This window comes from Bradyrhizobium sp. RDI18 (genome assembly GCF_043203335.1).
Lineage (GTDB): Bacteria > Pseudomonadota > Alphaproteobacteria > Rhizobiales > Xanthobacteraceae > Bradyrhizobium > Bradyrhizobium retamae.
Genome location: NZ_JBICRN010000008.1, coordinates 2,660,049 through 2,775,391 on the forward strand (window position 1 = coordinate 2,660,049; position 115,343 = coordinate 2,775,391).

The 115,343-nt window shown below is 58.9% G+C and carries 79 protein-coding genes and 22 pseudogenes (1 of these 101 only partly in view); 33 read left to right on the forward strand and 68 right to left on the reverse strand.

Going from position 1 to position 115,343, the window contains the following annotated elements:
• The 4 genes and pseudogenes from ACFXS9_RS21970 to ACFXS9_RS21985 form a co-directional block, all read right to left on the reverse strand.
• Nucleotides 1-2,571, reverse strand: a pseudogene (locus ACFXS9_RS21970) (sarcosine oxidase subunit alpha); it reaches 430 nt to the left of the window's first position.
• The gene (locus ACFXS9_RS21975; protein ID WP_392691979.1) at nucleotides 2,568-2,861 is read right to left on the reverse strand and encodes a sarcosine oxidase subunit delta; all 294 of its coding nucleotides are present in this window, start codon (nucleotides 2,859-2,861) and stop codon (nucleotides 2,568-2,570) included. The pseudogene ACFXS9_RS21970 and the gene ACFXS9_RS21975 overlap by 4 nt, the downstream one beginning before the upstream one ends.
• Nucleotides 2,862-2,877: 16 nt before the next feature.
• Nucleotides 2,878-4,131 (reverse strand): sarcosine oxidase subunit beta family protein, encoded by a 1,254-nt coding sequence (locus ACFXS9_RS21980; RefSeq protein WP_392691982.1) that lies wholly within the window; start codon nucleotides 4,129-4,131, stop codon nucleotides 2,878-2,880.
• A 183-nt stretch (nucleotides 4,132-4,314) separates the two neighbouring features.
• Nucleotides 4,315-4,608, reverse strand: a complete 294-nt coding sequence (locus tag ACFXS9_RS21985) for a hypothetical protein (RefSeq protein WP_392691984.1) — start codon at nucleotides 4,606-4,608, stop codon at nucleotides 4,315-4,317.
• Nucleotides 4,609-4,676: 68 nt separating this feature from the next.
• Between ACFXS9_RS21985 and ACFXS9_RS21990 the strand changes: the two genes are divergently transcribed.
• Both ACFXS9_RS21990 and ACFXS9_RS21995 read left to right on the forward strand, forming a co-directional pair.
• A complete protein-coding gene (locus ACFXS9_RS21990; RefSeq protein WP_392691986.1) occupies nucleotides 4,677-5,201 on the forward strand; it encodes a prolyl-tRNA synthetase associated domain-containing protein in 525 nt (174 codons plus the stop codon).
• 754 nt (nucleotides 5,202-5,955) lie between these two features.
• Complete coding sequence (locus ACFXS9_RS21995) at nucleotides 5,956-6,384, forward strand: dihydroneopterin aldolase (protein ID WP_392699940.1); 429 nt, start codon at nucleotides 5,956-5,958, stop codon at nucleotides 6,382-6,384.
• Here ACFXS9_RS21995 and ACFXS9_RS22000 read toward each other — a convergent pair.
• The 3 genes from ACFXS9_RS22000 to ACFXS9_RS22010 form a co-directional block, all read right to left on the reverse strand.
• Nucleotides 6,353-7,484 (reverse strand): IS3 family transposase gene (locus ACFXS9_RS22000; RefSeq protein ID WP_392691989.1). Its coding sequence is split into 2 segments (ribosomal slippage): nucleotides 6,353-7,226 and nucleotides 7,225-7,484, totalling 1,134 coding nucleotides; the frame shifts between segments, so codons are not numbered across the junction. The genes ACFXS9_RS21995 and ACFXS9_RS22000 overlap by 32 nt on opposite strands.
• A gap of 283 nt (nucleotides 7,485-7,767) precedes the next feature.
• Nucleotides 7,768-8,352, reverse strand: coding sequence for a helix-turn-helix domain-containing protein (locus ACFXS9_RS22005; protein WP_392691992.1), 585 nt, complete (start codon nucleotides 8,350-8,352; stop codon nucleotides 7,768-7,770).
• A gap of 152 nt (nucleotides 8,353-8,504) precedes the next feature.
• Nucleotides 8,505-8,909, reverse strand: a complete 405-nt coding sequence (locus ACFXS9_RS22010; RefSeq protein WP_392691995.1) for an AraC family transcriptional regulator — start codon at nucleotides 8,907-8,909, stop codon at nucleotides 8,505-8,507.
• 867 nt (nucleotides 8,910-9,776) lie between these two features.
• Here ACFXS9_RS22010 and purU point away from each other — a divergent pair.
• The gene (gene purU / locus ACFXS9_RS22015) at nucleotides 9,777-10,664 is read left to right on the forward strand and encodes a formyltetrahydrofolate deformylase (protein WP_392691997.1); all 888 of its coding nucleotides are present in this window, start codon (nucleotides 9,777-9,779) and stop codon (nucleotides 10,662-10,664) included.
• Between the two features lie 7 nt (nucleotides 10,665-10,671).
• Nucleotides 10,672-11,565: a bifunctional methylenetetrahydrofolate dehydrogenase/methenyltetrahydrofolate cyclohydrolase FolD gene (gene folD, locus ACFXS9_RS22020; protein WP_392692000.1), complete on the forward strand. Its 894-nt coding sequence runs from the start codon at nucleotides 10,672-10,674 to the stop codon at nucleotides 11,563-11,565.
• A 215-nt stretch (nucleotides 11,566-11,780) separates the two neighbouring features.
• Here folD and ACFXS9_RS22025 read toward each other — a convergent pair whose 3' ends face one another.
• The 6 genes from ACFXS9_RS22025 to ACFXS9_RS22050 all read right to left on the reverse strand — a co-directional run bounded on the left by ACFXS9_RS22025 (nucleotide 11,781) and on the right by ACFXS9_RS22050 (nucleotide 19,307).
• Entirely contained in the window at nucleotides 11,781-12,773 is a 993-nt protein-coding gene (locus tag ACFXS9_RS22025; RefSeq protein ID WP_392692003.1) for a flavin reductase, read from the reverse strand.
• 129 nt (nucleotides 12,774-12,902) lie between these two features.
• Nucleotides 12,903-14,168: an LLM class flavin-dependent oxidoreductase gene (locus tag ACFXS9_RS22030; RefSeq protein WP_392692005.1), complete on the reverse strand. Its 1,266-nt coding sequence runs from the start codon at nucleotides 14,166-14,168 to the stop codon at nucleotides 12,903-12,905.
• Nucleotides 14,169-14,991: 823 nt separating this feature from the next.
• Nucleotides 14,992-15,960, reverse strand: a complete 969-nt coding sequence (locus tag ACFXS9_RS22035; protein WP_392692008.1) for a LysR substrate-binding domain-containing protein — start codon at nucleotides 15,958-15,960, stop codon at nucleotides 14,992-14,994.
• Nucleotides 15,961-16,484: 524 nt separating this feature from the next.
• Nucleotides 16,485-17,621 carry an acetate--CoA ligase family protein gene (locus ACFXS9_RS22040; RefSeq protein ID WP_392692011.1) on the reverse strand — a complete coding sequence of 379 codons (1,137 nt, stop codon included), beginning with the start codon at nucleotides 17,619-17,621 and terminating at the stop codon, nucleotides 16,485-16,487.
• Nucleotides 17,524-18,561 carry a CoA-binding protein gene (locus tag ACFXS9_RS22045; RefSeq protein ID WP_392692013.1) on the reverse strand — a complete coding sequence of 346 codons (1,038 nt, stop codon included), beginning with the start codon at nucleotides 18,559-18,561 and terminating at the stop codon, nucleotides 17,524-17,526. Before ACFXS9_RS22045 ends, ACFXS9_RS22040 begins: the two co-directional genes overlap by 98 nt.
• A 26-nt stretch (nucleotides 18,562-18,587) precedes the next feature.
• Nucleotides 18,588-19,307 (reverse strand): transcriptional regulator, encoded by a 720-nt coding sequence (locus ACFXS9_RS22050; RefSeq protein WP_392692016.1) that lies wholly within the window; start codon nucleotides 19,305-19,307, stop codon nucleotides 18,588-18,590.
• 307 nt (nucleotides 19,308-19,614) lie between these two features.
• On the opposite strand from ACFXS9_RS22050, the gene ACFXS9_RS22055 reads away from it, so the two are divergent.
• The 3 genes and pseudogenes from ACFXS9_RS22055 to ACFXS9_RS22065 form a co-directional block, all read left to right on the forward strand.
• Nucleotides 19,615-21,177 carry an ABC transporter substrate-binding protein gene (locus ACFXS9_RS22055; protein WP_392692018.1) on the forward strand — a complete coding sequence of 521 codons (1,563 nt, stop codon included), beginning with the start codon at nucleotides 19,615-19,617 and terminating at the stop codon, nucleotides 21,175-21,177.
• A gap of 574 nt (nucleotides 21,178-21,751) precedes the next feature.
• Nucleotides 21,752-23,298 (forward strand): annotated as a pseudogene (locus ACFXS9_RS22060) (acetolactate synthase large subunit).
• A gap of 334 nt (nucleotides 23,299-23,632) precedes the next feature.
• A pseudogene (locus tag ACFXS9_RS22065) lies at nucleotides 23,633-23,838 on the forward strand (alanine dehydrogenase); the annotation flags it as partial.
• 145 nt (nucleotides 23,839-23,983) lie between these two features.
• On the opposite strand, the gene ACFXS9_RS22070 reads toward ACFXS9_RS22065, so the two are convergent.
• The gene (locus ACFXS9_RS22070; protein WP_392692020.1) at nucleotides 23,984-24,235 is read right to left on the reverse strand and encodes a hypothetical protein; all 252 of its coding nucleotides are present in this window, start codon (nucleotides 24,233-24,235) and stop codon (nucleotides 23,984-23,986) included.
• A 46-nt stretch (nucleotides 24,236-24,281) separates the two neighbouring features.
• Here ACFXS9_RS22070 and ACFXS9_RS22075 point away from each other — a divergent pair.
• Together ACFXS9_RS22075 and ACFXS9_RS22080 are read left to right on the forward strand one after the other, a co-directional pair.
• Nucleotides 24,282-24,938 (forward strand): annotated as a pseudogene (locus tag ACFXS9_RS22075) (IS21 family transposase); the annotation flags it as partial.
• Nucleotides 24,939-25,005: 67 nt separating this feature from the next.
• Nucleotides 25,006-25,193: pseudogene (locus ACFXS9_RS22080) on the forward strand (ATP-binding protein); the annotation flags it as partial.
• 138 nt (nucleotides 25,194-25,331) lie between these two features.
• Here ACFXS9_RS22080 and istB (ACFXS9_RS22085) read toward each other — a convergent pair.
• A pseudogene (gene istB, locus ACFXS9_RS22085) lies at nucleotides 25,332-26,049 on the reverse strand (IS21-like element helper ATPase IstB).
• Nucleotides 26,050-26,068: 19 nt separating this feature from the next.
• Nucleotides 26,069-27,593 (reverse strand): annotated as a pseudogene (gene istA, locus ACFXS9_RS22090) (IS21 family transposase).
• A 116-nt stretch (nucleotides 27,594-27,709) separates the two neighbouring features.
• On the opposite strand from istA (ACFXS9_RS22090), the pseudogene ACFXS9_RS22095 reads away from it, so the two are divergent.
• Nucleotides 27,710-28,030: pseudogene (locus ACFXS9_RS22095) on the forward strand (ATP-binding protein); the annotation flags it as partial.
• Between the two features lie 1,230 nt (nucleotides 28,031-29,260).
• Here the strand turns inward: ACFXS9_RS22095 and ACFXS9_RS22100 are convergent.
• From ACFXS9_RS22100 to ACFXS9_RS22140, 9 genes and pseudogenes are all read right to left on the reverse strand, one after another.
• Nucleotides 29,261-30,922 (reverse strand): ABC transporter substrate-binding protein, encoded by a 1,662-nt coding sequence (locus ACFXS9_RS22100; RefSeq protein ID WP_392692022.1) that lies wholly within the window; start codon nucleotides 30,920-30,922, stop codon nucleotides 29,261-29,263.
• Nucleotides 30,923-31,038: 116 nt separating this feature from the next.
• Complete coding sequence (locus ACFXS9_RS22105) at nucleotides 31,039-32,517, reverse strand: gamma-glutamyltransferase (RefSeq protein WP_392692024.1); 1,479 nt, start codon at nucleotides 32,515-32,517, stop codon at nucleotides 31,039-31,041.
• Between the two features lie 116 nt (nucleotides 32,518-32,633).
• On the reverse strand, nucleotides 32,634-33,398 hold the full coding sequence (locus ACFXS9_RS22110; RefSeq protein ID WP_392692027.1) for an ABC transporter ATP-binding protein: 765 nt from the start codon (nucleotides 33,396-33,398) through the stop codon (nucleotides 32,634-32,636).
• A gap of 7 nt (nucleotides 33,399-33,405) precedes the next feature.
• The gene (locus ACFXS9_RS22115; RefSeq protein WP_392692030.1) at nucleotides 33,406-34,398 is read right to left on the reverse strand and encodes an ABC transporter substrate-binding protein; all 993 of its coding nucleotides are present in this window, start codon (nucleotides 34,396-34,398) and stop codon (nucleotides 33,406-33,408) included.
• Nucleotides 34,395-35,132 (reverse strand): ABC transporter permease, encoded by a 738-nt coding sequence (locus ACFXS9_RS22120; RefSeq protein WP_392692032.1) that lies wholly within the window; start codon nucleotides 35,130-35,132, stop codon nucleotides 34,395-34,397. Before ACFXS9_RS22120 ends, ACFXS9_RS22115 begins: the two co-directional genes overlap by 4 nt.
• Nucleotides 35,133-35,203: 71 nt before the next feature.
• Nucleotides 35,204-35,965: an aspartate/glutamate racemase family protein gene (locus ACFXS9_RS22125; protein ID WP_392692034.1), complete on the reverse strand. Its 762-nt coding sequence runs from the start codon at nucleotides 35,963-35,965 to the stop codon at nucleotides 35,204-35,206.
• 10 nt (nucleotides 35,966-35,975) lie between these two features.
• Entirely contained in the window at nucleotides 35,976-36,704 is a 729-nt protein-coding gene (locus ACFXS9_RS22130; protein WP_392692037.1) for a M24 family metallopeptidase, read from the reverse strand.
• Nucleotides 36,680-36,994, reverse strand: coding sequence for a hypothetical protein (locus ACFXS9_RS22135; protein WP_392700346.1), 315 nt, complete (start codon nucleotides 36,992-36,994; stop codon nucleotides 36,680-36,682). The genes ACFXS9_RS22130 and ACFXS9_RS22135 overlap by 25 nt, the downstream gene beginning before the upstream one ends.
• 56 nt (nucleotides 36,995-37,050) lie before the next feature.
• Nucleotides 37,051-37,200, reverse strand: a pseudogene (locus ACFXS9_RS22140) (hypothetical protein); the annotation flags it as partial.
• 43 nt (nucleotides 37,201-37,243) lie between these two features.
• On the opposite strand from ACFXS9_RS22140, the gene ACFXS9_RS22145 reads away from it, so the two are divergent.
• Together ACFXS9_RS22145 and ACFXS9_RS22150 are read left to right on the forward strand one after the other, a co-directional pair.
• A complete protein-coding gene (locus tag ACFXS9_RS22145; RefSeq protein WP_392692040.1) occupies nucleotides 37,244-38,179 on the forward strand; it encodes a LysR family transcriptional regulator in 936 nt (311 codons plus the stop codon).
• A 61-nt stretch (nucleotides 38,180-38,240) separates the two neighbouring features.
• A complete protein-coding gene (locus tag ACFXS9_RS22150) occupies nucleotides 38,241-39,584 on the forward strand; it encodes an IS1182 family transposase (RefSeq protein ID WP_057846620.1) in 1,344 nt (447 codons plus the stop codon).
• Between the two features lie 224 nt (nucleotides 39,585-39,808).
• Here ACFXS9_RS22150 and ACFXS9_RS22155 read toward each other — a convergent pair whose 3' ends face one another.
• The 13 genes and pseudogenes from ACFXS9_RS22155 to ACFXS9_RS22215 form a co-directional block, all read right to left on the reverse strand.
• Complete coding sequence (locus ACFXS9_RS22155) at nucleotides 39,809-40,006, reverse strand: hypothetical protein (protein ID WP_392692043.1); 198 nt, start codon at nucleotides 40,004-40,006, stop codon at nucleotides 39,809-39,811.
• Between the two features lie 399 nt (nucleotides 40,007-40,405).
• Nucleotides 40,406-41,854 (reverse strand): amidase, encoded by a 1,449-nt coding sequence (locus ACFXS9_RS22160; RefSeq protein ID WP_392692045.1) that lies wholly within the window; start codon nucleotides 41,852-41,854, stop codon nucleotides 40,406-40,408.
• A gap of 29 nt (nucleotides 41,855-41,883) precedes the next feature.
• Nucleotides 41,884-42,180 (reverse strand): aminopeptidase P family N-terminal domain-containing protein, encoded by a 297-nt coding sequence (locus ACFXS9_RS22165; RefSeq protein ID WP_392692048.1) that lies wholly within the window; start codon nucleotides 42,178-42,180, stop codon nucleotides 41,884-41,886.
• A gap of 908 nt (nucleotides 42,181-43,088) precedes the next feature.
• Entirely contained in the window at nucleotides 43,089-43,946 is an 858-nt protein-coding gene (locus ACFXS9_RS22170) for an alpha-hydroxy acid oxidase (protein WP_392699941.1), read from the reverse strand.
• A 300-nt stretch (nucleotides 43,947-44,246) separates the two neighbouring features.
• Nucleotides 44,247-45,041: an enoyl-CoA hydratase gene (locus tag ACFXS9_RS22175; protein ID WP_392692051.1), complete on the reverse strand. Its 795-nt coding sequence runs from the start codon at nucleotides 45,039-45,041 to the stop codon at nucleotides 44,247-44,249.
• The gene (locus tag ACFXS9_RS22180; protein ID WP_392692054.1) at nucleotides 45,038-46,243 is read right to left on the reverse strand and encodes a CaiB/BaiF CoA transferase family protein; all 1,206 of its coding nucleotides are present in this window, start codon (nucleotides 46,241-46,243) and stop codon (nucleotides 45,038-45,040) included. Before ACFXS9_RS22180 ends, ACFXS9_RS22175 begins: the two co-directional genes overlap by 4 nt.
• Before the next feature lie 205 nt (nucleotides 46,244-46,448).
• Nucleotides 46,449-47,099 carry a hypothetical protein gene (locus ACFXS9_RS22185; RefSeq protein ID WP_392692056.1) on the reverse strand — a complete coding sequence of 217 codons (651 nt, stop codon included), beginning with the start codon at nucleotides 47,097-47,099 and terminating at the stop codon, nucleotides 46,449-46,451.
• Nucleotides 47,100-47,298: 199 nt separating this feature from the next.
• Nucleotides 47,299-48,468 carry a M24 family metallopeptidase gene (locus ACFXS9_RS22190; RefSeq protein WP_392692059.1) on the reverse strand — a complete coding sequence of 390 codons (1,170 nt, stop codon included), beginning with the start codon at nucleotides 48,466-48,468 and terminating at the stop codon, nucleotides 47,299-47,301.
• Nucleotides 48,469-49,507: 1,039 nt separating this feature from the next.
• A pseudogene (locus ACFXS9_RS22195) lies at nucleotides 49,508-50,648 on the reverse strand (CaiB/BaiF CoA transferase family protein).
• Nucleotides 50,645-51,928 (reverse strand): methylaspartate ammonia-lyase, encoded by a 1,284-nt coding sequence (locus ACFXS9_RS22200; RefSeq protein WP_392692062.1) that lies wholly within the window; start codon nucleotides 51,926-51,928, stop codon nucleotides 50,645-50,647. Before ACFXS9_RS22200 ends, ACFXS9_RS22195 begins: the two are co-directional and overlap by 4 nt.
• A gap of 271 nt (nucleotides 51,929-52,199) precedes the next feature.
• Nucleotides 52,200-53,639 carry an aldehyde dehydrogenase family protein gene (locus ACFXS9_RS22205; RefSeq protein ID WP_392692065.1) on the reverse strand — a complete coding sequence of 480 codons (1,440 nt, stop codon included), beginning with the start codon at nucleotides 53,637-53,639 and terminating at the stop codon, nucleotides 52,200-52,202.
• Between the two features lie 292 nt (nucleotides 53,640-53,931).
• Nucleotides 53,932-55,335, reverse strand: a complete 1,404-nt coding sequence (locus ACFXS9_RS22210) for an aminotransferase (protein WP_392692068.1) — start codon at nucleotides 55,333-55,335, stop codon at nucleotides 53,932-53,934.
• A complete protein-coding gene (locus ACFXS9_RS22215; protein ID WP_392692071.1) occupies nucleotides 55,332-55,793 on the reverse strand; it encodes an aldehyde dehydrogenase family protein in 462 nt (153 codons plus the stop codon). Before ACFXS9_RS22215 ends, ACFXS9_RS22210 begins: the two co-directional genes overlap by 4 nt.
• Nucleotides 55,794-55,947: 154 nt before the next feature.
• Here ACFXS9_RS22215 and ACFXS9_RS22220 point away from each other — a divergent pair, with 154 nt between their 5' ends.
• Nucleotides 55,948-56,424 (forward strand): Lrp/AsnC family transcriptional regulator, encoded by a 477-nt coding sequence (locus ACFXS9_RS22220; protein ID WP_392699942.1) that lies wholly within the window; start codon nucleotides 55,948-55,950, stop codon nucleotides 56,422-56,424.
• 711 nt (nucleotides 56,425-57,135) lie between these two features.
• Entirely contained in the window at nucleotides 57,136-58,809 is a 1,674-nt protein-coding gene (locus ACFXS9_RS22225; protein ID WP_392692073.1) for an MFS transporter, read from the forward strand.
• Nucleotides 58,810-59,555: 746 nt separating this feature from the next.
• On the opposite strand, the gene ACFXS9_RS22230 is transcribed toward ACFXS9_RS22225, so the two are convergent.
• Nucleotides 59,556-59,702 carry a group II intron maturase-specific domain-containing protein gene (locus ACFXS9_RS22230; RefSeq protein WP_392699944.1) on the reverse strand — a complete coding sequence of 49 codons (147 nt, stop codon included), beginning with the start codon at nucleotides 59,700-59,702 and terminating at the stop codon, nucleotides 59,556-59,558.
• Between the two features lie 79 nt (nucleotides 59,703-59,781).
• Nucleotides 59,782-60,153: pseudogene (locus ACFXS9_RS22235) on the reverse strand (reverse transcriptase domain-containing protein); the annotation flags it as partial.
• A 520-nt stretch (nucleotides 60,154-60,673) separates the two neighbouring features.
• On the opposite strand from ACFXS9_RS22235, the gene ACFXS9_RS22240 reads away from it, so the two are divergent.
• The 3 genes and pseudogenes from ACFXS9_RS22240 to ACFXS9_RS22250 all read left to right on the forward strand — a co-directional run.
• Complete coding sequence (locus ACFXS9_RS22240) at nucleotides 60,674-62,902, forward strand: recombinase family protein (protein ID WP_392692076.1); 2,229 nt, start codon at nucleotides 60,674-60,676, stop codon at nucleotides 62,900-62,902.
• 163 nt (nucleotides 62,903-63,065) lie between these two features.
• Nucleotides 63,066-63,404 (forward strand): DUF6788 family protein, encoded by a 339-nt coding sequence (locus ACFXS9_RS22245; RefSeq protein ID WP_376960332.1) that lies wholly within the window; start codon nucleotides 63,066-63,068, stop codon nucleotides 63,402-63,404.
• A gap of 115 nt (nucleotides 63,405-63,519) precedes the next feature.
• Nucleotides 63,520-64,674, forward strand: a pseudogene (locus ACFXS9_RS22250) (recombinase family protein); the annotation flags it as partial.
• 755 nt (nucleotides 64,675-65,429) lie between these two features.
• Here the strand turns inward: ACFXS9_RS22250 and ACFXS9_RS22255 are convergent.
• Nucleotides 65,430-65,735, reverse strand: a pseudogene (locus tag ACFXS9_RS22255) (hypothetical protein); the annotation flags it as partial.
• Between the two features lie 388 nt (nucleotides 65,736-66,123).
• Here ACFXS9_RS22255 and ACFXS9_RS22260 point away from each other — a divergent pair.
• The 3 pseudogenes from ACFXS9_RS22260 to istB (ACFXS9_RS22270) all read left to right on the forward strand — a co-directional run.
• A pseudogene (locus ACFXS9_RS22260) lies at nucleotides 66,124-66,797 on the forward strand (IS21 family transposase); the annotation flags it as partial.
• A gap of 550 nt (nucleotides 66,798-67,347) precedes the next feature.
• Nucleotides 67,348-68,870 (forward strand): annotated as a pseudogene (gene istA / locus ACFXS9_RS22265) (IS21 family transposase).
• A gap of 9 nt (nucleotides 68,871-68,879) precedes the next feature.
• Nucleotides 68,880-69,619, forward strand: a pseudogene (gene istB / locus ACFXS9_RS22270) (IS21-like element helper ATPase IstB).
• Between the two features lie 193 nt (nucleotides 69,620-69,812).
• On the opposite strand, the gene ACFXS9_RS22275 reads toward istB (ACFXS9_RS22270), so the two are convergent.
• Nucleotides 69,813-70,145, reverse strand: a complete 333-nt coding sequence (locus tag ACFXS9_RS22275) for a hypothetical protein (RefSeq protein WP_392692079.1) — start codon at nucleotides 70,143-70,145, stop codon at nucleotides 69,813-69,815.
• Between the two features lie 939 nt (nucleotides 70,146-71,084).
• On the opposite strand from ACFXS9_RS22275, the gene ACFXS9_RS22280 reads away from it, so the two are divergent.
• A complete protein-coding gene (locus ACFXS9_RS22280; RefSeq protein WP_392692082.1) occupies nucleotides 71,085-71,354 on the forward strand; it encodes a hypothetical protein in 270 nt (89 codons plus the stop codon).
• Between the two features lie 6 nt (nucleotides 71,355-71,360).
• On the opposite strand, the gene ACFXS9_RS22285 is transcribed toward ACFXS9_RS22280, so the two are convergent.
• From ACFXS9_RS22285 to ACFXS9_RS22300, 4 genes and pseudogenes are all read right to left on the reverse strand, one after another.
• Nucleotides 71,361-72,248, reverse strand: a complete 888-nt coding sequence (locus tag ACFXS9_RS22285; RefSeq protein WP_392699946.1) for a TauD/TfdA dioxygenase family protein — start codon at nucleotides 72,246-72,248, stop codon at nucleotides 71,361-71,363.
• A gap of 1,291 nt (nucleotides 72,249-73,539) precedes the next feature.
• Nucleotides 73,540-74,001: a hypothetical protein gene (locus tag ACFXS9_RS22290; RefSeq protein ID WP_392692085.1), complete on the reverse strand. Its 462-nt coding sequence runs from the start codon at nucleotides 73,999-74,001 to the stop codon at nucleotides 73,540-73,542.
• A gap of 93 nt (nucleotides 74,002-74,094) precedes the next feature.
• Nucleotides 74,095-75,438, reverse strand: coding sequence for an IS1182 family transposase (locus ACFXS9_RS22295; protein WP_057846620.1), 1,344 nt, complete (start codon nucleotides 75,436-75,438; stop codon nucleotides 74,095-74,097).
• 250 nt (nucleotides 75,439-75,688) lie between these two features.
• Nucleotides 75,689-75,853 (reverse strand): annotated as a pseudogene (locus ACFXS9_RS22300) (adenosylmethionine--8-amino-7-oxononanoate aminotransferase BioA); the annotation flags it as partial.
• 11 nt (nucleotides 75,854-75,864) lie between these two features.
• On the opposite strand from ACFXS9_RS22300, the pseudogene ACFXS9_RS22305 reads away from it, so the two are divergent.
• From ACFXS9_RS22305 to ACFXS9_RS22315, 3 genes and pseudogenes are all read left to right on the forward strand, one after another.
• Nucleotides 75,865-76,390 (forward strand): annotated as a pseudogene (locus ACFXS9_RS22305) (MFS transporter); the annotation flags it as partial.
• A gap of 66 nt (nucleotides 76,391-76,456) precedes the next feature.
• Nucleotides 76,457-77,566 (forward strand): IS630 family transposase, encoded by a 1,110-nt coding sequence (locus ACFXS9_RS22310; protein WP_392692088.1) that lies wholly within the window; start codon nucleotides 76,457-76,459, stop codon nucleotides 77,564-77,566.
• Between the two features lie 71 nt (nucleotides 77,567-77,637).
• On the forward strand, nucleotides 77,638-78,981 hold the full coding sequence (locus ACFXS9_RS22315) for an IS1182 family transposase (RefSeq protein WP_057846620.1): 1,344 nt from the start codon (nucleotides 77,638-77,640) through the stop codon (nucleotides 78,979-78,981).
• Nucleotides 78,982-79,050: 69 nt separating this feature from the next.
• Here ACFXS9_RS22315 and ACFXS9_RS22320 read toward each other — a convergent pair whose 3' ends face one another.
• Both ACFXS9_RS22320 and ald read right to left on the reverse strand, forming a co-directional pair.
• On the reverse strand, nucleotides 79,051-79,419 hold the full coding sequence (locus tag ACFXS9_RS22320; protein WP_392692090.1) for a hypothetical protein: 369 nt from the start codon (nucleotides 79,417-79,419) through the stop codon (nucleotides 79,051-79,053).
• 530 nt (nucleotides 79,420-79,949) lie between these two features.
• Entirely contained in the window at nucleotides 79,950-81,062 is a 1,113-nt protein-coding gene (gene ald, locus ACFXS9_RS22325; protein ID WP_392692093.1) for an alanine dehydrogenase, read from the reverse strand.
• Nucleotides 81,063-81,399: 337 nt separating this feature from the next.
• On the opposite strand from ald, the pseudogene ACFXS9_RS22330 reads away from it, so the two are divergent.
• A pseudogene (locus ACFXS9_RS22330) lies at nucleotides 81,400-82,539 on the forward strand (IS3 family transposase).
• Here ACFXS9_RS22330 and ACFXS9_RS22335 read toward each other — a convergent pair.
• From ACFXS9_RS22335 to ACFXS9_RS22375, 9 genes are all read right to left on the reverse strand, one after another.
• On the reverse strand, nucleotides 82,509-84,578 hold the full coding sequence (locus tag ACFXS9_RS22335) for a recombinase family protein (RefSeq protein WP_392691340.1): 2,070 nt from the start codon (nucleotides 84,576-84,578) through the stop codon (nucleotides 82,509-82,511). The pseudogene ACFXS9_RS22330 and the gene ACFXS9_RS22335 sit on opposite strands and share 31 nt — an antisense overlap.
• Nucleotides 84,568-84,738: a hypothetical protein gene (locus ACFXS9_RS22340; protein ID WP_392689527.1), complete on the reverse strand. Its 171-nt coding sequence runs from the start codon at nucleotides 84,736-84,738 to the stop codon at nucleotides 84,568-84,570. Before ACFXS9_RS22340 ends, ACFXS9_RS22335 begins: the two co-directional genes overlap by 11 nt.
• Nucleotides 84,739-85,231: 493 nt before the next feature.
• A complete protein-coding gene (locus ACFXS9_RS22345; protein ID WP_392699948.1) occupies nucleotides 85,232-85,654 on the reverse strand; it encodes an FAD-dependent oxidoreductase in 423 nt (140 codons plus the stop codon).
• Nucleotides 85,549-86,784: an AMP-binding protein gene (locus ACFXS9_RS22350; RefSeq protein ID WP_392692096.1), complete on the reverse strand. Its 1,236-nt coding sequence runs from the start codon at nucleotides 86,782-86,784 to the stop codon at nucleotides 85,549-85,551. The genes ACFXS9_RS22345 and ACFXS9_RS22350 overlap by 106 nt, the downstream gene beginning before the upstream one ends.
• Before the next feature lie 658 nt (nucleotides 86,785-87,442).
• Nucleotides 87,443-88,453 carry a formyltransferase family protein gene (locus ACFXS9_RS22355; RefSeq protein WP_392692099.1) on the reverse strand — a complete coding sequence of 337 codons (1,011 nt, stop codon included), beginning with the start codon at nucleotides 88,451-88,453 and terminating at the stop codon, nucleotides 87,443-87,445.
• Nucleotides 88,454-89,437: 984 nt separating this feature from the next.
• Complete coding sequence (locus ACFXS9_RS22360; RefSeq protein ID WP_392692101.1) at nucleotides 89,438-91,273, reverse strand: ABC transporter ATP-binding protein; 1,836 nt, start codon at nucleotides 91,271-91,273, stop codon at nucleotides 89,438-89,440.
• A 138-nt stretch (nucleotides 91,274-91,411) separates the two neighbouring features.
• Complete coding sequence (locus ACFXS9_RS22365; protein ID WP_392692103.1) at nucleotides 91,412-91,558, reverse strand: transposase domain-containing protein; 147 nt, start codon at nucleotides 91,556-91,558, stop codon at nucleotides 91,412-91,414.
• A 314-nt stretch (nucleotides 91,559-91,872) separates the two neighbouring features.
• Entirely contained in the window at nucleotides 91,873-93,054 is a 1,182-nt protein-coding gene (locus tag ACFXS9_RS22370) for a TlpA disulfide reductase family protein (RefSeq protein WP_392692105.1), read from the reverse strand.
• 1,869 nt (nucleotides 93,055-94,923) lie between these two features.
• A complete protein-coding gene (locus ACFXS9_RS22375; RefSeq protein ID WP_392692108.1) occupies nucleotides 94,924-95,085 on the reverse strand; it encodes a hypothetical protein in 162 nt (53 codons plus the stop codon).
• A gap of 545 nt (nucleotides 95,086-95,630) precedes the next feature.
• Between ACFXS9_RS22375 and ACFXS9_RS22380 the strand changes: the two genes are divergently transcribed.
• Together ACFXS9_RS22380 and ACFXS9_RS22385 are read left to right on the forward strand one after the other, a co-directional pair.
• A complete protein-coding gene (locus ACFXS9_RS22380; RefSeq protein WP_392692110.1) occupies nucleotides 95,631-96,350 on the forward strand; it encodes a transposase DNA-binding-containing protein in 720 nt (239 codons plus the stop codon).
• Nucleotides 96,254-97,087 carry an IS4 family transposase gene (locus ACFXS9_RS22385; protein WP_392692113.1) on the forward strand — a complete coding sequence of 278 codons (834 nt, stop codon included), beginning with the start codon at nucleotides 96,254-96,256 and terminating at the stop codon, nucleotides 97,085-97,087. Before ACFXS9_RS22380 ends, ACFXS9_RS22385 begins: the two co-directional genes overlap by 97 nt.
• Before the next feature lie 103 nt (nucleotides 97,088-97,190).
• Here the strand turns inward: ACFXS9_RS22385 and ACFXS9_RS22390 are convergent, their stop codons facing one another.
• The gene (locus ACFXS9_RS22390; RefSeq protein ID WP_392692116.1) at nucleotides 97,191-97,376 is read right to left on the reverse strand and encodes a hypothetical protein; all 186 of its coding nucleotides are present in this window, start codon (nucleotides 97,374-97,376) and stop codon (nucleotides 97,191-97,193) included.
• A 994-nt stretch (nucleotides 97,377-98,370) separates the two neighbouring features.
• Here ACFXS9_RS22390 and ACFXS9_RS22395 point away from each other — a divergent pair.
• Together ACFXS9_RS22395 and ACFXS9_RS22400 are read left to right on the forward strand one after the other, a co-directional pair.
• Entirely contained in the window at nucleotides 98,371-99,510 is a 1,140-nt protein-coding gene (locus tag ACFXS9_RS22395) for a transposase (RefSeq protein ID WP_392699950.1), read from the forward strand.
• Between the two features lie 836 nt (nucleotides 99,511-100,346).
• On the forward strand, nucleotides 100,347-100,607 hold the full coding sequence (locus ACFXS9_RS22400) for a gamma-glutamyl-gamma-aminobutyrate hydrolase family protein (protein WP_392699952.1): 261 nt from the start codon (nucleotides 100,347-100,349) through the stop codon (nucleotides 100,605-100,607).
• Nucleotides 100,608-100,892: 285 nt separating this feature from the next.
• Here ACFXS9_RS22400 and ACFXS9_RS22405 read toward each other — a convergent pair.
• A pseudogene (locus ACFXS9_RS22405) lies at nucleotides 100,893-101,166 on the reverse strand (transposase); the annotation flags it as partial.
• 74 nt (nucleotides 101,167-101,240) lie between these two features.
• Here ACFXS9_RS22405 and ACFXS9_RS22410 point away from each other — a divergent pair.
• Nucleotides 101,241-102,282: pseudogene (locus ACFXS9_RS22410) on the forward strand (IS110 family transposase).
• A gap of 233 nt (nucleotides 102,283-102,515) precedes the next feature.
• On the opposite strand, the pseudogene ACFXS9_RS22415 reads toward ACFXS9_RS22410, so the two are convergent.
• Nucleotides 102,516-103,428: pseudogene (locus tag ACFXS9_RS22415) on the reverse strand (IS3 family transposase); the annotation flags it as partial.
• Nucleotides 103,429-103,939: 511 nt separating this feature from the next.
• Nucleotides 103,940-105,475 carry a porin gene (locus ACFXS9_RS22420; RefSeq protein ID WP_392692118.1) on the reverse strand — a complete coding sequence of 512 codons (1,536 nt, stop codon included), beginning with the start codon at nucleotides 105,473-105,475 and terminating at the stop codon, nucleotides 103,940-103,942.
• Nucleotides 105,476-105,924: 449 nt separating this feature from the next.
• Here ACFXS9_RS22420 and ACFXS9_RS22425 point away from each other — a divergent pair, with 449 nt between their 5' ends.
• Nucleotides 105,925-106,407, forward strand: coding sequence for a MarR family winged helix-turn-helix transcriptional regulator (locus tag ACFXS9_RS22425; protein WP_392692121.1), 483 nt, complete (start codon nucleotides 105,925-105,927; stop codon nucleotides 106,405-106,407).
• 234 nt (nucleotides 106,408-106,641) lie between these two features.
• Here ACFXS9_RS22425 and ACFXS9_RS22430 read toward each other — a convergent pair whose 3' ends face one another.
• The 5 genes from ACFXS9_RS22430 to ACFXS9_RS22450 form a co-directional block, all read right to left on the reverse strand.
• Nucleotides 106,642-107,598 carry an alpha/beta hydrolase family protein gene (locus ACFXS9_RS22430; protein WP_392692124.1) on the reverse strand — a complete coding sequence of 319 codons (957 nt, stop codon included), beginning with the start codon at nucleotides 107,596-107,598 and terminating at the stop codon, nucleotides 106,642-106,644.
• Between the two features lie 418 nt (nucleotides 107,599-108,016).
• On the reverse strand, nucleotides 108,017-109,360 hold the full coding sequence (locus ACFXS9_RS22435; RefSeq protein ID WP_057846620.1) for an IS1182 family transposase: 1,344 nt from the start codon (nucleotides 109,358-109,360) through the stop codon (nucleotides 108,017-108,019).
• 92 nt (nucleotides 109,361-109,452) lie between these two features.
• Nucleotides 109,453-109,869: a hypothetical protein gene (locus ACFXS9_RS22440; RefSeq protein ID WP_392692127.1), complete on the reverse strand. Its 417-nt coding sequence runs from the start codon at nucleotides 109,867-109,869 to the stop codon at nucleotides 109,453-109,455.
• A gap of 140 nt (nucleotides 109,870-110,009) precedes the next feature.
• The gene (locus ACFXS9_RS22445) at nucleotides 110,010-111,269 is read right to left on the reverse strand and encodes an IS256 family transposase (RefSeq protein WP_392699954.1); all 1,260 of its coding nucleotides are present in this window, start codon (nucleotides 111,267-111,269) and stop codon (nucleotides 110,010-110,012) included.
• 277 nt (nucleotides 111,270-111,546) lie between these two features.
• Nucleotides 111,547-111,834 carry a hypothetical protein gene (locus ACFXS9_RS22450; RefSeq protein WP_392692130.1) on the reverse strand — a complete coding sequence of 96 codons (288 nt, stop codon included), beginning with the start codon at nucleotides 111,832-111,834 and terminating at the stop codon, nucleotides 111,547-111,549.
• Between the two features lie 146 nt (nucleotides 111,835-111,980).
• Here ACFXS9_RS22450 and ACFXS9_RS22455 point away from each other — a divergent pair, with 146 nt between their 5' ends.
• Entirely contained in the window at nucleotides 111,981-112,466 is a 486-nt protein-coding gene (locus ACFXS9_RS22455; protein WP_392692133.1) for an ABC transporter ATP-binding protein, read from the forward strand.
• A 46-nt stretch (nucleotides 112,467-112,512) separates the two neighbouring features.
• Here the strand turns inward: ACFXS9_RS22455 and ACFXS9_RS22460 are convergent, their stop codons facing one another.
• Complete coding sequence (locus ACFXS9_RS22460; protein ID WP_392692135.1) at nucleotides 112,513-112,851, reverse strand: AMP-binding protein; 339 nt, start codon at nucleotides 112,849-112,851, stop codon at nucleotides 112,513-112,515.
• A 122-nt stretch (nucleotides 112,852-112,973) separates the two neighbouring features.
• Here ACFXS9_RS22460 and ACFXS9_RS22465 point away from each other — a divergent pair, with 122 nt between their 5' ends.
• Nucleotides 112,974-113,123, forward strand: coding sequence for a hypothetical protein (locus tag ACFXS9_RS22465; protein WP_392692138.1), 150 nt, complete (start codon nucleotides 112,974-112,976; stop codon nucleotides 113,121-113,123).
• 558 nt (nucleotides 113,124-113,681) lie between these two features.
• Here the strand turns inward: ACFXS9_RS22465 and ACFXS9_RS22470 are convergent.
• A complete protein-coding gene (locus ACFXS9_RS22470; RefSeq protein WP_392692099.1) occupies nucleotides 113,682-114,692 on the reverse strand; it encodes a formyltransferase family protein in 1,011 nt (336 codons plus the stop codon).
• Nucleotides 114,693-115,343: the final 651 nt, after the last annotated feature.

A 115,343-nucleotide genomic window follows, 5' to 3' on the forward strand; every position in this document is an offset into this window, starting at 1 on the left:
TCGGCACGCATCACATGCATGGCTTCCGTGCCGTACGGAGTAATTCCATACGGTTTACCCGCGGTCGCAATCGCGTCCCAGACGGCCAGTCCATATCCTGATGGGACGTTAACCTCGAATCCCAATTCGCCAGTAAAGGAGACGCGGAACAGGCGACTAGGGACGCCGCAAAACTTTCCCTCCCGGATACTCATATGCGGCATCGCTTCGCGAGAAACATCAATATCGGTTAGAGATTCTATCACTTTGCGAGCGTTCGGCCCTTGGACTGCAATAACCGCCCACTGCTCGGTCGTCGACGTGAGCCAGACATCGAGATCAGACCATTCGGTTTGGAGATAATCCTCCATTATCGCCATAACCCGGGCGGCCCCCCGACGTGGTCGTGACATGGAAGCGGTCTTCCGACAGGCGACCTACGACGCCGTCGTCCATGATGAAACCGTCTTCACGCAACATGACTCCATACCGGAGCCGCCCAGGTTGTAGTTTAGTCCAATCATTTATGTACATGCGGTTCATGAATTCCGCGGCGTCTCGGCCGACTACTTCAATTTTGCCGAGCGTGCTGGCGTCAAACATTCCGACGGATTGACGTGTTGCCTTGCATTCACGCCTGACAGCAACATGAATGTCCTCGCCCTCCTTGGGGAAATAGTATGCTCTCTTCCAAAGCGCCACGTCTTCGAAGACAGCCCCTCTGGCTTGAGCCCAGGCGTGGATCGGCGTTTGTCGGACGGGATCGAAAAGCTCACCCCGGGACTGTCCCGCGAATGCGCCGAATGTAGTCGGAGTGTAAGGCGGCCGGAATGTCGTTAATCCAATGCGTGGCACCGGCGCGTCCAATAGGGCTGATACGATGCCGAGCGCATTCATGTTGGACGTCTTGCCCTGATCGGTTGCCATGCCAGTCGTCGTGTAACGCTTGACATGTTCGATCGATCGAAACCCCTCTTGGACCGCAATCGCGATGTCCTTGCAAGTAACATCGTTTTGGAAATCGACCCAAGCTCGAGTTTGAAGTGGACCCTTGCTGCTCGGGACCAGCCCGATGAAGCCGTCAGTTCCGGTGGTCTCGGCTTGGACTTTTATTTCGCGTAGTCGGGTGGTGCGCGTCCCGAACTGGTTAGCTGCCCGCGCTCCGCCGGCCAATCCGTCATCTATTGAGCTCGCGAGATCGTATACACCGCGGCAAGCCCCCACTGAGCGCACCTGTTCAACGCCCTCACCCGGAATGAAGGCCTGCAGTCCCTCATCGTAGATGAGCTTGCCACGCGATTGTGAAAACAAATGCACGCTAGGAGTAAAACCGCCAGACGTCAGTACGAGGTCGCAGGTGATCTCTTCGGCATGTTCTAGAGATTGCTTAAGACTGGCAGGGCCAACCTTAACAGCTTTGACCCGCAAGCGCCCACTCGTCCCAACGACACAACTCCCTAGACGTATCGGAAGATTTGCTGCTCGCGCGCGATCGATCCAAGGCCCCGATGGCGCCAAGCGCATATCGACGATCGCAGAGACAGAAACGCCTGCTGCTTTGAGATCAAGTGCCGCGCGATATGCGCTATCACAGGCAGTGAATACAACGGCACGGTGGCCTGGCCGCACACCATAGCGATTGACGTACGTCCGCGCAGCCTCTGCCATCATAATTCCCGGACGATCATTATCTGGGAATACCAAAGGCCGCTCGATAGCCCCAGTAGCCAGAACGACCTCCTTGGCGCGAACCTGCCAAAGGCGCTCGCGAGGAATCCGCGGGTCCGGCGCCGACAGATGATCGGTCAAACGCTGACACAGACCCAGGAAATTGTGAGGATACCATCCGAACGCAGTGGTCCGGGGCAACAAGGTGACGTTTTGCCGGCTCTCGAGGTCGCGCAACGTTTTTGCACCCCATTCAGCGGCCGGAAGTCCATCGACGGTGGCGGACGTTTCGCTCAACAACGACCCGCCCATCTCCGCCTGTTCGTCGCAGAGAACAACTCTCGCACCTGTCGCAGCGGCGGCAGAGGCGGCGGCGAGACCTGCAGGCCCTGCGCCCACTACCAGGAGGTCACAGTGCGCATAGAGCTGCGTGTATCGATCGGCATCGGCCTCAAGAGGCGCCCTACCGAGACCCGCAGCTCGACGAATGAGTGGCTCATAGAGCTTTTCCCATGCTGAACGCGGCCACATAAATGTCTTATAGTAGAAGCCAGCTCCCAGGAACGAACTCAAGGTTTCGTTAATGGCGCCCACGTCGAAGGAAAGTGAGGGCCATCGATTTTGGCTCTCAGCCACTAAGCCATCGTACAGCTCCACCTGGGTCGCCCTCAGATTGGGTGTATACCTCGCTTCAGATCGACCAACTCCCACAAGCGCGTTGGGCTCCTCTGCGCCGGCAGTCATGATGCCACGAGGCCGATGATACTTGAATGAGCGACCAACTAGATGAACGCCATTGGCGATAAGCGCAGAGGCCAAAGTGTCGCCGACGAGCCCATCATAACTCTTACCGTCGAAGGTGAACTTGATGGCGGCACCTCGGTCGACGCGCCCGCCCGATGCAAGACGGAAGGCTTGAGTCACGTCGGCGCCTCCGTTCTACCGCAACGCGGTTGCTCACCCACTTCGTAACTTTCCAGGATTAAATCCGTGGTCGTATCTCGACGCACATTGAAAAACTTCCCGCAACCATGGACATGGCGCCAGCGCTCCGCGTGCGGCCCCTTATCGTTCGCGCGAAGGTAGAGATACGCAGCCCAGCTCTCATCATCGAGCTTTGAGGGCTCGACCGGCCTCGCAATATGGGCCTCGCCCCCATACGCAAACTCGATCTCCGGACGCGGCCCACAGTATGGGCAAGGAATTAGAAGCATACCCTGAGTCCGTTTCTCAATGGGCGACCGCCGCAGCTGCAGCTTCGTCGATCATGACACCGTCTCTAAATCGCTCGATCGTGAACGGCGCATTGATTGCGTGCGGCTCATTCTTTGCGATGGTCCACGCGAATAGATCGCCCGATCCAGGCGTCGCCTTGAACCCGCCCGTTCCCCATCCACAGTTCAGAAAGAGTCCCGGAACCGGTGTCTTTGCAATGATTGGAGAACGGTCTGGAGTGACGTCGACAATGCCACCCCAGCTCCGCAACATCTTTAGTCGGCGAAACATCGGTAGCAACTCGCAGATGGCGCCTAAGGTATGATTGGCGATGTGAAGCGCGCCCCGTTGCGTGTAAGATGTATAAGCGTCAGTGCCCGCTCCGATAACCATCTCACCTTTGTCGGATTGCGAGATGTACGCGTGAATTGTGTTGGACATCAACACACAGGGAAACGCCGGCTTGACCGGCTCAGATACCAGCGCTTGAAGAGGAAAGCTTTCCAGTGGCAAGCGAACCCCCGCCATCTTCATAATTGGGCTGGTATTTCCAGCAGCTACAACGGCGATCTTGTTTGCTCTGATATAGCCGCGGGATGTCTCCACACCCTCCACAGCACCAGAGAGACAGCGCCTGATGCCCGTCACCTCGCAATTCTCAAGTATATCGACTCCCCGCGCGTCAGCGGCCCGTGCAAAGCCCCAGACAACCGCATCATGCCGCGCCGTGCCGCCCCCGCGCTGGAGCGCACCACCCAGAATAGGATAACGCATAAACCCACCGACGTTCAGGGGTGGACAGAAATGCTTGCATTCTTCGGGCGAGAGCCATTCGTTGTCGACGCCGTTCAGCCGATTTGCATGTATGTGCCGTTTCGCGCTTTGCACGTCATGGATGTTGTGAGCCAGCATCAGCACGCCGCGAGGCGAGAACATGATATTATAATTCAGCTCCTGACTGAGCCGCCCCCACAGCTTCAGGGCGTGATCGTAGAGTCTCGCGCTTTCATCGAATAGGTAGTTCGAACGGATGATCGTCGTATTTCTTGCTGCGTTGCCGCCGCCTATCCATCCCCGCTCGACGACCGCTACGTTGGAAATTCCGTATCGAGTCGCCAGATAGTAGGCGGTCGCGAGCCCATGCCCTCCGCCGCCGACGATGATGACGTCATATTCGCGCTTCGGATTGGGCGAGCGCCATTGGCGTTCCCAATTGGCCTGCCCGCTAAGTCCGCCGCGCAGCAAAGAAAGGCCGGAGAATCTCTTCATAGGACCCTTGTGGTTGAGCCCCGAACGATACCGCGCGGGCGATCTTATGACGAGCACCGAACCGCCATCACGATTGTACGCAAGCGACACGATAGTCCGTTCTGAGATATTTGGGGAATTCGGGCCAAACTCAGCTAGAAAGACCTCCTCGGTACAACGCAACAGGGCTCGAGCTGGCCTGGCCTAACCCGAAAGCGCGAGTGCAGCACCAAGAACAAATAACGCCCCCTGAAGCAAATTGCGCTTCTCGAGGGTTTTCCATGTCATGCCTGCGTCCTGAGAGACGGCTACGCAAATGGTGTGCAGCCCCACCAAAATTGCAGCGATCCAGGAACCAACTGTGAAAACCACTTTAGCTTCCAGCACTGACGCAGCATGAAGGCTGATTTCTACCGGAAGACCCACAAAGGCAAGGCAAATCAGAACCGCCGGCGCTTGATTAGCAAATGCCTTTCGGAAACTTGGGCGCACGACCATGATTCCCTTTGCTCCGAGTCGCTGGCCTATCGTATTATTAACCGTCATAGCGCTTTTTAAGGAAGATAATGAATCTCTCAGACGACCTAAGAAAGAGTGACGAACTTTTGGCTCACCTTACCGCGAAAGGTATGGAGCCCGTGACAACAGAGCATCCACCGGTTTTTACGGTCGAAGAAGCTCGCAAATTGCGGGGCCAGATAGATGGTGTTCACACCAAGAATCTATTTCTTCGAGATGCAAAAAGGAACTACTTTCTGTTGGTGACTGACGAAGATGCTATCGTAGACTTGAACGCGCTAGCACGGAAAATCGGTGCACGAGGGAGGCTGTCCTTTGGCTCTCTCGAAGCGCTGTTGGAGCTGTTGGAAGTTCAGCCAGGTTCAGTATCGTTGTTGGCAGCATGTAACGACACCGCGGTGCGGGTAACCGTAGTGCTGGATGAACGAATACTCAGCGGGCGGGTCATTAACTGTCATCCTCTTACCAACACGCGCACGACTTCTTTGTCGCAAGAGAACGCCATCGCGTTCCTTAGATCTTCTGGTCACGATCCAATCGTTGTTTCCTTGGGGGCCGACGGCGACATCTGAATCTTGCCTGAGCATCAACGCGGAATGGCTCCAACAGACGGAGTTCCTGTTCCCGGCGACACCAAATACTCGTTTAACGTGGCCTCCTCACTTCCGGTCGGAAAGAAACAATTCGAGCATCCCACGAATTGTGCGGTTTGACCAGTATGCACTCCGTTAGCCTCTACCCCTGCGTATCGCGGGGGATTCTTCGGCTCGAACTCGTCACTCTCGTCACAGAGGCGTCCTACCTACGCGTCAAGGCGGATTATTCGGCGGCGGGCGGAGCCAAAAACTTCACCCGTCACGATTTGCTGTCACGATTTGCGGAAGGATCCCATCCTTTGGGGACGGAGACGTCCGCGACATCATGCCGACGCCCGGACGAATAACCGAAGGATGCAAAGTGTTGGCAGCGCGCATGAGGTTGAGAACGCCGGCACGCGCGGTTGTGGTTGGTATTGGTCCGAAAGACCGGATGAAGTCGTTGATAAAAGGCTTGGCGAAGAAATACCTCGTCGAAGGAAATTGAATTGAAGCCAGGGAAGATCGCAGGCGACCACGACACGAGAACACGGCCGATTTCGCAGACCGCGCTGTAGTGGGTGCCGTGACACGTGCGTCGCCTCTTCACCGAATGCACTCAAGTGTTGTACACATGCGACCTCGATTGTCGTATCGCTAGATAAATCGGCGTGGGGCGCTAAAACGATTGTGCATTGGGCGACGAGTCTCGAAGTGGAGTCCTGCATGATAGTTTCGAGGGCGCGAATTGATGTCTAGCTACAGCGATCGGGGATGCCGGAAAGTAGGGGATCAAAGTCGACCCTCGTCCACCGCTTCACCCGGCTCGCTTGGGCAACAGGCCGATACGATTTTTGTGCATGGCCTCAGAGTGCGCGTCGTTGTCGAGAATGGTAATATAGGAACAAAAACGAGGCAGCATGATCAAGATATCCTTCTGAACCTGGACATATCAACGGATCTCAGTCGACCTGCTGTCACTGACAGCCTGGCAGACACAATCAACTACGCCGATATCGTTGCCAAGATTGCTGAGATCGCTGGCAAGGAAGCATATTGCTCGATAATGAGTGCATGCGCAGCATTCAGAGCTGGTCCCGGTCGTCTGAACAGAGTTTCCGCGTCGATAGGTGGAGCCTCTGCCGGGGTTAGGCTGCCATGCGGAGTGGCAGCGGGGTGAAGTAGGCGTGATCCGGCGTGCTGCCGTCAAGACTCGAATGGGGACGCCTGCTGTTATAGAAGTCGAGATATCGGCCGATCGAGCTGCGCGCCTCGCTGACGCTGTCATAGGCCCGCAGGTACACCTCCTCGTATTTGATGCTGCGCCAGAGCCGTTCGACAAACACGTTGTCCCGCCATGCGCCCTTGCCGTCCATGCTGATCGCGATGCCGTTGTCGGCGAGCACGCCGGTAAAAGCCTGTCCGGTGAACTGCGAGCCCTGATCGGTGTTGAAGATGTCCGGCTTGCCGTGACGAGCCAAGGCATCCTCCAGCGTCTCGACGCAGAAGGTCGCTTCCATGGTGATCGACAGCCGCCACGACAGAACACGACGTGTTGCCCAGTCCAGCACCACGGCGAGATAGACGAAGCCACTCGCCATCGGGATGTAGGTGATGTCCATCGCCCAGACCTGGTTCGGTCGCGTGATCTCCATGCCGCGCAGCAGGTATGGATGGATCTTGTGGCCGGGCTCGGGTCTGGTGGTGCGCGGACGGCGATAGAGCGCCTCTATCCCCATCCGCCGCATCAGCGTCTTGACATGCCGGCGGCCGATCTTGCACCCCTCGGCAGCCAGCAGGCCTCTCAGCATTCGCGAACCGGCGAAGGGAAACTCCAGATGCAGCCGGTCGAGACGCCGCATGATCGCGAGATCGGCGTCCGGCACCGGCCGCGGCAGGTAATAAACGCTGCCGCGGCTGATCTGCAAAACTTCCGCCTGCCTGGTGATCGACAGATCATGCTCGCGGTCGATCATCGCTTTGCGCTCAGCAATCCCGCCTTGGTGAGCGCTCCTTCTAAAAATCGTTCTCCAGCGTCAACTCCCCGATCTTGGCATGCAGCGACTTCACATCGATCGCAGGCGTGGCCGGCGCAGCGCTGCCAGATCCAAAAACTCCGGAAGCGCCGCCCTCCAGCTGCGCCTTCCACGCCGTAATCTGATTGGGGTGGACGTCGAACTGCTCGGCAAGCTGAGCTATCGTCCGGTCGCCCTTGACGGCGGCAAGCGCCACCTTCGCCTTGAAGGCCGGTGTGTGGTTCCGGCGTGCTCGTCTGCTCATCGTCACTCCTGATTCGCAGGCACCAGCGTGCCCGCTGTCAGGCAGAAACTCCACTTATCGACCTGTTCAAATTTGCGGAGCCGGCTCTTTCGCTGATGCCATACTCAGGTGTGACGCCCGAATATTCTCAGTCAGAGCGACCGTCAGCACCTCCTGTGCCTCAGGTGATCTGTTTCTTTCCGCGGCAGGGGCTACGGTCGAGCGCAAGCGTGCCCAGCCATTCCAAAGTGTGAAGCGGTAAACCTGACCTCTAAGCCAGGCACTCTCAAAGCATGGCTTATTTTTATTGCAGATAGGGACGGCGTTCCTTTTGAAGAAAACCAGTCCAGTCCGGAAAGCACCGATCGAGCGCTTCCGTCCCTGAGGCAGGTCCGTCCGCAGATAGTGCGGCTGCAGCATCTTGTCTATTCTGAATGATCGCCCGGATGGTATCGGCCCCTCCGCTCCTCATGGCTGAAGGCGAACATCCAAACGAAGCGCGGAAGAGTCGGTTGAAGTGGGACGGGTCAGAGAAACCCGCCTCGGACGCAATTTCCGTGACGCTTTTGGTCGAGTTGGCGAGCAGCCAAAGACCGTAATAAGTGCGGAGGTCTCGCGAAAATTCTTGAATGCTCTTGCCAGCAATCTTCCGAAAAAGCCTCTCAAGCTGACGCTTCGATAGTCCGATCTTTGCCGCGATTTCTTCAACTTTTGGCGGGTTGCTTAGGTTCTGCTCGATCAGCAACATGGCGCGCTTAACTCTCTCATCAGCCACTGGACCAACTCCCGGAGGCTGAGGCTGAGCATCAAATGCAGAGCGCGCCTTGTCCGTGAGCATGATGTGCAGGCCCTTCTGCACCAAACCCGGCCCTAGATGACGCTCGATCATCCATGCGCCGAGATCGAGAGCAGCCAAACCGCCCGAGCATGTTATGAAATGTCCGTCCACGACAAACAGTTGATCCGCGACCGGAACGACACCTATGTACCTCTCAAGAAAGTCGAAGAAGTGAAACCAACTGACGCAACATTTGCGTCCCTTTAGAGGCCGGCCTCGGCAAGGGCGAAGCTGCCGGTACATACGCCGACGAGCGAGATACTTGCCGCTGCGGCTTTCTGCAGAAACCTCAACACCGAGGGATCGTAATGTATTTCTCTGCCGAGTAGGCCCCCGATCACGACAACATAGTCAAATCTCTCGGGCTGACTGAATGTTTCCCACGGAACAACCTGGAGGCCGCAGCTCGATGTAATCGGATTAAGGTCAGCCCCGAGCACGGTCCAAGAGCATCGCTGGGGCCGACTCCGATCTCCTTCGTCGGCCGAAAGTCTTAAAAGGTCTACCATGCAAGAGAACGCTGTCAGCGTAAAATTTGGCAACAGAACAAAACCAACCGACAACGAGTTTCGTGGTGCCTTCTGCTTGTGCCTGTTCGGCTGGTTCATCTCACCCTCGCAAATCGGCTGAGCGCCCCATGATGCGTGTCATCACGCGGCTTTTGCGTCATCGTTCGCACCCGTGAGCATCGCTAAGATAGCTACTGTACCCGGGACTGCTGATTGCTCGCAGGCGAAGAAAGGTCGGGCCTAAATGGCAATCCAGCACGGCAGCTCCGAAACAATGATTTAGGGCATTCCGGTATCGGCCGTCGGGATTGCCCCGCGCCGAATTCTCTAGGTGGGCATCAAGGGTGAGCATGTCGAACGACCGCCTTAGCCGCAAAGACGTCGAATTGTCTCTTGACAAACTGGCAGAGTTTGACAAAATGTCAAGAGACTGTGTTAGTTGATGAGTTTACCGGAAACCGAGCAGATGGAGCGATAGCCGACCATCGCATTTGGTTCATGGCTGCCGGTTGCCGACCCGATACTCGTACTTTGGGTATCGCGTCGGAGGATCCACCTAATTCGGCGGGCCGCGATAGATTCGTTGTGCAAAGACCACCCTCGTCCCGAAGCCCATGCTTGTCGAGAGCGCTCTTTAGCAGCGCGCGGTCGACCCGCAACGCCGCGCCCGAGCAGCAGCCATTCCTGACCGAATGCATTGGTCGCGGTATCTCGATGAACTTAGCGGTTCCGTTCACGTCCCAAGCGAGGTCGCTCACCGCCCATTTGCGCCGGCTTGCCAGACGGCAGCAAGCTCAATGCGTGTCGCGACTGTGATATCGGATCGACGCATCCATCCTGTCCACATCCGAAATCATCGAGGATAAGAATTCGCCCAAGAGCACCGCTCTGCTTTCACATCATCTTGGGCTTTGACAACGGCCGAAGCTGGCGCAGGTGAAGGTATTCGCGGGTTCGGAAATGCAAATGACTCAACTTAAGTCGGCTTCCAGCAGTGGCGCCGAGCAACTGCTACTCACGCTTTCGTGCCCTGATCGACCCGGCATAGTTGCGTCGATTTCACGCCATCTGCATGGGTGCGGTGGAAACATACAAGAGGCGCATCAATATAGCGATCCGGAAACGGGGCAGTTTTTCATGCGGGTGGTCTTTGATATTCCCGAGCAGGCCGAGCTTGACTCAATCTGTAGTGGTTTCGAGGGCATCGCTGCTACTTTTGGGATGAAGATCAGTCTTCGCCGCCGCCGGGTTCGACAAAAGGTGCTGGTTCTCGCGTCGAAATCTGATCACTGCCTCGCCGACATTCTGTATCGTTGGCGGACAGGAGAACTGGATTTTGAACTTGCCGGGATCATATCGAACCATCCCCGCGAAACCTACGCTCATCTTGATTTCAACGGCATCCCGTTCGACTATTTTCCTGTCACCACAGAAACCAAGGAAGATCAAGAACGTCAAATTTGGGAGGCTGTACAAGTCCGGAAGGTCGACCTGGTAGTTTTGGCAAGATACATGCAAATTCTTTCTGATTCTCTCTCTGCGAGACTGGCAGGATGTTGCATAAACATACATCATTCGTTCCTGCCTGGGTTCAAGGGCGCGAAGCCTTATCATCAAGCTCATTCGAGAGGGGTGAAGCTGATAGGCGCTACCGCGCACTACGTTACTGGTGATCTCGACGAGGGCCCAATCATCGAGCAGGGCGTAGAGCGAATCTCTCATCATGATACTCCCGATGACCTTGTACGAAAGGGACGGGACATCGAGCGACAGGTGCTCTCGCGAGCCATTGCGTGGCATTTGGATGGGCGCGTTCTTCTAAATGGCCACAAGACTGTGGTCTTTCGAGATTGACCGGGTAATGGCAGCTCAGATCATAGACGGCAACGCCATCGCCGCCGTCCTTCGCCAGCAAGTAGCCTCGAAAGTCGACCGGTTTGTAGCCACCTACAATACCGTACCGGGCCTTGCCGTTGTCCTTGTGGGCGAGGATCCGGCAAGTAGCATCTACGTCAAAAGTAAGATTCGCTACGCCAATCGGGTCGGCATTTACTCATTTGAACACCGCTTGCCCGCGTGCGCGACTGAGCAAGAGTTGATCGAGCTGATCCTTGCTCTTAATGAGGATCCGGCTGTCGATGGCATACTTGTTCAGTTGCCGTTGCCTCCGCACATAGATCGTTGGCGCGTGTTGGAATCTATCGATGTGGGCAAAGACGTTGACGGCTTTCATCCGTATAATGCAGGGCGAGTCTCCGTCGGTCGTCCCATGCTGGCGCCGTGTACGCCGCTGGGCGTAATTCACCTGATCCGTACAGTGCTCGACGACCTCGATGGCCTCGACGTCGCGGTAGTCGGACGGTCAAACTTGGTAGGAAAGCCCGTTGGTGTGCTGCTTGGCGATGCTGGCTGCACCGTCACAGCTGCGCAACTTCAAACGAGGGACCTACCCGGCATATGCAACCGGGCCGATGTGATCGTGGTTGCAGCTGGATCACCGGGGCTTATTCGCGGTCATTGGGTCAAGCCGGGCGCGACAATAATCGATGTGGGGATCAATAGAGTTTTCCCACCCGGCGTCCCAAGTCGAATTGTCGGCGACGTTGATTTCGAACAAGCACGAGAAAGGGCAGCCTACATTACTCCCGTCCCTGGAGGTGTAGGACCAATGACAGTCGCTTACCTTCTCAGGAACACGATGACCGCCGCAGAGTCTAGACGAACCGCTCGTAATTCGCGAGTCTCTGCGGGTTAACGAGAACTAATCCCGTACCACACGTACGCCCAAGTCCCCTTTTCTGAAAAGCCGATCGCGCCTGCCGCAGAACATAAGCTCACGGTCGGCCGATGAGCGTTTTAGTCGAGACATGCCCGACGAGGTCCGGTTCGTCAGTGCGACACGCACTCTAGCTCGGCTTTGATGCCGGTGACTGATTTACATCAGAGTTCCCACCGATTTGCCTCGCAGAGCTATCGGTTTCGAACAATTAGTTTTGTCAGCGTTCGGATCGCAGTTCTAAGATCCTCATCCGGAATACCCTCAATCTGCTTCTCCTGAAACAGGTGCCAACGGCGTCTGATCGCTTCTCGCAGCTGCTTTCCCCCAAGGCTCAGCCTTACGCGTCCATCAGGCTCCAAGATCAGAAGTGACCGCGTCTTAAGTTCGTTAAGCGCGTCTTCCGCTTCACGTTGGCCGAGGTAGGTAGCGGTCGCTAGCGTGTCAAGTTTGGTATCCGGCGCCAAATAGACTTGAGCTAAAATCCGGGCCTCGGCAGTCGTAACACCTTCCGCAAACCGATGTTCGTCGAAGCGCGCAGACATCACATTGTGCGCCTCAAATATCAAGGGAACGATCTGATTGTCAAAGCTGTCGAGCGCCGGAGTTTCTTCTGACCCTGGGGTCGGCGAGATTGACGGATGGCTGGAGGCGATACCATACCCGCCGTGCACAAAGAGCAGTGGCTCGCATTGATACCGCCTGACATGTTCTGCCCGTCCAATCAGAATCACGTGGTCACCTCCGTCGTAACGGGCAACGCATTCGCACTCAAGATTGACAACGCACCCCTCAATCAGTGGTACGTTGGATAGTCCTTCATGCCATCGGATCTCAGCGAACTTGTCATCGGACTTGCTAGCAAAGTGGCTGGCGATGCGTGTCTGATCCACCCCCAGCAGGTTGACAGCAAACCGGCCACACTTCTCGAACAATCTGAAACTACGCGAAGCCCGGCTGATCGACCAAAGAACAAGGGGGGGGTCGAGCGAAACCGAAGTGAACGAATTAACCGTTACGCCGGCGCGTTCTCCATCGACCGCAGTGGTTATGATTGCAATTCCGGTGGCATACTGACCTAAACAGCGCCTGAACAGACGCGGGTCTTCCGCCGGATTGCCTTCCTCTATTAGTGCCCCGGGGCTGGGTATACCCGCCGTTGCAGCGCTTTTAACCGTTATGGACATTGGTGCACCGATTCGACAATTGATTGGCGATGGCATCAAGCCGACTGGCTCTCACGAGCCGCCTGATTCTGATAGCGGCTCGCCGGGGTATGGAGCCCTAGATTCTCGCGAAGAGTCTTGCCTTCGTACTCATCTCGGAACAGACCTCTCCGTCGAGATCTCGGGCAGCACCAATTCTACGAAATCGTTCAGGCCATGCGGCAAGTGCGTGGGTGTGATATTGAAGCCATCGGCCGCACCGCCGTCCATCCAAGCTTCCATTTCGTCGACGATGTCAGCCGGCGTACCGACTACCGTGTTGTGCTCCTGGGCCATGCCGAGCTTCTTGTACAGCTGGCGTATCGTCAGCCCCTCGCGTTGAGAAAGCTCCCAGTACATTTGCGCACTGCTCCGCAGTCCCACACTTTCGAGATCTGGCTTCGGCACCGGCCCATCGAGCGGCAGGTGCGAGAGATCGCCAAAAGAGCGGTAGAGCATTGCCAGTCCTACCAGCGGATCGACGAGCCCTTCGAGCCGCTCAAACTTTGCTCTAGCCTCGGCACGCGTGGGCGCGACTATCGGCGTCAGGCCGGCCAGCATCAATAGGTCGTCGCGATTACGACCATAAAGAGGTAGCCGCGCCTTCACTGAGTTATAGTAACTCTTTGCCGACTCGATTTCCTTTTTGGCGGCGAACACGATGTCACAGTATCGGGCAGCAATTTGTTGTCCGACTTCCGAAGTGCCCGCTTGGACCAAGATCGGTCTTCCTTGGGGGGAACGACGCACACTGAGTGGGCCACGCACCGTAAAGTGCTTACCGCTGTGATTGAGGACATGAAGCTTCCTTTCATCATAGAAGATACCAGCCTGCTTATCGCAAACGAAGGCATCGGCATCCCAGCTATCCCAGAGTCCTGTTACAACGTCGACGAACTCCTCGGCTCGTTCATATCGCGTGTCATAATCCAAGTGCTTGGCACGATTGAAATTCCAAGCTTCCTGGTCAGACCAAGAGGTGACCACATTCCAACCTGCCCTGCCCGCGCTGATCTGGTCCAGCGAGCCAAATTTTCGCGCGATGTGGTAGGGCTCGTTGTAGGTGGTGGAGGCCGTGGCAATAAGGCCGATATGCTTCGTGAGAGGCGCTAGCGCTGACAAAAGGGTTAGCGGCTCAAGCTCGACGTTCTGACGGCTTCTACAGAGACTACCGCGCGGATTGTCGTCAGAACGGATACCGATGCCGTCGGCCAAAAAGACCAAGTCGAGCTTGTTGCGTTCGGCGGTTTCGACAATGTCGAGAAAACAACGGAAATCCGAACTACCGTCTGGCTGTACCTCTGGAAGTCGCCAAGAGCCGCCATGGTAACCCATGTAGCGCATCGAGATCCCAAGCCTCATCTTACGTTTGGTCATGATCGTCGACCCCTCCATGTTGCGATGGTTAGCGCTGGCTTACGGATGTTTGCCAAGCTGCAAAGTCCACCATCGACCACTTGCCGCAGCTCACAAGTCATTTCTCTAATGACCTAAGCCCCACCATCGCGCCCTGTAAACGCCGAAAAAAAACTAACTTTGCTGTAAGCCCTGCTTACTCCAGACGGGTTACTGCGGACGAGCTAGCGCTGGCTTTCCTGTTATTCAGCACTTCACTGCGTTTGAGTTCTTCGACACGAGTTCGCTCCAAGCATTCCGAGCTCGGCCGTGTATGCAAGCAATGCAGGAATCATGCTTTTACGGGCCACACACGTCGATCGGCGCGTTACGAACGCCCGACGACGAGTGAAGCTGGCTTCCCGCTCAGTCCAAAGGCTGATCACTTTCGCGATCATGCATGCAGCGGTCCAAACGGCTAGGACCGCTCGTGTTGCCTGCTTCAGTCCTGGTCCATCTTACCAGCCGCAACACTATTCCCGTCCCATACAGCTAAAGCGTCCCTCGATTGCGCGCTACGGGCAGTACTAGCTCGCGAGGGATAAGACCAAAGTTCAGGGCAAAGCTGAGGCTGCGTTCGAGCGGAGCGTAACGACCGCTGCCAGGAGAAACGCCAGCGCGGCTATCGTCCTGACAAGACCGCAAACCGACTACGTTTTCATCTCCGGTCCCGGCCTCCTCAGCTTGATCAAGCGACCTAGTCGCCTAGCCAAAAGGTTCTGTTCTCAACCTCGAATGGCTCAGTCGGCGCTGCTCGATGTGCGAGCCGCAAGTCGAATGATCTGCTTACGGACCAGCCAATCATTTACAGATCAACTCGATCACTGACCTTGAAGCAGCGCGTAATCCAGTCAATGAAAGCACCTGCAGCAGGAGAGCGTATGCCGTGGCGCGGAGTTACTAGATGGAAGGCATGTCGCACAACCTTAGGTGAGAGCACAGGCTGAACCAACGTCCCGTTCGCCAAGAAACGATCGATCAGCGGTGGGCCGAGCAACGCAAAACCTTGGCCATCCAGAGTTGCCTGTACGAGGTTCGTGTAGGTGTTGACAGTGATACCACCAGGTAGCTTGCCAACGTGAATGCCTTGGGTGCGGAACCAAGATGACCAACGCGTCTGCTCTTCGTAAGGACCGTCTAGTTCGATGAGAGGGTGCCTTACAAGGTCTGCAGCCTCGATTTCACGTAGACCACAGGCGTTCAAATAACTAGCCGTGCAGGTCGGGCTGATCTCCTCTCGCACAAGCAGCGTCGAATCTAAATCTAAGAATGGCGGCTCTCCATAACGAATGCCGAGATCGATGTTCTCTTGAGCCAGGTTAAGAGCGGTATCAGAAACGATAAAGCGCAATTCGATCTTTGGGTGGAGAGTCTGAAATGTAGTGATATTTGGCAGAAGCCAATACGTGGTGAAGCCCGGGGTTGCGCTGATGCTGACTACGTTGGATTCGGCCTTTTTGCTGATGTCTATCGTCGCATCTAATACCTGCGCGAGTGCCGCCGACACCGCCTTGTGATAACGAGAACCGACGTGGGTTAACGCTACCGATCGTTGTTTACGATAAAAAAGAGGGGCTCCGATGAAGCTCTCCAACGCTTTGATTTGCTGACTCACTGCCACCCGCGACACGCTTAGTTCGTCAGCCGCCTGGGTAAAGCTGAGGCACCGTCCAGCTGCTTCAAATGTGATGAGAAGAGAGGGCGGCGGAAGCACGAAGCGTAGCCGTTGCATAAAGCCGTACTTACCAGTTGCTCGCCAGTTTTGCAACTTCACAGACGCTCAACCACCTGTGAATCCCTCTATCTAGCAGGCTGCGGTTCGCAGAACCAAAGGGCGCGTCCAAAAGAGATAGTAAAGTAGAGCTGACGTGCCAGCAAATTTCCTTTTCTTCGCGACGATTCTGACCGGATGGCTGCTTGGAGGTAGAGCGCTCTGATATGAGGGCCTGCCCCGCCCCCTTTCGTAATCGCGGGCTCCGGATTTCCGTTCGCTTGATGTCCCCGGATGCAAAACGTGGGCTCTGTCTCAGCGCAGGCAACGAGGACGACCGCTCGACTTGTCCCACAGCCTCCGTCTGGAATTAAGCACACTTATGCGCATACATAGCGTTCCTAAGCACCTGCTGCTAAGGCGTGAGTGCGTCCGCCGAACTACTTGGTGGTTTTTGCGATATGAGACGTCGGCTTGTTCTTCGGGCCCTCTTCCTTCGCTGAGAGGAGGCCCTCCGGACGTCCGTGTCGTTGCGTGATGAGCTGAGGTCTATCATCGGCGGGGCGGCTATCACGGGCAACAGACGATCACAATCCGATCCGCGGTACAACGAGCGCGTCGAGGGCAAGCACTCCCTCCGACGTCGCAACGAGCGGATTAACATCAATTTCAGCGATTACGTCGGCAAGATCCTTCGCAAGCACAGAGAAGCGCGCGATCGCGTCCGCGAGCCGGTTAAGATCGACCGGGGCCTTGCCACGCGCCCCGTCGAGAAGCGGGCGCACGCGCAGCCGACTGAGAAGTTGACGGGCCGTTGTCGGACCGAATGGGGCCAGCGCATGCTGAGCATCGCGCAATACCTCAATCCATATCCCGCCTGCAGCGACCACCACGAGAGGCCCAAATTGCGGATCGATTGTCAGGCCGAGTGCCAATTCGACGCCTTTAGGTGCCATCCGGGTGACGAGAACGCGCGGACCGATGCGGGATGCAAGATCTTCCCAGGCAGCCTTCACTGCGGATTCGTCTGTGAGGCCCAATTTAACGCCATCGCGTTCCGTCTTATGAAGGATTCCGGGCTCCGCCGTCTTGAGTACAGCTGGAAAGCCGACCTCACGGGCGGCCGCGACAGCCGCGTTGGCTGACTCCACAATCCTAGACGGCAGATTCGCGATACCATAGTCGGCGAGCAGCTCTAGTGCCTCGGCTTCGCCCAGAGGCGTCCTGCCACGCAGTGAGGAGGACCAATCTTTACCCGGAGCCGGACACGGCGCAGGATCGGCAATACGCGCCAAGAAATCACGATGAGCCAACATGTTGCGCACCGCCTTGAGCGCCGGCAAGGTGCCGTCCAGGACCGGTATTCCCTCCTGCGTCAGGGCAAGGGAGGCGTGAGGGTTCCGTACGCGGCTGAAGTTGCTCGCATACGCGATGGGTTTGTCGGTTCGAGCAAAGGTGCGGCGCGCCGCCTCGACAAAGCCGTTGTGCACTTGATTTCCATCGCGGAGGTCATTGAAGAAGACACCGACAGCAGCATCAGGATCATCTACCAAGCTTGTGAAACAATCAGCGAATCGTTCGACAAACTCGTCGCCCGTGCCCCATGCATCAAGCGGGTTAATGGGCTCAAGCCCGTGCTCCAACCGCGCGGCAAGACGCGACACAGTGGTCTGACCAATCTTGGCGAAGGGAACCCCGACATTGTCGGCGAGATCTACGATCATCTCCCGCTCGCCGCCGGAGTCCCCCGATCGCCACAAGGCCGCCCTTTGCGGCCCGCCGCGGCTGCGCGAATAGCAGCAACGACGTGGCTAGTTCATCGAGCGTGTCGACCTGCAAGACGCCGTAGCGATCGAACAGCGCCCGATAAGCAGCGTCGTTCCCTGCAATGGCTCCCGAGTGGCTGACCGCGAGGGCAGCACTGGCCTCGGTCCGACCAACCTTCAGGACCACCACAGGAACAGCCTTCATCGCTGCTTTCTCGAGCGCTGCCACGAAACCGCGCGGATCTCGCACTTCCTCAAGGAAGAGGCCAATGACGCGTGTTTCCGGCTGGTCAAGTGCATAGTCCATGTAATCCGCGGCTGTCGTCGTCAGCTCCTGCCCCGCAGAGATCGCCAGATTGAAACGAAAGCGTGGGTCATTATGCGCCAGGGCGCCAAACGCAGAACCGGCGTGGCTGATAAACGTGATCCCACCGGCTAACGGCTCGCGCTCCGTAGCGAACGCCGAAGCCCAGACCCGCGCGGCATCGTTATAGAAGCCCATGCAGTTGCCCCCGCAGATCTGCAGTCCGGCCTCGCGGGCCAAGCGCGCGATCCTTTTAGTAAGCGGTGGGTGGGTGTCGTTTTCAAGATAACCGCTGGCGAAGATCACGGCCGCACGCGCTTTCGCAGCTATGGCCTCCTTTACAGCCTCTTCAAGTCGCACATTAGCGACGGACAGAATCGCCAGATCGACTGACTTTGGCAGTGCCGCCATTGAGGACCAGCACTGATGCTCTTGAATCCGTTCGTACTTCGGATTCACCGGATAGATTTCGCCCGTGAATCCCGCTTTTGCGATCATGCGCAGCATGTCATTCCCAGGTGTATCCGGGCGGGGACCGGCACCAATGAAGGCAATAGAGCGGGGCGCCAAGAGCGGGGCGAGCCTGTGAGACATTTAGAGAGTACCTTGATTTTCGCGCTTCAGTTGCGCGACGAGGTGCGGGTCGACTTACGATGCTTTGCTTCCCCAGTCGCGAGCTTAAGATAGTGGTAGACAGCAGCGCGGCTGATCCCAAGCCGTTCGGCAATTTCGCGCACCGTGCCTCGCATTTGAAACACACCCTGTTCGTGCAAACGTCGCATTAGGTCGATGCGATCTTCACGGTCGAGGAGGTGAGGCGGACGATTGCACTCCTCAAGGCTGCTATCGATTACTTGCCGAAGTGGGAGCGAACTCGGCAAGAAGGTCTCGTGAATCTCTTTCGGATGCGGCTCTGTTCGAGTGAGCTGGGTAATTGCTCTTTGAGCCATAAGCAGGTCGCTGGTACAAAAATTGATTGCAAGGTAAGCGACTGTTTTCCCATTAACCACGACGGGCAGCACGCTAACCCTCAGCTGCCTGCCATCTGGAGCAACCGACCCGTAGTTGAACAACGGCTCTCGGAGATCCTGCAACTCGGCATTGCCTACGGCGATGCGTGTCATAAGGTCGCCCACGCCCCGGCGGGTAACGTGCCCGTTGCCTATAGCAAGAATACGAGGCGGCGAGGCGCGATTGTCGTGCAGCACGACCTCGCAATCTTTTGTTAAGCTGCGCGCGATCTGAGGCACGAGCTGAGCCAGGGCCTCCAGGATATCTTGCGCCCGCTGTTCGTCCTGCCCCCTTGGCCGGTCCGTGCCGTTTCCCGCCTTGCGCTTCATCGCTCAGCCCTCCCTGCGCACTGCCGGCACTTCAAGTGCTTGCCGGCTACGGACCGCCCAAGAATTTGGCCCACGCGATCGACAATCCATCACTACTTTTCTGAAACAAAGATCTCCGCCATTCGAGCGTCGGTCCTTGTTATCGTGTCGTACCAAAGTTGCGATCTGGGCATCAAGCGTCAGCATGTCGAACGAACCGCATTGCTCGCCCACTCGGCGAACGTATTGACAAAATGACATAGTTTGACAAAATGTCAAGAAGGAACGTCGCTCCGAGACACATTGAAGACGAACAGTATCGATCGTGATGGATGCGAGCAAGATGACCAAGAAAATGCTGAACCGTCGCGATTTCAACAGATCGCTTCTCGGTACCGGCGCGGCACTCGCGGTCGACGGGGTGCCAGTAGGCATCGCATCCGCGCAACCAAGGCGCGGTGGACGGCTACGCGTCGCGGCTCACGTCCAAGGCGCTCAGGACGCGCTCGATCCTGCGAAATTCACTCAAAGCACAGATTATGCGCGCGGCTTCATGCTCTACAACGGGCTCACCCGCATCGATGAGGCTGGGGAAGCTGTGCCCGAACTCGCGGAGTCGTTCGAGGCAAGTGGTGACGTAACCGAGTGGTATTTCAAGCTTCGGAAAGGCGTGACATTCCAAGACGGGAAGACGTTCGACGCCGATGATGCCGTGTACTCGATCATGCGTCATAAGGACCCGAAGGTTGCCTCTGCTTCCAAGGGCCTGGTCGAAGACATTGTGGACGTGACGGCAGACGGAAAGGACGGTGTCCGGATCAAGCTCAGTGCGCCGAATGCCGACATCCCTGTCCTGCTCGGTACGTTCGGCTTTCTGATCGTAAAGAATGGGGCGACCGACTTCTCGACGGCCGTCGGGACTGGTCCTTTCCGGCTCAAAGAGTTCAAGCCAGGCGTCCGCACGGTGGTCACTCGGAATGAGAACTACTTCAAGTCGGGCCGGCCCTATCTCGATGAGATCGAGTATTTCGGCATCGCAGATCCAGTCGCGCGGCTGAATGCCCTGATCGCCGGCGATATTCACATGATGTCGGATCTCCGGCCGAATGCGATCGACGAAGCAAAAAAAGCGTCAGGAATTGAGGTGTTCTCCACCCGTTGCCCACGCTTCGTTCAGTTTGCGATGATGTGTGATCGGGCGCCAACGAACAATCTCGACTTCCGCCTCGCCGTCAAAAACCTGCTCGATCGCGAACGGATTGTGAATCAGATCTTGAAGGGCTACGGCGTCGTCGCGAATGATCACTTCGTGATGCCGCAGAGCCTGGTGTACAACAGCTCTCTGCCGCAGCGCGGGGTCGACATCGACAAAGCAAAGTTCCACTTGAAAAAAGCGGGCATGGAGAACGCCAGTGTTGAGCTCCACGTTTCGGAAGCCGTTCAGAATAGCATTGAGATGGGGCTTCTGTTGCAACGCGAGGCCGCTCGTGCCGGACTTACGATCAGCCTGAAGCGCGAACCATCCGACGGCTACTGGTCGAATATCTGGATGAAGCGCCCCTTCCATGCTGTTCAATGGAATCCGCGGCCGACGGAGAGTATCATGGCGACGCTGGTTTGGAAGTCGGACGCGAAATGGAACGACACCCAATTCAAGGATGTGCGCCTCGATCACCTCATCAATACTGCGCGCGGCACTGTCGACCTGGCCAAGCGCAAGGAACTGTTCTGGGAAATCGAGAAGATCATCTACGAGCAGGGCGGGAGTGCAATCCCCGCCTTTGTCAATTACCTTGATGCGATTTCGAGCAAGGTGAAGGGGCTGAGCCCCATCCCAACGGGCAATCTTGGCGGCTTCAACTTCGCCGACAGCGTTTGGCTCGAGAACTAACTGGTCACCTCCTTGCGGCGGTGAGGGACATCATCGCGCCATCGAAAGAGTAAGCCGATGATCCAGTTGATTGCTCACGGCGGAACACATCCACCCCCGACCATGCATCAAGATGCCGAAACCACGAGACTAAGCGTCACCGCGCTAGCCGCCATCTTTTCGTTTTCTGTAGCTGTGTGCAGTCGGGTCATCGCACCAAAGGATGGAAACATCTCTGCAAATTTCGCTAGACCGGCAGTGCCGCACTCATGTTCGGCACCTCGGCGGCACTTTCTCTCGCGCTTCGTCGATCGGGCCGGCATGGGCATGATCAACCCGGATACCCGCGCGTATCTTTCTCGGCTTGTTCGTTGGGATTGGTCGCGGCCTCCTCGTTTCCTTCAAACTAGGGACAGTCACCTCCTTTTGTGCGCGCCGATTCTCGGACTCAGGCGCACATGTTCTCGAGGTCGAGCGTCCTCATCGCCGCAATTCCGCCGGTACCTACGACTCGTGTGTGAGGGGCCAATCCACGCTTTGGAGTACGGGAACGGTGGCTAATCGAGGTACGTGCATGCGAATGGGAGTGGACCAAATGAATGGTGCGGAAAGTCTGGTTAGAACCTTGGTGCAGGGTGGCGTTGAGGTTTGCTTCACCAACCCAGGAACCTCCGAGATGCACTTCGTCGCTGCACTCGATCGAGTGGAGGGCATGCGTTGTGTGCTCGGCTTGTTCGAGGGCGTCGTAACTGGGGCGGCCGACGGCTATTTCCGCATGAAGGGTAAGCCGGCGTCGACTCTTCTGCACCTCGGCCCCGGCCTCGCCAATGGCCTCGCCAACCTGCACAACGCCAAGAAGGCGCATTCTGGCATTGTCAACATCGTCGGTCAGCACGCGACCTATCACATTAGCTACAATGCACCCCTGACCTCAGACATCGAGGGCTTGGCACGGCCGATGTCCGGTTGGGTACGCACTTCGTCCAACGCCAAAGCGGTGGCATCCGATGGCGCTGCAGCAATCGCCGCTGCGAAGAGCTCACCGCCCCAGATCGCGACCTTGATTCTCCCCGCCGATACCGCCTGGAACAAGGCCGAGGGTATCGCCGAGGTACCCGAGGACATTCGGGGCGTTAGCTATTCGTCGGAGGCTGTGGATCAGGCCGCGCGCCTCCTCCACACCGATGGTGCTCATACCCTTCTGCTCGTCACCGGCAGCGCTTTGACCGAGCATGGCCTTGCGCTCGCGCAGCAGATTGCCGGGAAGACCGGGTGCACCGTGATAGGCCAGACCTCTCATCCGCGAATAGCGCGCGGACGCGGCCGCTTCTCCATCAACCGTCTCCCCTACGCCGTCGACCAGGCCCGGTCAGTCCTAAAGGATTTCAAGCACATCGTTCTGGTCGAGGCCAACGATCCAGTCGCCTTCTTCGCTTATCCAAACAAGCCGAGCATGCTCAAGCCAGAACGCTGCCAAGTACATCGGATGACTGCCTGGGGCGACAATTCGATAGCCGCGCTGGAAGCCTTGGCGCGCGCGCTACATGCGAGTGCTCAAGACGTTGAACCGCAAGAGCTCGCCGAACTCGTCAAGCCGACGGGGGCGTTGACCCTGTCTTCAATCGCGCATGCGATCGCCTGCGCCATCCCGGAAAACGCTATTGTAGTGGATGAGTCCATCACAACCGGACGTGGCTTCTTCCCTCCAACAGCCGCTGCCCCTCCGCATGACTGGCTGCAGGACATGGGCGGCGCGATCGGCTTTTCAACGCCGATTGCCACGGGCGCTGCGGTGGCCTGTCCGGACCGTAAGGTGCTGTGCATGGTCGGGGACGGCAGTGCCATGTACACAATCCAATCGCTGTGGACGCAGGCGCGCGAGGGGCTTGACGTAGTCACTATTGTATTCGCCAACAAGAGCTACCAAATTCTGCGCGGCGAGTTCGACGGTGTCGGCGCGGGCGAGCCCGGCAAGCGCGCGCAGGACATGCTCAACATCGACCGACCGACCTCGACTTTGTCGCGCTCGCCAGGGGCATGGGCGTCCCCGGCCGCGCGGTCCAAACGGCGGACGAATTGAATAAGGCGCTCGAGCAAGCGACCCGCGAGCCCGGACCGCGGCTGATCGAAGTCCAGATATAGCACCACAGGAGCGGGCTCTGAGCGGACTGACCACAACGACGCGCTTGCGAGTGCAAGCGTCGCGCATGGACGCTCATTGCTGAGCGCCGGCGTAGAGAAACCGCATGTGCGGCTTTTCCCGCCTAAGGCTTCCGCTCGGGTGAATGGACATTTCATTTAGCCTTCAGGGATGCGCTCTGACGCTTCTTCACTCTCGTCCGGCTCGGGTTGGGACCCCGTTTGCCGATTCGAGTGCCCTTGGCTATAGGCACGCTATCGAGCGCTCGGATGCGCAACGCCGCGAAAGCATGCGTTTGCGCACGTTTTCATGGCTTACTCGCGTATACCCGAAAATCCCGGGGCTGTTCCGCTCACATCGAGCCACGCGCTGAACAACGATACCTGCCGTTCGGTTTGGCTCTCGCCAACGATGGATTTGCAGCCGTGCTCGAAAGTCCTCATCTGCGCAGGCCTGAACGTCTACCGAGGCCGGCTGAGTTATAAGGCCGTGGGCGAAAGTCTGGGGCTGCCTTTCTCATGATAGAACAAGCTGCGGCTTGATCCCAGAAGTCTGCCGGAAGTCTTTTCTTTTCCTACCTGACTTGTAAGGCCACTCTTTCGGAGTGGCATTCTTTGCGGATCTATCGCCGTGATCATCATCAGCATCTCGATAAAGCATTCGGTCTTTCAATCTGCGCGGACGATGTTAGAGCGCCTTGGAATGCATTGAGATGCGATATTCGGTATCTAACTCCAGGCCCACGCGATATTCGTGCGCCTTGATTTCCTTGGGAACGCCGACCTTCATTGCAATCTCCTGATCAGAGAGCATTTCGATGTAAACCTGCGATATAGATTTGAATAGCCGCGCAGAAATTCCGCGATTTTGACCCCGGTCATGCAGCATTCCTGACACGCCTGTTATCGGCAGGATGATTGCTGCGGTGACCTTTGCCATCGACCGGCGGCGAATGGGTTTTGAGCGATCGACAAGGAAGCACGCTGCCCGGCAGATGCGCGACTTTGTCGCCAGCCACGCCGAACTGTTCGCCGAGCTCGACAAGCCCAAGCTCACAAATCTGCCGGACCAGGCCTCCTCTTTCGCGCCTGGAAGCAATGTCAGGTCGGCCCCGACTATCGAGATCGACGGACACTGGTATTCCGCGCCGTATCGGCTTATCCGTGAGCTCGTCGATGCGCGCATCGATGACAGGAAGGTCGAGATCTTCCACAACGGCCGCAGGATCGCCAGCCACGCCCGCGCACCCAACCGGCGGGGCCACACCACCATCATCAACCACATGCCCAGCGCCCATCGGCGCTACGGCCAATGGACGCCCGCCAGAGTGATCGCCGCCGGCGAGCGGATCGGTCCGTCGACCGCCGCCTTCTTCCAGGCCGTGATCGCGGCCCGGCCACATCCTGAGCAAGGCTTCGCACCTGCTTCGGCATTCTGTCGCTGGCCAAAAGCTACCCAAAAGCTACAGCGCGCCGAGCGCGTCGACGCGGCCTGCCGGCGCGGCATTCTGATCAAGGCGCGATCCGTCGCCTCGATCCGCTCCATCCTACAGAACGGCCTGGATCGCACCTTTCTCGACGAGCCCTCCGAACACCAACCCCTGCGCCACGGCAACATCCGCGGCCGGGATTATTTCCACTGAAGCCAAGGAGACCTGTATGCTCACCCACCCCACCTAAGAACGCCTGATCGAGCTCGGTTTGGACGGCATGGCCAAGGCCTTCGAGGAGCAGCGACGATCACCTGATCTCGAAGCTTGCCGTTCGAAGATCGCATCGGGGTCGACCGGGAAGCCGCTGAACGCGACACGAGGCGGCTCACCACGCACCTCAAGCTGGCCGCACTCCGCCAGAATGCCTGCGTGGAGGACGTCGATTTGCGCACGCCGCGGGGTATGCGGATTCCAGGAATTGCGACCAGGGATTCCAATTGAACGCGACCATGCGGTCCGATCGAATGCGGCCACCTGTTCCGACGAAGGCGGCCGGGGTGTCGTTGCCGGCATGAGGAGTTGGGTCAGCTTTTTTGGGCGGCGTCAAGATTTGCGTGTTGGGCAGTTATTTTTCGCATGCTGTCTCTTTGAGGATGAGACGTGAGCGTTGTGGACGAGGCGATCGAGGATGGCATCGGCAATGGTCGACGATGACCTCGGGCCAATGCTCGATCGGCACCTGGCTGGTGATGATCGTCGATCCACGCTGGCGGCGATCGTCGATGACTTCGAGGAGATCGCGGCGCTACTCGCCGGTAAGCGGGGCGAGGCCCCAATCGTCCAGGATGAGTAAATCGACCCTCGATAGCGTCTTAAGGAGCCGAGCGTAGCATACGTCGCCGCGGGCAAGGGCCAGAGCTTCGAACAGCCTTGGCAGACGATGATAGAGTACGGAACGATTGTCGCGGCATGTCTTGTGGCCGAGCGCGCAGGCGATCCCGCTCTTGCCGACGCCGGTCGGCCCGGTAATCAGCAAGTCTTGTTTGCGGCTGATCCAATCCCCATCGACGAGCTTGGCAAAGAAGGCGCGATCGATGCTGCGCGGTGCGCGCAGATCGATATCTTCGACGATTGCGGCCTTCAGGCGCGCGAGGAGCCTTTTGTTCTCCCGCTCGGTCGCTTCGCGATCGATCATCAGGCCGAGCCGCTGCTCGAAGTTGAGGGCGGTGACGTCGGGTTGGCGTTGCTGATCGTCGAAGGCGTTAGCCATGCCGGCGAGCTCGAGAGCGACGAGGCGTTCGTGGGTGTGGTTGATAAACATACGTTCTCCTTCTTGCAGGTCAGTGGTAGTAGCCGCGGTCACGGATGTTGCCGTGCAGGATGGGATCGGCATCGGGGGTGGTGTCGGGAAGGAATGCCTTGTCGAGGCCGGTCTTGAGAATCGAGGCGATCGACCGATAGCTGCTGCGCCAATGCTGATCCCGCGGCGGCATGCGGCTTCGAGACGTTGCGTCCCATAGGTCTTCTCCAACCGCAGGATGCCGAGACAGGATCGGAAGCCCTGCTCGGAATGGGGCTTCGTCCGCATGATCGCCTCGCACAGTGCGATCGTGGACGGACCGACTTTCTCGGCGGCGGCCAGCAGACGCGCCGGCGTCCAGAACGCGTATCGGCGATGCGCGCTCGGCATGTGCTCGGGGATCGTGGTATGGCGGCGCTTCACGCCCGAGCGTGCGTGGCGGGCGATGCGGGTACCGCGATGGAACACCTCGATGGTAGCTTCGGTGGCCCGCACCTCGACGACCTGACGGATCATGCGGGATGGCACCGAGTAGAAGTGCCCTTGAACTTCGACATGGTATCCGGCGCCACACGGGCACGACGCCATTCGGCGTACTGATACGGCTCGGCCGGCAGCGGCATCAGGGCAGGACGATCGATGGTGTCGAAGAACTCGCGGCGGCTGGCACTGAGCTTGCGCATCGGGCGGCCATTGAGTTCGCCGAGCAGGATGCGGATCGCAACGTTCAACTCTGCGAGCGAGAAGAAGCGCCGGTTGCGCAGCCGCGCCAAAATCCATCGCTGGACCATAAGAACCGCCGCCTCCACCTTATCGCGCGTCTTGCGGGGCCGCGCCGGCATAATGGTAGTGCCGTAATGGGCGGCGAGATCCTGGTAGGTCCGGTTGACGCCTGGCTCGTAGCGGCTCACCGCCGTCACCTCGGCCTTCAGATTGTCGCAGACGAGCGCACTCCGCCCAGGAAGCTGAGCGCATCCACATGGGCGCCGATCCAGTCCGGCAGCGCCTCGCTGAACCGGGCTTGGGCGAAGGTGTAATTCGACGCTCCCATGACCGCGACGAAGACCTTGGCGGCGCGGTCCCCGGTGAGCCCGTCGAACACACCGGCACGGTATCGCCGGCGAAGTCCACGAACAGCTTTTCGCCGGCCGCGTGGGTCTGCCGCATGGTCGCCGTGATCCCGTGGCGCCATTCGACGTAAAGATCGCAGAACCGGCTGTAGCCGTAGCCGCCGGGATGATGCCGCGATATTCCTCCCACAGCAGCAACATCGTCACGCCGCGGCGGCGCAGCTCGGCATGGATGTGTCCTCACTCCGGAGCCGGCTTCGATCGCGGTGGGTTGTAGCCGGCCGGCGCGAACAGCTTGCGCTCCAGCGCAGTGTCGTCGAGCTCTTCCGGTATCGACCAGGTGACGCCGATCACCGCGGCGCGGCGGACATATTCCGCGATTGCCGTGCGGCCGATCCCGACCGAGCGAGCGATCACCCGATCGCTCACCCCACAGGTATACTTCAGGCGCAGAACTTCTCGAATCTTCCGCATCGGCAATCTCTCGGCGGGCATCAGACCTCCCATTGCGTGGACCGCAAAAGAAGGACCTTGCCCCGTTCAGATTGCCGACAACCCGCCCCGCCTCACCCTATCAACAGGGTGGCCGCTTTGCCTCGGATTCCGCACGTATTGATCGGGCCGTCTTCGCCAAGCTCGTCAGCGGCGACTGGATCGATCGCCACGAAATTGCTGATAACCGAAGCGACCGGATTGGGCAAAAGTTGGTTAGCGTGTGCCCTCGGCCAAAAGGCCTGCTGCGGCAATCGCTCGGTTCTCTACCATCGCGTCCCAAGATTGTTCGAAGCGCTGGCGCTCGCGCGAGGAGATGGACGTTATGCCGTTTGCTTAAAACCCTTGGCTGCGCCCAGCTTCTGATATTGGACGATTGGGGACTGTCGGTGCTCACCGTCACCGAGCGGCGCGATCTCCTGGAAGTCCTCGAGGACCGCCGAATGCACGCGCACCGAGTGACTCGCCAACACCAGCGAGCTCGCCAGCGCAAACACGCCCTCATTGCTGAAAATGACAGCGGTCCGCGCGGTCGCGGCGGCGCCTTTTGTGCTATCACCTGGCGCGGAGAACGCCAGATCATGCAGCCACCTTGCGGCGAGTGGGGCCGGGCCGGAATCAATCGGCAAGATGGCGACTACGAAGACCAAGACGCGCCGCTACTTGTGAACACCGCTGTTCGACACGCGGGCGATCGCTAGCTCGTCATCAGGGTGTGTACGTTTTTCGGCCGCCAACTGGTACCAAGGACCTGCTGGCCGGGACGTGCTGAACGCTCTCCGCGTCCTCGGCAGAACGGCGTTCGGCACTGACCAACTCGGCCGAGATATCTTTTCCCGGGTCACGTTGGTTCGCGCGGCAATCTCAAGTTCGAGACCTTCGGGCGACCCTGGATGGAGGTGGTACCGCTCGCGGCCACCGGCTATTTTCGAGGAATCATCAAGACATCGTCTCGCGCCTGATCGAGGCGAATTGACGATACCATCAAACGTTATCGTGCTCCTCGCAATAGTCAGGCTCTGTACCTTCGAGAGGACGGGAATCATCGTCATCGCTCTGTCCTTCGGGACGTCATCGCCTGCACCGACATCCTGCCTGAAAGCTGATGCAGCGGATCAGTGCATCTTGAAGTTTCGAGCTCGCGCACGGCCGGTGAGGCACCCACCGCGCCAAAAGACCAGCCTTCAGCGAACGGGGCAGCGCTTTGCTGGGGTTTTCCATCGAGCGCGTTCTTGCCGGTAGGACCCTAGCGCTCGGATCCGAGTCGTATCACATCGGCGCCGTCGAGCATGACAGAGCCGCCGGTGATCCTTCTATTACATGGCAGAGTGTGGTGCTAAAGAAGGACCTCAAGCGGAAAAACGCAACGAAAATTACTTGGCGTTGGTTCTGGGTTTTGCGGCGGCGTCATTGCTTGCCATGGGGTTACGCGGCTTTAGGAGAGCTCATACAGATGACGACTAGTGTCCCCACGGCATCCAGTTGATCCGCCAACTGTCCACGGGTAGTTTGGCCAACATTGCCGGACTGAACTGCCCGGCAAGAACACGAGCAGGCTCAGCACGAAAGGTGCCCCCGATGAAAAGCGCAAGGAAGTGGCTCAACAGGTCCTGCTGAGCGGCGAGACGAACGCCTGGCGGGCCGTCTCGTACTCGCTCTTCGAACGTACTTTATGCTTTTCCCGCACCCTGCAGAAATAGCTGCCCCATAGCGGTCGGCTGGACACCGACGACGCCCTTCTTAGTCACGGTTAGGTGGTCGGAGAAATAGCCGTAGAGCATCGGCGTTTCTTGAAGCAGTAGACGCTGGATTTTGCCTGCAACCGCCCGCTGCCCCTCGAGATCGAGCGCGGCGACGTAGCTCTTGGCAAGCGCGTCATATTCGCTGTTCTTGAACTGCGAGGCGTTCCAGGGACCGTCGCTCTTCAGGTTCCCTGAAAGGTAGATGTTCGGCACTCCGCGGTGACCGAAATCGCCGATGCCTATCACTGAGTCGCGCCAGGGAGACGTGCCGAGTTTCTCATCGCCGTAAAAGGAGGTCCGATCTATGATGTTGAGCTTGAGGTCGACGCCAATCTCCTTCACCCAGCTCTGGATGAGCTGCGCATAGGCTGGAATTTCGAGATATTGCGAGGTCGTAAGCGTCAGCTGCAAGCCCTTCTCCAGTCCCGCCGCCTGCATCAACTCTTTGGCCTTGCGGATGTCCTGCTTGCGCTGCGCCACAGCCGGGTCGGCCGAGGGATAGGCTGGGGCGAACGGGCTGTCGTTGCCGATCGCGGCGCGCCCCTTCATCAGGCCCGTCACGAGCTTCTCGCGATCGAGACACAGCGCCACCGCCTGACGGACTCGCGGATCTTTGAACGGGTCCATGTCGCAGCGCATGTGGACTGGCTGATGTGCGGCTGATTTTAGACTAATGACCTCGACAGTTGGATCGTTCAGCAGCGCCACACCTGCAAATGCGGGAAGCTTGTTGATGATGTCTATCTGCCCTGCTTGCATCGCGAGGATTTGCGGCCGGACATCCGCGAAGAAGGTAAATTCTATCCTCTCCGGTAACACCTTCGGTCCCCAGTAATCATCATTGCGCACAAAGCTCGCGCCGACGTTCCGGATGTACTTGTCGATCTTGAACGGGCCAGTGCCGTCCCAGGTCTTCTCGAAATCGCCGGCATAGCTCGCCGGCAGAATGATGACGTTGAAGTTGCCGGAGGACACCAAATAGGGGAAGTTGCCGTTCGGAGCGTCGAGATGGAACTCCACCGTGTAGTCGTCCACCTTTCGGGTACCGCCCTTCTGCAGGACGCCCTTGAAGAACGTGAGCGCATTCCCGGGATTTTTCGGATCGGCCAAGCGGTCGATTGTGGCGACCACATCATCAGCCTTCATCTCGCCGCCAGAATGGAACTTGGCCCCCTTACGCAGGGTGAACGTCCAGACGCTGCCGTCCTGATTAGGCTTCCAGCTTGTCGCAAGGCAGGGCCTAAGCACGAGGTCCGGCCCGTCGATACAGAGGAACTCCCCGACCTGCTGGAGCAACACCATCGAGAGGAAGGGTCCCCGTGTTGGGTCGATCTCGCTCGTCGGCGTATTGCATGCGACGCGGATCGTGGCGCCCGGTTGGACGGCGGCCCTGACCACCGACGGTGCTGCTCCGAAGCCAGCGGCCAGTGTAACTCGCGCAAGAAAAGGCAGCGACAGGCCAAGCAAGCTGCCGTGCCGCAAGAACTCTCGGCGGCCCACGCGGCCGTCGACGTATCCGTCGATCAGATGGTTCTCGAGCGGTGTGAGAGCGGAACGAATATAGTCGAGCAAGCTAACATTTCGTCTCATGGCGATTCCTCTCGGTTATAGGTAAATCGTTCACTCGCATTCTTACTCATAGATCACGCACGGCATCTGCTTGCCTTGGCACAGCGCCCGCCCCCCCCAAATCCGCTATCCTTCAATTACTCCGCAATCGCGTACGAGGACCGCCGCGGATCCGCGCCGCCCAACAGCTGGCCTTCGGTTCTTCGGATCGCATTGACTCCACCCATGAGACGGGACCAGCTATCGACTCGCCTTACTGCCCAGCCGGCGTTCGTCAGGGCAGAGTCCCAGTTGGACGGACATCTGCTCTCCAGCATCACGTCGCGGCCGGCGTCATGGCGTAGACGGGGCCACTCAATAGCGGACTGTATGTCGAGCCCCTGCTCGAAGTGGCGCCGCATGACTTGGAACAAGGATTGCGGCTGGCCATGGTCCCCCGGCGTAGCTATGGCAAGCTCCACGCCCCTCTTCCCGGTCACCAAAGCCGGGCAGAGTGTATGAAAGGGGCGAAACCCACCACGCAGACCTCGCACTGGATCATCATCAAGGCGCTCGAGCATGGCGCGATTATGCAGGACGAGCCCGTGACTCGGGCAGACGATGCCCGAGCCGAAAGCCTCGAACAACGATTGAACCCAAGACACGGCGCGGCCCGCAGCGTCTACAACGACCAATGTTGACGTGTCGCCACCGCCCGCAACGCTCATGGCAGGCCCTGCATCGAGCGTCAATGTCCGTAATCGATCGGGCGAGAGGAGGTCTGGCGGCAAACGGATTCTTCGTTGGTCGGCACAGTAAGCATCGCGCATCGCAAATGCGGCGGTTTTCCGCCTCAGATAGACGATGGGGTCGATGCACGGATCCGAACTGTCGGACGGCGGCGGAGCTGGCTGAACTTCGGATAGGCCGAGCATCGCGAGCAGCGCTAGGCCTTGAGAATTCGGGGGCGCCACATACACTTGCAACCCTCGCCACGTCGTCGACAGTGCGCGCTGGAATAACGTCGCGTGCGCCGCGAGGTCCTCCGATTCAATCATTACGCCCTGTTCGCGTGCTTCGGCTAGCCATTGGCGGGCAAGATCGCCCGAGTAAAATGATCGCCATCCGTGTTTGGCTAGGACCCGCATCGTCTTGGCAGCGCTGAGCTGCTTCAAACGCTCGCCGAGGCGGCGTCCGCCCGCTGGACCGAATTTGACGGCAAGTGCGGGGAACTCGCTGACGAGAGCCGCGTACTCGGCACCATTGAAGAACTCCACGGCCGAGACGTCGAGCGCAACGCCCTGCTCGGCTAGAGAAATCGCCGGCTCAAGAACTTCCGCCAGAGGCCGACTGCCAAACCGATCGAGTGCCTCACCCCAGGCTGCGACCACGCCGGGGACCGTAACCGGGACAGGACCTCGCTGTGGCATTGCGGTCAGACCGCGGCTGCGCAAGGTAGCCACAGACGTGGCGCGCGGCGTTGCACCGGAGCCATTGATCGCGGTGACATCACCGCCCGGCATCGCGTGAAGGGCGATGGCGTCTCCTCCGAGGCCGTTCATGAAGGGAATTGCGATGGCGAGCGTCGCAGCGGCCGAAATCGCCGCGTCCATCGCGTTCCCGCCATTGCGCAGCATGGCCGCTCCTGCTTCGGACGCTTTGGGATGACCAGCCACAACCATTCCGCGGTCGCCCATCACCACGGGCCGATGCGACCGGAAGGGTTCGCGTTGAATTGTTGCGTTCACAGTCGCTACTCCATAAAACCAGATGCATTCATCAACATACGTATGCGCTCGCGCGCCCTAAGAAACTCTGGGTCGCGCAGAGAAGAGAAACTACGGGGCCGTGGGAGCCCAATTTTGATGGTCTCCTGGATGCTTCCTGGCCGCGGCGTCATTACCACGACCCGATCAGCCAGCATGACGGACTCGGTGATGCTGTGCGTGATCAGAAGGACGGTCTTTCCAGTCTCCATCCAGATCCGCTGGAGCTCGCGATTCATCTGCTCCCGGGTCAGTGCGTCGAGAGCACCGAACGGCTCGTCCATCAGGAGCAACGACGGATTCGTCACTAGAGCTCGGCATAGTGCCACCCGCTGTTGCATACCACCGGATAACTCGTAGGGCCTACTCAGTTCGAAACCTTGGAGGCCGACCAGGGCGAGCAACTCCTCAATTAGTTTTGGCTCTTTGCCAGATCGTTGAATGTCTAGGGGTAGCTGAACATTCTGCTGTACGGTCCGCCATGGGAGAAGGACGGGAGTCTGAAATACGATTCCAATACCCGGAGAAGGCTCAGCTACCACTTTGCCGCCGATCAGAACTTGTCCACTTGTCGGCGCCATTAAGCCACCAACGAGACGCAACAGTGTAGATTTTCCACATCCCGAGCTGCCGACGATGGCGACGAACTCGCCGGCGCTTACCTCGATATCGACGTCCCGCAAGGCCTCAACTTTGCCCTTGCCGGCGCCGAATGCTTTCGAGACACGGCGTACTGTGATCGACTGAGCCATAGCACGCTCAGATCTTGACCAAATCGTTTGTATAGAGCTTGCTCAGCTCAACCGCCCTCGAAAGTCCTCCATATTTTAGCAGCAGTTCCTGTGTCTCGCGCCAATCCTGATCGGCCATGAAGCCAAGCGGCGTGCCCTTCGTATTGCGTGTACCGAGAGACGGAAACGTCAGGTCGAGTTGTCGGCGTACAACATTTCTGTAGCGCGCCTGTTGTGGCACCCGCTTGATGAGGAGGTCGATGGCTTTATCGGGGTCCTCTTTGGAAGCCATGAACGCATCCAGCGAGATGCGAACGAACGCCTTGGCAGCATCGCGATTCTGCCGAACCCAATTGGCGTTCGCCACGATTCCATTGTTCATCATTTCGACGCCGAATTCGCTGAATAGGAAGTGGTTGAGCTTGGCGTCCTGGTCCTCGAGTTGCGCGATTTGGACATTCACGTTGGCCGGGATGGCGTCGGCCCGCCTCCGCAGAAACAACGCATTCTTTGCGCCTGTTGCTGGATCGAGCACGTTAATCTTGCCAGCATCGACATTGGATCGTTGCAACAATGCAGGAAGCATCTGGCCAGTGCTCTCGGTAGGTGCATACGCAACGACCTTGCCTTCGAGCTCCTTGGGCGTGCGGATGGGCGCGTCCGCGTGACTAATGACGCACATGACGTTCGAAATCACCCGCCCAATCGCAACCAGCGGAATGCCCTGTTCGACAGCCCTAATGGTGCTGGTGAAATCGAGAAAGCCGACCGGGTCATTGCCCTGCCCTACGATTTTGGCGACGGTGGCCGAGCCCTGGCCCTCGCCGATGCTAACGTCCAACCCAGCCTTCTCGTACATCTTCTCTTGTAGCGCCAAATAGAATGGCGCATGCGAGCCGTAGATCGCCCAATCGAGCCTGAAACTGATCGGCCTAGATGCCTTCGCTCGCCTGACGAATGGCCCCGATAGAGCGAACGTCCCCGCTCCAAATGCGACAGTCCGCCTTGAGATGTTCTTCATTGTGCCCGCTCTTGTGTCGATGCGTTAGGAAGATCACGCCGCCATGTTCTGCAGACGTATCGTGCTGTGCCAGGTATGATTAGTTGCTCGACAAATTCGACCAAGTAGTACAGCACTACACCAATAATCAGCAGCATCACCAACACGGAGAACAACAGTCTCGTATCTAGGTTGGCATTGGCCTGCAGTAACAGATAGCCAAGTCCCGAATTGGCTCCTACCCATTCGGCGATCACTGCGCCGACCACGGAAAAATCGATCGAAACCTTCATGCCGGCGAAAATATTCGGCAGGGCCGTCGGGAGTCGAAAGTGGAAGAACATCTGGAGGGTGTTGGCGCGAACAGAATTCGCGAGCTCAATCATCTCGCGCTCAGTGCTCCGGAGGCCTACGATGGTAGAGATCAGAACAGGAAAAAAAGCGACCAGGAACTCAATCACGAATTTCGGCCCGAGCCCTAGGCCGAACCACACCACGATGAGTGGCGCCAAAGCGACCTTGGGAAACGTCTGGCTAAGGATCAGCCACGGCATCACCGCGCGTTCAAGTGTCCGCGATGCGACCAAAACGATCGCGAGCGGCACACCGATGGCAATAGATAGCAGAAATCCGCCAAGGGTGATGTAGATGGTGATCCAGCTGTGATGAAGCAGAAACCAAAAATCTTCTCTCATGCGCTGGATAACGTTACCGGGCAAAGGCAGGAGATAAGGTGGGACGCGTAAGATCTTCACTGCGGCGTACCAATCCCGTAACGCGACGAGCGTACTGACGGGATAGAGGAAAGATATGATCCGGCTAAGCATCAGAGCAGACCCGAAAAAGGCGTCCGCGCGCACGCATTATGAACGAGAGACACCAAATGGGTGAAATCAAACACTGGCAGGCCAGTTTCTGCCTGGACCGCTGCCGCATAGGGCGGCAGCAACGAACATTCCAGGAGGAGAGCTCCTGTATCGGAAGCCTCGTCAATCAGTCGCTTGGCGACCGTAACCACTTCGTTGCTGATGCGAACAAAGTTTAAGGTCGTCTTGTCGTCCCAAGCCGTTGCGGCAAACTCCGGACATCCATCCATCCCTACAACGTGGATTCTCGTGGGATCAATAGCCGCTGCACGAAAATGGCGTGCAGATAGGCTTGCTGCATCGGCGGTAATCACGCCGACGCGACGTCCTTTTCTCAGGGTAGCCGCGACGAAGGGCACCAACATGAGTGATGACGAGAATACCGGAATACTGACCGCCTCGAGCAAATGCTGCTGAAACAGAATGGCAAAGCCGCACGACGTCGTAATGGCCTGGCAGCCCTGATCCTCGAGGTAACGAGCACCGTCAATCCAAGGCTCTATCGCCTTTCGGAACTCGTTGCTTTCGGGATCGAGGGCAGCAAGATCGCGTACGGTTCGGTTGCCCGAACATCCCTTTACGACGTGGTGCATCACCGGGAATGGGAAAGATGACGCATTTCCGATCGCACCGGGTGGACGCGGAAATCGGCCTTCGATCATCAGGATCCCAATCCGATGACCATATACGTTATGCCCTCCTTTAAGCAAACCACGTTCCATTAGGAGCCCCTCAGCTTTTGGACAGGACTTCGCGGGGAAAATCGGCAAAGACATCGGCGCCTCGCCCCGTCACCGCAAACGTCTCTGAAATCACCACACCGAAGTCCTCGGTCCAGATCGCCGGAATGCAGTGGAACGTCATGTTTGGCTCCAGTTCAGTCCGATCGCCAGCGCGGATACTGGCGGTAAGCTCGCCCCAAGTTGGGGGGTATCCAATTCCGACCGGGTAGCCAATTCGGCTTTCCTTCTCAACGCCGTATCGTGAGATTACCGCCTTCCACGCGGCAGCCAGCTCTTCACACACCACACCGGGCCGGACGTTCTCGAGCACGGCATTCAGTCCCTCGGCGATCACCTTGGCGGTGAAAGCCATTCGCTCGGTGGGCTTGCCAAGGTAGATGCACCGGGAAAGAGGCGAGTGATACCGATGCCTTACGCCGCCGAGCTCGATGTAGAATAGATCGTTTCTGACCAGTGGCGCATCAGTCCACGACAAGTGCGGCGCCGTACAATATTCACCCACCATGGCATTGGGTGGCTTGCACGGAAACGTTCCACCGAACTCAGGCAGTCCCGCCGTCGTGACACGGTAGACTTCGGCCATAACGTCGCACTGGCGGACTCCGGGTCGCGCTGCGTCAAATGCGGCCTGCTGAGCTGCAGCAGCAATGCGGCCCGCTTGACGCATGTACTCGAGCTCGCGTTCGGATTTTGTCATCCGGCAGCGATTGACCAGCAAGAACGCGTCGACGAATTCGGCATTCGGAAGATTCTTTTAAGGATCGCGTCCCACTTGGCTGTGTAATAGTAGTCGTCAGTTTCGACACCGATCCTGCCGCGATCCCAGCTGCGACGCTGGAGCTCCTCGCTGACGAACTGCAATGGATGAAGTTCGGATGAGCCGACGTACTTATCCGGATAGGGAACGACGTTCTTCGTAGCGAGAAAAGCGGTAAACTTTGCCCCGACGGCATCCATGCCGCGGCCGATCCAAATCGGCTCTTCTTGGCGCTGACTAACCACCACCATCTGGGGGTGTAGAACGACCACCCGTCGTAACCGGTAAGCCAGAATTGGTTTGCCGGCGAAGCCACCAACAGAAGATCGATGCCGCGCTGCGTCATCGCTTTCTTCACCCGAGCGACGCGTGCCAAATATTCCGACCTCTCGAACAGCAGCATGTCAGTCCTTCCCGCTCCTTGAACTTCGTCTCCAGAGTTGCGCGTCCGAAACATTCTGTCTAATGAATAGTTCTACGGACTAGATAACCGGTCGATAATGAGGCGTCTCAACCTAAGACTGCTGGAAGTGTTCAGGGCTGTATTCGAGACGCGTAGCGTAACGGCTGCCTCGATAAAGCTCGGAGTCACCCAGCCTGCAGTTAGCAAAGCTTTGGTTGAGCTAGAGCAGGATGTCGGGCTGGTATTATTCGGGCGCGAGCGGCGCCGGCTTGTTCCGACAGAAGACGCGACCCGCCTCTACGAGGAAGCGACACGCCTTTTCACGCACGTGACGGCCTTCGAAGATCGGGTTGAGGACTTCCGTTGCGGAGAAGCCGGGCAAGTTTCGATCGCGGTGATTCCGACGTTGGCGACATCTGTCGTCGTTCAAGCGGCCGTGGCTCTGCAACTAAGAGCACCGCATGTGAAACTGAGGGTGGTCACGGGGTCCCGTGCTGAGGTCATCAAGGCGGCGGCCCATCATCAGGTGGATCTTGGGCTTTTGCACGGGCCCGTAGAGGATCGCGACCTGGACGTTGAGATAATCGGCGAAAGCGAGATCGTCGCAGCAGTTCATCGCGGCCATGTCTTCGAGACATATGATTTTGTCACCCCACGCGATCTCGATGGTCACCCCCTGATCGTTACGTATGTCGGCGCGCCGGCTAGTTATTTAATTCGGGAGTGCTTCGAAGCGGCCGGTATCAAGATGCAAGTGGTAATGGAGGCAAATAGCTCGGCTGTGGCGTTCGCGGCTGCTGCTTCTGGGCGCTGTATCGCCCTGATCGATCCCTGGCCCAGCTGGGTCGTCCGTGATGAACGACGCGTACTTGTTAGGTTTCGACCGACCGTGCCCCAACGTGTTGCGCTGCTGAATTCCAGCTTTCGGCCGCCATCACGTCTGGCCCGGCAATTTGCCGAGCAACTAAGGCAAGAGATGAACAAGGCTGCGGCCTCAAGTTACTTTGTAAGAGGAACGATCAATAGCACCTAGCTAGGAGCCTGTCTGAGTAGTGACTGGTCAAGAGGGAGCGAGTCTGATTCCTTGCGCAGCCATGAGCAAGGAATTTCGCCCCTGGAAGATCGACGAGGCCCAGCTTCTGCCGCCGAGCGTGCAGGATTATGTGCCGAGGGACCACGTTTCGCGGCTGATCGTGTCGCTGGTCAGGGAAAGCCTTGATCTATCGGCGATCATAGGCAGCTACCGAAGCGGGCTGGGGCAGCCGCCGTTCGATCCTCGGATGCTGACGGCGCTGCTTCTGCACGGCTACGCGAGCGGTATCTACTCGTCGCGGCGGATCGCCAGGGCGGCGGTGGAGCGGGCGGATTTCATGATGATCGTGGCGGGCGATGCGCCGGATTTCCGCACGATCTCAGAGTTCCGGCGGCGGCACCTGAAGGCGCTGGCCGACCTGTTCGTGCAGGTGTTGAAGCTGGCCGAGAAGGCCGGGTTGGTGAAGCTCGGGCACGTTGCGCTCGACGGCACCAAGATCAAGGCGAACGCGTCCAAGCACAAGGCGATGAGCTATGATCGCATGAAGAAGCGGGAAGCGGAGCTTGCAGCGGAGGTCGACCGCTGGCTCAAGGCGGCGGAGGCCGCCGATGCGCAGGAGGATAAGCTCTACGGCGACAAGCGCGGCGACGAGATGCCCGATTGGGTGGCCGACAAGCAGAAGCGGCTTGAGAAGATCCGCGAGGCCAAGGCCGCGCTGGAGGCCGAAGCCAAGGCCGCAGCCGAGGCGGAGCGCAAGGCGCGGGCCGAAGCCGAGGAGCGCCGCATCGCCGAAGGGGGCAAAAAGAACGGCAAGACGTCCGCGCCGCCGAACACGGAGCCCGACGGCAAGGCGCAACGCAATTTCACCGACCCGGAAAGCCGCATCCTGAAGACCAAGGACGGTTACATCCAGGGCTACAACGCCCAGGCCGCGGTCGATGGTGCCCATCAGATCATCGTGGCGCAGACGCTGACCAGTTCCTCCAGCGATCAGGCGCAACTGGCGCCGTTGCTCGACGGGATCAGGGCCAATCTGGGGACCAATCCCGACGAAGTATCGGCCGACGCCGGCTACTGCTCCGACGCCAATCTTCGCACGATCAAACGGCGGCGCATCGAGGGCTACATCGCCACCGGAAGGCAGAAGCACGGCACCAAATCCGCCACCGCGAAAAAGGCTTCAAGACCCGGCTCGCTGATCGCCAGGATGAGCACCAAGCTCAAGCGCGCCGGCTACCGAAGTCGCTACCGCTTGCGCAAGCAGATCGTCGAAGCCGTCTTCGGACAGATCAAACAGGCAAGAGGGTTCAGGCAATTCCTGCTGCGCGGCATCGAAAAGGTCAGCGCAGAATGGGCGCTCATCTGCACCGCTCACAACCTCGTCAAGCTCGCAAGGGCCGCCTGAGCCGCCATTATCAAGATAAAACTGCCTTCCCAAAGCTAACTGGACAGGCTCCTAGGATCTTTCTTATGACCAGGTGACGCAGTGATCTCGACGGGGGCTGCGCATTCTGCATGTCATGTAGATGCCCGTTGTGAGCCCTGGCCTCCAACACGCGGACGATGCCGTTGCCCACCGGGGAACCCCGAGATCTGAACAGTCGGATCCAGTGGCGAGCAGCGCTAGTACTATTTCTCGGCTGCTGGATCTGCGGTCCTTGATTTATCTGACAGATGCCAGAATTCGCGTCCCATCAAAACCGCTGCGGCGAGCGTGGCAATCAGACCTGGCGAAACCGTGGCTAGAACAGCCGACAAATTTTCGGGATAAATGCCAATCCGAGCGACGTCATCGAACTGCAAGATACCAAAAACAACAAGCGACAAGACGACAAGATTTCCGATTGGAAGCGCGAGTGATTTCAGATGTGCTCGTGAGACATAACCGCACTCGAAATACCCCAACCAATCACTACGGGAACACCCTTGCGAGTAGTCGATACGAATCGCACAAAAGTACAGCATCGCGAATGCAGGCGATGTCAGGGCGACTGCAGGTCAACACCAGGCGACCCGCAACCGTTGCAGTAAGCTCTTCATTGGCTTTGATAAAAGCAAAGCCATTCTGGGAGACGTGGATGAGGAAGTCCCGCCGATTACGAAACGACCGGATAAGCATTACTCAATAGTCGACATGATCACCGGAGTAGTGCAGATCTTGCACTGCCGCTCTCGTGTCCTCCATCATCCGACGCTAGAGCGCTCATTGAGCCGGTAATTGATTGATCAGATCCCTCCTGCTCGAATACTTGGTCGACGGTGAGTCCAAGGTCTGGCTTCCTCCAGATCGCGTGCGATGCGGACCAAGGTGGCTTCGTCGCCAAAGCGGCCGACGATCTGAAGACCGATTGGCAGCCCGCTGTGACTTTGTGCCAAAGGTAGCGAAACCGATGGATGTCCCGTTACGTTGAATATCCCAAGATACGCATATAGTGCCTCATTCGCTTCCATGAACTCCTTGACGGAGAGGGTTGGGTTCGTTGTACAAGTACCTGTGCCATGCGGTAGCGCCACGGTTGGCATCGTGGGTGTCAGCAGAATGTTAAACGGGTGGATCGCCTCCCCGACACGGAACCGCAAAGCCCGAAGGGCCTCCAATAAGTCCACGAAGTGCGATAGTTGTGAGTTTTGATTATGTTCGTAGAGCTTGAGATTCACCGGCTCCAAAGTGTCGTCGTTGATTGCACGGCCCATAGTCCGTGCCGCGCCTACAAGTGAAGCTCCGCTGAGGCTGGACCTTCCTTGCATTATTATCGTGCGCAGCCTCTTGCGCTCCGCAGGCTCACAAGGCGGGTCAATTTCCGTCACGATGTGCCCCATTTCTTCAAGAAGTGCAGCCGCCGAGTCGACAGCGTTCAGTACTTCGGGCTCAACATCGATCTCGCCCCATTTGGTCCTGGCAACGCCCACTCTCAGCCGCCCCGTGGGCTGCGAAAGTTCATCTACATAGCTACGGTTTGGCTGGACGATGATAAAAGGATCGCCGGGATAGGAACCGGAAAACACGTCAAGCGCGGCGGCCATGTCGCGCACGGTCCGACTTAGAACAAACTCGCGCGGTATGCCAAACGAAGCGTCCTGGTTGTTTGGACCGCCGGAAATGCGGCCCCGGGATGGGTTCAGTCCGACAACGCCGCACCAGGCGGCTGGGACGCGAATTGACCCGCCGCCATCGTTGCCATGCGCAATAGGAGTAATGCCGGCGGCCACGGCCGCCGCGGATCCCCCGGAGGAGCCACCGGCGGAGCGCTCGACATTCCATGGATTGCGAGTGATTCCGTTGAGAATGGATTCTGTGAATCCGGATGTGCCAAGCTCTGATGTTGTTGTTCTTCCGAGAGTGCGGAGGCCGGCGTCCCGCGCACGATGAAAAAAATAGCTATCGGTCTTAGGGCGATGGCCTTTGAACAGACGGCTTCCTTGTTCTTGGAGGCGGCCCGCTTCGGTGCACCCGACATCTTTGCGAAGGAAAGGTACGCCATGGAAGGGCCCTCCGTCCGCGCCCGCAACAGTCTCGGCGTCTTCGTAGAACTCGATGACGGCATTGATGCGAGGATTGATTTCGTCGTGTGCCTCGCGGGCCCGCCGCGTCAACTCAAGCGGGGTCACTTCGCCCTTTTTCACGAGAGAGGCCAAACCGGTTGCATCGTGAACGACATATTCGCTCAATTTCATCTTATTACTTCCTTGCTTGGTGAGCTGATTCAGATCGATGGCTCGCATGATTTGGAAAGAAAGCGCTCTAGGAATGTCTGATGGAAGCAGCCGCCCGGCACGTCGATGCGACGCACAATGAACGTTGGCTCCTCCTTGCGAATCGTAACCACAATCCCGTGCAGAGAGGTTATCCGTGTTCGATTACCCGTGAGATAGCTAATATTGGCCGCGCTGGTTGCGACAAGCGCATTGATATCGCGCCGTGTCATTTCTGATTTCACTGCGGAAAGTCTGCGCAGGTACTCTGCTTTCGGGACGGCGTGCAATCCTTTGCTGATTGCCATTGTCATGGCTACATCGGGTAGTTTAAGTTGATTTATCGAACGTCTCAGTCATCATGGTTGTCAAATTTCGGCTGAGCTGCCGGCCACTGCATGCTCCGTACGAAGGCAAGCGTGGCATGCGCCCTGACCAGTCCCGGTGAAATTGCCTACGGCCACTCCTGTGCCCGCAGCGTTGCCCACCCTATTGGATTCCAAAACCGAATTTCGCTAATGTGAACGCTCGTGTAGATGAAATGCTGCGCCGATCGCAGAAATGGGAAGCTTGTGTGCCTTGCGCGCGTCCTCCGTTGGTCGAGGCAAGACGGTTGTGCCGTTTGGTCGGGTCAAAATAGTTGATCACCCGTGATCGGCAGGTAACCGTTGGCGCCTAAGCCACACTAAACGAGCTGTTGATAGCGCGGAGAGCTTTCGATCTGGAACTCGCTTCTATGCCAAGGCGCTTGCGGAGTGGCTCGCAACGGGTCCCAAGCCGCTGAAGTGACTTGGGCGAGACCGCTTCAGCCCGGGGGGACCGCAACCGATCTTCTGAGCCGCTCACGATGTGTAGTGCTTGCAGCGCCCCGCTGCTCGCGCATCCGCTTCTCGCGGCCAGCTTGTTCTCGCGAGCCAAGAACACCCTTCCTTACAGCGGCGAACGGCACGCGAAGGAAGCCGTTCGCGTCGCCTCGAATCGGGTCGGCCGCTCGATGACCAAGTCATCGATCGCAATCAGCATGTTGATCTCGCCGGGGCCACAAGCGAGGCGTGATACCGGCGGCGTACACCGGGAAGGCCTCCCGCGCTGATCAGAGCCGTGGCCAATCGCACCGTCCACGACGATGTCACTAGGCTCGAAGAGGTATAGTACCTTCTGAGTCAGCCAGGCACGTGTTCACCGTGATGATCGGGTCGTTCATCTGCGCGCCCTGTCATGCGCCACATGCAGTCGATGACGTTGGCGACGGGCTTGTAGGCGAATGCCGCGAAGTAACGCTCCGCCACCTTTGCGCTCGCGATTCTTTGATCTGCAAACCAATCATTGCCGATTGACTTTCAGTGAGGAATGAGGAATTCGGGACGCAGTTGTCGAGCGCGGTGATGCCCAGCATGGCCATTTTGCGCGAAACCTCCAGTTCGAGCAGCTCGGTGCACTTGAGCACGCCGGCCTCGCCTGCGACGGCCGCCGCGAAGCTGAAAGGCCGGCCGACGAACACGAATTTCGCGCCGAGGGCCAACGCCTTCAGCACGTCGCTGCCCCGTCGAATGCCGCTGTCGAGCATCACCGGCACGCCCGGACAGGCTTCCACGACCCGCGGCAGCACGCGCAAAGGCGCTGCCGCGCCGTCGAGCTGCCGGCCGCCGTGGTTGGAGACGATCACGCCTTCGGCGCCCGCACTCACTGCCGTCTTTGCGTCGCAGGCCTGGAGCACGCCCTTGATCACGAGCTGGCCCGGCCATAGGCGGCGGATCATCTCGAAATGCTTCCAGTTCAGGGTCCCGCAGCACGTTGCGCGACAGGATGGGCGCGCCGCGCGTAGCGTAGTTGTTCTCGAAATGCGGCATGCGACGCCTCGCCAGCGTGCGCAGGAAAGTGCCAAACAGCCAGCGGGATGCGAGACGCCCTGCCACTCAAGCCTGGCCGATGGCCGGAACGTCGTTATAGTCACAAAAATCCAAAAACTCTCGGATGCCACGCAGGCAGCAGAAGCGTGCGCGTAAGACGCGGAGCTATTCGCATCGTCCCTTGTGCAACCTGCGGGCGTGGCGATTAACCGGCCCGCATGCATGCTCGTCCTCAAAGGGTGCAAATGCAGCTCCACGTCGTGGCCTCGCCGCAGCAGCCTTCGATCCGGGCGTGCTTCACGGCGGTGCGGAAAGTACGCATCCTATTAGCAGCGATCCAAGCCGCTTATGGCGACAAGCAAACCAGGCAGAGCCCTCACTACTGCGTAGTGCAGGATTGGGTCGCCGGTACCGCCGGGGTACTGCGTTGCGGCTGAAACGCTTGGATGTACTTGCCTTGCTCGATCACCGCGCGGCCTACGTCTCACGAGGGTAGACTAGAGGTGTGCGAGGCGCGCCCCAACTTACCGGCCAGTGAACCTCGGCTTGCGCTTTTCCATAAACGCACGCCGGCCTTCACTGTAGTCTTCGCTCGCGAAGCAGCGTGCCACTACCTCGCGGCAAAGCCGCTTGTCGCGCTCCGGTTCGTCTTTCACCGCCTGCGCAACCAAGGTCTTGACCGATGCCGCCGTCAGCGGCGCGTTATTTGTGATCCTCGCTGCATAGTCGCGTACGTACGACTCGAGCTCCTCGATGGCGACGACGCGATTCACTAACCCCATGGCGGCCGCCTCGTCAGCGCTGAACTGCCGCGCCGTGTAGAAGATTTCACGCGTGAAGGAAGGGCCCACCACGTCGACCAACCGGCGCACGCCTTCGAAGGCATAGCCTAGTCCCAATTTCGCCGCGGGCACCGCAAAGCTTGCCCCCTCCCCCGCGATGCGTAAATCGCATGACAGCGCCACCGACACGCCGCCGCCCAAGCAATAGCCACGAATCATCGCGATCGTCGGCTTGTTCACGTTCGTGAGCGCTTCGGTGGCGCGATGCGCCACCTCGTCGTAGCCGCGTACCGTCTCCTCGCTCGAGCGGTTCTGCTCGAACTCCGAGATGTCGGCGCCCGATACAAAGGCCTTCTCGCCAGCACCTTTCAGCACGATCAATCGGACCTCTCCGTCCGCAGCAAACGCGGTGACGGCTTCGTACAACCCATTCCACATCGAGAGCGACACCGCATTGTGGCGCGCCGCATTGTTGAACGTAATCCAGCCGATGGCGCCTTCCTTCTGCGCGATCATCTTTTCGGTCGCGAGTTTCATGCGGTCACCATGCTTTCGTGCACCACACTGCGCTCGATCAGTGAAGCAATGTCGGAATCGGTATAGCCTGCCTGTTGCAGCACCTCGCGCGTGTGCTGGCCGTGAAGTGGCGCAGGCTTGCGGATCTTTGTGAGCTGGCCATTAGACTTTAGCGGCAGCCCTAGCGTCTTCATGGAACCGATTCTCGGATGGTCGATGTCGTAGACCATCTGCCGGTGCAGCACTTGCGGGTCGGCGAGTGTCTGGTTGTAGGTGTAGACCGGCCCGCCTGGCACCCCGGCCGCATCGAGCTTCTCAACCCAGTACGCTGTCGTCTGCGTGGTGAAGATCGATTCGATCAGTTTCTGTAGGGCCTCCACGTTCTTCACGCGCAGCGGGTTGCTCGCGAAGAGCTTGTCGTCAAGCCATTGCGGTTGCCCGACCACCTGCTCGCAGAAAACCTTCCACAGCTTATCCCCGCTCGCGCCGACCGTCACGTACCCGTCCTTCGAGCGGAACGCCTGGTAGGGCGCGGATCGGCGATGTCGCGTGCCGGTAGCTTTGGGCGTCTCGCCGCTTCCGAAGTAGGCGCCGAATTCCCAGATGCTCCATGCTAGGCCCGCTTCGAGCAGCGAGGTTTCGAGGTATTGCCCAGTGCGGTAACGCAGCTTGGAGATGAACGCACCGAGGATGCCGTAGAGGGCGGTCACGCCGCAGGCGATGTCGTTCATCGCGATGCCGACCTTGGCCGGTCGCCCGCCAGGGTAGCCGGTCATCATCATGATCCCGGACATGCCCTGCGCGATGATGTCGAATCCGCCCTTTTTACCACATGGGCCGGTCTGCCCGAAGCCCGAGATCGACGCATAAATGATCTCCGGCTTGAGCTTGCGGATGCTCTCATAGTCGATGCCGAGCCTCTTCACGACGCCGGGGCGGAAACTCTCGATCACGATGTCGCTTTGGGCCGCGATACGCGTGAGGATGTCCCGACCTTCGGGCGCCTTCATGTCGACAGAGATGCTCTTTTTGTTGCGATTGAGCACTGCGAAGCAGTACGATTCCCCATTGACATGCGGCTCAAAGGTGCGCGTGCTGTCGCCTTCTGGGCTTTCCACCTTGATGACCTCGGCGCCGAGGTCGCCTAGGACCATCGCGCAATAGGGGCCGGCCATGATGTTTGTGAGGTCGAGGACGCGCATACCGTCCAGTGGCAAAGGCATTTCCGTTTTCCTTCTTCAGCTCACGAGCGTGATGTGCGGAACATCCAACTCCGCATAAGTGTGCTGGTCCACCTGCCTTGGCGGGCGGGCGCTCACCGTTACGTTCGATCCGTTTATGCCTAAACAGGACAATTATTCGGCAGGCGTCTCGGCGGTACCGCAAAACAGTCCCGAGCCTCTGCATTATCTGAGTCGAAGCCTTCATCTATGCTAGTGCCGAAAATCCGCGCCAAACGTTCTGTCGCGCGTTGATTGACGATCGAAATCTAAACCCTCTTGGCCACCAGGAAAGATAAACCATACCCCTTGGGTGACGGCCGCCATCGCCATCCCGGCAGAGAGTCATGATGTCGTAGATGGGCGACCCCTTCATACGGCGGATCGCTGGCGCTACTAACGGGAACCTGGTGCATTCGAGCGGCACCGCCGCGATATCAGGATGTGCGGCCTGGATGCGCGCGAAGACGACGACACCTCTCTCGCCTTCGATGCCGCCGATAACCAGCCTGGCCCGCTGCTCGAGATTGTCCACATCGACCATGTCGTCGTCCAAGCACATCGAATCAGCAACTAAGACGGCGATCTTGGTGACCGGCGGCGGCTGGCGGAGCAACGTCGGCAGCAGGAGCAGACTTGACAATGCTACAGGGACATTAGCCGAGGCCGCCACGGCCGCCTGATGCCGGATAGAAAGGCCGCAGGACGCGCTTATTGTGACGGGGCCTCGCTCGCCCAAGCGCTCCGCAGCAGCGATGCAGGCCGCATCGAGTTCGGGGTCGCCGCGGAAGACCCCATCTACGCTGGCTCCTTCGACGGTCGAGATAACCGGAACGTCGAAGGTAGCCGGGTTCAGCAAGTGGCCGGGAGGCAGAATCCGCGATGGGGTGCTGGGCGGCAACCCGCGCTCGGTCCTCAGGACTTCGAAGGAGCATGGTGTTTTCGATGTCAAGGAGGAAGCTCCTTAGTCACTCAGTCCGGAAAGTCTAGAGATGCCGTCGCTCGATGGCTCTGTCGCTTTGTTACTTCGAGGTCGGAAGAATCTTGATAGCTTCGAGTCAAAGCTCGAAAAGCTTCCGTGGCGCCTTCGTCAACACTTCGACGCCGGTCTCCGTTACGCGGATTGACTCACTGATGACATATCCGAAATCTTCGTCAAGCCAGTTACCCAACATCAAATGAAAGGTCATGTTGGGCTTCAACTCTGTCATGTCGCCATTTGCGAGACTCGCCGTTGGTTCCAGCCAATCGATACCAAGGGAGTAGCCACATCTCGATTCCTTCGCTACGCCCATGCTTTCACTGGCTCGATAGAAAGCGCTGGCGACATCGCTACAGGTACGCCCGGGCCGAACCGTGTTCAAAGCGGCCTCAAGGCCTGCGAGCTCCGCTTCATGTACGCGGCGCAGGCGGTCGGAAGCCTTACCAATTGAGAAGGTACGCATAATTGCGGCAGTGTAGTTATATCGCATGCCACTAAGCTCGATGTTGATTTGTGAACCTTCGCGGAAAACATCCTCGCTCCACAAAATGTGCGCCGTACCGGTCCGAGGTGACGTACACATCAAGAAGGGCTTCATGTTTGTTGCGTTGGGACCTCCTGAAGCGCCACGTACTTGAGTTGCCATAATCTCGGCGGCGGCGTCACCTTCCCGTACACCAGGCCGGATTACTTCAGCCGCCCTCATGATCGCTGCGTCTGCAATAGCCGCCGCTTCCCGCATAACTGATATCTCCAGATCGGATTTGACAATGCGGATCCAATCTACGACTTTTGTGCAATCCACTATATTCGCATTCGACAAGCGTGACTTGAATTTCTCTGCCACTTGGGCCGTAAGGTTACCCAGCTCAAGTCCGACGCCCTTTTCTGCGACTCCAAGCTCAAAGATGAAATCAATCACCGCGTCGAAGCCGTTCTTGGCGGGATTGGCAACGAAGCTTTCCGAGTACGCAACTACCTTGCTGCGATCCATAAATGTGTGATGGATAACCCCAGGTCCATCCATGCTACGGACAATCATAGTCGGCTCTTCTTCACGGAGCGTAACTACAAGAGCATGCATGGCGTGCATTCGGCTCAGGCTACCTGTCAGATACGTAATGTTGGACCAGCTGGTCACGACCAGAGTCTCTATTTTCCGTCGAGCCATTTGAGATTTCACTGCAGCTAGTCTGCGCAGATACTCCGTTCTCGGAAAGGCCTGCGGTCCTTTGCTGATTGGCATTATCTTAGCTCCATCGGGTTGACGACGTTGAAATTGGCAAGGCCTCAGTTCGACTCCCACTCACGCGCGCCAAGGCCCCACATGCCTTGCGCGCAAAGCTCCGCCGCACGAAGGCACGCGTGGCGATGGCGGCGTCCCGGATGCCGGCGAGATCGGCGATGACGATTTGCATCTCGCCCTTTGTGAAGACAGAGCGATGCGTCGTCCTTGGGCACGGTTGAAGGACACCCCGCCCTAGGAGAGCAGGCTGGACCGATGGGATAGACCGCCTTTGACGGCGTTGTCAGCCCTTCATACGGGCGTGAAACCTTGCTCGTATTTCCACTCAAAGTAGGCCGCCCTATATGAGTTGGCGAATTAGCACGTGAGCTCGGGGCACATCTTGCCCAACGCTAAGGCCGAATTGCCCTAATATAGGCACCCATATAGCTGAAATCCCGCGTCACATAGTGATAATGCGAGGTTTTTACGCCTGATTGCGTCCAACCCTCCGCTGCTTGATTTGAAGACAGCGGCGCCGGAGCTCGCGGATGCCCGCCCCTCATTGCTATTAATGTCGCTTGTCAGGCGCTGCACGTCCCTCGACGTGAACGGCAGCGCCACAAGGGCCCGGGCGATGAAGACGTCGGCCAGGGGGTGAACGCGACCTTCATTCCGAGCTCGGCGAGCATCGCCGCACTATCCAGCTCTGAATTCGCGTAGCACTGATACGATCGACTCCACGTCTGGCTGCATTTCGATGTTCATTACAGACTGGCTGACCTGGTTTGCGCGCGCTGCAGATGGCCCCGTTACGGCACGAAACTTTCGATTACGTGCTCGTCGCCCCATACTGTCTCGATTGTCCATGGATTTCCCAGTACGAACTCTGCTTTAGCTTCGACGCGCGTGTCATCGCGCATCACGATCTCGGCGCGTACGAACATATTACGCCACTTCGTGGTCATCGGATTACCAGCTCTGGTGCGTGTTGACGGAGCGTCGGAGCACGCGACGGAGGTTACCCAATCGATGTGCGCATACGAGGGCAAGTGAATGACTAACCGGCCGTCTGCTGCTGGGAGGGATTCCCAAACTCCTTACGCAATGTCGCAGAATGGGCTCCACGAGCGGGAACAGGTCGCAATACCGGCGCCTTTTCTCCATCAAAGATCGCGCCTGGCGCGATCGCGTGAATTTGGCCTTCCGGCGTATACACCGGTACCCGTCGTAGATGTGGATGACGGGATACGTCCTCTATTTGGTTGAGCCGCCCATACGCAATTCCGGCAGCCTCCAGCTCCCTCATCGCTTCGTCGCTCGACATTTGCGTAAACCGATCAGCGACGATTTCATCTAGGTTAGCCCTGTTCTTGATCCGCTCAGTGTTATCGGCCAAACCAGGGGCGCGGATGAGTTCCGGTCGCTTGAGGAATTTGGTGCAGAAATTGACCCATTCGCGGTCATTTTGAACGGAGAAGATAATGTCCTTCCCGTCGGCACAGCGGTATGCTCCATATGGCGCTAGAGATGGATGGTTCACGCCGGCCCGCGCAGTGTGGTAGCTGCTGTAATCAAACTGGAGCACCGGAACATTCATCCAGTCCGCGATGGCATCAAAAAGCGATATTTGAATACTCGTTCCCTTCCCGGTGCGCTCGCGCTGGAGCAGCGCCTGCAGAATGGCATTGAGAGCAGTCATACCAGCTGCAATATCACACACAGAAACGCCGACCCGCGCCGGGCCATGAGCTGTCCCGGTTATGGCACAAAGCCCGGTCTCCGCTTGCACGATCAGGTCATACGCTTTCAAGTGCGATAGGGCACCGCTATCGCCGAATCCGGAGATGTCACAGGTTATCAGGCGGGAAAAGATCTGCGGAACCGAAGCCCAGCTTTCTGATGCTACCAGGTTTAAGATTTTGAATGAAGACATCCGCCTTAGTTACCATCGCATCGAGAACTGCATGATTTTCCTCGACTGTCAGGTCGAGGCAGATAGATTCTTTCCCGCGATTTAACCAAACGAAATACGCACTCTGGCCCTGAACAAGCTTATCGTAATCTCGCGCGAAATCACCCTCTGGACGTTCGACTTTGATTACACGCGCCCCAGCATCCGCAAGGCGGCAAGAAGCATAAGGCGCTGCTACCGCCTGCTCGACAGCAACTACGGTAATACCTTCGAGCGCCTTTCTCATGCGGATGCCGCTCTGCCATTCTGAAGGGAGTTCTGGGAATTTCTATAGTTGAGGATAGAAATTAGTCTGCTCTGTTCATTTCCGACGATGGAGATGCCCTCATCGACGCCCATCCCAGGCTTTGCAAGCATCATGTCAGCCTGTGTAGCCACAGCAATGTTGACCGCAGCCCTCGCCGATAGGTCTGTTTCGGTGCAGCTTCCACCGAGATATGCACCGACTCCATTTTCTTTGCAGACCAACACGCCTCTGGCTGAGTCGGCGATCGAACCAACGTCAGGCATCTTGATCTGAACTAGATGAGCCGCTTTCGATCTGGCGAAGAGCCGGATTTCATCAAGCGTATTGCATCGCTCATCGACCACAACCCGGGCTTCTGTACCGCGCCTGTCCAGAAGTGCAACGATCTTGGCGTACTCCTCTAGCTGAGCTTCCGTTGATCCAAAATCTGCGGGGCATTCGATATGAAGCCGATAGCCCGGGACGTCATCCGCAAGGCGCGCGATGAAATCGGCAATTTTTTGCGCCTCCATACCGATCTCCAGCCCAATCCAACCGTAAACGTCAAAATGCAGGACAGGATGGTACCCGGGCTCTCCGATTTCTGTTGTGCGTTTGGCGACCCATTTGACGAAATCACGAAACTTCTCGCCTGAAACACCGAACTTTTCCCGCGAGTTGATCAATCCGTGTGGAAGCACGTCCACAGACTTGAGGATCATTTTATCGACGTTGAGTTCCCTCGAATCCCCACTCTGAGCATAGATCGGAACTGGTTTGTCCGGCACTGGTAAGTAAAATTCCGAGCAGATCACCTCGGCAAGTGTGGTCCGAGCATGATCCGCGGCAGCACGAAGCAAAGCTTGGCTGACGCCATATTCGATGGCGAGAGGTAGCCGCTTGTCCTCATGGTATGCGAAGACACGTTCACAAGCACCTAGGAAATTAGACACATCGGCACCGAGAAGCCGCGGGATCACAACAGATCTGGTGAGTGCTTCAATTGTGTCGACCTGAAAAACCGGATCACGACCGCCTGCGCCTGAATATTGGACGCCCATCATATCGCCCCACACGATGACATCGTCTGACAACACAAGACCGATGCCGAGCGAACGCGATGGCATACGGATGGTTGTGAAGCCAGGCGTCCGGGCCGCCCCCAGATAGCGAAAGCCATCATGAGCAGCGCCGGCCCGTATTGCAGTTTGGTCATCATAGAAAAAGCTTCCGTTTCCGGGAGCCAGAATAATATCTCTTATGGTGGGGGAGTTTTTCATCGCGGACTCACTCTACGCTTCTTGCTATCCGGATTGCCATTGATCTTGAAGAAACCCCCTACCGACCCACATCGCAATGTAATAGCCAATCAACATCGGTCCCCAGCATTTTAGAAGGAGTCTTGGCTTCCATTTGCCGATCAATCCGGTAGGTGTCTTAGTTCTGCGAACCAATTCCGCCCGAGAAACAGTATAAAATCGCGGCCCCAGCTCTTGGCTGCGCCAGAGAAAACGCTTCGACGTTCTAACGCTGGCTGAGGTGCTTGGCCCCTCATCCGACAGCCACAGCTTTGGTAGCGTTAACGAGCTTCAGGTTTTGGAAAGCCCTTACCCCTTCCACACCACCTTCGTAACCATAACCGCTCTGTTTAACCCCAGCGTTTGGTGCATCCGCCGACACGCCCTTGAGATAGTTGATGCTGATAGCACCCGCCGCAAGGCTGCGGATCATTCGCTGCTGAATCTCAGGGGAGTCGCTGAAGAAATAGGAGGCAAGCCCGTATTCGGTTGCGTTAGCCGCCTCAATTGCCTCTTCGATCGTGGTGAAGGGGGCGACCGTCAGAATCGGTCCGAATGGCTCTTCGCGAAGCACCTGCGATTCAGGGGGCACGTTGCTTAGAATTGTAGGTGCCCAATAAAAGCCCGCTCGACCAATGCGTCTACCGCCGGTTTCGACCCTTGCTCCGCGATTGACAGCATCCTTCGTCAGGCGTGCCATGGCTTCAATGCGTCTCGCATTCGCCATTGGTCCCATGTCTGTCTCGGGATCGTCGGGCCGGCCAACCCTGATCTCTTCTGCTGCCTGAACGAGCCTTGCCAAAAACTCCTTATAAATCGGTCGGGCGACTAGAATGCGACTGGGAGCATTGCAACTCTGACCTGCGCACTCAAACTTGTATTCGGAAATTGCGGAAACAGTCTTCGAGATGTCTGCGTCTTGAAAGACAACGACAGGGGAGTGGCCGCCGAGCTCTAGAACGCAGCGCTGCAGATTGCTCGCGGCAATCTTCGCAAGCTGCTTGCCAACCGGCGTAGAACCAGTGAAGGACAAAGCTCGGACAACTGGCGACCGGAGCAGGTGTTCGGAGATCATTGGCGGATTTCCGAAAACCAGACTCACAACGCCGGGCGGAATCCCAGCTTCCCGTAGAGCGTCGATTATATAGGTTCCGGCGCTTGGAGTTTCTTCTGCCGCTTTCAGGATTACTGGACAACCTGCCGCGAGAGGGGCGGCAAGCTTGCGGGCGTTGAGGACGGCTGGATAGTTCCACGGCGTGAATGCAGCAACCACGCCAATCGGTTCCGGGACAATAATTCTTTCCTCGTCGATCGGAAACGGATCCGACAGTTCCTGAGCGTGAGCACCATTCCACTTAAGCGTTTCGATCGCACGCGCGTATTCGCCCTTCGCTTCAGCTGTGGTCTTACCTTGTTCTCCGGAAAGTGCCGCTGCCGCAACCTCGATCTTTCCATTTAGAATTCGCGCAGCGCGAACGAGCAGCTTACCCCGTTCATTAGCCGGTGTATTGGACCAACGCAGCAGACCGGCCTGTGCAGATCTCAAGGCGTCGTCAAGATCCGACGCGGAGGCAACGGCAACGTGCCCGAATTCTTGCTCGGTGGCGGGATTGATGAGGGCTCGATTGATGCCATCATCGCTCGAGCGCCATGCTCCATTGATGAACAGTTTATAGTTCAGGCTATCGGACATACGTCGATTACCGCCGTGCGGTTGGGTGCGCTTTGCTGTTTGCTAACGCCTGTTGCTAAGGTACCGCTTACCAAGCTTCAGGCTAACTGTCTCCGGTAGCAGCCCGCGTCGTCACTTCAGCCGGATTGCTGTGACCGGACATTAATGGCTTGCTTGCAATGTCAAGCCGAAGGGATCACCGCCATCACATCGAACGTCTAATCGTACGCGACATAATGGATGATAGCTCGCAAATAGGGTTCAATGTTCGAGCCCTGGGAGCGGTGGCCGAACCACCTCCGGCCAGCGGCCCTTAGATCTTTTCTCCGGCCCGGATAAGCTCGTCTAGCACGGAGCGGACAGCACTCTCGGTGATCGAAACGATATCATCGATCTCAGCCTTGGTAGTCACGAGCGGCGGAGCGAACCCGAGGATGTCGCCATGCGGCATAGGACGGGCGATCAGGCCCCTGTCGCGGGCTGCCTTAGAGACGCGAGCACCCACCTTGAGGGAGGGATCGAACCGTTTCTTGTTGCCGCGGTTAGCGACGAACTCGATCGCCCCCATGAGGCCGACCCCGCGAACCTCACCGACGATAGGCAACTCCGCGAACTTCTCCTTGAGCTTCATTTGGAAATAGGCGCCAACCTCGCGAGCGTTGCTAACAAGGTTCTCCTTCTCGACGATGTCGAGAACGGCATTTGCCGTGGCGGCGCCGATGGGATGACCCGAATAAGTGTAGCCGTGCGAAAATGCCCCGACCCTATCAGTACCGTCTTCCAGAATTTCGTAGACCTTTTGCCCGATGATCGCAGCGGAAAGCGGGAAGTAACCGGAGGTCAGGCCCTTGGCCACCGTGATCAGGTCGGGTTCGAGTCCGTAGTGCTGAGAACCAAACATTGAGCCAGTGCGGCCGAAGCCGGTGACTACTTCGTCCACGATCAGCAAAACGTCGTGCTTTTTGAGCACCGCCTGAATCGCTCCCCAGTAACCTTCCGGAGGCGGCGTGATACCGCCTGTGCCGAGCACTGGCTCAGCTATGAAGGCACCCACGTTGTCCGGGCCGAGGCGCTCGATGAGCTGGTCGAGCTCAACCGCGCGACGAGCGGAGAATTCGCGCTCGGTCTCCTCTGGGTTTGCGCCCCAGTAATGATGCGGAACACCGGTACGCACGATCTGCGGCAGCGGGAGATCCATGTAGTCGTGGTAAAAGCTCATACCCGTCATCGAGCCGGAAACAACGCTGCAGCCGTGATAGCCACGCTCGCGCGCAATGATCCTCTTCTTGCTCGGCTTACCCCGAAGGTTGTTATAGTACCAAACAAGCTTTGCCTGTGTCTCATTGGCGTCGGAGCCGGACATGCCGTAAAAGACCTTACTCATCTTTCCAGGCGACATCCTAACGAGACGATCGGAGAGGATCGCGAGTTCGTCGGTCGTATGCGCCGCGTAGCAGTGGTAATAGGCGAGACGGTAGGCTTGGCGCGATATTGCTTCAGCCACTTCGGTTCGCCCATAACCAACATTAACGCAATACATGCCGGCGAAACCGTCGATCAGCTGATTGCCATGAGCGTCCTGGATTCGGATTCCCTTACCCGTTTCGATGATCGTCGGCTCGCCAAGCTTACCGGTCGCAAAATCCTTAAGCTGCGTAAAAGGATGCAGGACGCTGCTTCTGTCCTTTTCGCTGATTTCTTTGATATTGATAGTCATCGTGCACCACTCTTTAGGTTCGCAAAGCAGACGCATTCGGGTTCAAGATTCTCCGCGGGACCGCGCTTCGAGCCTTTACAGACGGCGCCGGCTGCTTCCATCCACCCAAACGGATAGGCACCAGCGAACCTCTGGGCGTTCACCGCCACGATGCCGCATTCTTGCCGCCCGGTGAGGCGCTCGGCCCTCTCGGGGTTACGGGTGTAGACGATGGCGAGCCCACTGCCCGGATCGTTCGAGCGCACGAAGAATTCCTTGTGATCATCGAGCGGGAAGATTGCTGCGACCTGGTCGAACGTCTCTTCCTTGGCTGTCACCACGTCGCCGGTCACTTGAGCAGATACGGCAGCTAAACGGTACGCCAGGCATGGCGCGGAGCGCCGCGACTGGCGTCCTCGGAGCGGGACCGCCGCATGCCACGATGCGGGCGCCGGCTGCCGAACAGGTTGAAAGACCATTTGAAAGTCTCACGCGCCCATTTGTTGAAACGTCTATGCATTCAGGATACTGATGTCGCGAACAGGTTTTGCGTCTTATCTCGTGTCGTTCTGAGGATTTTCTTCATCGCAGAGCCGCTTGGCGCTGCAATTCACCTCAAGGCTGGAGCCGATTATGCTGTATGATCGAATAGACGCCCGCATCCTCGAAATCGTGCAAAAAAACAACCGTCTAACTTCCGAGGTGATCGGCGAAATGGCGGGGCTTTCTGCTACCGCGTGTCAGCGACGACTGAAGAGGCTCCGCTCGGAAGGCATCATCGAGGCCGATGTCTCGATCGTTTCGCCGAAGGCGGTAGGAAGACCTATTCAAATGCTTGTGTCAGTAAGCCTAGAGCGGGAGCGTTCAGATATAATCGATAGGTTCAAGAAAGCCATCAAATCGTCAGCTGAGGTCGTCAATGGATTTTACGTCACCGGCGATGCTGACTTCGTCTTATACGTTACCGCGCATACCATGGAAGATTATGAGCAGTTCACTAGGCGGTTCTTCTATGAGAACCCGAACATTAAGGGCTTCAAGACAATGGTCATAGTAGACCGCGTAAAAGTGGGATTTGCCATTCCAATTGAGGCTCCGTCTGGGGATTGACAGATTCTGGCGTCGACGTCTCCCTCACTCCCCAGATTCGTGCTTTTGCACGCTTTTTCATCGCTCACTCGCGTAGAAACGCCGAAACATGCACTGTCGCTCCATTACTATATCTGTCGATAGTTGAGCTGAGGGGGATTATCTTCAGATTGGTATTCGGAAGCGAGATTAAAACCACGAGTATCGCGTCTCATTCACTTGCGTCAGCAGTCCACTCTGGCGAGGCGATCCAAGCATAGGACTCGGCAGTCTGGGTCGTTCATCTAAGGTTCGGCTGACAAATAGCTCTCGCGTCGACCAATCGTGACGTCAATGCCATGTTCACCCTGTTGCGCGACCGGCATCAATTTCGAAGTCAAGACTGCGGCCGAGCAGGATCTGCCATACCTGACCGCGGCGAACTCTGCCCAAATACGGAACATCATGGCGCCCTATACGGGCAATGGCGCTGTTATGTCGACCAATTGACATGACAGCGCGAGCAGCAGGCGCTCAGCCCTCACGGCGAGACGGACTCTCGCCCGCGAGAAGGCAGTTGCGAATGACAGAAATGCCTGAGGACGTTAGCGGGCTTCATGAGGCTTTCGGATGCAAGCTGCGCAAAGTAGACGAGGATGACGAAGCGCTTTGCCAATTGCTAGCGGCCAAGTTTTCTGGACGATCGCTGATCTGGTCCAGAATCGCGCCATCGCAGACGATACAGGAGCCGATATGACCGATCCGCCCAAGCCTCAGACTTTCAGCGCCGACGGCATCACCGCGCCGCTGCGGTTTGCCGCATTCCGGCGCATCTGGCTGGCGAGCCTGCTGTCCAATCTCGGCGCCCTAGTTCGGGGCGTCGGCGCAGCTTGGGCGATGACACAGATGACATCGTCGGCCGATATGGTCGCGCTGGTGCAGACCGCGGTAATGCTACCGGTCATGCTGATCTCGATGCCAGCCGGCGCGATTGCCGACATGCATGACCGGCGCATTGTGGCTCTGGTCTCGCTCGCCATCGCGTTCGCCGGCGCGACCGCGCTGACGACGCTCGCCTGGTTCGACCTCATCACGCCGAACCTCTTGCTGGCGCTATGCTTCGCGGTCGGCTGTGGCTGGGCGCTGATGGATCCGGCCTGGCAATCCTCGGTCAATGAGCAGGTGCCGTCGCAAGCGCTTCCCGCGGCGGTCGCGCTGAACAGCATCAGCTACAACATTGCCCGCAGCGTGGGCCCGGCCATCGGCGGAATTGTGGTGGCGACTGCGGGCGCAGTGGCTGCGTTCGCGCTCAGCACGCTGCTCTATCTGCCGCTAATGCTGGCGCTGTTCCTGTGGAAACGCATAGCCGAACCATCGCGTCTGCCGCCTGAAAAGTTCAGCCGCGCCATCGTCTCCGGCGTGCGCTACATCCTCAATTCACCCTCGATCAAAATCGTGCTGACCCGCGCCATGGTGACCGGTGTGATTGGCGCCGCGATCATCGCACTGATGCCGTTGGTCGCGCGCGATCTTCTGCATGGCGACGCCCAGACGTTTGGCATCATGCTCGGCGCCTTTGGTCTGGGCGCGGTGATCGGCGCGCTCACCATCACAGAGGTGCGCGAGCGCATGAGCGGCGAAGCGGCGATCCGTGCCTGCGCCCTGTCGATGGGCGGTGCGACTGCCGCGGTGGCGCTGAGCCGCGAGCCGGTGTTGACGGCGGCCGCGCTGGTCGTGGCGGGCGCCGTATGGATGCTGAGTTGGGCGCTGTTCAACATTGGCGTGCAGCTGGCAGCGCCGCGCTGGGTGGCTGGCCGTTCGCTTGCGGCCTACCAGGCGGCGGGATCAGGCGGGATTGCCATCGGCAGCTGGGGCTGGGGCGATCTGACCGATGCCGCCGGTGTCCAAATGGCGCTCTTGGTCTCGGCCGGCCTGATGCTGGCCTCCCCTCTCTTGGGGCTCTGGCTACGCATGCCGCGCATCGGCGCGCGAGGCGAAGAGGCCAAAGTGCTTGACGATCCCGCGGTGCGGCTGCCGCTGACCGGGCGCAGCGGGCCCTTGGTGGTCGAGATAGAATATCGGGTCGCGCAGGAAAATGCGCGGGCGTTTCATACCGTCATGCAGGACGTGCAACTGGTCCGGCAGCGCAACGGCGCCTATGGTTGGTCGATCGCACGCGACATTTCCGATCCCGAATTGTGGACCGAGCGCTATCATTGCCCGACATGGCTCGATTATTTGCGCCAGCGCAACCGCTCGACACAGCCGGAGCGCGCCATGGAACAGCAGGCGGTGGCCTTTCAGATCGGTCCCGAGCCGGTGCGCGTCCGCCGCATGCTGGAGCGCCCGTTCGGCTCGGTGCGCCGGAAGGACGAGACGCCCGAGCGGGCCGCGAACGAAATACTGCGCGGTGAGCAAGCGCGGTGAAGCCGTAGTAATCGGCCGTCAAGAACGAATAGATCTGATGTTTCCGATTGAAGCGAATATCGCGCTTTACGCTTGTCAGCAGCGAGAAACCCACAGTTCCTCATCGCTGCGGCAGCTTGAAACTCGAGCAGTTGATGGTCTTCTATGACCGAGGAGCACGCCTATCGTGAGCACTCTATGAAGTCCGCGACCTGTGGAGCATCCGGCGCGAACTGACTGAGGCGAACGGTCCCTGGCACCGCCGCCCGCACTATCCTCCTCGAACAGGCGTTCATGAAGCTCGCGGCGAAGTCCACACGGGAAGCGGTCGCCTACACCTACAATCGCAGATGCATGATTTAGTATCGTCCGGCGGCTGAAATGCGGAGTGCGTCCTGTCCGGATTACCTCTCCACCGATCTCTGCGTTTCAAAGCAACTCAAATCGTATCGGGGCAACTTATGGACGGATCGGGTGTAGGAGAAAGCCTCGCGGCTTCCTCCTACACACCACCGTACTTCCGTATACGGCGGTTCGTCAGGCACGATTGAGGTGGCGGTGCAATCCGATGAGGGAAGGCAGCCCAAGTTGCGCGAAGAAGGGGGCGCGATAGGCCTCGTTCATGTGGCTGGCCCCGGCAATTCCACCAAGGACCGCGGCCGTTGTAGGCCGACCGCCATGCCCGCTGCGGATCGAGCCCGCGTTGCATCAAGCGCTTGGCGCGTGTCCGCGGTAGCTTCCACTGACGCCAAAGGACACAGCGCAGCTTACGCCCCATCCAGCCGTCGAGCTCCTCGCCCCCCTTTGGCCTCCGCCAGCCGGAAGTATTGCAGCCAGCCGCGCAGAATGGGGGTGAGGGTTTTGACGGTCGACGCCGGGGTTCGCCCACGCCCTTGGCGCAGCGTCGTCCTCAGCTTGCTCCCGCAACCGCTTTACGCTTTTGACCGCCACCCGCAGGCGCGGCTGCTTGTGTGCGGTCATGGTGTAGCCGAGGAAGGTCCGCACCCAGGGATGGTCAACAGCGCTCTTTGCGGCGTTGACCTTGAGCCGCAGCCGCTCCGTCAGGAATCGCGTGATCGACGCCATCACCCGCTCGCTGGCCCGCCGCGTCCGAACATAGATGTTGCAGTCGTCCGCGTAGCGGCAGAAGGCATGGCCTCGTCGCTCGAGTTCATTGTCCAGATCGTCGAGCAGGATGTTCGACAGCAACAGTGACAGAGGGTCGCCTTGTGGCTTGCCCTCGCTCCGTGCCGTCGCGATCCCGCCCGTCATCATTCCAGCCTGCAGGTAGCGGCGGATCAACCGCAGCACCCGTCTGTCCGCAACCCGGCGCGCCACCCCTGCCATCAGGACGTCATGGTTCACCCGGTCGAAAGACTACTCGACAGACTACCCACCACCGCGCTCATCATCTCGACGACTATCCCGATCAGGTAACCATCGTTCGGTCGCGCCATCCCTTTGAGGGATCTGCGCTTAATGTGCTTGGCTGGTGTCATCGACGCGGCGAACTTCATCTGACGCTTGTACTGCCCGATGGTACCCGTGCCCTTGTACCGGCCGCGTGGACAGATCTGCCTATCGCACAACATTTACCGCGTGCAAGCCCGCAATGCGCTCGAGCGGCATTCCTGGCTTCCCACGCCGAGCTGCTGCACGCCCGGACGATCGTCGACGCTTTGCTGCGGCAATTGGATGGCGCGCATACTGTCCTGCCACCGGAATCGGAGGACAGCCATGCAGCAGCTAAGCTTTCTCGACCCACCACCTCAGCGCGGGGCCGTACCTGTATGGGAGGCCCTCGATAGAGAGCAGCGCGCACATCTCGTGCTGCGACTCGCCCGACTAATCGCCCGAGCAATCGCCACTGCCGGAGATCACAACGATGAACGAACTGAGCAAGATTACCGCTGAGCACCTACGCCGATGCGCAATCGTCTACGTGCGTCAGTCCAGTACGACGCAGGTCGAGCATAATCGCGAGTCCACTGCCCGTCAGTACGAGTTAGCCGAACGCGCCGCGCGGCTTGGTTGGCGACGCGATCAGGTGAAGGTCATCGATGAGGACCTCGGTATTTCCGGTTCCGGCCTTTCCGAGCGCACCGGTTTCGCGCGTATGACCGCGGAGGTCGGCCTCGGCCAGGTGGGCATCGTGCTCGGCTTGGAAGTCTCGCGACTGGCGCGCAATAATGCTGATTGGTACCGTCTGCTCGATCTATGTGGCCTGACCCACACGCTCATCGGTGATGGAGATGGGATTTATCATCCGGGCTTGTTCAATGACCGCCTGGTGCTCGGGCTCAAAGGTACGATGTCAGAGGCAGAGCTGCATGTGCTGCGTGCGCGGCTGCTCGGTGGCATCCGCAACAAGGCCGCACGCGGAGAACTGCACCGCGGGCTGCCGGTGGGTCTGGTACGGGGCGACGCCGACGGGGAGGTGCTGTTGCATCCTGACGAGTCGGTGCAAGCCGCGATCCATGCTGTCTTCGACCGCTTTGCCGAATTCGGCTCGGCACGACGCGTGTGGCTGTGGTTCCGCTCGCAAGGCCTGCGCTTTCCGCTGCACTCCAACAGCCTTGTCGATCTCCGCTGGGTCGCCCCCACTTACACAAAGATCCACCAGGTCCTCACCAACCCGTTCTATGCCGGCGTTTATGTGTATGGCCGCACCCAGCAGACATGCTATCTCGATGCGGGCGGTCGAATCCGAAAGCGCATCAGACAACGCGACCGCGAGCAGTGGCCGGTGTTCATTCGTGACCATCATGCCGGATACATCGATTGGAATACCTTCGAGGCGAACCAGAAGCGCCTGGCGCAGAACATCCGTCCTCGACCGCACCAGAGCGGGGGTGCCGTGAGAGAAGGCGCAGCACTCCTGCAAGGCCTCGCCGTATGCGGACACTGCGGTCGGCGCCTGGCCGTACACTACAGCGGCCGGTTCTCGGCGCCCGGATATCACTGCGCCGGCAAGAACATCGTCAACGGCCGGGGCGAGTACTGCCTCAACATCGGCGGTGTGCAGATCGATGCGGCTGTCGCCGAAGCGTTCCTTGCGGCTCTCGCGCCCGCAGGCCTGGAAGCCTCGCTCCAGGCGATCGAGCAATTCGACGCCGATCGCGAGACGACTCTCGCGCAGTTCCGTCGCGACGTCGAGCGTGCGCGCTACAACGCGCAGCGCGCCGAGCGACGCTATCGCGCAGTGGACCCGGAGAATAGACTCGTCGCGCGTGGACTCGAAGCAGAATGGGAAAGCGCTCTGCTGGAATTGAAGACTGCCGAATCCGAACTCTCGGACCGCGAACATGCCCGACCGCGCTCGCTTACGCACGAAGAACGCGACGCTATCCTTGCACTCGGTAAAGACCTCAAGCGTATCTGGTTCGCTCCCACGACGAGCGATCGCGATCGCAAGGAGTTGCTCCGCACGCTGCTCGACGATGTCACCTTGAGAGTCGAGCGCGATAAATACAACGCTCACCTGACGCTGCGTTGGCGCGGCGGTCTCTTCAGTGAAGTTAATGTCCCATTGCCGCACTCGCATCCATCGCCGATCCGCACCGCCGACGATACGATCGATCTGCTGCGGCGACTGGCTGCACATTATCCCGACACCAAGATCGCCGGCATCCTCAATCGCCAAGGCCGTACAACGGCCACAGGACTGTCGTTTACGGCAAATCGTGTGTCGAGCCTGCGGACGCACTGGGAGATCCCGTGCTTCCAGCCGAAACAGCAAGTGCAGGACGGCGAGTGCATGACGATCGAGAAAGCAGCACGCGCTCTCGGGATCGCACCCTCTACTTTGCATCGCTGCCTCAACGATGGCTTCATTGCCGGAGAGCAGATCACACCTGGCGCGCCTTGGCGCATCCGTATCAATGACGAGTTGCGGTCGCGCTTTGTGGAGAGCGCGCCCGAAGGTTACGTGAAGATGTTCAAGGCCATGAATCTACTCGGCGTCTCGCGGCAAACCATCTTGCAACGTGTAAAGCGCGGCGAGCTTAAGGCCGTTCACGTCTATCGCGGACGGGCAAAAGGCATACGAATTCAGGTACCTGCAGTTGCTCCGGACCTCTTCGACCCTCTCAAAAAAACTGAAGGTGTAGTATGACGCAACATCCAAGAACTTCTCCAAGTCGAGCTCGAGGACTGGGCATCACCCTTGGTCTGCTTGCGCTTGCCGAATTCGCCTCTTCGTTGAAGCACAAGAAATGAGGCTTGACCAATGACTCAGCTTCTGAATCACTCGGACATCAATTCGATTCGGTCCGCAAATGAAGAAGCCTTCTTCCGCGGCCCTGCGAAAGCGCCGCCATCAGCTCTTGCGTGCCCTGCCGCCGATCGAGCAGATTGTGCGCGGGTCGCTCATCGAGACCTACAAGCGCTGCGGCCGACCCAGCTGCCACTGCGTCGACGGACCGGGACACGGCCCCAAGCGTTACCTGTCCACAATCGCTCGAACCGGCGAACGCCCGCGGCTCGGCTATGTGCCGAATGGCGCGTATCCTCAGGTGGCCGAGTTTCTCGCCAACTACCGCAAGCTCCAGGAGATGCTCAACGAGATTTGCGCGATCAATGCCGAGCTTCTGCGTCGCCGCGAAAGTCTCGATTAGATGGATCCGGCGGTCGCAGCCCTCGACTTTGCCGAGGCGGGCGCCATCATCGCCAACATGATCGACTCCTATCTCGCTGCAGGCGCTCCGCCGCCCGATGTGGAAGGACCCGATCATGATCAATCCCAAGATTGCCGATCATCATCTCGCGCGGCAGGCCTGCATCTACATCCGTCAGTCGACGATGGGGCAAGTCCGCTTCAATCAAGAGAGCACAGAGCGCCAGTACAACTTGGCGGACCAAGCGAGGTCGCTCGGGTGGACTCCGGAGCAGATCCGGATCCTCGACCGGGATCTCGGTCACTCCGGCGAGCAGGCGACCAATCGCGACGACTTCAAGACGCTGGTCAGCGATGTGGCAATGGGCCAAGTCGGCGCGATCTTCTCTCTGGAAGCCTCGCGCCTGGCCCGCTCGAACAAGGATTGGCATCGCTTGCTGGAGCTGTGCGCGGTGACACGCACATTGGTGTTCGACGGCGATGGCTGCTACGATCCGGCGGACTTCAACGACAGCCTTGTGCTTGGCATGAAGGGTACGTTTGCTCAGGCAGAGCTGCACATCATTCGCGCGCGCCTCCACGGAGGCAAACTCAACAAGGCGCAGAAAGGTGAATTGCACTTCCCTCTGCCGGTCGGTTTGGTATTCGACGGCGATAGGATCACCCTCGACCCCGATCAGGAAGTGCAAGGCGCGGTTCGAACAGTCTTCGAACTATTTGAACAAGAGAGCAGCGCCTACGGCGTAGTTAAACGGTTCAATGAACTCGGCCTTGTCTTTCCACGCCGAGCCTATGGCGGCGTCTGGGACGGCAAGCTGATCTGGGGACGACTTACGCATTCACGCGTGCTCGGTGTCCTTGCCAATCCATCTTACGCCGGCACTTACGTGTTTGGCCGATATCAATCTTGCAAGCAGGTTGGCCCTACCGGTGAGATTCAAACTCAGTTGCGCCGCATGCCACAAGATGAGTGGCGTGTTGTCATTCCCGATCACCATGCTGGTTATATTACCTGGGATCGATTCCTTACCAACCGCGAACACTTGGCGGCGAACAGGACCAATAGCGAAGTTATCGCCGGACCCGCTCGAGAGGGACTTTGTTTGCTGCAAGGTTTATTGCTTTGTGGCGCTTGCGGACGGCGTCTAAATGTGCGCTACGCCGGCAATGGCGGTCTTTACCCGATCTATGAATGCAATTGGAGGCGTCGGGAGGCACTGGCGCCGCAGCACTGCATGTCTCTGCCATCAAAACCGCTTGATCACGCCATTGCAGAGCGCCTGTTGACCGCCGTCACGCCACTGACGGTTGAACTGGCGTTGCAAGCGCTGACAAGCTTGGAGGAGCGCGATAGGTCAATTGCTGCGCAATGGCAACGAAGGATAGACCGGGCCCGTTATGATTGCGACTTGGCAGAACGGCGCTATGAAGAAGCAGACCCCAGCAATCGGTTGGTTGCCAGTACGCTCGAGAAGCGCTGGAACGATGCAATGGAACGGCTTCTCGAGCTCGAGACTGAATTGGCCAATTTTGAGCGCCAGAACCTGCGTAGCATCACAACCGAACAGAGGCAGCAAATACTGCAGCTTGGCAGGGACTTCCCCCGACTGTGGAAGGCTTCAAGCACTTCAGCTCGTGACCGCAAGCGCATGCTCCGCCTGTTGATACGCGACATCACCGTAGCTAAGGGTCCAGAACCCAAACTGCTGCGATTGCAAATTCGCTGGCAAGGTGGGGCTACTGAGACAATTGAGGTCCGGCAGCGGCCGAACCGCCCCGAAGCAGTTCGTTATCCCGATGAGTTCGTTGCCAAAATCCGCGCGCTGGCGGAACTACATGATGATCATGAAATCGTCGCGCAACTCAAAAGCAATGGCCAGACAAGCTCGACCGGCAGGCCGTTCACCGTCAGCATGATTCGATGGATCCGCTACAAGCATCGTATCACTGGCCCATCTCTTCCCGCCGGAACGTTGAACGTCAGCCAGGTTTGTGAGAGATTTGGCGTCAGCCTGTGGGTCGTCCATTACTGGATCGAACGTGGTATAGTCTCGGCGCTGCAACGCAAGCCGAATGCGCCATATGCCCGCTGCCGGCCGCAGCCGGTGCGGAGCGGAGCGGAGATCCCAAGCCCGGCGGAGGGAACAGCGGCATCAGCACCTGATGCACTGCCTGCTGGATCAGCCGGTCCACCACCGTCGTCAATGAGCAACGGCTGCTGGCCATTGATAGGCTCGCTCCGAGCACCTGGAAGCGCCCAGTCCGTCCAGTCGCGTGGGACAGCAAGCGATCCGATCTCGGCGTGGCGCAGGCTCAAAGTCTCTACGCCAGAGACCTTTCTGACCTTGAGGACAGCAAATCGCTGACCACGAAGTACATGGAAGGGATGGGTTCTCCACGGTCATCCGGTCGATGCCCGCAGCACCCTTGTTCGGCATCACCCGTTGGTAGGTCACACTCCGGAGGGGAAGGTTGCGATCTTGCCGTGCATGTTTGATGCACCGGACCCTGCTCTGGCGGCTTCCGGCCGCTGCCCTCGGGCGGGCATGACGCATCTCAGCGTCATCGTCTGGGCGGCGGCGATCAGGGTGAGAACTCAGCGACAATCAGGGTGAGACTGCGCCGATGGGGCCGAACCGAACGGAGGGTGTAGCCCGACCGGAGGACCGGCCCCATCCGCGACGCGCTTTTCGGACTCGTCTGGCGGCCGGGTGCTGCTGGTGCAAGCTGTTGATTCGTCTCGACAAGAGGGAATCGATGCCTTGCCTGGCCTTCACATAACCGACCACCAGATGAGGCTGTACATGAACTACCAACTGACACTGTCCCCCGAGGCCGCCGCGGCCAAGAAGACGACTCGCGCCTGCCATCACAGAAGAAGGCGCCGAGGGGCCGACGACGGCCTGATCCGCTCGCGCCCCTACTGGGACGCCGATATCATCCCAATCCTGAAGGCTGCGCCCGGCATTCGCGTGATCGGCGTACTTAACGAACTGCGCTGACGCCATCCCGACCTCACCCCAACATCTGACGCACGCTGGAGCGGCGCATCAATGCCTGGCGGGCGCTCAACGGCCCCGAACAGGACGTGATCTTCCGCCAGGAGCACGAGCCTGGCCGTCTCGGTCTGTCCGACTTCACCGACACAAGCGCGCTCGGCATTAGCATCGCGAGTGAGGCGCTCCAGCACCGGCTCTATCACTTCCGGCTGGCGTTCTCGGGCTTCGAGCATGCGCATGTCGTGCTCGGCAGCGAAAGCTTCGTTGCCCTGGCCAAGGGCTTGCAGAACGCCCTGTGGGCGCTCGGCGGTGTGCCGCGGGAGCATCGCAGCGACAGCCTGTCGGGGGCGTTCCGTAATCTCGCGGCCGACGCGCACGAGGATCCGACACAGCGCTCGCTGAGTTCTGGGCACCTGCCGACGCCCGACTCCGACCGCTGTTGGAGAGGCTGGGATGAGTGCAAGAGCAAAGAAGGTTTCGACGAAGCGACGCGTACCAAAGCGTCCAACACCGAAGCCCGCCGTAAGGATACGACGTAATGCTACGTCGGTCGACCCAAAGGACGTAGTCATCATACGGGTAAAGGGCACGTTTGGGCGTGGCGAAGGACCTGGCGGAGAAGCCTGGCGGATCGAAGTCCAAGGCGAGCGCGCCGGTATCGTATTCATCAACCGGATCGACGAGCAGCCTCTCGGAGAGCACGCTTCGATCCAAATCTATCTGAACGAGGCCAGCCAAGGTGCGGATTCCGAGACGATGGTGCGCACCGTACCGATTTGATGGCGCGCAGGGTTCCGAAATGATCACGCGCAGCATTCCGAGCATTCTCCGCGCAGCATTCCGATTTGATCGCGCGCAGTTTCGGATGGTGTGAGGCCTGATCGTTGGGCCATTTCTCCGGCTGGAAACAGCTTGGAGAATTGGATGCCGACGAGGAGGGTTATCATGCGCCAGGTGCGCGAGATTGTGAGGTTGAGCCTTGAGGCTGGGCTCTCGACGCGCGTGGTTGGCGAGCGTGTCGGCGTCGGGCCGACGACGGTACGTGACACGCTGAAGCGGTTTGCGCGCGCGGGTCTGGCATGGCCAGTCCCGGAAGCGATAAGCGACGCCGAGCTGGAGCAGCTGCTGTACGGGGTTCCTGGCGTGAAGCCGGGCCGCCGCAAGGTGGCCGAGCCTGACTGGTCCGTTATTGCCCGCGAGCTCAAGCGCAAGCACGTGACCTTGCAGGTGCTGTGGGACGAGTACATTGCAGAGCATCCGGACGGCTATCGGTACAGCCGGTTCTGTGACTTGTTCCGCAACTGGGAAGGTCGGCTGCCGCTCGTGATGCGCCAGCACCACGGCGGGGGCGAGAAATTGTTTGTCGACTATGCCGGCGACACGGTGCCGGTGGTTGACCGTAAGACTGGCGAGGTGCGTGACGCGCACATCTTCGTCGCGGTCATGGGCGCATCCAGCTTGTCGTTCGCGCTGGCGACGTGGACCGAGCAACTCGGCGACTGGATCGCGGGACATAACGCGGCCTTCAGCTTTTTTGGCGGCGCGACGCAACTGCTGGTGCCCGACAACGCCAAGGTCGCGGTGATCAAGGCCTGCCTCTATGACCCTATGGTCAACCGCAGCTATAGCGATATGGCGCAGCATTACGGCACGGCGATTTTGCCGGCACGGCCGCGTCGCCCGAGAGATAAGGCTAAGGTTGAGGCCTGCGTCGGAATCATCGAGCGTTGGCTGCTGGGGCGGCTGCGCAACCGAACTTTTTACAGCCTGGCCGAACTCAACGGTGCGATCGCCGAGTGGCTGACCAAGCTCAATGACGGACGGGTGCTGCGCCAGTATGGCCGCACACGGCGCCAGTTGTTCGAGGAAATTGACGCGCCGAATCTTAAACCGCTTCCCGGCGAGCCGTGGGTCCATGCCGAATGGCGCCGATGCCGGGTCGGGCTCGACTATCACGTCGAGATCGAACGACACTACTACTCGGTGCCCTATCGCTTCGCCCGTCGCGAGGTAGAAGCGCGGATCTGTGCGCGAACGGTTGAAATCTTCCTGGGGGCGAGCGTATCGCCGCGCACATGCGCGGCAGCGGCAACGGGCGGCACACGACGATCAGCGCCCACATGCCTTCCAGCCACCGGCGCTACGGCGAGTGGACGCCGGCAAAGATCCGCAGCGAGGCAAGCCGGATCGGCCCGATGCTGCGCCTGCTGATCGACCGGATCATCGAGGATCGGCCGCATCCCGAACAGGGCTATCGTTCGTGCCTGGGGATCATCCGTCTTGAGAAGCGCTTTGGCGCCGAGCGCCTCGAGGCGGCCGCGCTGCGCGCGATTGAGATCCAGGCTCGCAACTACCCAAGCGTCAAATCGATCCTCGAGAAGGGGCTCGATCGCGTTGCAACGCCCGCGTCCGCCGAGCGCGAGCCGATCATACACACCAACATCAGAGGCTCGGACTATTACCACTAAGGAGAGAAAATGCTGACACACCCCACACTCCACTTGCTTACCCGGCTCGGCCTTACTGGCATGGCCGAGGCCTTCACGAGCCTCGCCGAGAACGAGGAGGTCCGGGGTCTCGCTCACGCCGAATGGCTGGCGTTGCTGCTGGACCACGAAGCGACCTGGCGCAACAACCGGCGCCTGGCGCTTCGTCTTCGCAAGGCAAAGCTGCGTCATCATGCCGTGCCCGAGGATATCGACTATCGCGCCCCCGTGGGCTCGACCGCCGCTTGTTCGACATGCTGCTCAAGGGAGACTGGATCAAAAACCATGAGAATTGCGCCATTGTCGGGCCAACCGGCGTCGGGAAAAGCTGGCTTGGCTGTGCGCTTGGTCACAAGGCCTGCCGGGACAACCACTCTGTACTTTACACTCGGCTGCCGCGGTTGTTCGAAGAACTGGACCTTGCCCGGGGCGACGGCCGACTCACTTCGCGGATGAAGAGCATCGCCGCCGTCGAGCTCCTGATTTTGGACGATTGGGGCCTCCAAGCCATCGACGCCAATGCCCGTCATTATCTGCTCGAAATCCTTGAAGACCGTTACGGCCGTCGATCAACACTCGTCACCAGCCAGCTTCCAATTGCCAAATGGCATGAGCTCATAAATGACCCAACTTACGCTGATGCCATACTTGATCGCCTGCTTCACAACGCTCACAGGCTCGAACTGAACGGTGACTCCATGCGTCGCCCGCCGGTTCTTCCTCGGCCTTGATTACATCGTCGGCCGATGAAGACCGAGACTGCAGCCCGCGAAGCTGACCGGCCGCTACGGCACTGTTGGGGGTGCGCGTCCAGTCAGCTTCGCTCCGTCGAGCGACACCATCAAATATGAGACGTGATCTCTTCGGCAGCCGCTTGACCACGGGCTGACGATAGTGCCAATTGCCTTTAACGATCGGGGGCTTCTACATGCGCGCGATCAGATTGGAACGCTGCGCGGCATCAGATTGGAATAACTGCGCGCGATCATTGGAATCCGCAGCCAAGGTCGTCACATCGGACGGTTGGGATACCGCCTTGCCAGTGATGCAAGCGCCTACGACACGGTCTATGCACACACGCGCAAGTCGAATATTGCCTCGCGACGCGCGGCCGAAGAAGCAGGATTCGTGGATGCCGGCGTAGCCGAAGTTAAACAGTTGATTATGGTCCGGCGGCGAGATGCGGCAACATAACGTCGTTCCAGCTGCATTGAAGGTCTCCGCTCGTGTGGACCTCCTGCAGCTCTTCTTCGGCATCCGGCCGGCTGTCCGTACGCCGCTCCGTCAGGTCGAAAAACACGAAATCGAGCGGTCTTTGCGTTCGCCGCATACTCTAGGTGTTCATATGGCGATGGATATCGACGGTTTCGTAGTTTTCTCGAACTCGGCGGCATTGAGCCGGCGAATCCTTGACAGCGACGGCGGCGCTGGCGATCACACCTAACGGCTAGGCCGAGAGGTTGGATACCCGCATTGCTGTTGCTTGAAGGCGGTCTCGTTTGGCGATGAAGGATTAGAGCATTGGGCAAAGGAGTTAGCCCGAGGCCCCTTCGAGGGCATCTTCCAAACTATCGATCCACGCGGTTACCCTGAGGGGGAGGCCCTGATCAGTCACTTACCATGCTCTCAACGTTGTTGCTTTTCCTTGCGGATGGCATCGGCGATGCGGCGCGAACTGAGCCGCCACTCTGTGGGTTCTATGTTCTCGTGCCGATTCAATGTACGGACGCGGTGCCTGAGTCCGCCGGCACGCCCCTCTCTCCAACGACGTGGTTTCTCGTTCATGGAGTATGGGCGACCACTGTTGTCGCGGCGTATCTCGATGCCGTACGGGTTTAGGGGCTGCGCCGCGTGCGACCAGATTATGCCCCGGCGGCGTCGAATCCGGGATCGTTCTCCTCTCCTTCCCGTGATCTGAGACCTTGATTTGTCAACCTAAGCCGCTGACTTGCTTCAACCGAAAGCTTTCCATAGACAGCAGCTCGAGAGATGTCGGCCGTCGCATCGACGCCCCTCCGGTGACCAACGCGCCGTTGGTGAATTCACCGGAAAGCTCGTCGCCGCCTGGCTGATCCCTTTTCGCCGATTCCCGCACGTTAGCGCGACGGCTCTGGTCGTTACTTCCTGCTCCGCGACGGCGTCAACACACGGCCGTGACTATCTCAGAGATGTGCCCGAACATGAAACCGGATTTCAGTGATCGCGCCGGCTCAGTCGTTGTCGCTCGATTCCGCCAATGTGCTCGCGGATCTCAACGGGTCACATGCGCTGGCTTTGTCACGAGTAGATTTCATTTCGCGGGCGACAACCGCGAAATGGCTCGAGATCGCCGGGCGCGCGACTTTAATCGACGCGTTCAGCGCGAGCCAATTGGCTTCCCGCCCGGTGACCTTGATTTCAAAAGTAGCAACAATCTGGATGTCTGCGGTCCAGCGAGGAGGTTCTTGCGCCTATCAGATAAGTTGATTCAAATTAGGCGGCCCTGGGCGCCTGCGGCTTTGAGCGACGACCATCGCCGTCGATGGCGCCGCGCCCTACCACGCGATGTTGATCGCCCGATTTATTGACGGTGTGATGCTCGGTTGCGCGATTGTCCCAGATTGCAACGTCGCCCAATCTCCAGCTCCAGCACACGGTATTTTCCGGCGCGGTTAGGTAGGATTGAAGCAGGTCGAACAGCTTCTGGCTGGAATATTCCTCCAGGCCGACGAAGTGCTGCACGAAACGTCCGATCACGAGCATGCGTTCGCCGGTCTCGGGATGGACGCGAACGACCGGATACGCGGTTTCGTAGATTGTTCCGGTGAATACATCGTCAAAATGGTTCTTGTCCGCCTCCGTGGCGCGCCCGGCCACGGTGTAATCATAGGCATTGCAGCGTCCCGCCCAGAGGTTGTCGACAAGCATCCGCAGCGGCTCCGGAAGGGCAAGATATGCAGCCGCGGTGCTCGACCAAACGATCTCACCGCCATAAGGCGGGATCACGGCGCCGCGAACCACCGAGATCTTTGGACAGGCATCACCGAAGCTGACATCCACGTGCATCTGGTCGGCCGGACCGCTCCTGCGCCCCAACGCCATTTCCGGGGTAGACGCACCCTTGGTCGTACGGGTTGTGGGACACGGTATCAGCGAGCCAAGTCGGATAGCAAAGCACTGCTGCTCGGCATCATCGAGATGTCTCTGATCACGGAAGAAGATGATCTTATGCTCGAGAAGCAGCCGGCTAATGGCTCGGATGACCTCGTCTGACAACTCGTCCGATAGCCTGATGTTCTTGATCTCGGCACCAAGCCGGGCCGCGTGCTTGATGATATCCGCTCGCGGAATGACATTATGAATGGTCGTCGCGTTGCTCATGATCATCTCACACTCGTGATGCCTAGACAAAGCTCCGCGATGCATAGTCGCGAGACCGACGGTGGAGCCCAACTAAGTCATTTGGGTGACGGGGCCCTACTCGGCCGCAACGTGCTCCGTTAGCCGCAACAAAGCCAAGCAGGATCGTCGGACCACAACCATCTTATGATCTGCTCCGTCGCGATCAGGATCCAGTTTTGCATCGGCCCCGATCAGATGAAGGAACTCGCGGACAACGTTTCCAGGATCGGCATGCAGCATGATGTACGACCTCGTTCTGATATTGCAATCATAAGGACAATCGATGTCCAGTCCATGAAACGAAACCAGCTTTCTTTTCGATGGCGAGCAATGTTTCGCTTCGTCGGCAAGCAAAGCCCTGAAATATTTTGGATGACGTTTGGTCGACCATGTCACGCGATCCGCAATAGGTACAATCGAGGCGAAAAAAGACGAACGGATTAGCTCTCGGCCTTACCTCATCAGTGTGATCGCACAGATACTTCTGCATGACTTTATACAGGACTCTACCATGCGTAGTATGATTATTGCACGTCTATCTGACGTACTCAGCAACATTTTGTTCCCGGTATTCGATTCAATGTGTGCTTGTTTCATCCACCTGTCACATATGGATCAACTTTCCGACTTCTCGCGGAGCAAGAGATCGATGCGACATGTGCGCCTGTTCGACTCCGACTGCAGTTTAACCGTCGATTCTATTACTCGCTTTGCGAGATCCATAATTGAGGAACGTCGCGGTCCAGGTGACCTCGCTGACAATCAGGTGGCGGCGCGGTCCTGGCTCGCAGCCTATCGGGACGTGCGCTGCCATTCATCGACAGAGACGATCCGCGCAGCACTCGTAGTGCAGACGCTTAAGAGGACAACCGGTGCAACCCCGACGATATCCTAGAAAACTGTCCAGCGGGCCAGATGAAGTGCGAGAAGGAGCAAGACCGGTCGGAAAGCTAACCAAGCCTTGAAATATTGAGTTAACACGAAGAGATCTTCGTGCCGGGCATTGGCCGTGGCGGGCCTGCGCTGCGTAAAAACAGCCCTGTGACCGGGAAAGGCCTGCGCTGGAACGGCGCCGAACCCCTCCCTACTTGCTCAGGAGCTTCTCGTGCACGTCCAGCTGGCGGCCACCTTGCGCCATCGCTACCCCGCGTTCTCTTACCAGATTGACCGCTCCGATCTTGAACTCGCGACCGCACTTTTCTTTTCATCCGCGACTTTCGTCTGCATAAGACACCCATTCCTCCATCAGACAGACAGCAGCTCACTTCAGTCAAACTTGTAGGAGGCCTGGAAGAACGTGCCCCATCGCTCCATGCTGTACTTCGCAAGTGTAGGGGCCTGAAAGAAGGTACCCAGAGCGCTGCAGCTGCTGCAGGTGAAGGTGACATTGCTGTCGTTTTTGGTCCACATGGCCCAATACCGGGCTCCAACGCCAACGCTGAAATTCCTGGTGAGAAAGTAGGATAGAATGCAGTAGACCTAGGTCTTCGCGGCGCGCGCTCTCAGCGGCAGCGACTATACGCCTGCGAAACTGACCGAAAGAGATGCCCAAATGATTCAATTTCGTCGAGACCGGCTCTAGCAGCGCGAACTTGGCTTGTGATGACCAGGCTTTGACGCCGTCGATCTCCTCGATACTGTCGAGGATCGAACGATATCCCTTTGGAAAGCCAAGGCCAGCGTCGATGTTCTTGATGAAGCCGGCGGGAAGGTGAAAGAGCGCCTCATCCACAGCGTTTTCATCTTCGGGCGATTCAACATCGAAACCTTCTAGGAGCCTGTCCAGTTAGCTTTGGGAAGGCAGTTTTATCTTGATAATGGCGGCTCAGGCGGCCCTTGCGAGCTTGACGAGGTTGTGAGCGGTGCAGATGAGCGCCCATTCTGCGCTGACCTTTTCGATGCCGCGCAGCAGGAATTGCCTGAACCCTCTTGCCTGTTTGATCTGTCCGAAGACGGCTTCGACGATCTGCTTGCGCAAGCGGTAGCGACTTCGGTAGCCGGCGCGCTTGAGCTTGGTGCTCATCCTGGCGATCAGCGAGCCGGGTCTTGAAGCCTTTTTCGCGGTGGCGGATTTGGTGCCGTGCTTCTGCCTTCCGGTGGCGATGTAGCCCTCGATGCGCCGCCGTTTGATCGTGCGAAGATTGGCGTCGGAGCAGTAGCCGGCGTCGGCCGATACTTCGTCGGGATTGGTCCCCAGATTGGCCCTGATCCCGTCGAGCAACGGCGCCAGTTGCGCCTGATCGCTGGAGGAACTGGTCAGCGTCTGCGCCACGATGATCTGATGGGCACCATCGACCGCGGCCTGGGCGTTGTAGCCCTGGATGTAACCGTCCTTGGTCTTCAGGATGCGGCTTTCCGGGTCGGTGAAATTGCGTTGCGCCTTGCCGTCGGGCTCCGTGTTCGGCGGCGCGGACGTCTTGCCGTTCTTTTTGCCCCCTTCGGCGATGCGGCGCTCCTCGGCTTCGGCCCGCGCCTTGCGCTCCGCCTCGGCTGCGGCCTTGGCTTCGGCCTCCAGCGCGGCCTTGGCCTCGCGGATCTTCTCAAGCCGCTTCTGCTTGTCGGCCACCCAATCGGGCATCTCGTCGCCGCGCTTGTCGCCGTAGAGCTTATCCTCCTGCGCATCGGCGGCCTCCGCCGCCTTGAGCCAGCGGTCGACCTCCGCTGCAAGCTCCGCTTCCCGCTTCTTCATGCGATCATAGCTCATCGCCTTGTGCTTGGACGCGTTCGCCTTGATCTTGGTGCCGTCGAGCGCAACGTGCCCGAGCTTCACCAACCCGGCCTTCTCGGCCAGCTTCAACACCTGCACGAACAGGTCGGCCAGCGCCTTCAGGTGCCGCCGCCGGAACTCTGAGATCGTGCGGAAATCCGGCGCATCGCCCGCCACGATCATCATGAAATCCGCCCGCTCCACCGCCGCCCTGGCGATCCGCCGCGACGAGTAGATACCGCTCGCGTAGCCGTGCAGAAGCAGCGCCGTCAGCATCCGAGGATCGAACGGCGGCTGCCCCAGCCCGCTTCGGTAGCTGCCTATGATCGCCGATAGATCAAGGCTTTCCCTGACCAGCGACACGATCAGCCGCGAAACGTGGTCCCTCGGCACATAATCCTGCACGCTCGGCGGCAGAAGCTGGGCCTCGTCGATCTTCCAGGGGCGAAATTCCTTGCTCATGGCTGCGCAAGGAATCAGACTCGCTCCCTCTTGACCAGTCACTACTCAGACAGGCTCCTAGGACAATCTCTTCGTTTCGGTCGTACTTGGCTTCAAAGTATCGCTATGCGAGGTGAATCGGGCGAATGAGAATTGTTGACTTGGTGGCGTCGAAACAGATGACTTCCTTGATGGGCAACGGATCCGGAATGGGCTGACCCGGTTTGCCTGCTCTTGATTGTGGCGACCAACGCTACGCGTTAGCGAATTTCTGATCTAGCCAGAGGTCTAGGTTGGCCTTTGCGGCACCGCAGGTCACTGGATTGGCGCTATATGAACTCGAAAAGAGCGTACTCGTACGATCTGTCGAATAATGCGCCTCGAAGACATCGGCGCGGCAGAGCGTCACGGCGAGCGGAAGCGTCCCTCCCGTGAGGCGTCATATAGCTCTCTGCGCCGCGCTGGATCGCGGGCCGTTCGGTTGCGGCCTACCAGGCTGCGATCTCCAGCGGCACCGCCATCGGCAGCTGGGGCTGGGGCCGCCTGACCGATACCCCTGGCGTTGAGATCGCGCTGCTGGTTTCCTCCGCGCTCATGCTGCTCTCGCCGCTGCTTGGGTTATGACTGCGCATGCCGCACATCGGCGTGGTGAGAACGCTGAGGCTCTGTCCCATCCCGAGGTGCGGCTTGCGCTCACCGGGCGCAGCGTGCCGCTTGTGGTCGAAATCGAATATCGGGTGGCGCAGGAGAAGGCGCGGGCCTTTCACAAAGGGATGCAGGACGTGCAGCTGTCGCGGCAACGGAGTGGCGCCTATGGCTGGTCGATTGCTCGCGATATCGCCGATCCCGAAACGCTATCTCTGCCCGACGTTGACGCCAACTCAGCCGCTCGACGCGCTCAGAGCGCGCGCTGGATCGGCAGGCGGTGGCTTTCCACATCGGCTATGAGCCCGTGCGTATCGGCGGTATGCTAGTCATCTGGAACGCAAGTTCGTTACATTATATGATAGCTCGAATCTCTCGATAGAGGAGAGCGCTTGTGACGAATGCGGGTGTGAGAGGCCGGCCCATCGCGCCGTTGGTGCTGAGTGCGCAGGAGCGGGCGTACTTAGAAAGGCAAGTTCGTCGTCATCGTGTTGCCCGGTCGCTATCTGAGCGGTGCCGCGCGATCCTGCGGTGTGCGGATGGCTTGCCAAGCAAGTCCGTGGCTGCCGAACTCGGCATCCATGAACACACCGTTGGCAAGTGGCGCCGCCGATTTCTGAAGGATCGCTGTGACGGCCTGCTTGACGAAGCCCGCCCTGGCCGCCCTCGCACCATCAACGACGATCAGGTTGCGGCTGTGATCGAGCGGACGTTGCGCACGACGCCAGCCGATGCGACGCACTGGTCGATCCGATCGATGGCTGCGGAAACTGGCTTTTCCCACACCACGATCCGCCGAATGTGGCCGGCGTTCGGCTTGCAGCCGCACCGCAGCCAGACATTCAAGCTGTCGAGCGATCCGCTGTTCGTCGACAAGGTGCGCGATATCGTCGGCCTTTACCTATCCCCACCGAACCGAGCCCTTGTTCTCAGCATCGATGAGAAGAGCCAGATTCAGGCGCTCGATCGCGAGCAACCGATCTTACCGATGATGCCTGGCGTGCCGGAACGTCGTACGCACGGTTATCTGCGGCATGGTACGACCACGCTGTTTGCAGCACTCGATATCGCCTCGGGGTTCGTCATCGGCAAATGCTACAAGCGCCACCGGGCAGTTGAGTTCTTGAAGTTTTTAAAGGAGATCGATGCTCAAGTTCCTGAAGGGCTCGATGTCCACATAGTCATGGACAACTACGCCACCCACAAGACACCCAAGGTCAAAGCGTGGCTCGCCCGCTGCCCGCATTATCATGTCCACTTCACGCCGACTTCCGCGTCATGGATCAATCAGGTCGAGCGCTGGTTCGCTGAACTCACCAGAAAGCAGATCCAGCGAGGTGTTCACACCTCCGTCAGGCAGCTCGAGGCCGACATCCGCTCCTTCATCGACCTGCACAACAAAAACCCGAAGCCCTTCAAATGGACCAAGTCCGCAGACCAGATTTTGGCTTCGGTCAAACGCTTCTGCCACAAAGCCCAGCAGACTTTATGTGGTGAACTTTAGATTCACGTGACTAGGAGCCTGTCTGAGTAGTGACTGGTCAAGAGGGAGCGAGTCTGATTCCTTGCGCAGCCATGAGCAAGGAATTTCGCCCCTGGAAGATCGACGAGGCCCAGCTTCTGCCGCCGAGCGTGCAGGATTATGTGCCGAGGGACCACGTTTCGCGGCTGATCGTGTCGCTGGTCAGGGAAAGCCTTGATCTATCGGCGATCATAGGCAGCTACCGAAGCGGGCTGGGGCAGCCGCCGTTCGATCCTCGGATGCTGACGGCGCTGCTTCTGCACGGCTACGCGAGCGGTATCTACTCGTCGCGGCGGATCGCCAGGGCGGCGGTGGAGCGGGCGGATTTCATGATGATCGTGGCGGGCGATGCGCCGGACTTCCGCACGATCTCAGAGTTCCGGCGGCGGCACCTGAAGGCGCTGGCCGACCTGTTCGTGCAGGTGTTGAAGCTGGCCGAGAAGGCCGGGTTGGTGAAGCTCGGGCACGTTGCGCTCGACGGCACCAAGATCAAGGCGAACGCGTCCAAGCACAAGGCGATGAGCTATGATCGCATGAAGAAGCGGGAAGCGGAGCTTGCAGCGGAGGTCGACCGCTGGCTCAAGGCGGCGGAGGCCGCCGATGCGCAGGAGGATAAGCTCTACGGCGACAAGCGCGGCGACGAGATGCCCGATTGGGTGGCCGACAAGCAGAAGCGGCTTGAGAAGATCCGCGAGGCCAAGGCCGCGCTGGAGGCCGAAGCCAAGGCCGCAGCCGAGGCGGAGCGCAAGGCGCGGGCCGAAGCCGAGGAGCGCCGCATCGCCGAAGGGGGCAAAAAGAACGGCAAGACGTCCGCGCCGCCGAACACGGAGCCCGACGGCAAGGCGCAACGCAATTTCACCGACCCGGAAAGCCGCATCCTGAAGACCAAGGACGGTTACATCCAGGGCTACAACGCCCAGGCCGCGGTCGATGGTGCCCATCAGATCATCGTGGCGCAGACGCTGACCAGTTCCTCCAGCGATCAGGCGCAACTGGCGCCGTTGCTCGACGGGATCAGGGCCAATCTGGGGACCAATCCCGACGAAGTATCGGCCGACGCCGGCTACTGCTCCGACGCCAATCTTCGCACGATCAAACGGCGGCGCATCGAGGGCTACATCGCCACCGGAAGGCAGAAGCACGGCACCAAATCCGCCACCGCGAAAAAGGCTTCAAGACCCGGCTCGCTGATCGCCAGGATGAGCACCAAGCTCAAGCGCGCCGGCTACCGAAGTCGCTACCGCTTGCGCAAGCAGATCGTCGAAGCCGTCTTCGGACAGATCAAACAGGCAAGAGGGTTCAGGCAATTCCTGCTGCGCGGCATCGAAAAGGTCAGCGCAGAATGGGCGCTCATCTGCACCGCTCACAACCTCGTCAAGCTCGCAAGGGCCGCCTGAGCCGCCATTATCAAGATAAAACTGCCTTCCCAAAGCTAACTGGACAGGCTCCTAGGGCGCCCGTTCGGATCAGTGCGCTGGAGGGAAGACGTATCCGACCGCGCAGCGGTCGAAGTCCTGCCCTGGGGAATTGCAATCGGGATGCCGAGCAGCCGCATGCCGCCCGACGCCTTCGCGCCGTACCGGCTGCGGTTTGTAGGCGCCCTCAAGCGACCGGGCCCGGATCGTAGGCCAGTGCTCTTTCAGGTAGGCCGGCAGCTCACCGACGGTCATCCCGTCGACGCCTGCCGTACCCTTGTTGCGCTTCACTTGCGCCAACGCTTTCTTCAGATTCTCACGCTCGATTACTGCTTCCAGGTCCTGCGACCGCCGGGCGTGCGAGACTAGCCATCGCCGCGCTTGCTTCGGTCTCTCGGACGGCGGCGCTTTGGGCTTCACCCTGCGCTCCGGTGACCGAGTTCAGCTCAACCTGATTCTTCTGCCGCATGGCTCGCACGAGATCGACTGCTCTACTACCACTTCCACCGTTCGGGCCTTCGGCGGCGCGCTACCTAATATGCCCTCTGCTGACTTCTGCGCTGCGGTCAGGCCGCCTTGCGGCGCCCTCAGTCTCGTTGCCGAGACACAGCACAGACCTCCCGAGGTAAGACCGACCGCCTTCTCCGCATACCCGCCGAATTTACTACCCACCCCCTCGATGGCTGTGGACTTCGCGATCATTTGCTCGCTCGTCCGGTCGGGTAGGCCTCGTTATTCGGTTCTTGTCCATCGGGTCGCGGATTTGCTCCACGCTTTCTTCAGACCCCACCTCACGATGACGCCCTTGCGCTTCGCTAACCCTCCGCCACCATCAGGCTGGGTAGAGGACTTCCACCCCCAAGCTGTCGTTCATACTCGGCACACAAAAGAAGGCCACTCCGATGGAGTGGCCCAAGTCAGGGAGGAAAGCCCTTGAGGGGCCTCTGGGATCAGGCCGCAGCCTGTTCGATCGGTGAGAATGGCAGGCCGAGACTCTCGGCTACGGCCCTGTACGTTAGCCGGCCGCGGTGGACATTGAGGCCTGCGCGCAGATGCGGATTTTCGAGCACGGCGGAAAATCCCTTGTTGGCCAGAGCCAAACCAAATGGCAGCGTGGCATTATTCAGGGCCTGGCTCGAGGTGAGTGGGACAGCTCCGGGCATATTGGCGACGCAGTAATGAATGACGCCGTCCACCTCGTAAGTTGGATCAGCATGGGTCGTCGGACGCGATGTCTCGAAGCAGCCACCTTGATCAATGGCGACGTCAACGATCACCGAGCCCTTCCGCATCGAGCTCAACATGGCGCGGCTCACAAGTTTCGGCGCGCTCGCGCCGGGAACGAGCACCGCACCGACAACTACGTCTGCCGCAAATACCTCTTCCTCCACAGCGTCTATTGTCGAGAACCTGGTACGAACGCGCCCTTCAAATAGTTCGTCCAGCTCGCGAAGCCGCGGTATCGAACAGTCGAGGATCGTGACCTCGGCACCCAAGCCCGCCGCCATCCGTGCCGCATGCGTACCGACAACGCCGCCTCCAATTACCACGATACGGGCCGGCTGGACACCCGGCACGCCCCCGATCAACAGCCCCCGGCCACCCGCATACCGTTTCAGGGCGCTGCCTGCCGCTTCGATCGCAAGCCTCCCCGCGACCTCGCTCATCGGCGCAAGCAGCGGAAGCCCGCGATGGGCATCGGTGACAGTTTCGTAGGCGATTGCGGTGCACCCAGATTCTAGCAGGCCTTTAGCCTGCTCCGGGTCTGGCGCCAGATGCAGATAAGTGAAGAGGATCTGCTTCTCTCGCAGCTGGGTCCATTCGGACGGCTGGGGCTCCTTGACCTTTACGATCATCTCGCTCGATGCAAAGACCTCGTGCGTGGAGTCCAGAATGGTTGCGCCAGCTTTGCGATAATTGTCATCTGTAGCGCCAATGCCGCCGCCGGCATTGGTCTCGACCAGCACGCTGTGGCCAGCGGCCACATATTCGCGTACGGCTCCCGGCGTCAGGCCCACGCGATATTCGTGCGTCTTGATTTCCTTGGGAACACCGACCTTCACTTGCAATCTCCTAACTTGGACGGCCGCTTTTATATCGAAAGAGCGGCGCAAATCTGCGGCGCAGGCGACCAAGCAACGCCGGAATTCAGCGATTCTTAGCAGCGTCACGCAGGATTCCATCCGAATGACACTCCAGCGCCGAGCGCAGCACCAACGTGCGGATATTCGAATGGAATTATCCAGCGCCAGCGCGCAATAGCGCGCCGGCAGCGCGCGCAGAGACGCGGCGTGCGGCCCACCGGTGAGGCGCTCTTCTGATTTTAGGTTAGAATGCTCGCTGAACCTCCTCCGAATGAGTGGACACCTGTAGTAGGCTTATTGAGCCCGGAGGTGTCGAATGGAACGTCAACGTCGGTCATTTACCGAAGAGTACAAGCGTCAGGCTGTTGAGCTGGTGGTGTCGAGCCGCCGTTCGGTGACGTCGGTGGCCAAGGGGCTCGGTCTGCACGACTCGGTGCTGCGGCGCTGGGTGGACAAGTTCCGGCAGGAGCCGGCATCGGCGGCGTGGCGCCCCACCACGCAGGCGGCGCCGATGTCGGCGGACCAGGCTTCGGAGATCGCCCGGCTACGCCAGGAGAACGAACGGCTGCGTATGGAGCGCGACATTTTAAAAAGTCGATCGCGATCTTCGCCGGAACCCGGACATGAGCTTCCGCTTCATCGAGGACCACCGCGACGCTTATCCGGTACGATTGATGTGTGCCGTGCTCGAGGTCTCACCGGCCGGCTACTATGCCTGGCGCGAGCGCCCGGCGCGAGCGGACAAAATCCAATGCCACGCTGCTGGCTGCGATCCGGCAGGCCTATCGAGACAGCAGCGAACGCTACGGCAGTCCCCGCGCCCATGCCGTGCTGCGGACGCAGGGCCGTGGCGCCAGCCGCGGCCGGATCGAGCGGATGATGCGCCGGCACGGTATCCACGCCATCTTGGCACCGCCGCGCCGTGTGCGCACCACCGACAGCCGCCACGACCTGCCGATCGCACCGAACCTGATCGCACGCGACTTCACGGCTAAAGCCCCGAACCGGGTCTGCTCGCCGATATCACCTACATCCCGACCGCGGCGGGTTGGCTGTATCTGGTGGCCGTCATGGATCTCTTCAGCCGAAAGATCGTCGGCGGGGCCATGCGGCATCATATGCAAGTCGAACTCGCATCCGCGGCGCTGACGATGGCTATCCGGCAGCAAGGGCCACCAGCGGGATTGATCGCGACGTGCAGTATGCCTCACACGCCTATCGTGACGCTCTCTCGGGTGCCGCTATCGTCGCATTGATGAGCCGCAAGGCCGATTGCTACGACAATGCCCCGATGGAGAGCTTCTTCCATACCCTGAAGACCGAGCTCGTTCATCATCGCAACTATAAGAATCGCGCCGAGGCCCAGCGCGATATCTTCGCCTTCATCGAGGGCTTCTACAACCGCGCATCAGAACACCCATCTGTCTATGTTGTTGAAGAGAAGAGACTTTGCTGATTGGGATGTGATCCCGTGGGGTATCTTGGGTTCTGTCGCGCTCGTTCGGCGATAGATTGAGCGGCAGCTGTTATCAGCAAGGCGCGAGCAAAAATCCACGGGCCGTCCGATAGCGGATGGATGGCTGCGATTTCGCCGGCTTCGGCGGCGAGCCGGAGCGTCTTGGGCGCAATCTTGAGGAGCTTTGCCGCGTTGCTGAGGTTTAGCCAGGGCTCGATCCCGTCCTCGGCGGGCTTGAACACCGGGATGCGATAGTTCGAGCGCATCGAGGTGACACGCTCGCGCGTCCAGCGATTGCCGTTACCGGTCTTGAGGCTGTTGCGGTTGAGCAGGCCGGCGATCAGATCGTCGCTGGCGATCAGCACCAGTTGGCGCACAGCTTCGACGATGTTGGCGGAGGTGCTGTTGCGCTGCCCGCGCCGGCGCTTGGGCAGGCGTATCTCGCTGTGAACGCCGCCGACCCAGTGGACGATGAGGACGATCTCGGAGGCCGCATCGTCGATATCGGCCACGACCTCATGGATGACGGTGCGCGCAATCCGCTTCTTGAGGCGCGCATCCGTCGTCGGCGCATCCCAGACCGTTTTGAGGTTCGAGGCCAGAACGCCAAGCGAAGCTGGATCGGCAATGGGGGCGGGCATCGCCGCATCATGCATGGCGATCTTGCCCTCGACCTCCGCCACGTGGGCGAGCGCCCTGTTCCAGCGCGCTTCAAGCTCGCCCGCCACCAGCCGGTTCGCGGGATCAGCGGCATCGTATTGCCGGAAGGCCCGGTCGACGGCATAGCGCGCCGCTTCGAGGTCGCGACTGAGAGCATCGCGCACCTGATCGCGCCGTTCCCTGGCTTCCTTGGCGGCAGCGGTCGCCGCGGCGATAGCGCCCGGACCGACGACGCCGAGCAGTGCTTCCTCGATGGCATCATCAACGCGCAGTCCGCCGAAGCCGATGCAATGAGGGCCGCCATTGTCCATCCAGGCGCGGCTGCAGCTGTAGCGCGGAATATGGCGCTTCATGCCGGAGTACCGGAGTGTGAGCTTGCGACCGCAGCGCCTGCAGCGGATCAGACCGGCCAGCAGCGCGTCACCATGCTTGGGCGCGCCGTGATACCGACTGGTGGGAACGTTGTTGCTGACCATGGTGCGGATTGCCTCGAACCTCTCCCAGCTCACGTACCCATCGTGGGTGTTGGGCTTCAGCGCCAACCATTCGTTCCGCGCCTTGCGGCGGATCTTCACGCTCACGCCCTCGGCACCGTATCCCGTCGCGACAGCCGTCTTACCATAGGCATAGGCGCCGCCGTAGACCGGGTTCTCAATGATCCGGTGGATGGCGGAGTAGCTTGGTCGCCGCCAGGCCGTGTCGCCATTGGTCTGCTTTACCGGCAGATCGAGATTGTACTCGTGGAGCCAGCAGAGCGCCTGTCGCGCGCTGCCCAGTTCCTCGACCTTGTCGAACACCAGCTTGATCGCTTCCTGGACCCGCCGATCCGGATCTTTCTCATAATGGTCGCCGGACTTCACGAACCCGACCGGCGCCGCCACCACCAACTCGCCCCGGCGCGCCTTCTCGTAGCGGGCCGAGAGCGAGCGCTGGCGCAACAGATCCAGTTCGTACTCGTTGAGGCTGCCCTTGAGCCCGAGCAACAGGCGATCGTTGCCGTGCCTTGGCGCATAGATGGTCTCCTGATCGACCAGAACGGTATCGACCACGCGGCACATCTCGATGAGTTGCTGCCAATCTCGGCTGTTGCGAGCGAAGCGCGAGACCTCGCGGGCGCAAACCGCACCAACCTTACCGAGGCAAACCTCCGCTACCATCCGCTCGAAGCCGGCGCGTTGGACCCCGCCGGCGGCCGAACGACCGAGATCATCATCAATCACGTCGATCTCTGACCACCCGAGCGCCGTCAGCCGGTCCCGCATGGCGTATTGCAACGCGCTGCTCTCGCGATTGTGCAACACCTGATGCGCCGAGGACTGACGCACGTAAAGAATCGCCTTGCGCTCGAGATGATGAGGCCTGATCTTGTCAGAGATCATGGCCGACCTCCTTCGCGCGCGGCGTCGCTGTCGTCGCAGCATGGCCGAGAATCAACTGCGTCATCAGACTGGTCAGCGCCGCCCGCGCTTCCGCCGGCAGTTCCGACCATGCTGGCGCGCCGAGGGCGCCGTTCGACAGGCCGCTCCCGAACAGATCCATCTGCGGCTGCGACCGCGGTTGTCGATTGTGTCGGTATCCGCTCCCTGGCATTGCCGTCTCGCGTGACATGAGTCGCTCCCCGATTCTGGTCGTGAGAGGCTCTGGATGCGCTAGAAAGCAGGGCAGCTGATGGCGCTCGATCCATCAACGCCAGATCGAGAAGCGCAGAAAGCGCTGCAAGTGCGGTTATGCTGACAAATGGCCGAGCTGCCAAAAGCTCCGCCTCAGGGCATGCCGTCCGGTCGAACATCCATGCTGGAACCTCCAGCCAACGATCTGCTTGCGATCCATCCAGCGTGCAGCGGAAGGCGACATCGCCAGCCTTGTCGACGGCCCCATGAACGCAAACTCGGCAACCAAACCAAGGATGATATCGATAAAGAACCTCGCGAAGAACGGTCCTGTGGGCGTTCTCAAACCTCGTTGTACAACCGAACAAGGCTCCATCCGCCATCGGATATATCGCCCCGCTCGAGATGGAGCTAAAAGCCGCTTAAACCGTCCACTTTTTCGGGGGAAGATCAATACCTCCCGAGCGATCCAAGCGAAACGAGGAGAGGACCTCCCTTGTGTCCCATACTCCTTGCCGTTCGGGCAGAATCGAGGCCCTTAGATGGTCCGATACCCTGTGGCAAAATTGAAGTAAGAAGATGGATCTGCTCCTGCCGAACCTGCGACCACGGTCCCTGCCGTAAGCGTTGGTGGCGACGATCACCCACTCAGCACTCACAGATCCCTTTGCCGTACCGATCCTCCAGCGCAAGCCGCTATTGATAGCTGTGAGGACCTCACTCTGAGTGAAAATCTTCGCTACTGCTGCAAGTGTGACGCGTGCAAGACCACGCACATAGGCCAGCGGCTGTATTGTGCCGGCGCGCTTGTCGAGCAGCGCGCCGGTGTAGTTGCCGCCACCGATTTTTCTGCGCGTCTCCTCCGGATTGAGCAGCACGACGGGAGCCCCGCGCTTCTGCTACTGTTCGGCACGCACCTCGATTTCCTGTAGACCCTTGCGCCCGACGGGAATCTCGCCCTCGGGTGCAATTCGAAGAACGACCTGAGCATTAGGGTGGCCCGCAATTGCTCTCCCGCTGTATAGATCTCCCTCAGGGAGGGCAGCAGCACTCTCTCAGCGCCCCAGACCTCCGCAAAATGCTTCAACGCGACGAACGGAAGGAAAAGCCGCTCGATCGCTTCACCCCACACAAATTCCAGCAAGGCGGAGAAGTCCGCACGGGTCTCTTCCTGCACGAGCACGAGCAGGCCACCATCCCTCCAACAACTGAACAATTCCTGCAACGACACATCAAAGTTCAAGGTCGTGAACTGAAGTGTCCGTCTCTTGGGCGCGCCAAGCTCCGGTGAGGCATAGAGCAAATTCATCAGCGAACGGTGGGACTTTTCGACGCCCTTCGGCGTGCCTGTGGATCCCGAGGTGTAGATCACATAAGCGAGATGGCGTGAGGTGAGGCCGAGGGCCCGAGGATCCGAATCCGACGCCGGCAGGTCCGCCCAAGCCGGCGTTGCCGTCTCGAGATCAATCACCGTCACATCGAGGCCCATATCGCCAAGCGCGGCGCGTCCCGCCGCATCGGCCAGCACCAGCTGCGGCGCCGCATCGTCGAGCACCTGCCGCAGCCGCGCGGATGGATAAGCCGGATCGAGCGGCAGATACGCGCCCCCTGCCTTGAGGATCGCAAGCAGCCCCACCATCATCGCGACGCTGCGCTGAAGGCAGATCGCGACCAGCTGATCCGGCTTCACCCCGAGCACGACCAGATGATGTGCGAGCCGGTTCGCGTGCGCATTGAGATCGCCATAGCTTAAGTGCTCGCCCGCATAGGTCACCGCCATCGCATCCGGCGTCTGGCGCACCTGCGCCTCAAACAGCTCATGGATGCATCGCTCCGACGGATAAGGTGCCGCCGTCCGGTTCAGCTCCTCCAAGAGGTATGCTCGCTCCTCGGGCGAGAGCAGCTCAAGCCGTGCGACCGGCTGCCGCGCATCGCCTATCACAGCACACAACAAGTTTTGCAAATGCTGCGTCATACGGTCGATTTGCTTGAGCGCCAAGCGACTGGCATCAAAGTGCCACCGAAAGCTCCCATCGAGAGCGCAAACCTCAAACGTCAGCAAATCACCGAATAGGGCCCTCAGAACTCGGGCTCGAAGCTAGATCACCAGCGGCAGAACAGCTATTAGCGGTCACCGTGACGCCAATCGGCCAAGGCCGGCGCGATTGTAGCGCCTCCTTGCCCCGCAACGTCGGAGAGCGCGCGATAAGATCCCGCGGAAAACTATCGTGCTCTCTCAGATCCGCGCATTCGGCCGCGACCGCCCTGCGTACCCCCCGCAAAATCTCGACCGAGATCGATGGTCATTTGCATCGGCACGACAGAGGCGACAAGCACCCTCCACCGCCCTCATCCCGGCTCGCGATCCATTCGTTGCGGGAGTCCACCCCGGTTGAAGCTCTGATTCTCCCGTGATGCGAGGGAGATAGATCAGTCAGCAAGTACTCAGTACGATCAAATGGCGACAACTCGGCCAAGGCACTTGGAATGAGCCAGGAACTCGACTGCCATCTCGGGGGAGCCGCAGTTTCCGAAGACGACAGAAACGGAATCTGCAATTCCTTAAACTGCTCAAGCCGCTGCCGCCAAAAGTTCTCCCGAGGCGCCAACATTCCATGGGCAACAGTTATGCTCTACGCCTCCTCATCGCTCAAAATCGGGAGGCGATCGCCTACATTCAGAGCGGACTGCCTCGCGAGTGTCCGTGCATTCAGAGTCAGACCGTCTGAGCTGCCAAACCAAACATCAACATCCTCTGTCCCTGTCGCCACACGCCAGTTGCTGCGGTGGATTTCAACCAGGGACCCTGCCGGAAGGCCGCAGCGTCCAGCAGATACTTTCAAGCGCCTGACTGCGACAACATCATCCCCTAGGTGCACCTTCGGCAGACACAACGGATTGGAATGATACGGTCCATAGTTTAAGGCGCGTGTGATCGTTGAGAGATCTTGCGCGGAGCGATTCCATCGCAGACAGCCCGCAGCATCTGGGCGTCGACGCCTCGGAGAAACGCTTCCGTCCACTGGCGCCTGCGAACCAGCATGGAGCTCTCCATTCGTTAAGCCAGCTAGAAGCTCGCGGAAGCCTTCGACAGCGGCTTCATGACATTTGAGGTTCAGGGTCAACGCCGTATCGGTTGGCGCAATAGAAACTTGGCGCTCAACCACCAACTCACCCCTATTAACACCATCATTGATACGATACCACCCGATGGCAGAGTCGGTCTCTTGTGCCAGCCGCGCCCAAGACATCGAATGAGCTCCCGCATATCGTGGCAACGGGCCGTCTTGGTAATTGAAAGCGCCTTGACGGACTCGGGCAAACACATCCGGTGGCAGTATGAATGGATTTCCTACGGAAAATATCCAGTCTACCGGGTCGGCATTCATCAACACGGAGAGCTCTTCAACACTGTCTACACACAAGATATTGGCGCGAGAAGCCCAGTCCCGGAATATGGCGTCGGCACACAGCGCCGCGCAGACGACATGACCCATCTTACTTACTAGCTGAGCACACCTGATAGCTAGCGTACCACTGCCAACAAAGATGCTGGAGCGAATTGATGCGACTGCAGGTGGTTGCCCATCCCAATCGCCCGGTTTGCAAGCGTCTGCGAGCACCGAAGCAGACCAATGCGCCATATTCAGCTACTCCATGCTGTAGGTTGGGGAGTTCTCGCCGTATGCGCCGCACCACATCGCGACTTAACCCGGTCACACTGATTTGCATTCGCTCGGGAGTAACCGGGTTGAATGCTAATCAAAGTCAGCCAGTGTTGAGAGGTATCCAGCGCGATCAACGACAGCGGAACCCGTGATGGAAGCGGCAAAGCTTCACTTGATGAAGCCGCACTCAACAGTGCAGCCTCCATGGCGTGGATTTGGATCAGTCGAGCAAGCTTCATTTGTATCCGTAGGCGGGCAGCTGCGGGACCGCCATGATCGCAACAGATCCTTCACCCTCTCCCAGCAATCAGCGTGCCACCCAAAACGTTGAGCAGGCCCCGCTTGCAAAGGAACAAATCCATGCACTTCGCTCCGAAGCGGAGAATACTTAAGCGTTAGTGTCGAGTCGCGGACATAACGTCCTCAACTGGACATGGCTGAACACGACAATACAGGCCGTCAAATGACGAAGGTGACCTCTTGAGGCAAACTTGCACGTCCGCTTAAGGATGATGACCAAAGGACGACGAGGTCCCCTGGCTTTAACTTGACGACAATCTTGTCTTGCAAAATTTCTCGTAGTCAGCGCCTGAACAACAGATCCGCCGCTCAAAGTCCTTATCCAATTGGCGCAATTCAAGGCGCCAGACGGGATCTTGAGCAATTCGCTGTCCCGAAACGGCCGCACAAAAACCGAAAGCAGCTTTGGCACGGCCAATATTATCCCACAGGACATTCACATCGCGCTTGAGGATGAGCGAATAGTTCTTTTCGCTTTGGTCATAACACTCGCCCGGCAAAAACGGCCCGGGATCTCCGATTGTCCTTCCGACAACGCCCTATTCCCGCTTTAGAGACGCTCTCCGTCAAGACAGTCCTACACCACCGCGGTGAATATCGATGCGATGCCGGAGGGCAGACCGGCGCGATGCCAATCAGCTGCAGCGAAGGTAAATAGCGCTAAGGCTGCGGGGATGCGGCCAGCCGTGCTTTAGTCTGCCCCGCCGCCGAGATCTGACCGAACTCGATGGCTTGCCGCTCGAACAGCCCGCGATAGACGCCGCCCGGCCGCGCGATGAGCGCGGCGTGGGTGCCCTGCTCGACGATCTGGCCGCGGTCGAACACCAGAATGCGATCGAGGCTGCGCACGGTTGACAACCGGTGTGCGATCACGATTGAGGTGCGTCCCTTCATCAGCCGCTCCATCGCCTCTTGGATCAGCGCCTCCGATTCCGAATCGAGGCTGGAGGTCGCCTCGTCCAGGATCAGGACCGGTGCGTCCGCGAGGAACGCGCGCGCCAGCGCGACGCGCTGCCGCTCGCCGCCCGACAGCTTGACGCCGCGCTCGCCCACCAGCGTGCCGTAGCCCTTCGGCAGGTGCACGATGAAGTCGTGCGCATTGGCGAGCCATGCCGCCTGCTCGATCGCCGCCATGCTGGCGCCGGGCCGGCCGTAGGCGATATTCTCCGCCAGCGAGCGGTGAAACAGGATTGGCTCCTGTTGCACGATCGCGATTTGGCTGCGCAGCGATTGCTGCGTCGCTTTCGCGATATCCTGGCCGTCGATCAGGATACGGCCGCCGGAGACGTCGTAGAGCCGCTGCACCAGCTTGACGAACGTGGTCTTCCCGGAGCCGGAACGGCCGACCAGACCGATGCGCTCGCCGGCGCGGATGTCGATCGACAATCCGTCATAGAGCGGCGCGCGATGGCCAAAAAGGAAGGTCACGTCCTCGAACGTGATCCTTCCGCCCTGAATATCGATCGGCTTGGCGTCGGGGGCATCGACAATGCCCATCGGCTCGCCATGGATGGTGACAAGTTCCTCCATGTCGTTCACCGAATGCTGCAAATTGTTGATGTGCATACCGATGTCGCGCAAATAGGCGTGGATGACGTAGTAGCTGGTCAGCACATAGGTGACGTCGCCCGGCGAGGCGCGCCCGGCGATCCACAGCAGAATGGCGCCGCCGATCACCGATGCGCGAATGCACAAGAGCATTACGAGCTGCACTGTGCTGGTGGCGTTGTAGCGCAGCCAGGTGCGCCGTCCCCGCGCCCGCCAACGCCTGACGACACTGCCAAGCCGCGCGTCCTCGCGCGCCTCCGCGCCGAACGATTTCACGACCGCATTGCAGGTGAGCGAGTCCGCCAGCGTGCCACCGACCTTGGTGTCCCAGGCGTTGGAGACGCGCGCCGCCGGCGCGATGTAGCCGATCGTGAATGCCATCGTCATCGCGACATAGATCACCGCGCCGAGGCCGATCACGCCGCCGAGCACGGGCCAATGCAGACCGAGCAGGATCATCGAGCCTAGGAGCACGGCCAGCGACGGCAACAATGCCATCAGGATCGAGTTGTTGAGCAGGTCGAGCGCCGACATGCCGCGCGTGATCTTGCGCACGGTCGAGCCGGCGAAAGAGTTGGCGTGCCAGTCAGTCGAGAACCGCTGCACCCGCATGAAGGCCTCGCGCGCCACATCCGACTTCGTCTTCAACGTGAACGGCACGATCGCCTGCAAGCCTGTAAACCGCAATATGGTCGAGAGCAGGCCAAGCACGAGGATGCCGCCGAACGCGACGAACACCGCATGTCGCGCCGCCTGGTCGGACGGACCTGATGTCAGCGCGTCCGCCAAATGGCCGGAGTAGACCGGCATGAACAGGTCGGCCACCGTTGCACCTAAGAAGCCGACGAGGACGATCGCGACGCGGACGGGCTGCTTCAGCCAGTGACGGAACACGAACGGGATCACCACGCCGATCGCGGCGGGTCGTTTGTCGTCTTGGACGGTCATGGCGTCAGCGGTTTCTGCCACACGCGACATAAGACCCTTTCGATCCAGACGCGATGTGCCCGATGCTTGGCGCTGGCGTCGGAGGCGACGCAATAATGCCCGGAGGTTGGAGGCTGCGATCGAAATCTTCTGACCATTTCACCCCCTCTTTGCTTGAGCGTAGCTGATGCGGTTCAAGCTTTGAGGGTTCCAGACCATGAGAGCATCGATCTGAGAAATCGGCCAGCCTTGCGCCGTCCGTTCGATAGTTTGTTTGAGCCAGGCATGCGGATCGACGCCATTCATCTTCGCCCGTCTGCAGAAGCATGGCGATGGCCGCCTAAGTCCGGGCGCCGCCATGGCCGTGCGCAAAGAGTGCATTTTTATGACGAAGGAGTCGTTCAGCATTTCGTGCAGACCTTAAGACCGTAAGAGTGTTTGCATCATGGGATGATGGCGTGACTTCACCTGAAGATCAGGTCCGCCTAGATCCGGCCGGAGGTCATCGCAATTTGAACCTCCAACCTGCCGCAAAAGATCCAGCGCTGTACTCGATGGTCTTTAGTTGCCACTGGCCCGCCGCAGAAATCGACGAATTGGCTCATGAGCAATTCCGACTATTACCCTTTTTCACGTTTTCTCTTCCGGCCCCTGCGCTTTGACTCTTTCGGAGACCTGTCTTGCGGAGTCGCACTAAGAGCTCCGTAGCAAGCCTTCTCACGCTTGTAGTCGGCTAGGGCTTGGAGCAAAGGCGGCACGAAGTACTGCTTCAGTTCATCCTGCATAGGCTCCGGATGGTCCAGCGATTTCAGTGCCAGCTCGACCAACTCGATCGCGCGTTCCTTGTTGCCGCTTTCGTAATAATACTGAGCGACCGCCCCATAGGAGAGGAACTTACGGGCGTCGCCTTGCGGCGGAAATAGTTCCAGAATGCGTTCGGACAACTCCCTGCCCATGGCAAAGCGCTCGGCACGCGGGAGATGGGAGTTGTCCATCGCCGGATCGAAGAGTTGGCGCATCGCCCCGGCCATCCACGGCTCGGATTTTTTGTCGATCGCGTCGCGGACCAATTGGCGCATGACCGGCAAGCCATTCCGCATGTCGCGCATCCTGTGAAGCAACAGGCCCGCATGAAGCACGCGGAAGTTGATCTCGTCTGGCATCACCGCGACGGCCTCCTCGACCGCCGAAAGCGCCGTCGCCCAATCCTCGGCCTCCATCGCTGGCCGAAGTTTGGCGTAGATCGGCTTAGTCAACGCTTGCTTACGTGTCATTTCGCGCATTGTGCGTTCGCCTTCGACGACCCGTTCTGTATCGGCGGCTCTAGCTTCATCGCTGGTGCGCCAGCCGCCGTTAAGAATTTTCGGCAGAACGTCATCGAGTTGCGTCGGAAAACCGATGAAGGCGATGCGGCCATCACGGTCGACGACGAACGAGGTGGGAATCCCAACAGAAAAGCTGGGATCCATCCAAAGCTTGTTCATATTCCCTGTGTAGTCGAATCCGATCCGGTAGTTGAGATTCGAGAACTTTTCGGTCAACCATGCGTCCAAGTTGGCTCTGGCCTCGTCCGCCGTTGTAGCTCGTTCACAAGCTGCGACTCCGAGGACCTCAACCCCGCTGTCTTTGTATCTCTCTTGCAGCTGCACCAGATGGGGCATCGCCGCCACACACGGTTTGCACCAAGTTGCCCAAAATTCGACGATGTACACTTTTCCAGGCTGGAAGCTCGTGAGGGGCTGGCCACGCAGCCAGTTCTCCACCTTGATCGGAGGAGCTGGGGACTCCATGCGCAGCACCATGTTGTTCTCCATAACGATTGCCAAACGTTGCGCGACTTTCTGCGCCAGCTTATCTCTCTCAGAACGGGGCACACGGGTTCAAGGGAAGGAGCATCGCTCGTTTTGCGCTCTGGATGCACTCAGCCCTAACTCAGTGTTGCTGGATCTCAAGAGCAACAGCCGTGCCATCTTCGTCAGCGCGCATTAAGCGTCTGACTACGCTTCGAAAACACTCCAGGGCGCCCAAGCCGACCGGTGTTCTAAACCTGACGGGCTTTATGCCTCTGTCAGGTGTTGGACACGAATTGCGCCCTTCGCGCTGCCAGAAAAGCCGGTTTGGTGTTGTGAGTCACCGAACGAAAACTTGCTAACCCCTTTCCCTGCCCGACAGGATTAGAGGCGAGCGATGCTGTAGATCGGGAGTCGAAAAGCCAAGGCCGTGGACCGGCGACGCGTGTTCGTGTCTATGATGACGGAATCATTCGCGGGCACTGCAGCGGGTGCTGCTTATCGGTGCGCCTTAAAACTGCCAGTGCTCGCCATCGCAAAGCGGTTCCTGCACCACAAACTGGTACTCCGATCAGTTTTGCTGTCCAGTCGCGGGTACGGGGGTGCCGGACACCCTATCCCGTTCTAAAATCATTGCCTCCGTATCGAAAATATATCCCCGCTCGCCTCGATGCGAGCTAAGGTTTATGAGGGCGTTCATCTCACAAGTTTCTGACCAGGAGGCCCGGCTGGCCCCCACCCCGCTGGCCCCATGAACACTGTCGTCCTAGCGCAGGCCCTGCGGATCGCCATACCGCCGATCGTCGCCTTCATAGTGCAGATCGTCGAGAACGTGTCGATTGCTCCGCCTATAGTTCCAGAATAAACGTCTCGATTGATCTTGCGCGCTAGATTGTCCTAGCCAGGCCAGTTTCCCCTCTGTCAATCAAAGTCAGGCAACGGCAACCGTCAGCGGCTTCTCGCCGACGGCACTTCGCGGCGAGCGCCGAGGTAGAGCGCCTTGATTTCGTCGTGGTCGCGCAATTCGGTCGAAGCGCTGGATAGCCCGGCCACAAGAACGACCGCTCGGAGCGTAGCGCGACCGTTCAACCACCTTCAGCTACCAGGATCGAGAGGCCTGTTGAGCAGATTCCGGACGATTCTTTCCTCAAAAACGCCTATTATCGCGTTACCGACAAACCAAGTGCCTCGTCAGGGCTTTGAGCCGTGAGTTCGGTGTTCTTTATTGCCCTCCGTGGGGCAGTGTTGGCTTAACGGGGTCGATCATGACCCCAACCAGCTCCATGAGTCGTCCGGAATTCGGTTTTCAAGGATCGTCAGACTTCTCTACGGATCGGCCGCGGACATCGCTTTCTTCATCACAATTCTATGTGCTGTCGGTTTCGCGAGCGGCCTAGTCGTGCCGAAGACGATCGACACGGGCCGGCAGACATGCATCGAATCGCTTGCCGTAGAGGGGTCGGACGGTTCCGTTTGCCATGCACCACAGCGTCATGACGCGCAAGCGCTTCGAAGACTCCTGGACACAATTAGTGCCGAAGCGCACTGAGCGAAGTACTTATCGCTGCGAGCCTCACGCTGCTGGTAGTGGCATTCGGCAGGCCGAGGAAGCTATGGCGCGGTGACGGCTGCGACAGTCTCATTCGTCGGATGGATATTCGGGTTCACAAGCACGTTTCTGATCGATCACTTCGAATTGTTCGGATAACATCAAGTAGCACCAGATCTCGCGAGCCGCGCAAGCCAGCGCCGCAATTCGCACCCCGCTGCACTACAGATTTGCGCGGATTTTATCATCGCGTCTGAGCCACGCCCATTACGACGATCGGGAATCTGTTATTTGCAGCCGTGATGACCGCTTGCATCTTTGTCGGCATCTTCTCAATCATCAAACAGTCTTGTGCGACCAACGCGGTTGCTGGCGTTGGTTACCAGTATGTCGAGCGCGGGATAGAGCCTCTCGCGAAAGGCTGCGCCGCCGAGAGAACCGCCATTCCACCAAACGGTGATGTGCGCCTGCCTGGTCTCCTTGAGATCTGCCACCGCATTAACCAGCCGGTTCGCTGCATGGCGTCCATTCGCACATATGGAAGAACGAGGGGCTTATCGACCTGGCAATCAAGGCCAGGTCCGAGAGCTGCGCGAAGGTAGCCTAGATGGGCCTTTCGGTCGAGACGAGTCCGGGATGTTCAGATCACTGATCACGAGCATGGGAAGGGTGTTGGAGGGGCGAAAGCGAAGGCCTGATCCAACTCGTGGAGCTCAAGTTCGAGGGGCTTCCGGCTCCGAGTAGGCAGCGTCAAAGGCGTTCTTTTCCGAAATGATGCCGCTCGAAAACTAGCTTTATCCTGGGGGATGTGTTGAGCGATCTCACGAGGGTCTGCAGGCACTTGGGCGCGGTGAGTGGAAAAGCAGTCAAGCCGCGTTTCAAGCGGCAGGACCAAACGAGAAGGTGTACGCGCCCGGTGACGCTTTCAATTACCCATAACCGTTGACCACTCGGGCTGATCCGCTGATCGGCGAAATCTTGAATCGAAAGAATCACTTGTGATTCCTTTCTGAGCACCTGATTCGCGAGGGGGTGCTCTATGGGGCTGACATTAAGGGATCGATCGGCAAAAGGCTGTTCGCGGTCCTTGGAAGGTGAATGTTGGATTGATCGAGAGAGTAGTGGATGCGACTTTAGGGACGCGCGGCTCGGCGGCAGATTCCGCAAACTGCTCACGCAGATTGGAAGCGCCATGGGACAAAGCATTCCGCTCGTCTGCCAGGATTGGGCAAATACCAAGGCAGCCTATCGCTTCTTCTCCAATGAGCGGGTCAGCGAAGCGGACATTCTGGCCGGCCACTTCCAATCGACACGTGATCGTGCCGCCGCCGCTGAAGGTCTCGTTCTTGTGCTGCACGACACAACCGAGTTCAGCTATCAACGCGAGAAGTCAGAAGCGATCGGCATCACCAAGAGCATAAACAGTGGACGGGATAAGGCGGGCCGCCTCAGATCGCACACGATTTGCGGCATCCTGATGCATTCGAGCCTCGCGGTTACAATCGAGGGGGTGCCGCTGGGGTTGGCGGCCGTTAAGTTCTGGACCCGAAAGAAATTCAAGGGGACGGCAGCGCTTAAAAAGAAGATCAATCCGACCCGGATTCCCATCGAGAAAAAGGAAAGCGTCCGGTGGCTGGAAATCTCAAGCAGTCTACGCAGCTCTTGGACCATCCGGGACGATGCATCCATATCGGTGATCGCGAGAGTGACATCTACGAGCTCTTCTGCGCAGCACAGGAGATCGGAACTCATTTCCTGATCAGGACCTGCGTCGACCGCTTGGCTGGAGATGGGGATCACACGATCGCCGACGAAATGGACGAAGTCGCCGTCAAAGGGCTGCATCGCATCGAAGTCAGAGATAGCAACGGCGATCCCGACCAGGCCGTTCTTGAGATCAGGTATCGCAAGATTCGCGTCCTGCCGCCGATCGGAAAGCAGAAGCGCTATCCCGCTCTGACCCTGACGGTGATCCATGCCGAAGAGCGCGGGACCCCGAAGAACAGAAAGAAGATCGATTGGAAGCTGATCACCGACCTGCCTGTTGGTTCCCGCACCGACGCTATTGAGAAGCTCGAATGGTATGCTTTGAGATGGAAGATCGAGGTGTTCCACAAGATCCTCAAATCGGGCTGCAAAGCTGAGGAGTCGAAGCTCAGGACCGCCCAGCGTCTGACCAATCTGATCGCGCTCTTTTGTATCCTGAGTTGGCGGGTCTTCTGGATGACGATGCTCAACCGTTCCGCCCCAGACGCGCCGCCAACCCTCGCGTTGACTGCGACTGAAATCGGCGTGCTCGATCGCCTCGTCAACGACAAACCGAAAGGAAGACAGAAAACGCTCTCGCACTATCTGATCAAGATCGCCCGGCTCGGCGGTTATCTCGCCCGCGCCAGCGATCCGCCGCCCGGCAATACCGTTATGTGGCGCGGGCTGTCACGCCTCACTGACATCGCGCTGGGCGCCATGGTCGGAGGAGAATTTGTGGGTAATTGAAAGCCGGTGACGGCCCCCCTGGTTAGGTCATCTTGAGCGGATGGCTGACCACACTTATGGCTTGTCTGAGCTAACCTTGCGTAAATCGCTGCCTTCATTGTCGCTACTCGTCCGTTGTGCGGTGTTGCCGCTCATAATCCGCGATCGCCGCAGCGCGAGCACGCGCACGAACAGAATCGCAGCAATGCGCCGCTGTGCCTGCTTTCGGCTTGCTCACTTCGTGCGTGAGACTTCGGCGCTTGATCGGCTCGATCAAGTTCAGCGCGTACGACAGCTCGGCCTGCGTCATCCCTGCCGGTGGACCTGACACATTGAGGGCATCCCAAGACACGAGGCCGCAAACGCGACCATCGGGTTGAGACTGGGAGCCTCCAGGACATTGAGCTCTGTTGTTGAGACAGGGGGCTGGGTTTGCGATCGAGGCGCACGCGGAGAATACGGCTCTGGACAATTGCGCGGGAGACCGGCTTATCGTCATCTCCTTCGCGGTGATCCGGGATCGGACGTGTCAGCTTATGCCGAGTTCCCTGACGAGATGAACAACGCGATAAAGACGCAGGATTTTCCAGCCTATGACGCATTGTCGGCCGAGCGGCTAAGCTTGGCCAGCACCTTAGTCGTTGTGATCGTAGCTAGCGTCGCTTTCGGCTGGCATTAGCGGCATGCGGCTCAGGGCAATTCTTTTTTCATTAGTATTTCTCCCGGCGTGCTTATCTATCGACGGATGTGCACGCCTGGTGGCGTCTCATTGCTAACGCCCCCGTAATCATCTCTGCTCAATGCGGCGACGGCCAGGAGGGCAAGCACGACGATGGCAATGATGACCCAGCGCGCGCGACTGCTGTGAAGCCAGTAGAAATATCTAGCCATTTCCCACTCCTGTGCCGCTTCGCTGAACTGAGTTTAACGCCTCGTTGTTCCGTCCCCGAACAGTTGGGCTCTTGAACAGGGATACACTTGACCCTGCATGCTAGCGGCATTTCGACATTGATTAATGCAGCGTGTCTCGCAATGACGCTTAAATTCTGCGTTCACGTGCCTTTCATGGGATTTCACCACACCGATGCTTCGCTTGTGCTGGCGGCGAGCCAGCCAGCGGGAGTTTCCGATTTTCAGTGACGCCAGGTCGAGAGAGGTGAAGAATATCTTATGCCTCGGTCTCATTTTCATTTAAGAACACAGATGCCGAGAGGGGCTCACCGCCTCCGAAGGCATGGCTGACCTTCGGCATTGGTCTGGCGATCGAGAGCCCGCACTTCGGACAAGGGGCAAACATTCACATTCTGCACGGCTACGCGAGCGGTATCTACTCGTCGCGGCGGATCGCCAGGGCGGCGGTGGAGCGGGCGGATTTCATGATGATCGTGGCGGGCGATGCGCCGGACTTCCGCACGATCTCAGAGTTCCGGCGGCGGCACCTGAAGGCGCTGGCCGACCTGTTCGTGCAGGTGTTGAAGCTGGCCGAGAAGGCCGGGTTGGTGAAGCTCGGGCACGTTGCGCTCGACGGCACCAAGATCAAGGCGAACGCGTCCAAGCACAAGGCGATGAGCTATGATCGCATGAAGAAGCGGGAAGCGGAGCTTGCAGCGGAGGTCGACCGCTGGCTCAAGGCGGCGGAGGCCGCCGATGCGCAGGAGGATAAGCTCTACGGCGACAAGCGCGGCGACGAGATGCCCGATTGGGTGGCCGACAAGCAGAAGCGGCTTGAGAAGATCCGCGAGGCCAAGGCCGCGCTGGAGGCCGAAGCCAAGGCCGCAGCCGAGGCGGAGCGCAAGGCGCGGGCCGAAGCCGAGGAGCGCCGCATCGCCGAAGGGGGCAAAAAGAACGGCAAGACGTCCGCGCCGCCGAACACGGAGCCCGACGGCAAGGCGCAACGCAATTTCACCGACCCGGAAAGCCGCATCCTGAAGACCAAGGACGGTTACATCCAGGGCTACAACGCCCAGGCCGCGGTCGATGGTGCCCATCAGATCATCGTGGCGCAGACGCTGACCAGTTCCTCCAGCGATCAGGCGCAACTGGCGCCGTTGCTCGACGGGATCAGGGCCAATCTGGGGACCAATCCCGACGAAGTATCGGCCGACGCCGGCTACTGCTCCGACACCAATCTTCGCACGATCAAACGGCGGCGCATCGAGGGCTACATCGCCACCGGAAGGCAGAAGCACGGCACCAAATCCGCCACCGCGAAAAAGGCTTCAAGACCCGGCTCGCTGATCGCCAGGATGAGCACCAAGCTCAAGCGCGCCGGCTACCGAAGTCGCTACCGCTTGCGCAAGCAGATCGTCGAAGCCGTCTTCGGACAGATCAAACAGGCAAGAGGGTTCAGGCAATTCCTGCTGCGCGGCATCGAAAAGGTCAGCGCAGAATGGGCGCTCATCTGCACCGCTCACAACCTCGTCAAGCTCGCAAGGGCCGCCTGAGCCGCCATTATCAAGATAAAACTGCCTTCCCAAAGCTAACTGGACAGGCTCCTAGCCCCCTCTTGAAATAGGGGCCGCCGCTTTCCAGCGCCAAGCACAACGGTGCGCACAAAAGCTGCAACCGAGAACAAGAAGAACCTTGAGCCGACATGCCAACTGCACATGCAAAGCGTAACCGCGTGTATCCCGTCACGATCGCTGGACACACTGCGTGTAGGCCGACCGCTCGTACCCGAGCGAGACCGGCGGGGTACTGATCGGGTACTGGGCAGACGACAACAAGGTCGTGATCACCACAGCGGTAGGACCGGGCCCCGCAGCCGTCCATAGGCGCTATTCCTACGAACACGATCACGTGTGGGAAGCGGCTCAGATCTCAATGGAATATGAATGATCCGAACGTTTGCAAGTCTACATCGGTGATTGGCACACCCACCCCGATGCATCGTCTGGCCGTCTTAGCGGTACCAACAAACGGTCACTACGACGCGTCCTTCGCTCAAGCCAGAGTCGGTTGTCGCGGGCTCTGATGGTTGTGTTCTTCGGAAGCCCGCGACGCCCCGTTCGCCCGCCTCGACTGGATCAGCCGCGATCGCTTCGACATCCAGTGGCACCGTCACACCGGAGAATGGTTCTGCCGGCATCGCGGCCTCACCCTTGCCGAAGCGATTGACACGCTAAAATCCGACGGATTGCTTCATTCGCCTTGAACGCCGGATATCTGCGAGCTTAGGTACTCCGCGGTCCTCGCCGGATGGATACGACACCAGTGCATTGGGAGCGTTTTCGGCGGGCGCGTAACGACGTCGCCCCATGCACGGCCGGTCCGGTGACGCATCACGGCCGAGGGTCGTTTAAGGTGCTGCCGCCCCCCATTTTGCGTTGAACAATACCATTTCCTTGTCGTTGAGCTCGAAGAGTCATGCGCACCGCATCTCACTGTGACGGCGCGTTCGGAGGAAGGCGAAATTATGGCCCTTGCACATCGCCGTCACCCGACTTATGGCGTGCAGTTCCATCCGGAATCGATACTGACTCCAGAAGGGCATGTGGTTCTTATAAACTTTGTGCAAGCTACGAAGACTTGGCGCGTGTGACGCACTCGTCAGTTCAGCTCCGGGGTGAACTGAGCATTTGAACTCGCACAGTAGCGCGTCTCAGACGAGAGAATCAGGGCAATCATTCTAACCAACGCGTCCGATTTCGCAAATTGCACTGTGACTCCCCGAATTTCATTCGCGATGGGTGCCCCCAAGAACGTTGATCTGGCGATTTCGCGGAGCCTCTAACTATAGCACCGGGTGATTAGTGGTCGTTCTATCGCCGGAGAGCGGTGAGCCCGCGCAAAGAACTCCCGGGATGTTGACCTTGCTCCCAAAGTTTTATCCAGTCCTGAGTTCGCTCTGGCTATTGGATTTGCCCGGCCGGGCGGTGGGAGCGACGGGAGCTGGCGCGGAGCCTTCGGCATAGCGCAGCGCCAGATCCCGGCGCGGATGGCAGGAAGGCGAACTCGGACGGGATCTTCCATCCGAGCCGCGAGTGCGGTCGTGTGTTGTTGTAATCGGCTCGCCACCATCCGAGTGCGACGCGGGCCTGGGCCAGCGACGTGAACAGCGTCTCGTTCAACAATTCGTCCCGCAGCCGGCCATTGATGGAAAAGACGGCCCCGCTCCCTCGGCGCCGGCGATATACTGGCAATGCACGGACCCGCTAACAGGAGCAATGCACCAATGGAAGTCGCGACAATTGGATTGGACATTTCGAAACACGTGTTTCACATCCATGCAGTTGACAGCCAAGGCCAAGTGACCAATCGCCAGCGCCTCCGGCGAGGCGAGATCATGTCGTTCTTCTCCTCGCTTGCACCGTGCTTGGTCGGCATTGAGGCCTGCGCCACCGCTGACGGCGCGCGAGATTCGGCGGTTCGGACACGATGTGAGATTGATTCCGCGAGCCTATGTAAAACCCTACGTGCGGCGAGGAGCCAAGAACGACGCCGCTGACGCGGCCGCGATCTGCGAAGCCGTTACCCATCCCAATATGCGGTTCGTTCCAATCAAGAGCGTCGAGAACCAAGGCTTCTTGATGCTTCATCGCGCAAGAGGCTTGCTGGTCCGCCAGAGAACCATGACGTCTTGCGCTATCCGAGCTCACTTTGCTGAGTTCGGAATCATTGTCGGTCAGTGCCGGCAAAGGGTGGATGGTCTGGTGGACTTGTTGAATGACGAGGAACTGACGCTCCCCGCCCATGCCCGCATCGCACTGACTGTTCTCGTGAACCAACGGAAGGAATTGGACCGGCAAGTCGAGGCGATCGAACGGGAGCTGGCTGACATTCAGAGAGAAATCCGATGGCGAAGTTGCTTTCCTCGATTTCCGGCGTTGGTCCCATAACGGCCACGGCCTTCGCCGCGACTGTGCCGGACCCGACCATGTTCCGCTCGGCGCGAGAGTTCGCGGCCTGGTTGGGCCTGATGCCTAAGCAGAATTCCACCGGCGGGGAAGGACCGGCTCGGCCGCATAACGAAACAGGGCGATTCCTATCTCAGGCACTTGCTTGTCATCGGACACGGAACGTCGTTCGGTACCCGAAGGCACGCTCACGGGTCGGAGGCGGCCTGGATCGAAGCTCTACTTGAGCGACGTCGGCCCATGGTCGTCGCGATCGCCGTTGCCAACAAGTTAGCTCGGATCGTCTGGGCGATGATGACGACCGGGGAATTCTATCGCCTAAGCTCGCGGCCTGAGCTGCCGCGCAACCTGGCCACCTGAAAGATGTGAGGGCAAATGACAGCATGATGGAAACCGGCGGAGCTGGGGATCGAGCAAGCCCGAAGAGCTTTAAGCGCAACAAGCGCGACCCTTGATGAGGCCTCGATCCGCGATCTCCATCAGGGCCAGCGGCCATGGTATCGGTCGCACTAACAGGCCGTATACATGAACGCACCCGACCGTCATCCAAAGTGCGGCTAAAATCCCTTTCATCCGCGGGGCCGTCTATACATGAAGCTCTCGATGAAGGCGTTCTGCATGGGCTTACCCGGCGCGATGTAGTGCTGCAACGCGCTGATCGGCCCAGGTCAGGATAGCAGTGCTGGTCAGCTCGCTGCCGTTGTCGCTGACCACCATTGTCGGCTTGCCGCGCTCAATCACCAGCCGGTCCAATTCCCGCGCCACCCGAGTGCCGGAGAGCGAGCTGTCGGCCACCAGCGCCGGACACTCGCGGGTGCAGTCGTCGACCACGGTCACGATGCGGAAGCGGCGGCCATCGGCCAGTTGATCCGAGACTAAGTCGAGCGACCAGCGGTCGTTCGGTGCCATCGCCACTGTCATCGGTGCCCGCGTCCCGATCGCCCGCTTGCGGCCGCCACGGCGACGCACCGCAGGCTTCTCTTCCCGGTACAGCCGGAACAGCTTCTTGTGATTGACCAGATAGCCCTCCCACTTGAGCAGCACATGCAGGCGCCGGTAGCCGAAACGGCGGCGCTCGTGGGCGATCGCTCGCATGCGTTGGCGAAGGCCGGCATTGTCCGACCTGATCGTCTGGTACCTCATGGTCATGCGGCAACAGTCGATGGCTTTACACGTCCGCCGTTCGCTCATCTCGAAGGATTCCCGCAGATGGCGACAGCTTTCCGCTTGGCTGCGGGCGTCACCATTTCTTTCCCAAGAGATCCTTCAAGGCTGCGTTGTCCAGCATGGCGTCGGCCAAGAGCCGCTTCAGCCGCGTGTTCTCATCCTCCAGCATCTTCAGCTGCTTGGCCTCCGAGACCTCCATTCCGCCGAAATTGGCTGTCCATTGTAAATGCTGGCGTCGCTGACACCGTGCTTCCGGCACAGATCGGCGACCGAAACGCCGGCCTCGTACTCTTTCAAAATCCCGATGATCTGCTCTTCCGAAAAGCGGCTGCGCTTCATGCTCTGGTCCTTGTCGTGGGCCAGAGCGAACTTCAACCTGGATTAAATCCGTGGGGCAAGGTCAACATCGTCGCCTCGAGCCCGCAGTGAGATGTGAGCCAAATCGCAAGCATATGATCGCAACGAGGTGGGCTGAGAGTCAAAAGAATGTCGCCATCAGCGCACGCCGATGTCCTATGCTTGGCCAGGCGCTGCTGGCGCCCGCGTTCGTTACTGCAGGATTGAGACGGCTTGTCGCATCGCGGTGAACATCGAGAAGTCGCCGATAACCGAGCAGCGCACTGCTCGTCGTTCGATCGCATTGTGAGTTGCACTCCAGGAGCCGCTTTCCATCAGAAAGGACACGCCGGCCCTCAGCTTGGGCTCGCGAGGGCGTCCTGCTGCCATTCGGTTTCACCGTTTTTGAAAAAATGATCTGGGTATGAAAAGGCCCCCAGCGGGCATGCCGGAGGCCTTCTTGGAGGTTTACAAGAGCAGTTCGTTTTTCTCCTTCCGCTGTTTTAAGATAGACTCACCAGTTGCGCTGAACGCGGAGCATCATCTGGAGGCTGTTCTGGTCCTTCAGCTCATAAGTAGCCGCTGGTTTGGCAATGCCAGTCTGCACCGGCAGGTTCACAGTACTACCGCTCGCATACTTCTGGTCGAGCATCACGTAAGCGATATCCGCCGAGAAGGTCATGTTCTTGACTGGGGTCCAGCGCGTGATGAGACCAACAACCGAATAGTTGAAATCAGGGTTGCAGCCGGTAGCACCGCTTGACAGCCCAAGCGTTCCGACGAACGCGCCGCAAATGTAGCCCTTGGCGGTGCTATTGTAACGGACAGCAGCCCAGGCACCGTAGACGGCCGTGTTCCAAAATGGATTCCAGTTGTGGGTATAAGCGCCGTTGAAGCCGTAGGTCGTGGTCAACTGCTGGTCAGACCCGGTAACGAAGACGGAATCAGAGACACCGGCAAGGCCGACGCTCTGGTAAGCTCCTCCTAGACCCGTACCGCCGTACATTGCGTAAGTGTACGCCGTATAAGGGTGGAAGTTGTAACTGCTTGCCCCGTTGGTATACACGCCCTGGACGTTGATCGTATCACGGTCACCAGTCGGGATGTTTTTGATCGACAACGCCAGCTGTCCAGCCCAGCCCCATTTGTCGTCAGGATGACCGGTCGTTTCGGCAACGCCATAGTAGCCGGCGTGGTTGTTATGCGCGGCAACCGACGCCTGGAAAAGACCCCAGGCTTGGTCAACTCGAAGCGCCGCGACGAGGTCTGGAGTTCGCGTACCGCCGATGTCACCGGCACCGTAGGTACCCGTGGCCAGACCTGCTGCCGTCGCGCCGCTTACGTTCCAAATGTTGGTCGTATATCGGGTGACCTGGTCCTCGGCCGAGAAGCTGAGCGCGATGCCGTTCCCTAACTCGGCGGTATAGGCGAATTGATTGACAGCTTCCCAGCCGCCGCCGCCCGGCAGGCCATCGAAGCTGTTCCCTGGATAGTTGGTCCAGGGAGAGGAGAACTGCGACTGCGCTCTACCGAAGGTGAAACCAGCGAACTGGATGAACGCGTAGTAGATACTGAGGTTACCCCCGGAAATCTGGCCGCTACCGCTTCCTGCGGGGTTGGTGCCGCTATAGGCCGTCGCGCCATTAATGGCCGTTGTACCGGCACCGTTATAGCCGCCCGCGGTCCAGGTGAAGGCCAGCTCAGCGTACGTGCGAAGGACACCATATTCCGTGACCGTGCGCGTATCGACGTTGAAGTCGAAACGTGATTGAGCCGTGTAGTAGTTGCTGAGGCGGTTGCGCGCGCCAGCGACGCCGCCGGTGGCGGCACCCCAGACGCCGTTGGTGCCCACCACGGTCGTGGCGCGCACGTAACCGCCCAGCTTGATGCAGGTGTCGCTTCCGGGGATGTAATAGAAGCCGGCACCATACAGCGAGCAGATCTTCACATACTCGACTGCCTTGGCCTTCACGGGAAGATCGGCCGCCTGCACTCCCGCGCTAGCAAACATTGTCGCAGACGCGAGCATAAGACTCTTCGTCAGTTTCATGGATGAACCTCCAAGTTGGAAACGTCGTTTCCGTCCTTCAAAGATCCGCCGCTGCTAGCCTCACCTACTGGGCGGGTGCTTGACGGACGACGTCGAGGCGCCCCCTCTCCGTCGGTCCAACCGTCTAATTCGGCGCTTCAATTGTTGCAATTAATTAATTACAATAATCGCTTTTCGGCCGGTAAATGTTGCTTTTCTGCCACAAGCGGCGCAATCTCGTAAAAAAGAACCCCCAGGGGGCATCCTGGAGGTTCTCCTTGGAGATTTTTGAACATGATAGCTGAAGAAGCTTCCAGCCAGACGTTAGCTTAATTAATTGCATATGTCAATTGATTTCTTAGATGGTGGCTATGCGCGTGCAGCCTTTCCCCATCGACTTAACCCGGATACCTCTCTCGAGGCGGTCAGAGAGCGCGGCTGCAGGCCCAAGTTAGGCGGAATCACTAAACATGGCTGACAAACAAAAAATCGATAGAGCCGTTAGGGACTTCATCTGGAACATTGTCGAAATCCACTCCCAACTTGAGGAAATACACAAGAGCTGGGCCCAGCTCTTGGGACTAACCGAGCCACAGTGGTTGATTCTAATGGCTATCGACGAACTCGATGAGGGTCGCGGTGTCTCAGGGATAGCGGTCGCAGGCAAACTGCGAATCCATCCGGCGTTTGTCACCAACCAAACGAAGAAGCTAGAAACAATGGAGTTTCTGGCACGCGAACCATCGCTCGATGACGCCAGGTTCGTCCAAATGTCCTTAACTCAAAAAGCCTGCGCAGAGATTTCGAAACTGTCGATCAAGAGAGAGGCCCTCAACTCCACATTATTGGACGGTTTAGATGAGGCGTCGCTTGATTACCTTAATAAACGGCTAACCTCGATCGCCAAGAATAGCCGGTTGGCATCGCAAAAGCTTAATATAGGCGCATTGTAGGCGGGAATGGACCAGAGCGGCTAAACCTCACTTTTGCGCCATTCAACTGCAAGCCGGATAGCCCCCTTTTCTGCAGCCAAACGTCAGAGGATGTCGAGCACTTGAGCGACCACTCGCTACGTCTTCGAAACAAGCTGGCAAAGCGAGCACATTGACGAGTGACGTGGCGGTGACACGACCAGAGCAGCGGGCGCGGGTGGACGCTCTATTCCCTCAGGGCTTCTTAAAGATTCGCTATGGAGCTGCAGCGCGTGTGAGCTTCTTCTCCAGCCATGTGAAAATGCTGTCGTCTGAAGTCACGAAGTTGTCAACCTGCCCCCCGGGGGCCCCTTGAATGATCTGCGGCATAGCCAAGTCCAAATCGATGCCCAACGTCATACAATCAGCCTGTAGTTTGATGGCCTCTGAGACGCTGACAACGCCGCGCCCACCTGCTACGACGAGCATTGGACAACTCAACTGTCGTGCCAATCGTGAGCGACATGCCGACACCACGTCTTTATCTGAGTCATCTGCGGTGCTCGTTATCCAGCCAATAGATCCCAGAGTCCGTGTCCAATTCCAAATGCCAGCGTCGCAAACCGCTGCAGCGATCCGGTTATCATAGGCAGCGAAATCAGTAGCTAAGGCAGCCGATAATCCATCTCCGTAAACGCCGATTCGATTGCTATCAACGTCAGGCCGAGCCGATAAATGATCCAGACAATGAGACAATAGTATTTTCGATTCGGCGCGCGAGTGATGTGCGACGTCCTCATGAGAGACAACAAGGACGGACATTGCCCGGCGAATAACCACAGGCAAGAGCCTGCCAAGCAGCGTCGCTCCTTTTTCTTCTTCGCTGCTGACGCAAATAACGGCCGGGGCACATAGATTGGGAGTGCCAGCAGGCAAATAGTGGGCCGAAAATTCAATCTGATCGCAGCACGTAATTTGCACGCTCTCCACCTTGTGGCCGAGAGCTAATCCGAACCTCTGAACGCCGGCCTCGACTTTGGCTGAAACGTCTGCCCCCTCTCGATCATCGTCAGCAACTAGCCGCCTGGCAACTTCGAAGGCTGTTAGCGCGCAAAGCCACGCCTCCGTGGCCATATCGAAGACTCGTTTGTTTATATTGAGGTCAGCAAGACGGCAATAAGCATCTCCGGTGGCTGTCCATGTCGCAGCCCAGTTCTGACGACCTATTCCCACGCAATCCCCCTCGGACGGCAGACTGTCGAAGAACGCCGAGGCGCCCCGTCGTGTGGACGCAAGATCACCCCTCACATAAGCCCAAGCACCTAACTCCATCGATTTGCCCCTCGGTGCAGATCCCTCAGCCTTTGGTCAGGACGACCAAATCATTATGCTGCTGGTTTTGGAGATGAAATCTATCGGTGAGATAGTGGCTTCTCAGGCTTTGGTACTCATCTCCTTTAATAAATATTAGCAAGTTCCGGCGCCGAAATTCCCTAATGGAAAGCCTTAAAACTCCGAAGTTCAGCGTCTAAAGCGGATTGTAGGAATTTTTCACGCATCCAGGCTCGATCCTTCGGGAGAAGCAGAGACGGCTATCTAGGAGCCTGTCCAGTTAGCTTTGGGAAGGCAGTTTTATCTTGATAATGGCGGCTCAGGCGGCCCTTGCGAGCTTGACGAGGTTGTGAGCGGTGCAGATGAGCGCCCATTCTGCGCTGACCTTTTCGATGCCGCGCAGCAGGAATTGCCTGAACCCTCTTGCCTGTTTGATCTGTCCGAAGACGGCTTCGACGATCTGCTTGCGCAAGCGGTAGCGACTTCGGTAGCCGGCGCGCTTGAGCTTGGTGCTCATCCTGGCGATCAGCGAGCCGGGTCTTGAAGCCTTTTTCGCGGTGGCGGATTTGGTGCCGTGCTTCTGCCTTCCGGTGGCGATGTAGCCCTCGATGCGCCGCCGTTTGATCGTGCGAAGATTGGCGTCGGAGCAGTAGCCGGCGTCGGCCGATACTTCGTCGGGATTGGTCCCCAGATTGGCCCTGATCCCGTCGAGCAACGGCGCCAGTTGCGCCTGATCGCTGGAGGAACTGGTCAGCGTCTGCGCCACGATGATCTGATGGGCACCATCGACCGCGGCCTGGGCGTTGTAGCCCTGGATGTAACCGTCCTTGGTCTTCAGGATGCGGCTTTCCGGGTCGGTGAAATTGCGTTGCGCCTTGCCGTCGGGCTCCGTGTTCGGCGGCGCGGACGTCTTGCCGTTCTTTTTGCCCCCTTCGGCGATGCGGCGCTCCTCGGCTTCGGCCCGCGCCTTGCGCTCCGCCTCGGCTGCGGCCTTGGCTTCGGCCTCCAGCGCGGCCTTGGCCTCGCGGATCTTCTCAAGCCGCTTCTGCTTGTCGGCCACCCAATCGGGCATCTCGTCGCCGCGCTTGTCGCCGTAGAGCTTATCCTCCTGCGCATCGGCGGCCTCCGCCGCCTTGAGCCAGCGGTCGACCTCCGCTGCAAGCTCCGCTTCCCGCTTCTTCATGCGATCATAGCTCATCGCCTTGTGCTTGGACGCGTTCGCCTTGATCTTGGTGCCGTCGAGCGCAACGTGCCCGAGCTTCACCAACCCGGCCTTCTCGGCCAGCTTCAACACCTGCACGAACAGGTCGGCCAGCGCCTTCAGGTGCCGCCGCCGGAACTCTGAGATCGTGCGGAAGTCCGGCGCATCGCCCGCCACGATCATCATGAAATCCGCCCGCTCCACCGCCGCCCTGGCGATCCGCCGCGACGAGTAGATACCGCTCGCGTAGCCGTGCAGAAGCAGCGCCGTCAGCATCCGAGGATCGAACGGCGGCTGCCCCAGCCCGCTTCGGTAGCTGCCTATGATCGCCGATAGATCAAGGCTTTCCCTGACCAGCGACACGATCAGCCGCGAAACGTGGTCCCTCGGCACATAATCCTGCACGCTCGGCGGCAGAAGCTGGGCCTCGTCGATCTTCCAGGGGCGAAATTCCTTGCTCATGGCTGCGCAAGGAATCAGACTCGCTCCCTCTTGACCAGTCACTACTCAGACAGGCTCCTAGGCGTTACCTGCTGGCTACCGCAGCGCCACTCTCAAGGGCCGTGAAAAGCCGCGCTTAGTGTGGGCCGGCGCGTGCCGGCAGTACGATGGAAGTGAGGGGAGGCGGATTCGTGCTGTAGTGCCGCGAAGCGCATTTCACTGTCCATCGTTTCGACCTCCCCTGACATCAAGAGGCACCGAGACCCGTCTCTCGATGGACAAAAATCAGAGCGCTTTCGATCTCCAGCGACACCTCGAGCGTGGAGATTCAAGTCGTGGTCTCTCGAAGCGCTCCCGGAACTGTCGGCCTCGACCGCGGCCGGGTGATGTTGAGAACGATCAGCCAGAGCACGGTCCAGAAGCATCAGCAGCAACACTGCTGCGGCGATCGTCGGGTCGATCTCGTGGCGCATGTTCTCCCACATCTTCAGCGGCAGCTTGCGGATCGAGAATTCGCTGATCAGCGACAATTTGACGACCTCGTCGAAAGAGTGGAGGAACGCGAACAGAGCCCACCGATGATGCCTGGGGATCAGCGGCAGCGTTGGTGCCGTCAGGAATGTGGTTGGAATTGTCGTAGCGCAGGCTCCGAGAATTTGAAGATAACGTTTCAGGCGGCGAGGTCAATTGGCTGAGCGATGGGTTTTTCGGCGAGTGTTTTCCAGCCGTCGACTTTGCGCATGTTGATCTGGCCGGAGGCAAGCAAAGCCCAGAACAACATTGCAGCGGTTTCGGCAGAAGGCAGCACGGTTTGCGTCTTGATGCGTCGCTTGAACTCCTCGTGCAGCCGCTCGATCGCATTGGTGGTGCGCGCGCTCTTCCATTGTTCGGGAGGCAGGCGGGTGAAGCTGAACAGGCGTGCGCCGGCTTCCTCGAGGCTGTCGGCAACGGCACGGTGTTTGAGGCGCCATTTACGAATGAAAGCCTTGCGTCGCGCTTCGATCTGCTGGCTTGTTTCTGCGTAGATCATATCGTTGTAGTCGGCGGTGATTTCCTCGTGCAGGCGCTCCGGCGCGTGCGCGAGCAGGTTTCTGTGCTTGTGCACCGTGCAGCGTTGGAGTGGCACGCTGCCCCACACCGCGGCGATGGCGCTGTCGAGCCCCGCCGCGCCATCGACGATGAGGAACTCAGGCCGCTGCAAACCGCGCCTGGTTAGATCGTCAAGCACACTGCGCCAGGCCTCGGCGCTTTCACCGCCCATGTTCTTGATCGCGAGCAGAACTTTCTGTCCGTCGGCGCGCACCCCCAAGACGACAAGCAGCGAAATCGAAGTGGCTTTGCGGTCGAGCCGAACGCGAACCACCGTACCGTCGAGGATCAGCCTGACGATCGGCTCGTCGGCCAGCGAGCGGGTATTCCAAGCGTCCCAGTCGGTCTTCACCTTGCGCCAGGTTCGGCTCACCGTGTCCTTGCTCACCGCGGCGCCAAACAGCGCCGTCAACGCCCGACGAACCCGCCGCGTGTTGGTGCCGGCCAGATAGGTGGCGGCGATCACCGCATCCGCCGCGATGGTACGGCGCTGGTAGGCCTTCAATGCCTTGCTCTTCCATTCGGTCGTACCGCCGTCGGGGGTGTTCAATCGCGCGCGCGGCACGGCCATCTCGACCGGGCCAAACGTCCCAAGCAGCGAGCGCGACCGGTGGCCATGACGATGGCCGGTACTCCCCTCTGCCGTGCTGGCTTGCCTGCCCGCGTCCGGCGCAATACGCCCATAGCAAGGTCGGGAAAGCACCGCATCGAGTTCCTCCTCCATCATCGTCTCGATGAAATCGCGCACCCGGCCGCGCACTCCAAATTCGATCGGGTCAAACCAATTGTCGAAAAGCTGGGGGGCTGTCTCCGCTGCATGTGTCGCGGAATCAGGCTGCATGGTATGCTTCTTCATGGCGTAGTCTCCAGCCCAGCGCGCTAACGCCGGGTGATTCGAGGTTGAACACCCCGCAGACTACGCCAACTTCAATTCCTACCAATCTCGCGACGGCACCGCAGCGTTACCGGCTAAAGGTCTGCAGCGGGCCGGCACGCATGCTCTTCGCCGCCTGCTCCAGCCGGCGGTCGAAGTTCGAATAGAGTCGCTGAGACGATCACTACGAGGTAGCCGATCGCACCGAGGCTGTGCGTGAGAGCAATGCCGGTCTTCGTACCAATCAATCAGAACTTGAGCAAAACCAAGATAAGCCGCGATGCCGACGACAGCTGGGTAAGGCGATCGGCGCCAGAATCGCCATGGTGAGGGTGCTGCGCAGCCGTGGGATGGCACGGTCGAGGCCGTAGTCCGCGGGTGTGCCGACGATAGTCGATCGGATAGTGACCGCAATGCCGATCTGGATGCTGGTCCATGCCGCGCGCGCCGCAGTCGATGGCATCTCACTCGATATAGAGAGAGGAAAGGTGCTCTCTTTTTGGGCCGAGCGGCTGCGGTAATAGGACGACATTGCGCATCATTGCGGGCTGTACGTTGCCTGAACGGAGACAGTCGAAATTGCCGGCGAGGACGTCGGCCATCTGAGGCCCTACGAGCCCAAGGTTGAGCTCCTGTTCCAAGATTACGCGCTCTTTCCCCGAGAATGTCGCTTCTGGCATGCGATACCGCGGCACTTCGGGATCGGAGATCCCCTCTCGCATCGCGCAAATGCTATCGCTCGTGCAACTTACCGGCATGGACGCCCGATACCCCTATCAGCTGAGCGGCGAACAACAGCAGCGTGTGGCGCTTGCGCGTGCACTGGCGATCGATCCACAGACCGTTCTCCTTGGCGAGCCTTTGTCCGCGCTCGATGCGAAGCTTCACCTAGAATTGCGGCTTAAGCTGAAGGACATCCTCAGATCGGTCGGCGCCACGACCATCGTAGTCACACACGATCAGGAAGAAGCTCTCACCCTTGGCGATGAAGTAGTCGTGATGGATGCTGGAAAAAATGCTGAGCGGGGAACACCGACACAGATTTATGAGGCACCTGCCGACAAATTCGTCGCGGAGTTTGTTGGCAGATCGAACTGGTTCTACGGATCGAAAAGCGGCCAATCAACCGATGGTATCATTTCGTACCCACCGACCATGGCATGAGATTCGTCCGACGGCTAGTCGTCCATGCTGCGAGCGCGGCGTCGATTTATGTGTACGGCCGGAAACCATCGAGCTCGTGGATAGCACCGCGCCGAGCCGGCTCTAAACCCAACGCACAACGTCCTGGCGGATCAAGAACCTGCCGCAGCCGCGCGGGCGGATGGGCCGGATCGAGCGGCAGATACGCGCCCCCTGTCTTGAGGATCGCCAAAAGCCCCACCACCATCGCCGGGCTGCGCTGAAGGCAAATCGCGACCGGCTGATCCGGCCTCACACCAAGCGCGATCAGATGATGCGCCAAACGGTTCGCCCGCGCATTGAGCTCGCCACAGCTTAAGCGATCGTCCGCATGAACCACCGCCACGACATCCGCCGCTTGCCGCACCTGCGCCTCAAACAGCTCATGGACCCACCGCTCGATGGATAGGGCGCCGCCGTCCGGTTCAGCTCCTCCAAAAGGTATGCGCGCTCCTCGGACGACAGCAGCTCAACCCGTGCGACCGCCTGTTGCGCATCGGCTATCACAGCACACAACAAGTTTTGCAAATGCTGCGTCATACGGTCGATCTGCTTGGGCGCCAAGCGACTGGCATCAAAGTGCCACCGAAAGCTCCCATCGAGAGCGCAAACCTCAAACGTCAGCAAATCACCGAATAGGGCCCTCAGAACTCGGGCTCGAAGCTAGATCACCAGCGGCAGAACAGCTATTAGCGGTCACCGTGACGCCAATCGGCCAAGGCCGGCGCGATTGTAGCGCCTCCTTGCCCCGCAACGTCGGAGAGCGCGCGATAAGATCCCGCGGAAAACTATCGTGCTCTCTCAGATCCGCGCATTCGGCCGCGACCGCCCTGCGTACCCCCGCAAAATCTCGACCGAGATCGATGGTCATTTGCATCGGCACGACAGAGGCGACAAGCACCCTCCACCGCCCTCATCCCGGCTCGCGATCCATTCGTTGCGGGAGTCCACCCCGGTTGAAGCTCTGATTCTCCCGTGATGCGAGGGAGATAGATCAGTCAGCAAGTACTCAGTACGATCAAATGGCGACAACTCGGCCAAGGCACTTGGAATGAGCCAGGAACTCGACTGCCATCTCGGGGGAGCCGCAGTTTCCGAAGACGACAGAAACGGAATCTGCAATTCCTTAAACTGCTCAAGCCGCTGCCGCCAAAAGTTCTCCCGAGGCGCCAACATTCCATGGGCAACAGTTATGCTCTACGCCTCCTCATCGCTCAAAATCGGGAGGCGATCGCCTACATTCAGAGCGGACTGCCTCGCGAGTGTCCGTGCATTCAGAGTCAGACCGTCTGAGCTGCCAAACCAAACATCAACATCCTCTGTCCCTGTCGCCACACGCCAGTTGCTGCGGTGGATTTCAACCAGGGACCCTGCCGGAAGGCCGCAGCGTCCAGCAGATACTTTCAAGCGCCTGACTGCGACAACATCATCCCCTAGGTGCACCTTCGGCAGACACAACGGATTGGAATGATACGGTCCATAGTTTAAGGCGCGTGTGATCGTTGAGAGATCTTGCGCGGAGCGATTCCATCGCAGACAGCCCGCAGCATCTGGGCGTCGACGCCTCGGAGAAACGCTTCCGTCCACTGGCGCCTGCGAACCAGCATGGAGCTCTCCATTCGTTAAGCCAGCTAGAAGCTCGCGGAAGCCTTCGACAGCGGCTTCATGACATTTGAGGTTCAGGGTCAACGCCGTATCGGTTGGCGCAATAGAAACTTGGCGCTCAACCACCAACTCACCCCTATTAACACCATCATTGATACGATACCACCCGATGGCAGAGTCGGTCTCTTGTGCCAGCCGCGCCCAAGACATCGAATGAGCTCCCGCATATCGTGGCAACGGGCCGTCTTGGTAATTGAAAGCGCCTTGACGGACTCGGGCAAACACATCCGGTGGCAGTATGAATGGATTTCCTACGGAAAATATCCAGTCTACCGGGTCGGCATTCATCAACACGGAGAGCTCTTCAACACTGTCTACACACAAGATATTGGCGCGAGAAGCCCAGTCCCGGAATATGGCGTCGGCACACAGCGCCGCGCAGACGACATGACCCATCTTACTTACTAGCTGAGCACACCTGATAGCTAGCGTACCACTGCCAACAAAGATGCTGGAGCGAATTGATGCGACTGCAGGTGGTTGCCCATCCCAATCGCCCGGTTTGCAAGCGTCTGCGAGCACCGAAGCAGACCAATGCGCCATATTCAGCTACTCCATGCTGTAGGTTGGGGAGTTCTCGCCGTATGCGCCGCACCACATCGCGACTTAACCCGGTCACACTGATTTGCATTCGCTCGGGAGTAACCGGGTTGAATGCTAATCAAAGTCAGCCAGTGTTGAGAGGTATCCAGCGCGATCAACGACAGCGGAACCCGTGATGGAAGCGGCAAAGCTTCACTTGATGAAGCCGCACTCAACAGTGCAGCCTCCATGGCGTGGATTTGGATCAGTCGAGCAAGCTTCATTTGTATCCGTAGGCGGGCAGCTGCGGGACCGCCATGATCGCAACAGATCCTTCACCCTCTCCCAGCAATCAGCGTGCCACCCAAAACGTTGAGCAGGCCCCGCTTGCAAAGGAACAAATCCATGCACTTCGCTCCGAAGCGGAGAATACTTAAGCGTTAGTGTCGAGTCGCGGACATAACGTCCTCAACTGGACATGGCTGAACACGACAATACAGGCCGTCAAATGACGAAGGTGACCTCTTGAGGCAAACTTGCACGTCCGCTTAAGGATGATGACCAAAGGACGACGAGGTCCCCTGGCTTTAACTTGACGACAATCTTGTCTTGCAAAATTTCTCGTAGTCAGCGCCTGAACAACAGATCCGCCGCTCAAAGTCCTTATCCAAT

Coding starts and splice junctions, on each gene's coding strand:
- ACFXS9_RS21975 (WP_392691979.1), bottom strand. CDS start 2,861: ATGCTTCTAATTCCTTGCCCATACTGTGGGCCGCGTCCGGAGATCGAG.
- ACFXS9_RS21980 (WP_392691982.1), bottom strand. CDS start 4,131: ATGAAGAGATTCTCCGGCCTTTCTTTGCTGCGCGGCGGACTTAGCGGG.
- ACFXS9_RS21985 (WP_392691984.1), bottom strand. CDS start 4,608: ATGGTCGTGCGCCCAAGTTTCCGAAAGGCATTTGCTAATCAAGCGCCG.
- ACFXS9_RS21990 (WP_392691986.1), top strand. CDS start 4,677: ATGAATCTCTCAGACGACCTAAGAAAGAGTGACGAACTTTTGGCTCAC.
- ACFXS9_RS21995 (WP_392699940.1), top strand. CDS start 5,956: ATGTCTAGCTACAGCGATCGGGGATGCCGGAAAGTAGGGGATCAAAGT.
- ACFXS9_RS22005 (WP_392691992.1), bottom strand. CDS start 8,352: ATGATCGAGCGTCATCTAGGGCCGGGTTTGGTGCAGAAGGGCCTGCAC.
- ACFXS9_RS22010 (WP_392691995.1), bottom strand. CDS start 8,909: ATGAACCAGCCGAACAGGCACAAGCAGAAGGCACCACGAAACTCGTTG.
- purU (WP_392691997.1), top strand. CDS start 9,777: ATGACTCAACTTAAGTCGGCTTCCAGCAGTGGCGCCGAGCAACTGCTA.
- folD (WP_392692000.1), top strand. CDS start 10,672: ATGGCAGCTCAGATCATAGACGGCAACGCCATCGCCGCCGTCCTTCGC.
- ACFXS9_RS22025 (WP_392692003.1), bottom strand. CDS start 12,773: ATGTCCATAACGGTTAAAAGCGCTGCAACGGCGGGTATACCCAGCCCC.
- ACFXS9_RS22030 (WP_392692005.1), bottom strand. CDS start 14,168: ATGACCAAACGTAAGATGAGGCTTGGGATCTCGATGCGCTACATGGGT.
- ACFXS9_RS22040 (WP_392692011.1), bottom strand. CDS start 17,621: ATGATCGTAGATCTCGCCGACAATGTCGGGGTTCCCTTCGCCAAGATT.
- ACFXS9_RS22045 (WP_392692013.1), bottom strand. CDS start 18,561: ATGTCTCACAGGCTCGCCCCGCTCTTGGCGCCCCGCTCTATTGCCTTC.
- ACFXS9_RS22050 (WP_392692016.1), bottom strand. CDS start 19,307: ATGAAGCGCAAGGCGGGAAACGGCACGGACCGGCCAAGGGGGCAGGAC.
- ACFXS9_RS22055 (WP_392692018.1), top strand. CDS start 19,615: ATGGATGCGAGCAAGATGACCAAGAAAATGCTGAACCGTCGCGATTTC.
- ACFXS9_RS22070 (WP_392692020.1), bottom strand. CDS start 24,235: ATGGCAAAGGTCACCGCAGCAATCATCCTGCCGATAACAGGCGTGTCA.
- ACFXS9_RS22100 (WP_392692022.1), bottom strand. CDS start 30,922: ATGAGACGAAATGTTAGCTTGCTCGACTATATTCGTTCCGCTCTCACA.
- ACFXS9_RS22105 (WP_392692024.1), bottom strand. CDS start 32,517: ATGCTGCGCAATGGCGGGAACGCGATGGACGCGGCGATTTCGGCCGCT.
- ACFXS9_RS22110 (WP_392692027.1), bottom strand. CDS start 33,398: ATGGCTCAGTCGATCACAGTACGCCGTGTCTCGAAAGCATTCGGCGCC.
- ACFXS9_RS22115 (WP_392692030.1), bottom strand. CDS start 34,398: ATGAAGAACATCTCAAGGCGGACTGTCGCATTTGGAGCGGGGACGTTC.
- ACFXS9_RS22125 (WP_392692034.1), bottom strand. CDS start 35,965: ATGGAACGTGGTTTGCTTAAAGGAGGGCATAACGTATATGGTCATCGG.
- ACFXS9_RS22135 (WP_392700346.1), bottom strand. CDS start 36,994: ATGGTGGTGGTTAGTCAGCGCCAAGAAGAGCCGATTTGGATCGGCCGC.
- ACFXS9_RS22145 (WP_392692040.1), top strand. CDS start 37,244: ATGAGGCGTCTCAACCTAAGACTGCTGGAAGTGTTCAGGGCTGTATTC.
- ACFXS9_RS22150 (WP_057846620.1), top strand. CDS start 38,241: ATGAGCAAGGAATTTCGCCCCTGGAAGATCGACGAGGCCCAGCTTCTG.
- ACFXS9_RS22160 (WP_392692045.1), bottom strand. CDS start 41,854: ATGAAATTGAGCGAATATGTCGTTCACGATGCAACCGGTTTGGCCTCT.
- ACFXS9_RS22165 (WP_392692048.1), bottom strand. CDS start 42,180: ATGGCAATCAGCAAAGGATTGCACGCCGTCCCGAAAGCAGAGTACCTG.
- ACFXS9_RS22170 (WP_392699941.1), bottom strand. CDS start 43,946: ATGCATGCGGGCCGGTTAATCGCCACGCCCGCAGGTTGCACAAGGGAC.
- ACFXS9_RS22175 (WP_392692051.1), bottom strand. CDS start 45,041: ATGAAACTCGCGACCGAAAAGATGATCGCGCAGAAGGAAGGCGCCATC.
- ACFXS9_RS22180 (WP_392692054.1), bottom strand. CDS start 46,243: ATGCCTTTGCCACTGGACGGTATGCGCGTCCTCGACCTCACAAACATC.
- ACFXS9_RS22190 (WP_392692059.1), bottom strand. CDS start 48,468: ATGCCAATCAGCAAAGGACCGCAGGCCTTTCCGAGAACGGAGTATCTG.
- ACFXS9_RS22200 (WP_392692062.1), bottom strand. CDS start 51,928: ATGAAAAACTCCCCCACCATAAGAGATATTATTCTGGCTCCCGGAAAC.
- ACFXS9_RS22205 (WP_392692065.1), bottom strand. CDS start 53,639: ATGTCCGATAGCCTGAACTATAAACTGTTCATCAATGGAGCATGGCGC.
- ACFXS9_RS22210 (WP_392692068.1), bottom strand. CDS start 55,335: ATGACTATCAATATCAAAGAAATCAGCGAAAAGGACAGAAGCAGCGTC.
- ACFXS9_RS22215 (WP_392692071.1), bottom strand. CDS start 55,793: ATGGTCTTTCAACCTGTTCGGCAGCCGGCGCCCGCATCGTGGCATGCG.
- ACFXS9_RS22220 (WP_392699942.1), top strand. CDS start 55,948: ATGCTGTATGATCGAATAGACGCCCGCATCCTCGAAATCGTGCAAAAA.
- ACFXS9_RS22225 (WP_392692073.1), top strand. CDS start 57,136: ATGACCGATCCGCCCAAGCCTCAGACTTTCAGCGCCGACGGCATCACC.
- ACFXS9_RS22240 (WP_392692076.1), top strand. CDS start 60,674: ATGAACGAACTGAGCAAGATTACCGCTGAGCACCTACGCCGATGCGCA.
- ACFXS9_RS22245 (WP_376960332.1), top strand. CDS start 63,066: ATGAAGAAGCCTTCTTCCGCGGCCCTGCGAAAGCGCCGCCATCAGCTC.
- ACFXS9_RS22275 (WP_392692079.1), bottom strand. CDS start 70,145: ATGCCGAAGAAGAGCTGCAGGAGGTCCACACGAGCGGAGACCTTCAAT.
- ACFXS9_RS22285 (WP_392699946.1), bottom strand. CDS start 72,248: ATGAGCAACGCGACGACCATTCATAATGTCATTCCGCGAGCGGATATC.
- ACFXS9_RS22295 (WP_057846620.1), bottom strand. CDS start 75,438: ATGAGCAAGGAATTTCGCCCCTGGAAGATCGACGAGGCCCAGCTTCTG.
- ACFXS9_RS22315 (WP_057846620.1), top strand. CDS start 77,638: ATGAGCAAGGAATTTCGCCCCTGGAAGATCGACGAGGCCCAGCTTCTG.
- ACFXS9_RS22335 (WP_392691340.1), bottom strand. CDS start 84,578: ATGATCTCTGACAAGATCAGGCCTCATCATCTCGAGCGCAAGGCGATT.
- ACFXS9_RS22340 (WP_392689527.1), bottom strand. CDS start 84,738: ATGGATCTGTTCGGGAGCGGCCTGTCGAACGGCGCCCTCGGCGCGCCA.
- ACFXS9_RS22350 (WP_392692096.1), bottom strand. CDS start 86,784: ATGACGCAGCATTTGCAAAACTTGTTGTGTGCTGTGATAGGCGATGCG.
- ACFXS9_RS22355 (WP_392692099.1), bottom strand. CDS start 88,453: ATGGCGCATTGGTCTGCTTCGGTGCTCGCAGACGCTTGCAAACCGGGC.
- ACFXS9_RS22360 (WP_392692101.1), bottom strand. CDS start 91,273: ATGACCGTCCAAGACGACAAACGACCCGCCGCGATCGGCGTGGTGATC.
- ACFXS9_RS22365 (WP_392692103.1), bottom strand. CDS start 91,558: ATGAATGGCGTCGATCCGCATGCCTGGCTCAAACAAACTATCGAACGG.
- ACFXS9_RS22370 (WP_392692105.1), bottom strand. CDS start 93,054: ATGGTGCTGCGCATGGAGTCCCCAGCTCCTCCGATCAAGGTGGAGAAC.
- ACFXS9_RS22380 (WP_392692110.1), top strand. CDS start 95,631: ATGGGGCTGACATTAAGGGATCGATCGGCAAAAGGCTGTTCGCGGTCC.
- ACFXS9_RS22390 (WP_392692116.1), bottom strand. CDS start 97,376: ATGACGCAGGCCGAGCTGTCGTACGCGCTGAACTTGATCGAGCCGATC.
- ACFXS9_RS22420 (WP_392692118.1), bottom strand. CDS start 105,475: ATGAAACTGACGAAGAGTCTTATGCTCGCGTCTGCGACAATGTTTGCT.
- ACFXS9_RS22425 (WP_392692121.1), top strand. CDS start 105,925: ATGGCTGACAAACAAAAAATCGATAGAGCCGTTAGGGACTTCATCTGG.
- ACFXS9_RS22435 (WP_057846620.1), bottom strand. CDS start 109,360: ATGAGCAAGGAATTTCGCCCCTGGAAGATCGACGAGGCCCAGCTTCTG.
- ACFXS9_RS22445 (WP_392699954.1), bottom strand. CDS start 111,269: ATGCAGCCTGATTCCGCGACACATGCAGCGGAGACAGCCCCCCAGCTT.
- ACFXS9_RS22450 (WP_392692130.1), bottom strand. CDS start 111,834: ATGTCGTCCTATTACCGCAGCCGCTCGGCCCAAAAAGAGAGCACCTTT.
- ACFXS9_RS22455 (WP_392692133.1), top strand. CDS start 111,981: ATGCGATACCGCGGCACTTCGGGATCGGAGATCCCCTCTCGCATCGCG.
- ACFXS9_RS22470 (WP_392692099.1), bottom strand. CDS start 114,692: ATGGCGCATTGGTCTGCTTCGGTGCTCGCAGACGCTTGCAAACCGGGC.